This window comes from Massilia sp. UYP34, assembly GCF_056279385.1.
Window position 1 is genome coordinate 170,567 of record NZ_JBWBRF010000006.1, and the last position, 91,057, is coordinate 261,623.

The following is a 91,057-nucleotide window of genomic DNA, read 5'->3' on the forward strand; positions in this document are numbered from 1 at the left end:
AGCTGCGCGTGTTCCTGTATCGCCTGGCATTGACGTTGCCGCTGCTGCTGGCGGCCGGCTGGCTGTTCAGGCACAAGCGCAAGACACGAGACTGGCCGTTCGCCTGGGGCTTTATCCTGTTCGCCCTGTTCACCTTCTTCTTCGAACTGGTGCCCTACCTGCCGAGCTATGGCGGCTACGTGCGCTACGTCGTCGGCATCCTCCTCACCGTGGTCGTGGGCCGCTACGCCATCGCCTGGCTGCAGGGTTACCTGGCGCGCCAGAAAGAGGCCGAGGCGCTGCCCGACGCCCAGCGGCGTGAGGGCATGCGCTACGACGTGGTCCAGGCGCGCCTGGCGAAGGGCGTCTGCCCGGGCTGCGAGCGCGCCGTCGACCTCAAGGATGGCAAGACCGACTTCTGCCCGCACTGCGGCATCGGCCTGTTCAATCGCTGCGGCGCTTGCTCGGCCCGCAAGAATGCGTTCGCGCGCTTCTGCTTCGCTTGCGGGACGGCGGCCAATACGACGCTGGCGGATTAACCGGCCAGCGCTTCGTGGCAGGTCAGTCGCGCAGGTCGGCCGGCACCTTGCCGCCGTTGGCGGCCAGCTTGTTCATCACCTGGCGGTGCAGCCAGACGTTCATCTTGGCCGAGTCGCCCGTGTCGCCGGTGTAGTTCAGCTCGGCAGCCAGCTCCTTGCGCGACTGCAGGCTGCTGTCCAGGCCGAGCAACTTGAGCAGGTCGACGATCGAGGTGCGCCAGTTCAGCTGCTGGCCGGACGACTTCTGCATGTCGTTCAAGACCTGCTCGACGTCGACTTGCTGCATCGGCGCGGCGGCCGGCGCCGGGGCGGCCGGAGCGGCAGCCGGTGCGCCTGGCGCAGGAGCGGCTTGCGGCTGCGGCGCGGCGCCTGGGGCTGCCGGCGCGGCGGCTGGAGCGGCAGTCGATGCGGAAGTCGTTGCGGCAGCGGGCGCCGCATCTTTCTTACCTGGGAAAATTTTGTGGAAAATATTGCTTAGGATACCCACGGGACCCTCCTTTGCTGGTGATTGTTGACGGATATTGTTTGCCATGTAGCCAAGCGCGACCGCCAGCGCGGCGCCGCCGGCGGCCTTGATCAAGGTCGGATGTTCGGCGTAGAAGTCGCTCATGCGATCGACAATGCCGGGGTTCTGTTGTTGCGCTTTTTCAGCCAGTTCTTGCACTTGCTCAGGCGAGACCTGGGCTGCCTGTTCCGGGGTCACGCGGGTCGTGTTGCCGCCGAAGATCTTGCCGAGCGCACCGCCGGCCACCGAGGACAGCAGGCCGCCGCCGGTGCCGCCGATCAGCTTGTCGAGCATGCCGGCGCGCTGGTCGGGATTGCTCTGGCCAAACAACTGGCTGACCATCTGGGGGAAGGGCGGGGTCTGGTCCGAGCGCAGGGCGCTGGCGATGCCCTGGGCGATGCTGGCGCGGGGCGCGTTCTGCGCCACCTGGTCGAAGTCGTCGGCCGCCTTGCCGTTGTTGGCGCCGGCGCCGGCGCCGCCAATGTATTGCTGCAATAAGTTTCCTAAATCAAAAGCCATGTCATCTCCTACGCGATGTGATACCTGTGATCGCCCAGCGTAGGCGTTTGATTTTGCCGGTTCTGTTCGATGACGAACCCAGGGGTAGTATCCACCGACGATCGATCCGCATTTGCCCAGTGGACATTTGCGATCCGGGAGCGGTAAGCTGTCGGCATGCCCTACCTGCCGCTCGTCCTCTTCCTCCTTGTCTACCTGTTCGCCAGCCTGGTCTGGGAGATGTCGCAGCTGGTCGGCGCCGCCTACCTCATGACCAGCCTGACCTGCTTCGTCGCCTACGCGATCGACAAGTCGGCGGCGCGCGCGCAGTCCTGGCGCACGCCGGAAAGCACCTTGCTGATCCTGGGCCTGGTCGGTGGCTGGCCCGGCGCCTTGCTTGCACAGCAATGGCTGCGGCACAAGACCAGCAAGCAATCGTTCCAGCGCAAGTTCCAGCTGACGGTGGCGCTGAACCTGGGCGCCTTCGCCTGGCTCGCCTGGCGTTTCGGCGTGCCGGCCTGAGCATCGAAAGGAGGCGCGCATGTGGCCTTACCCCCGTGTCCTTGCCCACCGCGGCGGCGGCACGCTGGCGCCCGAGAATACGTATGCCGGACTACGCTGCGGGATGCAGGCCGGCTTTCGTGCGATCGAGTTCGACGTCATGCTGGCGCGCGACGGCGTGCCGGTGGTAACGCACGATCCCGCCCTGGGCCGCACGGTCAAGGGCAGCGGCAGCGTGTTCGAGCACGATGCCGGCGAGCTGGCGGCGATGGATGCCGGCGCCTGGTTCGCCCCGGCGTTCGCCGGTGAGCCGGTGCCGCTGTTTTCCGAGTTCGCGCGCCTGTGCAAGGAGCAGGGCGTGTGGATGAACATCGAGATCAAGCCGGCGTCCGGATTCGAAGCGGAAACCGGCGCGGTCGTGGCCGCGCTTGCCGCCGAGCTGTTTGCCGCCGAACTCGCGGCCGGAGACATGGCCCGGGCTCCGCTGCTGTCTTCGTTCAGCGACGTGGCGCTGGCCAGTGCGCGCCGGGCGGCCCCGCACCTGCCGCGCGCCTGCCTGATGAGCGCGCTGGGGCCGGATTGGGAAGCCCGTGCGCGGGCGCTGGACGCGGTGGCCATCCACACCAATCACCAGCACCTGGAGCCGGAGATGGCGCGCACGGTGAAAGACTGCGGCTTCGGCCTGTTCTGCTATACCGTCAACGATCCCGGCCGCGCGCGCACCTTGCTGGAGTGGGGCGTGGACGCCTTCTGCACCGACCGTATCGACCTGATCGGCCCGGATTTCGCCTGAAGAACTTTCATTTCAGCAATATATTTGCTAAATCGCCTCAAGAACCGGCGCCGGAGAGACGTTAAGTACAGACGATCTCTTTGAAGCGGCAAGCATGGCACCCTCGACCACCATTATCCCTTTGTCTGCGCACACCGAAGGCACGCAGGCGGCCGTCAACCACTGGCTTGGCCTGGTCGGCCAGTCGGTGCTGGCAGCTGCACGCCGGCGCGATACCGATCCGCTTGGCGAGGCGCGTGCGCGCATCCTGCAGGAGGCGGCCAAGACGATGCTGGCGCCGGTCGGGCCCAGGGCGCACGCGGTATCGCAGCTGCTGCGCTGAATCCGCTGTTGCTGGCAGGTGCCAATATCGGCATGACCGATATTGACGGCGGCGGCTAAGCTATAATCGTTCCTTTATACGGCACGCTGCCTCATTCCGCCCTCCAACAGACATGAAATCCTCAGACATTCGCGAAAAGTTCCTGAAGTTCTTTGAATCCAAAGGCCATTCCATCGTGCGTTCCAGCTCGCTGGTGCCGGGCAATGACCCGACCATGCTGTTGACCAATAGCGGGATGGTGCAGTTCAAGGATGTGTTCCTGGGCCTGGATTCGCGCCCGTATTCGCGCGCGACCTCGGTCCAGCGCTGCGTGCGCGCCGGCGGCAAGCACAACGACCTGGAAAACGTCGGCTACACCGCACGTCACCACACCTTCTTTGAAATGCTGGGCAACTTCAGCTTCGGCGACTATTTCAAGCGCGAGGCGATCCAGTATGCCTGGGAACTGCTGACGAAGGTCTATGGCCTGCCGGCCGAGAAGCTGACCGTCACCGTCTATTTCGAGGACGACGAAGCCTACGACATCTGGGCCAACGAGATCGGCGTGCCGAAAGAGCGCATCATCCGTATCGGCGACAACAAGGGCGCGCGCTATGCCTCGGACAACTTCTGGCAGATGGCCGACACCGGCCCTTGCGGCCCGTGCACCGAGATCTTCTATGACCATGGCGCCGACATCTGGGGCGGCCCTCCGGGCTCGCCAGAGGAAGACGGCGACCGCTTCATCGAGATCTGGAACCTGGTGTTCATGCAGTTCAACCGCGACGAGGCAGGCAACATGGCCCCGCTGCCGAAGCCGTCGATCGACACCGGCATGGGCATGGAGCGCCTGGCCGCCGTGCTGCAGCACGTGCACAGCAACTACGAGATCGATCTGTTCCAGAACCTGATCCGCGCCGCGGCGCGCGAGACCGGCATCGATGACCTGGGCAACAACTCGCTCAAGGTCATCGCCGACCACATCCGCTCGGCCTCGTTCATGATTGTCGACGGCATCATCCCGAGCAGCGAAGGCCACGGCTACGTCCTGCGCCGCATCATCCGCCGCGCACTGCGCCACGGCCACAAGCTGGGCCAGACGAAGCCGTTCTTCCACAAGCTGGTCGCCGACCTCGACCTCGAGATGGGTGAAGCCTATCCGGAACTGCGCGATGCGAAAGACCGTGTGGCCCAGGTGCTCAAGGCCGAGGAAGAGCGTTTCGGCGAGACCCTGGAAAACGGCATGAAGATCCTGGAAGCCCAGCTGGCCAGGGATCCGAAGAACCTCGACGGCGCCACCGCGTTCACCCTGTACGACACCTACGGCTTCCCGCTCGACCTGACCGCCGACATCTGCCGTGAACGCAACGTGACGCTCGACGAGGCCGGCTTCACCGCCGCCATGGAGCAGCAGAAGAAGACGGCGCGCGCCGCCGGCAAGTTCAAGATGGCCGCCAACGTCGAGTACGCGGGCGAGAAGACCAAATTCGTCGGCTACGAATCGCTGGCCCACAACACCCACGTGCTGGCGCTGTACGCCGACGGCGTGAAGGTGGACGAGCTCAAGGCCGGCCAGGCCGGCATCGTGGTGCTGGACACCACCCCGTTCTATGCCGAATCGGGCGGCCAGGTCGGCGACCAGGGCGTCATCGGCGGCTCGGTGGGCGGCGCCGGCGTGCGCTTCGAGGTCGAGGACACGCTCAAGATCCAGGCCGATGTGTTCGGCCACCACGGCGTGCTGCGCGAAGGCGCGCTGAAGGTCGGCGACACCGTCGACGCCTCGGTCGATACCGTCAAGCGCGCGCGCACCATCCGCAACCACTCGGCCACCCACCTGATGCACAAGGCCTTGCGCGAAGTGCTGGGCAGCCACGTTCAGCAGAAGGGCTCGCTGGTCGATCCGGACAAGACCCGCTTCGACTTCAGCCACCCGCAAGCCTTGACCGCCGACGAGATCGCCAAGGTCGAGGCCATCGTCAACCGCGAGATCCTGGAGAATCATCCGACCCAGGCGCAGAACATGTCGTTCGACGACGCCGTCAAGCATGGCGCGATGGCGCTGTTCGGCGAGAAGTACGGCGACAGCGTGCGCGTGCTGGACATCGGTTCGTCGAAAGAACTGTGCGGCGGCGTCCACGTGACCCGCACCGGCGACATCGGCCTGTTCAAGATCGTGTCGGAAGGCGGCGTCGCCGCCGGCATCCGCCGCGTGGAAGCGGTGACGGGTGAGGGCGCCCTGGCCCTGGTGCAGTCGATCAACCGCAAGTTGATCGAAGCGGCCGGCGCGCTCAAGACCAGCCCGGACGAGCTGACGGTCCGCATCGCCCAGGTCCAGGATCAGGTCAAGACCCTGGAAAAGGAAGTCGCCGCGCTGAAGTCGAAGCTGGCGGCCGGCCAGGGCGACGAGTTGATGAGCAAGGCGGTCGACGTCAACGGCATCAAGGTGCTGGCGGCAACGATGGAAGGCGCCGATGTCGCCACCCTGCGCGAAGCCATGGACAAGCTCAAGGACAAGCTGCAGACGGCCGCCATCGTGCTGGCCAGCGTGGCGGACGGCAAGGTCAGCCTGATCGCGGGCGTGACCAAGGACGCCACCGGTAAAGTCAAGGCCGGCGAACTGGTGAACTTCGTCGCCCAGCAGGTGGGCGGCAAGGGCGGCGGCCGTCCTGATATGGCGCAAGCGGGCGGCACCGATCCATCGGGCCTGCCGGCTGCGCTGGCCGGCGTGGCGGGCTGGGTGGGCGAGCGCGCCTGATCTCCAGCAAGCACCACCTTTAGAAGTCAGCTTCAACACGTCGTCCCCGCGCAGGCGGGGACCCAAGTCCTTTGCGCAGCCACTACGATTTACGTAGACACAGCGCATGAAACTTGGGTCCCCGCCTGCGCGGGGACGACGTTTTTACGTTTGCGACAATGGGCCACGCAGAGTCGTAAACCAAGTCGTAACACTTTGTTTTCATGGTCATTTGGACTATTGTTCGCCCCAATTCGGACCGCATCTGAGGGGCGTGATGCACCGCTGCAGTGCCGATTCGTGAGCATCCAGTACACACTCAATGTAATTTGGTCAAGCATTTCACATTGTGGTTGCAATCTTGCAACAATGTGTGACTATTTTGGTGCGGTGCGTCATACTGCCCGAATTGGAGTAGTATGCGACTGAAGTTGGACCACTTAATCAAAGCAGGTAATGCGATGAGCGATATCACTTTTGAAACCGACACCGACACCATGGAATTCCAGAGAGACCTGGATGCACGCGGACTGAACTGCCCGCTGCCCATCCTCAAAGCCAAGAAGGCGCTCGCCGAGATGGAAACCGGCCAGGTGCTGCGCATCGTTGCCACCGACACCGGCTCCGTGCGCGACTTCCAGGCATTTGCCAAGCAAACCGGCAATGCCTTGCTGGCTCATACCCATGAGAATGGCGAGTTCACCTTCCTGATGCGCCGCAAATAATGTGACGGGCGGCTGCCGATGCTGCAGCTGCGCGCACACCCTGAGACGGGGCGTTCAGCCCCGTCTGCTCCCTCTGTAATAGCCGGAATGGACCGATTAGGTGTTTTCCTCTAACTAAAAATCGCACGATCGTGCTTTAATTTGGCCCGTAGCGTCGATTTCTCATATAATCTAGGCCACTTATTTCGATCCATCCCATTTTTAAAGGCACCCCATGAAAGTCCTGGTACCCGTCAAACGCGTGGTCGACTACAACGTCAAGGTTCGCGTCAAGTCCGACAATAGCGGCGTCGATGTCGCCAACGTCAAGATGTCGATGAACCCGTTCGACGAGATCGCACTGGAAGAGGCAACGCGCCTGAAAGAGGGCGGCAAAGTGACCGAAGTGGTGGCGGTCTCCGTGGGTGTGGCCCAGTGCCAGGAAACCCTGCGTACCGGCATGGCGATCGGCGCCGACCGTGGCATCCTGGTGGAAACCGCCGGCGACACCGAGCCGCTGGCCGTGGCCAAGATCGTCAAGGCGCTGGCCGACAAGGAGCAGCCGCAACTGATCATCCTGGGCAAGCAGGCGATCGACGACGACTCGAACCAGACCGGCCAGATGCTGGCCGCGCTGCTGGGCTGGCCGCAAGCCACCTTCGCCTCGAAAGTCGTGCTGGAAGACGGCAAGGTCACCGTGACCCGCGAAGTCGATGGCGGCCTGGAAACCGTGGCGCTGACCCTGCCGGCGATCATCACCACCGACCTGCGCCTGAACGAGCCGCGCTACGTGACGCTGCCGAACATCATGAAGGCCAAGAAGAAGCCGCTCGAAACCATCAAGCCGGAAGACCTGGGCGTGGACGTCGCACCGCGCCTGAAGACCCTGAAGGTCGTCGAGCCGGCCAAGCGCTCGGCCGGCGTCAAGGTGCCGGACGTCGCTACCCTGGTGCAGAAGTTGCGCACTGAAGCCAAAGTCATCTGAGTCGTCTGTCGTTACTTAATACATAGGAATCAACATGGTCGCATTAGTCATTGCTGAACACGACAACGGCTCCCTCAAGGGCGCTACCCACCACACCGTGACCGCAGCCGCCCAGTGCGGTGGTGACGTTCACATCCTGGTCGCCGGCAGCAACTGCGGCGCCGCCGCCGAAGCCGCCGCGCAGATCGCCGGCGTCTCGAAAGTGCTGGTCGCCGACGCACCGCACTTCGCCGACGGCCTGGCCGAGAACGTGGCCGAGCAGATCCTGGCCGTGGCTGGCGAGTATTCGCACATCCTGGCCCCGGCCACCGCCTACGGCAAGAACATCCTGCCGCGCGTGGCCGCCAGGCTCGACGTGGCGCAGATCTCCGAGATCACCAAGGTCGATTCGCCCGACACCTTCGAGCGTCCGATCTACGCCGGCAACGCCATCGCCACCGTGCAGTCGAGCGACAAGGTCAAGGTCATCACCGTGCGCGGCACCGCCTTCGACGCGGCGGCCGGCGGCGGCTCGGCCGCGATCGAGAACGTGACGGCCGTCGCGGACGCGGGCACCTCGAGTTTTGTCGGCCGCGAGCTGGCCAAGTCGGACCGTCCCGAGCTGACCGCCGCCAAGGTGATCGTTTCGGGTGGCCGCGGCATCGGCTCGGCCGACAACTTCAAGATCCTGGAACCGCTGGCCGACAAGCTGGGCGCCGCCATGGGCGCCTCACGCGCCGCGGTCGATGCCGGCTTCGTGCCGAACGACTGGCAGGTGGGCCAGACCGGCAAGATCGTCGCCCCGACCCTGTACATCGCCGTGGGCATCTCGGGCGCGATCCAGCACCTGGCCGGCATGAAGGACTCGAAGACCATCGTCGCCATCAACAAGGATCCGGAAGCGCCGATCTTTTCGGTCGCCGACTACGGCCTGGTGGGCGACCTGTTCGAGGTCGTGCCGGAACTGGTCAAGGAACTGGGCTAATTCTGACTGGGGCAGAGCGTGCACACTTGCAGCGCCTGCTCCACCAACCTACCTTGGAACGTCGTTCCCGCGCAGGCGGGAACCCAAGTTTTCATGCGCTGCCTGAATGGCAAGCGTTCGTGGCTGCTCGACGAACTCAGGTTCCCGCCTGCGCGGGAACGACGGTTCGATGTGTGCAGCTGACGATTGAAGACGCGGGTTCTCTTCCTGCCGTGGGAACGGCGTTTTTTATTGGCAAACGAAATATTCTAGGAGACAAAGGTGAGCTATAAAGCCCCGCTGAAAGACATGCAGTTCGTCCTCAATGAACTGGCCAACCTCGCCGAGGTCAATGCGCTGCCCGGTTGCGAGGACGCGACCCCGGACACCGTGGAAGCGGTGCTGGAAGAAAACGCGAAATTCTGCGGTGAAGTGATCGCCCCGCTGAACCATGCCGGCGACAAGGAGCCGAGCTATTGGAAGGATGGCGAGGTCACCACGACCAGGGGCTTCAAGGAAGCCTTCCGCGCCTACGCCGACGCCGGCTGGCAGGGCGTGCAGCATCCCCAGGAATTCGGCGGCCAGGGGCTGCCCAAGCTGGTGGCCACGCCGTGCATGGAAATGCTGCATGGCGCCAACCTGGCGTTCGCGCTGGTCGCGCTGCTGTCGGACGGGGCGATCGAGGCGCTGCTCACCGCCGGCTCCGATGCGCAGAAGGCGCGCTTCCTGGAGCCGCTGATCTCGGGCCGCTGGACCGGCACCATGAACCTGACCGAGCCGCAGGCCGGCTCCGACCTGGCCGCCGTGCGCACCCGCGCCGAGCCGCAGGGCGACGGCACCTATAAACTCTTCGGCACCAAGATCTTCATCACCTATGGCGAGCACGACATGGCCGAGAACATCGTCCATCTGGTGCTGGCGCGCACGCCCGACGCGCCGCCGGGCGTGAAAGGCATCTCGCTGTTCATCGTGCCGAAATTCCTGATCAACGACAATGGTTCGCTGGGCGCGCGCAACGACGTGCACTGCGTCTCGATCGAGCACAAGCTGGGCATCAAGGCCAGCCCGACCGCCGTGCTGCAGTTCGGCGACGGCGGCGGCGCGATCGGCACCCTGGTGGGCGAAGAAAACCGCGGCCTCGAATACATGTTCATCATGATGAACGCGGCCCGCTTCGGCGTCGGCATGCAGGGCATCGGCCTTGCCGAGCACGCCTACCAGCAGGCGGTGGCGTTCGCGAAGGACCGCATCCAGTCGCGCGACGTGGCCGGATCAAACGGCCCGGTGGCCATCATCCACCACCCGGACGTGCGCCGCATGCTGATGTCGATGCGCGCCCAGGTCGAAGCGGCGCGCGCGCTGGCCTATGTCGGCGCCGGCATCTCGGACCTGGCCCACCATCATCCCGATGCGGCGACGCGCCAGGCCAATCTCGCCGTCTACGAATACCTGGTCCCGGTCATCAAGGGCTGGTCGACCGAGATGAGCGAGAACGTCGCGCGCGACGGCGTGCAGGTGCACGGCGGCATGGGCTTCATCGAAGAGACCGGCGCGGCCCAGCATTACCGCGACGCCAAGATCCTCACCATTTACGAGGGCACGACGGCGATCCAGGCCAACGACCTGGTGGGCCGCAAGACGGTGCGCGATGGCGGCGCGGTGGCCAGGTCGCTGGTCGCGCAGATCCGCGCGGTCGAGGCCCGGCTGGGCGAGGCGCAGGGAGAAGACTTTGCCGCGATCGCGCGCAGCCTGCGCGAAGGCGCGACCGCGCTGGAGCAGGCGGTCGATTACGTGGTCGCCAACGTCAAATCGGACGTGCGCGCGGTGTTCGCCGGCAGCGTGACTTACCTGAAGCTGGCCGGCATCGTGCTGGGCGGCTGGCAGATGGCGCGCGCGGCGCTGGTGGCGCAAGGCAAGCTCGATGCGGGCGAGGGCGACGCCGCCTTCTATCGCGCCAAGATCGCCACCGCGCGCTTCTTCGCCGACCACATCCTGTCGCAGGCGCCTGGCCTGTCTCATGCGATCGTCGGGGGCGCCGCCGGCGTGCTGGCGCTCGAGGTCGAGCAGTTCTAACTCAGCCGTAGGCCCCGCCGGTCAACAGCAGGTCGAACAGCCGCGCCATCGTGCCGATCAGCACGATGGCGCCGGTCATCATCGTGATCACCAGCAGCAGCGGCAAGGTCCAGTTCGAGCGCGACTGGCGGCCGCTGCCGGCGTTGTGTTTCGCATCCCATTTCTCGTCGGGCGTGAGGCCGATCGCCAGCGCCTCGATGAAGCCGGCGATGAACGACACCAGCAGCGGCAGGATCACGTAGAAGGGATGTGGCTTGACCGCGCCGTACAGGATGCCGGTGATCGGCAGCGCGCACAGGTGCAGCAACCCGAGCCGGTCGGCGCCGCCCTTCAGGTAAAAGCGGTGCGCCCCGAAGCCGCCCAGCAGCAGGGCGAGCAGGGTGGCGACGGTCTTGTTCTTGTGCGTAGCGGCCATGTCATCTTGTTCATTAGTTCGAGACAGCAAGAGTATGGTCGAGATTTGCACGAATGGCACGTTTCACGCGACAAGCTGCGGATTTGGGCGGATGGCCGGTGGCGGTGTGGTGAAAAATCGGCGATAATGGTTGATTGTGCTGGGACGACAGAAGGTGAAGTCGGCCCTGTTGTCATTAACGCTTGCTGCTGTTCGGTGTCGCGCGCTATAATCGTCGACTTTCTCCGTCCAGAACAACTTTTTCGGAAATATTATGGTCGTTATTCGTTTGGCTCGTGGTGGCGCTAAAAAGCGTCCGTTCTTCAACATCGTTGCAACCGACTCGCGTAACCGTCGCGATGGTCGTTTCATCGAGCGCATCGGTTTCTACAACCCGATGGCTTCGGGCGCCGAAGTCGGCCTGCGTATCGCTGCTGACCGTCTGGCTCACTGGCAAGGCGTTGGCGCACAACTGTCGCCAACCGTCGCTCGCCTGGTCGCCCAGCAAAAGCCAGCTGCTTAATCAGATAAGCAAGCAGGTTCGTAGTGAACGATTCAGCAGTGGCGAGCGGGGTGCACATCCCCGATGACCTGACTCCGGTCGGTTATGTTTCCGGTGCGTATGGCATTGTGGGCGGCATCCGTGTCTCCCCGCATTCGCCCGAGGCCGATGCGCTGCTGAGCGTGAAAACCTGGTGGCTCGACAAGCCGACCCTGCACGCCGTCACGGTACGGAGTGCAAAGCTGCACGGTGGCGATGTTGTCGCCACCCTGGTCGACATGCGTGACCGCGATGCGGCCGAGGCGCTCAAGGGCGCCACGGTGCAGGTCGCGCGCAGCGAGTTTCCAGCGCTCGAAGAGGGCGAGTATTACTGGTCCGACCTGATCGGCCTGGATGTGGTCAACCTGCAGGGTGAAGCCCTGGGCAAGGTGACCGACATGATGCACAACGGCGCGCAATCGATCTTGCGCATCACTCCGGTCGCTGATCCAGCTGCCGAAGGCAAGGCGCAAGAGCGCCTCGTGCCGTTCGTGGACCAGTTCGTCAAGACCGTCAGCCTCGAGCAACAACTGATTACCCTGGACTGGGGCCTCGATTTTTGAGCCCATCCGGTAGAGGAGCAAAGCGCGATGCAGTTTGACGTCGTCAGCTTGTTCCCTGAAATGTTCGCCGCATTGACGCAGTCGGGAGTCACCCGGCGCGCTTTCGAGCAGCGACGCTGGGGCCTGCAGATCTGGAATCCACGCGATTTCACGCAGGACCGCCACCGCACCGTGGACGATCGCCCGTATGGCGGCGGCCCCGGCATGGTGATGATGGCCAAGCCGCTCGAAGCGACCATCAATGCAGCAAAGCAAAGACAAATCGAGCTCGGCCTGCCAAGTCCGCGCGTGGTGTTCATGTCGCCGCAAGGCAAGCCACTGACCCACGAGCGCGCGATGGCGCTCAAGGACGAGCCCGGCCTGGTGATCCTGTGCGGCCGCTATGAAGCGGTAGACCAGCGCCTGCTGGACCGCTGTGTCGATGAGGAAATCTCTCTCGGCGACTTCGTGCTGTCGGGCGGTGAATTACCGGCCATGGCCTTGATGGATGCGGTGGTGCGCCTGATTCCCGGCGTGCTGGGCGACGATGCCTCGGCGGTCGAAGACAGCTTCGTCAACGGCCTGCTCGATTCGCCGCATTACACGCGGCCGGAAGTGTATGAAGATATGCCGGTGCCGCCGGTCCTGATGGGCGGCAACCACGCCGAGATCGTCAAGTGGCGCCGCCAGCGCATGCTGGAAGCGACCGCGTCGAAGCGGCCCGATCTGCTGGACAAGGCGCGCGCCGCCGGCCAGCTGAGCAAGAAAGACGAACAGTTCCTGGCAGGGTTGGAAAATCCTGCAGTGTAAGAATATGTGCCGGCAACATGGCATATGCAACGGCGGACGCGTTGTCCGTCGTTCAACCCCATCCTCTACTGGGCGAAGGTAGTGCCAGCAAGATGGTTTTTGGAGTCATAAAAATGAATCTGATTCAACAACTCGAGCAAGAAGAAATCGCGCGCCTCGGCCGTGAGATCCCTGATTTCGCACCTGGCGACACCGTTATCGTCAACGTCAACGTCGTCGAAGGCAGCCGCAAGCGCGCTCAGGCATACGAAGGCGTCGTGATTTCGCGTCGTAACCGTGGCCTGAACTCGAACTTCATCGTTCGCAAGATCTCGTCCGGTGAAGGCGTCGAGCGTACGTTCCAGCTGTACTCGCCGCTGATCGCTTCGATCGAAGTGAAGCGTCGTGGTGACGTCCGTCGTGCGAAGCTGTACTACCTGCGTGAGCGTTCGGGCAAATCGGCGCGTATCAAAGAAAAACTGCCACAGCGTCGCGTCAAGACCGTCGCTGCTGCTGAGTAATAGCATTCTTGCTCAGAAAAAGGCATCCGCGAGGATGCCTTTTTCTATTCCGGCGGAATATTGCAAAGGATTCAGTTTGCCCAAATTCGTTTTCGACCCGACCCAGTTGCCGGTTACTGGCCTGGCCGGTGAAGCGCCGGTGGCGCCCGAGCGCCTGATCCCGGCCGCGTTGCGCGCACGCTTTGCGCAAACGCTGCCATGGGAAGAGGAAGTGTCGGACGAGGGCCGCGGCATGACGGGCGCCACGCTGCGCCGTGCATCCGTGCTGGTGCCGCTGGTGGCGCGCCCCGAGGGGGTGACCGTGCTGCTGACGCTACGGACCGACCATTTGTCCAGCCATGCCGGCCAGATCAGTTTTCCCGGTGGCCGGGCCGAAGAACTCGATTCGTCGCCGATCGAGACGGCGCTGCGCGAAACCGAGGAAGAGGTCGGCCTGCACCGCCGTCATATCGAGATCATCGGTGTGCTGCCCGATTACACCACCGTCAGCGCCTATCGCGTGACGCCGGTGGTGGCCCTGGTCCAGCCGCCATTCGAACTGCAGCCCGATCCGGGTGAGGTGGCCGAAGCGTTCGAAGTGCCGCTCGGCTTCCTGATGGATGGCCTGAACCACCAGCGCCGGGTATTCGAACTGCCGCAAGGAGCGGGGAGGCGCGCCTTCTACACGATGCCGTATGAGCAATACTTCATCTGGGGCGCCACGGCCGCCATGCTGCGCAACCTCTTTCATTTCCTGCGCGCGTAAAGCCCGAGGACCGGTCCCGATTTGATTCTGGCAGGCTTCTCCGTTATCGTAACGGGGCAGTTGGTTTGCCATAACAAAAAAGGGTTCCTGAATGACATTCTTTTCCATCCTGTGCGCACTGCTCATCGAGCAACTAAAACCGCTGCGCGCCGATAACCAGGTGTATCGCGGCGTCAAGTCGCTCGCCGTGCGTATCGAGACCTGGTTCAACGCCGGTGAGCAAAAGAATGGGCGCATGGGCTGGTTCCTGATGATGACCGCGCTGATGCTGCCGACCTGGCTCGTCTACTGGTTCTTCATGCACTACAACCTGGTGTTCCTGGCCTTTGCGTGGAATGTCCTGATCGTCTACCTGACCCTCGGTTTCCGTCACTACAGCCATTACTTCACCTCGATCCAGTTCGCGCTGAGCTCCGGGGATGAGCCGCGGGCACGCGCCCTCCTGGCCGAATGGACGCGGCTGGACACCGTCGGGATGGACGCCACCGAAATCACCCGCATCGCGGTCGAGAAGGCCTTGATCACGACCCATCGCAACGTGTTCGGCGTGTTCTTCTGGTTCCTGATGCCGCTGGGGCCGGCGGGCGCCGTGATGTACCGCGTGTCCGAATACCTGTCGCGCGCCTGGAACGAACCCGACCACATGCGCAACGAAGCCTTCGGCCAGTTCGCCGCCAGGGCGTTCTACTGGATCGACTGGGTGCCGGTGCGGCTGACGGCGGTGGCCTTTGCCGTGGTCGGCAATTTCGAGGACGCCATCTATGCCTGGCGCAACTTCGCCAACCGCTGGGCCGACGAGGCGCGCGGCATCATCCTCTCGGCCGGCGGCGGGGCGATGGGCGTGCGCCTCGGCACACCGGTCGAAAATGCGCCACAATGGCTGCCGGCGGACGCCGCCACGGTGGACTTGAGCGAAAGCGACGTGGACGTCATGCCGGGCGAGGAGCCGAACGTCCGCGCCCTGCAGAGCACGGTCGGACTGGTGTGGCGCGCCCTGATCTTGTGGATGATCCTGCTGCTCTTGACGTCGAGCGTGGCCTGGCTGCGCTGAGGCGGCCGGCCATGCGGGCAGTGTGGCGCGCATGGCCTCGTCCTCAAGTCTTCTATAAGATATAATACTGCCTGAACCTGGTGTCCTGAATTGAAGATTCGTTCAACGAACGTCCAATTCAGGACCCTGGCAAAGCCGTATTGCACTGAGCTGAATTTGCTCTCACCCACGCAGTATTTCCTGTCTGAGCCCGTAGGACTATGACCGACCAAGCGCCACCCAAGGACGCAGAACTCACTGGCGAGTTTTTTATCTTGGGCATCACGAACAACGGCAAGACGTTCCGGCCCAGCGACTGGGCCGAGCGGCTGTGCGGCGTCATGTCCTGCTATTGCCCCGGCGCCGGCGGTCCCAACGCCCACCTGAAGTTTTCCCCCTACGTCTACCCGACCGTGGTCAACGGCACCAAGGCCGTCGTGGTCAACCGCACCCTGCAAAAGATCGAGCCGCTGGCCTACCACTTCGTCGTCAGTTTCGCCAAGGACAACGATATGCAGGTGGTCGACGCCTGTTTCGTGCCCCTGCCGGGCGAAAAGAAGCCGGGCGGCGCCTGAGCCTTGCCGCAAGCTTGCCGACACTGGCGCTTTGATCGAAATCAAAGCGCCAGTTTTGTTTCCGGCCACTATCCTCAAGCGACAACGAGGAGGGGCATCATGCGCATCGGCGAAATCTGTACCACCGACACCATTTCCTGCACGCGCGACGAGACCGTCCAGGGCGTCGCCATGCTCATGCGGCGCCACCACGTCGGCGACCTGGTCGTGATCGATACCGACGGCGGCGGAAACGTCCCGGTCGGCATCCTGACCGACCGCGACATCGTGCTGGCCGTGATCGCTCCCGGCCTCGATCCGGCCAGCCTGCTGGCCGGCGACATCATGAGCGACGACCTGCTCACCGCCGGCGAGGCCGACGACGTCTACGAAACCATCGAGCACATGCGCCTGCGCGGCATCCGCCGGGTGCCGGTGGTGGACGCCCAGGGCAACCTGAGCGGCATCGTCAGCGCCGACGACCTGCTCGAATTCCTGGCCGAGGAAATGAGCGAGCTGTCGCGCATCGGCTCCTGGCAGCAATCGCACGAGCGCCGCGTACGCCAATAGCTGCCTGTCGGCAAGCCCTGTCAACTGGGAAGGTGCCAGGCCACAGAAAAGGCGTCCCTCTGCTACCATCCTGGGGCAGGCGGGACGGCTGGCGTCCCGCCGAGTAGACGGGATACCATGGATTCGAGATTTCAGCTGCGCGGGATGGCCGCGCATGTAGCAGCGGGCTGCCTGGCCCTGCTCATGTTCGTACCGGCATCCGCCGCCACGCCTGCCACGCTACCCGCCACAGCGCCCGCCGCCAAGCCCGCGTCCGGCGCGCCCCTGCCCAAGGGCGTCACGCTCGGCCCCTCGGTCGAAGGCATCACCGAATACCGCCTGGCCAACGGCCTCAAGGTGCTGCTGTTCCCGGACGCCTCGCGCCCGACCGTGACCGTGAACGTTACCTACCTGGTGGGCTCGCGCCACGAGAACTACGGCGAGACCGGCATGGCCCACCTGCTCGAGCACCTGCTGTTCAAGGGCGCGAAGAACAACCGCGACATCACCAGGCAGTTCTCCGAGCGCGGCATGCAGTTCAACGGCACCACCTCGCTCGACCGCACCAATTACTACGAGGTGTTCCAGGCGTCAAAGGAAAACCTGGACTGGGCCTTGCAGATGGAAGCCGACCGCATGGTCAATTCCTTCGTATCAAGCAAGGATCTCGCGTCCGAGATGACCGTGGTGCGCAACGAGTACGAAGCCGGCGAGAACGAGCCCGGCAACGTGCTGTTCAAGCGCATGCAGAGCGTCGCCTACGACTGGCACAGCTATGGCCGCTCGACCATCGGCAACCGCAGCGACATCGAGAACGTGCGCATCGAGAACCTGCAGAATTTCTATCGCACCTATTACCAGCCCGACAATGCGGTGCTGCTGGTGGCCGGCCAGTTCGACGAGCGCGCCACCCTGGCCAGGATCAACCGCCTGTTCGGTGCGATCCCGAAACCGACGCGCAGCTTGCCGGCGTTCTGGACGGTGGAGCCGACCCAGGACGGCGAGCGCAGCTTCGCCGTGCGGCGCCAGGGCGACATGCAGTTCGTGGCGGTCGGCTACAAGATCCCGTCCGACCTGCATCCCGAGGCCGAGGCACTCGGCTTCGCTTCGGAGATCATGGGCGACGCGCCGAACGGCCGCCTGCACAAGCTGCTGGTCGAGACCGGTAAGGCGAGCCAGGTGTTCAGCTTCGGCCAGACCGGCTACGCGCCGGGCCTGCAATTCTTCGGCGCCGTCGTCAAGCTGGGCGAGCCGATCGAGCCGGTGCGCGAGGCGCTGATCCAGGCGGTCGAGGAACTGGCCGCCAAGCCGCCCACCGCCGAGGAACTGGAACGGGTGCGCCGCGCGTGGCTGAACACGATCGAGCGCAGCCTGAACAATCCGCAGGCGGTGGGCGTGGCCCTGTCCGAACCGATCGCCCTGGGCGACTGGCGCATGTATTTCGTGGGCCGCGAGCGCGTGCAAAAGATGTCGGCCGAACAGGTTGCCGCCAGCGCCGGACGTTATTACCTGCGCACCAACCGCACGGTCGGCACCTTCATCCCCGAAGAAGCGTCGAAGCGCGCCGAACTGCCGCCGACGCCCACGGTGCTCGAAGCGCTGAAGGACTTCAAGCCGGCCGCCTCGAACCTGGTGGCGGAGAATTTCGATCCGAGCCAGCAGAACATCATGAAGCGCACCACCTTGACGACCGCCGGCGGCGTCAAGCTGGCCCTGCTGCCGAAAAAGAACCGCGGCGAGACCGTGACGGTCGACCTGCGCCAGCACTTCGGCGACGAGAAAAGCCTGTTCGGCAAAGGCACGACCCAGGCCCTCACGAACCTGATGCTGATGCGCGGCACCACCCGCTACACGCGCGCCGAACTGGCCGACGCCTTCGACAAGCTCAAGATCGCCGGCGGCCCCGCCCATTTCCAGACCACGCGCGAACACCTGCCCGAGGCGCTCAAGCTGGTGGCCCACGTGCTCAAGGAGCCGGCATTCCCTGAATCCGAATTCGAGCAATTGCGCCAGCAACTGATCGTCGGCATCGAAGCAGGGCGCAACGAGCCGCAAAGCGCGGCCGTGCGCGCCATGGCCCAGCACTTCAACCGCTATCCGCGCGGCGACATCCGTTATTCGCCGAGCCTGGAAGAACAGCTCGAAGAAGCCAGGGCGGCGCGTCTGGAGGACGTCAAGGCCTTCCACGCGGGGTTCTACGGCGCCAATCCGGCCGAGATGGCCATCGTGGGCGACTTCGATCCGAAGGAAATCACGCCGCTGGTCAATACCCTGTTCGGCGCCTGGCGCGCACCGCAGCCGCACGCGCCGGTGCTGGTCGCGCATGCCGACGTGGCCCCGGTGGCGCGCACGCTGGATACCCCGGACAAGGAAAACGGCTTTTACATCGCGCGATTGAACCTGGATCTGAACGTCGACGATGCGGACTATCCCGCCTTGCTGCTCGCCAACTACATCTTCGGCGACGGCGGTCTCAAGTCGCGCCTGATGGACCGCATCCGCCAGCAGGATGGCCTGTCGTATGGCGGCGGCTCGGACGTGTCGCCGGGCACCCTGGACCGCGCGGGCAGCTTCACGATCAATGCGATCGCGGCGCCGCAGAACCTGGCCAGGCTCGATGCGGCGGTGCGCGCCGAGCTGGCGCGCGCGCTCGAGAAGGGCTTCACTGCCGAAGAACTGGCCGGCGCCAAGTCGGGGCTGATGCAGCAGCGCCTGCAGGCGCGTTCGAACGACGGCGCGCTGGCGTCTGGCTGGACCTCGTTCCTGTATCGCGGCAAGACCTTCGAGGCATCGGCCGAGCTCGAACGCAAGATGCAGGCGGTGACGCTGCCCCAGTTGAATGCGGCGTTTCGCAAGGCGATCGATCCGGGTAAACTAGCGGTATTCATGGCGGGCGACCACGCCAAGGCGGGCGGCAAGGCGAAACCGATAGTCACTATGCCGTAAGTACAACAGTTTCCCAACAAAAACTCTTTGGATTGTGACAATACACGAAGCCATGCGTTAAAATGTTTCTTTTCGGAAGCAAAAGTTTCATCCAGGGAGCATCATGAAGGCCATCAACAAGCAGCAGCCGGCGAGCGGTTTATCGTTCACCGGCAAGGTCGTTTTGGTCACCGGGGCCGCCAGTGGAATCGGTCGCGCCATTGCCCTGGCGTTCGGCCGCGCCGGCGCCTGTGTGGTGGTGGCCGACGTCGCGATCGACGGTGGACACGCCACCGCGGCGATGATCGTCGAAAACGGCGGCAAGGCGCTGTTCGTGCAAAGCAACGTCACCCGTGCCGGCGATGTAGAAGCCCTGGTCGACAAGACCATCAATTACTACGGCCGCCTCGACTTCGCGATCAACAATGCCGCGGTAGAGGAAGAACGCCAGCCGCTGGCCGAGGCCGACGACGAGCAGTTCGACCGCATCATGAACGTCAACGTCAAGGGCGTCTGGCTGTGCATGAAATACCAGCTGCGCCAGATGCTCAAGCAGGGACACGGCGCGATCGTCAACATGGCCGGCGTCGCCGGCCTGGTCGGCAGCCCGAACCATGCGATCTATGGCGCCAGCAAGCACGCGGTGGTCGGCCTGACCAAGAGCGCCGCCGCCGAATATGCGCGCGAGGGAATCCGCGTCAACGTGCTGTGCCCGGCTGCGGTCAAGACGCCGATGCTCGCGCGCGCGTTCGAGCGCGATCCGGGCATCGAGAAAAAGCTCAAGGCGGCGCATCCGATGGGGCGCTTCGCCGAGGCGGGCGAGGTGGCGCAGGCCGCCCTGTGGCTGTGCTCGGACATGGCGTCGTACGTCAATGGTCATGAGATGGTGGTCGACGGCGGATTCACCGCGGTCTGATCCGGTGCGCTGGCCCCTGGCCGGTGATGGCGTGTCGGAGGTTTTTACACAGGGCGCCCGTCAGCAATGCTTGAACGCGGTAAGTTGTTGATTGCAATCAAGTATTTAATTTCGGCACGAATTATGCTTGTCTGATGGCCGATGCTGTATGTACGCAGCGTCTAACCCCACCAGTGAGACTAATTTGAAAAAGACTTTCGCCGCCCTGGCCCTTGCCGCTGTCCTGCTTCCCGTCGCGGGCGCCCAGGCCGCCGTGATCAGCTTCAGCAACAGTATCGGAATGACCGAAACGGACTGGTCCGAGGCACTGCGTTTCAGCAAGTTCAACACGAAGCTTGGCGCCCTCAATGCGATCACGTTCGACCTGAACGGCCTGGTCAGCGGCGCCGGTTTCGCCGAAAATCGCGGCAGCAGTGCGGCGAACGTCACCCTGACCCTGAGTTCGACCATGACGCTGACCCGCCCGGACGGCAGCACGCTGGGTGTGGCGAACCCGGTATTCAACCAGGTTTACCGCCTCGCGCGCTACGACCGTGTTGTCGACTACGGCGGCACCTCCGGTATCCACACCGGTACGATCGAGGCGAGCAGTGCCGCATCGTTCCTGAGCAGTAGCGCCAGCGATATCGCCCTGTTCTCGGGTAACGGTTTCATCGAGCTTGGCCTGAGCGCGCTGGGCACCTCGTTCGCGCAAGGGCCTGGCAACGTGATCACCGGATTCGACACGCTCGCTTCCGGCGCGGTGCAGGTCACGTATGACTACACGCCATTTGCCGAAATCCCGGAACCGGCCACCCTGGCGACCATGCTCGCCGGCTTCGGCCTGATGGGCGCCGTGCGCCGCCGCAAGGCAAAGCGGGCCTGAGCCGCAGACGGCGGCGCTGCCTGCCGATCGAACGGCGCAAGGACAGCCTTGCGCCGTTCGATGAAGGATTGTCGACCTCCGTCGAACACCCCACATCGTTCACATCGACGTCGGGCTCGGGCTCGCGTTGAGCTCGGCCACGAAATCATACGTATCGCCACGGAAATAAGAACGGCAGAACTCCACCGCACGCCCGTCGCGCAGGAACCCCAGGCGTTCCACGCACAGGCCGGCGTCGCCCTCGCGCGCATCGAGCAGGCGCGCCTGCTCGGCACCCAGCAGCAGGGCCGACAGGCGCTGCAGCGCGCGCACCGGACGGTTGCCGGCCGCCTCGAGCGCCTCGTACATCGAGTCGCCCACCGCGTCGAGCGAAGGCAGGGCAAAGGCGGCGATGGTCGCGTACTCCAGGCACATCGGCGCATCGTCGGCGTAGCGCAGGCGGTGGAAGCGGTACACCGGCGTGCCCGGAGAAAGCCGCAGGCGCAGCGCTTCCTCGGGCGTGACCAGGCCTTCCGAACGCTTGAGCCAGCTGCTTCTCGGCACCCGTCCACGGGCGCGCATGTCTTCGGAGAACGAACTGAGCTTGGCGAAATTCTTTTCGATGCGCGTGTTGAGAAAATTGCCGGAGCCGGCGCGCCGCACCAGCAGGCCGTCCTCGACCAGGCTGTCGATCGCCTTGCGCACCGTGATGCGCGAGATGCCCAGTTCCAGCGCCAGCTGGCGCTCGGCGGGCAGGGCGCTCGAGGGGCCGTAGATGCCGTGGTCGATCGCCTGGCGCAGCGCGCGCTGCAATTGCTGGTAGAGCGGCAGCTTGCCGGCGCCGGCGGCGAGGCCGGCCTTGGCGGCGTCGTGCATCAGTTGGACGAGGGGATTCATGCGGCTGGCAGGGTGGACGGACAGGCAATGATACCGCAGCACGTCCGCCCGGTCAGTCGCCGGATCACTTCGGGCGTGGATCCTTCAAGGGCTGGCTGACCACGGCGACCCGCCCCGCGCGCACCTCGCGCACGGCGGTGGCCACCGCGCGCGCCACGTTGCGCGTCTCTTCCTGCACCGCGGCGTCGCGGTCGAACGTCTCGTGGCTGTCGGCATACGATTCGTAATAGCCGATGTAGCGGTCGAGCTGGCCGAAGCTGCCCGAGTTGATCAAGCCCATCCACTCGAGCCAGTCCGACAGCGAGCGCCGCGTGCCCTCGATGCCGGCCACGTCGCCGTGCACCAGCAGGCCAAAGGCGCGGCCGGCCAGGTGTTTCGGATAATCCCAGCCGTCACGCTCGATCTGCTTGGCTTCCTCGGCGTGCTTGCCGTGGGTCGAGGTCGGGTCGGGATTGCCGCCGTCGGCGCACACCAGGCGGTCGATCATCAGTTTCAGCACCGCAGGGGTCTGGTACCAGTAGACCGGGGTGATGATGATGACGCCATGGGCCAGCACCCAGCGCTCGTAGATCTCGTTCATCCAGTCGCCCACCTGGCGCTCGGCGTGGTTCGGGTAGCAGCTGCACGGCCAGTGGCACAGCGGCATCGCGGTCGACACGCAGCCCTTGCAGGGGTGGATGTGGCGGTCGTAGTCCGAATTGAGCAGGGAGAGGTCGAGCACGTCGGCCTCGAAACCCTGTTCCATCAAGACCTCTTTCGCCATCTGCGTCATGCGCCAGCTCTTCGAGATTTCGCCGGGACAGGTGCCGTCGTTGCGGGCCGAGGCGTTGATGAGGAGAATGCGGTTGCGCGACGCGGGGTCCTTCTGGCGCTGCTCGGCGCCGATCAGCCGGTCGCGCGCCTCCTTCCATTCGACCGACAGATCGTAGCCGGGATCGAGGAATCCGGGGCCGGCCTTGACCGTGTGCGGGGCCTTGCGGCCTTCGTGGTACGCATCCCAGGCCACGTCCTCGATCGCCGCCAGCTCGCGGTCGAGCGCTTCGTAGCCGGGGTCCTGGAACGCCCTGCGAAAGCGCAGGTGGAATTCGTCGCGTCCCAGCTTGGCGGGCGCCTGGCCCTTGCGTACCGTCGTCATGCCGTCTCCGATGTAAATAAGATAATTATCGGACCGGCAGGCGCGACGTCAATGTTCGGGGCCGCACGTTGGGCGGGCGAAATCCGGGTCATCCGGCGCCGGCGTGAACCGCCCATGAAAAAGGCGCTGTACCCATCAGCTGTTGATGACCCCGAATGCGATGCGCAGCAATTGCTTGACAGATGGTACCCGTCCGCCATCGAGCGCCCAATGCCAGCCCAGGTAGTTGGGTAGCCGGCGCGACGCCACGCCATGGAAGCGCGCCAGCCATTCCTTGAAGCGCCGGTGATAGGCGTTGACATGTTGAACATGGATGGCGCCCTCGGCACCCTTGCGGACCCGTTCGCCGGCACTGACATTGACCGCTTGATGCGCAACGCCATGGGCACGGGCGAAGGCGGCATAGGCGGCGTTGGCGTCCGTCACCAGCAGCGCCTGGCGATCGAGTTTCGGCAGCAGGTGCCTGACCAGCTGCGCCGCTTTCAGGGCGCCGCGTCCGGTAACGGCGTCGATGGTCTGGCCGCTGCGGTCGCGCGCCACCAGGATGCAGTCAAGGTAATGCGAGATCCCGCGCAGGGCGGCCCTGCCGCCGCGCTTGCGCGGCTGGCGATCGAGCTTGCGTGAACCCTTTTGCGATTCGAGCAGGAACATCTCGTCGGCCTCGACGATGCCGCCGAGCCGTGCCGGGCGATCGTCCTTGGCCCGCTCAAGAAAGCGATGACGCCAGCGAAAGGCCGTGTTGCGGTGCACGCCAACACGCTTGGCCGCAGAGCGAACCGAGCGGGAGTCGAGCACCGCTTCCAGATAGTCGACCCACTTTCCCTTGAGCCTGAGCCGCGCCAGCGGCGTGCCAGTGAGGTCGTTGAAGGTGCGGCCGCACGCGCAGCAGCGGTAGCGTTGCAGGCCGTTGGCCTGGCCATGCCGGTGGCAGCGCTCGCAGGCGCAGTCTGGACAGCGCCGCCCGGTTGACCGGATCGCGCCGATGAGGGCGGTCACCCGGTCCAGCCCGGCTGCGGGATGCAGGGCAGCGAGCACCTTCTGACGCTGCGGCTGGTTCAGCTTTGGCAGCTGGGCGAACAGCTGCGCAAACTGCGGCGCTTTCATCGTACGCTCCCGATCGATGACGACCGGGATTGGACCGCGGGTCAGCTCAGCAGTTCAGTGCTCATCCACAGCTAGCGAGTACAGCGCCATGAAAAAAGCGGGCCGGGCATCGAGCCCGGCCCGCCTTCGCGGGGTCGTCGCGCAGCGCGGCGATTACGACTGTTTCAGGTGAACGATCCAGTACTTCGCCAGGTCGCCCGCGCCGCCGCCGCCCTTGACGGTTTCGAAGGTCTGGATGGCTTCGGCTTTCTTGCCGGCCAGCGCCTGCGCCATGCCCAGGCGCAGCTTGGCTTCTTCGGGGTTCTTCAGGCCGCCCTTAGCGATGCCTTGCTGGATGAAGCCGACACCCTTGTCGCCCTGGTCCATGGTGGCGTAGGCCCAGCCCAGGTTGACGAGGCCAGCGCCGGTCTTGGCCTTGGTGGCCGAGGCTTCGCCGGCGGCGATGTTCTTGGCATCGTCGGCCGCGCCCTTGGTCGCCTTGTCGCGCAGGGCGGCGTGGGCCTTGGCGTTCGAACCCTGGCCCAGCACGCCGGCGGCGTAGCCGGCATCCATGGCTTTCTTGGCTTCGGTCGGGAAGCCGTCGCGCAGCGACAGTTCGGCCAGGTCGACGTATTCTTCCGGCGCCATCTTCTTGACGGTGGCCGCTTCCAGGCGGTACACGTTGATCATGTTGGTCTGCGCATCGAAGCCGGGCTTGCGCGCCACGCCGCGGTTCAGGACGTCGGTCCAGAAGTCGTCGTTCGGGTAGTGGGCGACCAGTTTTTCGAGCGCGGTCAGGTAGCCGGCGTCATCCTTGACCTTGTTGGCCGACGAGGCCAGCAGGCGCAGGTCTTCCTCGCTCGGCTTCTGGCCGGCTTTTTCGGTCGCTTCGATCGCCGGCAGCAGGGCCGCCTTGGCGCTGGCGAAGTCGCCGCCCAGGTAGTGGGCGCGGATCAGGGAAGGCGTGACTTTTTCAGGGGTTGCGCTTTCTTTCTGGTAGCGCTTGAACCACTCGATCGCCTTCGGATAGTCCTTGGCGTTGTAGTGCATATTGCCCAGGGCCAGGATGAAATCGGCCTGTTCCTGGCCTTGCAGGCGGCCGGAATTGATCACGGCTTCCAGTGCCGGCATGGCGATCGCGTTGTTGTTGGTCGCCGAGCCCAGCGACAGCTTCATGCGGTTGACGACGTAGTCTTCGTACGGGGTGCGGTTCGGGAAGGCTTCGGCCTGCTGTACGCGGCTCTGCACTTCGGCGTAATTCTTGGCGTCCATCAGCGGCTTGATCGCGGCCGGGTCGAGCAGCTTGAACAGCTCTGGGCGGACGGTGTCCTTCGGCGCTTCGGCGGCGGGCTTCTCTTGCGCATGGACGGCGGTGGTGAGGGCCGGGGCCGAGAGGCCGACGGCGGCCAGCATCAGGCAGAGGCGGGCAAGACGGAGTTGGGACATTGGGTATCCTTCTATCTAGACAAAATTTCGACGAAACGCGCTTGCGCGACATTTTTTCCGCAATATAGCAAAAATGCCAATCTTGGACAAACGTGCATTGTCCCATATATCGGCAATTTTCTGGCCTGCCAATTGTGCCGCAGAGCTCGCCCGTACGCCCAGCGTCGTTACATCGCGTTACCTCGCCGCGGTCACCTTCGTGTCATTGCCGTTCGAACCCTGGCACCGGGCACGTGCCCGGCGCATCGATCTCGCCGGCCAGCCAGGCCACCGCCGCCTCCAGGGCGGGCGCGGCGAAACCATAGCTCATCAGGGCCGGGGCCGGGAAGTCCAGCGCCTGGTAGGGATTCCACAGGGCCAGGTGCAGGTCGGGACGCCAACCGGCGCGCGCGTTCGGGCCATAGCGGCGGCGCGAAGTCGAGGCCAGGATCGTGAAGCGCCCGTCCTGCGGTAGAACCGACCAGTCGAAGCTTTCGCTGTCGGCGAAGGTGACGAGGTCAACGTCATACAGGATGCCCAGCGCTTGGGCGATGCGCTCCGCCGGCACCCCGGCTTCCGCGATGCCGTCGCTGACCACGTCGGCGCGTGCGACCAGGCGCACGCGGCTGCCGCGCGCGGGCCGTTGCGGCTGGCCGAGCGCGGTCAGGCCGGCGCGCCAGGCGCGCGCCATCAGCGCGCGGTCATCCTGTTCGCGGGCGTAGGCGACGGCGCGCGCGGGATGCGCGTCGGCCAGCTTTCCGAGGCGCGCCAGTTTCGCCTCGACGTCCGGCAGCGGCAGCACGCCGTCGCGGATCGCCCCGGCGATCGCGTGCACGGTCTCGATTTGCGTGTCGCGGGTGCCGATCGCCATCACCATGTCGGCGCCCGCCGCCAGCGCGTTGACGGCGGCCTGGCCGGCGCCGTAGCGGTGCGCGATCGCATGCATGTCCATGCCGTCGGTGATGATCACGCCGTCGTAGCCGAATTCCTCGCGCAGCACGCCGGTGAGGATGGCGCGCGACATCGTGGCCGGATTGACCGGGTCCAGGGCGGGATAGACGATGTGCGCCGTCATCACCGCCGGCGCCGGCGTTGCCGCCCTGGCGGCGATACGGAACGGCGCGAACTCGAAGCGTTCCAGCTCCTCGCGCGGCTTGTCCACGCGCGGCAGGTCGCGGTGCGAATCGACGTGGGTGTCGCCGTGGCCGGGGAAGTGCTTGACGCAGCAGGCCACGCCTTCGCTCTCGCTGCCTTCCATCCAGGCCAGGGCAAGGCGAGTTGCAAGCAATGGATCGGCGCCGAACGAGCGCTCGGCGATGACGGGGTTGTGCGGGTTGTTGTTCAGGTCCAGTACCGGCGCGAAGTTCCAGTTGAAGCCCAGCGCGCGTACCGCGCGCGCCACCGCGGCGCCGACCTCGCGCGCCAGCTGCGGATCGTTCGCGGCGCCCAGGGCCATGGCGCTCGGCGGCGCCGGCACCCAGGTCGAGCGCACCACGGCGCCGCCTTCCTGGTCGAGCGCGACCAGGGCCCGTGGGCCGATGGCGCCCGCCAGGGCGCCGGTGAAGCGGGTCAGCTGGTCGGCGTCCACCATGTTCTGGCGGAACAGGCACACGCCTCCGATCTTGTGCGTGCGCAGGAAGGCGTCGGTGTCGGCATCGAGTTCGGTGCCGAACAGGCGCACCATCATCAATTGGCCGGCGAGGTCGAGGTAATCGCTCATGGTACTGGTCATGGATCTTGTGGTCAGTTGGTCCTGGTGACCTTGCTCAGGTGGCGCGGCTGGTCCGGGTTCATGCCGCGCGCGGCCGACAGCTTGGCCGCCATCGTATAAAAGGCTTGCACCGCGGTGATCGGGTCGAGGTCGGGGATGGCCGCGGTGGGAAGCAGCAGGTCGCGGCTGGCGACGTCGGCCGGCGCGGCCAGCAGCACGCGCGCGCCCCGCGCGCGCATCTCGTCGGCCAGGGCCACCAGGCCGGCCTGGGTCGGGCCGCGCGTGGCGTAGACCAGCAGCGGATAGCCTTCCTCGATCAGGGCCATCGGGCCGTGCTTGATCTCGGCGCCCGAGAACGCCTCGGCCTGCAGCGCCGAGGTTTCCTTGAACTTGAGCGAGGATTCGAGCGCCAGCGGGAAGCTGATGCCGCGGCCTACCACCATGATGTTGCGGGCCGGCGCCAGCACCTCGATCGCGGCCGACCAGTCCACCTCGGCGGCGGCGCGCAGCGCGTCGGGCAGGGCGTTGACGCCGTCCTTGAGCTCCTTGCTGTCCTGCCAGTTGGCGACCAGGCGCGCGCCGGCCACCAGGCTGGCGATGAAGCTCTTGGTCGCGGCCACGCTTTTCTCGGGGCCGGCATGCAGCGGCATGGTCCATTCGGCGGCGTCGCCGAGCGGCGACGCGGGGTCGTTGACCAGGGCCACGGTGGTGGCGCCGCCAGCGCGAAAATAACGGATCGGCTCGACCACGTCGGGGCTCTGGCCCGACTGCGAGATCGCCACCGCCAGCGTGTCGCGTGCGACGATCGGCGACTTGTACAGGGTGATGAGCGACATCGGCAGCGACGTCACCAGGCGGCCCATGCGCGCCATGATCAGGTAGGCCAGGTAGTTCGACGCGTGGTCCGAGCTGCCGCGCGCCACGGTCACCGCGCTGTGCAGCGGCGCCGCGCGCAGCGTCGCCCCCAGCTCCGCGTAGCGCTCCACGTCCTGGGTCAGCTGGTGGGCGATGCAATCGGCGGCCGACAAGGCCTCCTGCAGCATGAGCGACGGGGCGGGCTGGGTGACTGCGGAAGCGGTAGCGGTGCTCACAGGACTTCTCCTTCGATATGGACGGCTTTGATGTTCAGGTCGCGGTCGAGGACCACGAAGTCGGCATGGCAGCCCGGCGCCAGGCGGCCGCGCTGGGTTTCGCCGAGGTAGTCGGCGGCGTTGGTGGACACGCGCAGGCTGGCCTCGGCGAGGGGCAGGCCGATGCTCACCAGGTTGCGCAGCGCCTGGTCCATGGTGAGCGTGCTGCCGGCCAGGGTGCCGTCGCCCAGGCGCACGCCGCCCATGCATTTATGGACCACCTGGCGGCCCAGCATGTATTCGCCATCGGGCATGCCGGCGGCGGCGGTCGAATCGGTCACGCAGAACAGCTTGGGAATGCAGCGCAGCGCGGTCCTGATCGCGCCCGGATGCACGTGCAGCAGGTCGGGGATGATCTCGGCGTATTCGGCATGCGCCAGCGCCGCGCCGACCATGCCGGGATCGCGGTGGTGCAGGCCAGGCATGGCGTTGAACAGGTGGGTAAAGCCCGCCGCGCCGTGTTCGAGCGCGGCCACGCCGACCTCGTAGTTGCCGTTGGTGTGGCCGACCTGGACCCGGATGCCGGCCTCGGTCAGCAGGCGCACCAGCTCCATGTGGCCGTCGATCTCGGGCGCCACCGTGATGAGCTTCATCGGCGCCTGGGCGTCGAAGCGTTTCACTTCAGCGAGGCTGGCTTCGCGCGCGAACGGCGGCTGGGCGCCCAGCTTGCCCGCATTGATGTACGGGCCTTCCAGGTGCACGCCCAGGATGCGCGCTTCTCCCTTGCCGCGCGCGGCGCAGGCGCGGCCGATGGCGGCGAGGGCGCGGTCGATGTCCTCGACCGGCGCGGTCATGGTGGTGGCCAGCAGGCTGGTGGTGCCGTGCCTGGCGTGCAGGGCGGCGATCACGTGCGGGGCGTCGCCGCCTTCCATCATGTCGCGTCCGGCGCCGCCGTGCACGTGCACGTCGATGAAGCCGGGCAAAATGTAGTCGTCGCCGTTGGCGTTCGGGTCGCCCGGGCTGCCGTCGATGGCGTCGATGCGCTCGCCGTAGCGCAGCGTGCCGCGTACCCAGCCGTCGGGCGTGAGGATGTTGCCGTTGATTGAGCCAGTCATGCCGGGGTGTCCTTCAGGTGCAGTTCGATCATGCGCAGCGCGCCCAGGGCCGAATCGCCATGGGGCGCCCTGCAGCGCGCCAGCGTCGCGGCCGGCAGGTACGGGCGCAGGACGTCGCCCAGGCCGCCGCACAGCGCCAGCGGCAGGGTGCCGGACGGGTCGAGCGCCTGCGCCATCGTGGCCACTTCGCGGCCGGCCTGCTCGAGGATCGCGCCGGCGACCGGGTCGTGCTCGCCATGCTCCACCACGAAGCGCGCCAGGCTCGCGTAATCGGTCTGGCTGGCCTTGCCGAGCCAGACCTGGATCGCGTCGCGCCCGCCGCCGCAGGCTTTGATGATGTCGCGCGCCAGCGCGCCGCCCTCGGCCCGGCCGTCGAGCACCTGCTGGACGTGGGCAATCGCGCGCAGGCCCATCCAGCCGCCGCTGGCCTCGTCACCAGACGGAAAGCCCCAGCCGCCGACCTCGACCCGCGTGCCGTCCGCCCGCAGGGTTTCGCCCACGCTGCCGGTGCCGATCGCGACGATGGCGCCCGGGCGGCCTCCATGGGCGCCTATCAGGGTCGTGAAGCCGTCGGTGTCGAGCCTGAGTGCGGCGTAGCCCGGATTGGCGGCGCGGAAAGCGGCCGCCCATTTCTTGTTGTGCACGCCCGCCAGGCCCAGGCCGATGGCGCATGACTGGCGGGGAATCGCGTCGATGCCGAGCGCGGCAAAGGCCCTGGCGGTGGCGTCCTCGACCGCGCGCCAGGCATTGTCGATGCCGTGGACCAGGCCGGAAGCGCCGCTGCGGCCGGTCGCCAGCTCGGCGCCGTCGCGCCCGGCCAGGCGTACGCGGGTATTGGTGCCGCCGCCGTCGACGCCGATGAGATAGTCGATCATGGTAGGTGGGAGAAATAGGGTCAGGGCACTATATGCAGGCCCTATCTGGATGTCAACAGGTATTTAACTGGTATGCGTCGATGCGGACCACTATCGCGCGATAGTCTGCGCTTATAATCCCGGCCTCAACAGGGACGGTTGGCGGGATTGGTATCTCAACTGGTATTGCTTTCGGCGATGCGGCCGGCCTCGATCGGTGCGAGGCGCGCGCCGCGTCAAGCTCACTCGGCCGTGGTCGTGCTGCCGCTGCGCTGCACCACCAGCAACCGGGCCGGCGCGTCCTTCGCGGCAGCGTCCCTGTCGCCGTGGTGGTTTGCGTCGCGCAGCACATGGACCCTGGCGGCGCCGGGCCCGTGGACGGCGATGTCGGCGCGCCCGGCCGTCAGACGGGTGCCGTCCAGCGCGCCCGAGCCGTTCAGTCGCACCCGCACCAGGTCGACCCGTCCGCCGATGTCGGCGCCGCCCGGGCCGCTCGACGTCAGCACCAGGCGCTTGCCGTCGATCTCGGCCTTCAGGCCGCCCGAGTCGCGCAGCTCGGCTTCCAGCACGTCGGATACCCGGGCCAGTGCGACGTCGCCGGGGCCGCGGCTCTTGATGGCGGCCTTGCCCGCCGCCAGCGCGCTGCCGTCGAGGTCGCCCGAGCCCGTCAGTTCGGCCTTCAGATCGGCCACTGTGCCGCCGAGGGTGACGTCGCCCGGACCGTCCAGGCGCAGGGCGGCGGCTTGCGCGCGCAAGCCGCGCGCCGTGAAATCGCCGGAACCGCTCACCGCGGCGTCGAGGTGGGTAATGGCGCCGCCGACGCAGGCGTCGCCCGGCCCACGCTGCTGGATGCTGACGCGGCCGGCGGCCAGGTCGCAGGCGTCGAAGTCGCCCGAGCCGGTGAGCTCGGCGCGCACCTCGAGACTGCTGCCGCGCAGCCGCAATCCGCCGGGGCCGGTCACGCGCGCATCCAGGCGCGCCAGGCGCAGGCCGTCGGCGTCCAGGTCGCCCGAGCCCGTCAGGCTGGCCTGCAAGTCGTGGTCGACGTTGGCGAGCCAGACGTCGCCGGGACCGCTCATGGCCAGTTCCACCTTGCCGGCGCGCAGGCGCTGCAGGTCGGTGTCGCCGCTGCCGCTCACCCGCAGTGCGAGCTCGCGCACCGCGCCCGAGACCTGCAGGTCGCCAGGGCCGTCGACCTGCAGCGCGACGCGCTCGCCGTTGACCTGGGCCAGCGTGACGTCGCCGCTGCCCGACATGGCAAGCCGCTCGAGCTGCGGCGTGCCGATGTCGATCGTGACGGCCTGGCGCCGCTGGCTGAAGCCGAACTGGAACGAGCGGCGTTCCAGCGGGCGCACGACCAGGGTGTCGCCGCGCACGAAGACCTCGACCCCGTCGAGCTGCTCCCGCTCGCCCGACAGGCGCAGGCCGGAGCGACCCTGGGCGTCGATCGTGACGTCGTAGGGGCCGGACAGTTCGATGGCGCTGAAGGCGCCGACGCTGCGCTGCTCGGTGATGCGCCTGTCGGGCGTGCCGGCCTGGCTGTCGCCGATCGCGAGGAGGGTGGCGCCGGCGGCGAAGGCGGTCAGGGCGGTTTTCAGGACGATGTGCATGGTGTTCCTGGTTCGGAGTCGACGGGAGACTGAACGATATGCCGGGCCCGTGCGCGCTGCACGATGAATCCGACGAAGCGGTGGTTTGGGGCGACCGGCTGCGCCCGTACGCGACGAACCGCGCGGCGTTTGCGCCAATCCCCGGTCCCATGTCCGGCATGGAATGTCATAATGTCGAGATCGTCGAAGGAGAAGCTTGTCGTGAAACGTGACCCTGGCCCGCCTTCAGCGCGGGCAGCAAGATCGTCGGGCGCCGTCCGGCCGCTGCTGCGCGCCTTGCCGCTGCTGGCCGGGCTCGCTTGCTCCGGCGCCATGGCGGCGCCGTCGACCTTCGGTCCCGTGATCGGCAGCGCGCTGCTGTGCCGTAGCCAGCTGGACAATGCCTATTTCCACGCCTACCTGACCCAGGCCTTCGGCCCGGCCTACAAGCGCGAGGGCGGCGCCTGGTGGTTCCGAACCGAGGCGTCGCTGTGGGGCGCCCAGGTGAGCGAGGTGATGGTCAGCGACGACACCAGCAACCTGGTGTTCGTGGCCGCCGTCCTCGACAGCACGCCCGAGGAGCTCGAGAAATCGGTGCGCGCCGCCGTCGGCGTCGCCTTCAAGCCGGTGGACGCCTCGCGCCACCCTTTGCGCAAGTCCAACCCGGGCAGCACGATCGCCTACGCCAATGACAAAAGCAAAATATACTGCGCGAAGTTCAAGCCGCAGCCTCCGGGCCGCTAGCCGCGCACGCCACATCGTCCGTTCCAACGCATGTACAACCATTATTTCCAGCTGAAGCACGCCCCGTTCTCGATCGCGCCCGATCCGCGCTACCTGTTCATGAGCGAACGGCACCGCGAGGCGCTGGCCCACCTGCTGTACGGCGTCGGCAGCGGCGGCGGCTTCGTCCTGCTGACCGGCGAGATCGGCGCCGGCAAGACCACCGTGTGCCGCTGCTTCATCGAGCAGATTCCCGAGGATTGCCGGCTGGCCTATATCTTCAATCCGCGCCTGAACGCCGAAGAGCTGTTGCAGACGATTTGCGACGAGCTGCGCATCGCGCTGCCGTCCGGGGTGAGCGGCGTCAAATCGTACGTCGATGCGATCAACCGCTACCTGCTCGAATCGCATGCCCAGGGGCTGAACAATGTGCTCGTGATCGACGAGGCCCAGAACCTGTCGAGCGAGGTGCTCGAACAGTTGCGCCTGTTGACCAATCTCGAGACCAGCGAGCGCAAGCTGCTGCAGATCATCCTGATCGGCCAGCCCGAGCTGCGCACCATGCTGGCGCGGCCGGAGCTGGAGCAGCTGGCGCAGCGCGTGATCGCGCGCTATCACCTGGGGCCGCTGTCCGAGCAGGAAACCGGGGCCTATATCGCGCACCGGCTGGCGGTGTCGGGGGCGGTCGGGATGCCGTTCCCGCCGGGCCTGACGCCGCAGGTACACCGCCTGACGCATGGCGTGCCGCGCCGGATCAACCTGCTGTGCGACCGCGCGCTGCTCGGCGCCTATGTCGAGAACAGCCCGCAAGTCACGCGCGCCATCCTGCTCAGGTCGGCCGAGGAAGTGTTTGCCGGCGAGCCGGCCCCACGCAAGCCGCTGCGCTGGCCGCTGCTGGCGGGCGGGGCGCTGGCCGGCGTGGCGATCAGCGCCGCGGCCTGGCAGATGCTGCCGCACCAGGCGCAGCCGGCCGCCGCGCAAGCGGGGGCGGCGGCCGTGCAGCAGGTGGCGGCCAGGCCGGCGCCGCCGTCGATGGAGGGGGCGCCCGTGGCCGGCGCCGATTTCGCGGTCGGCAAGAACGAGACCGATGCGCTGCGCGCGCTGGCGGCCCTGTGGGGGCCGTCGTTCGCCGGCATTGCCGGCGCCAGCCCGAAGGCGATCTGCGAGGCGGCGCAGCGCGCCAACCTGCGCTGTCACCAGGGCCGCGGCGGCCTGTACGAACTGCGCCTGCTGGACCGCCCGGCCGTGGTCACCCTGCACGATGGTCCGCGCACCGGGTATGCGGTGCTGGTCGGGATGGACGAAGACAGCGTGCTGCTCGCCGCGGATGGGCGCCGCGCGCGGGTCGCCATTCCCGCCTTCGTCTCGCGCTTCGGCGGCGAGTTCACGACGTTCTGGCGCATGCCGGGCGCGTTTCGCGACGTCGTGGGACAGGGCGACCGTGGCCCCGACGTCGACTGGATCGCCCAGCGCCTGGCGGGCCTGAACAAGACCACCGCGCCGCCGCTCGACCAGCCGCTGGCGGCGCGCACCCAGGAATGGCTGCGCGCCTTCCAGGCGGCCCAGGACCTGAAGGCGGACGGCGTGGCCGGGCCGCGCACCTATATGCGTCTGAACCAGCTGTCGGGCGTGGCCGAGCCGCGCCTGGTGGCCGGTCCGGCGACGGGAAACTGATATGTCGTACATCCTCGAAGCACTCAAGAAGGCCCAGGCCGAACGCCAGCTGGGCAATGCCCCGACCATCCATGCGCCGCCGCCGATGTATGCGGCGCCGGATCGCGCCCAGGGCGGGAACCGGCGCCATCTCGTGATCGGCCTCGGCCTGGGCGTGCTGGTGGCGGCCGCCGCGTTGCTGTGGGTACGCCACGGGGGCGAGCAGCCGGTGCGGCTGGCGGCGGCGCCGGTGGCCGTGCCGGCGCCGGTGTCTGCGCCCGCACCTGCATCCGCTCCTGATCCTGCTCCTGCGCCGACCGCCGCTCCAGCGCCGGCGCCGCGCGCAGCCGCGCCGGTGGCCGCGAAGCCGGCGCAGACAAGGGGCGTGGCCGAAGCGCCGGCTTCTTCAACGCGGGCCGCGCCGGCGCGCAAGGCGTCAGAACCGGCGCCGGAGCCGGCGTCGACACCGGCGCCAACACCGGCGCCCGTGGCGGCGGCCGTGCCGGCCGGCGACGACAACCTGCGTACCCTGCAGCAATTGCCCGAGGCGGTCAGGCGCGAGATCCCGCAACTGAGCTTCGGCGGCTACATCTATTCGCCGACACCGGGCGAGAGCTTGTTGCTGGTCGATAAGATGCTGCGCCGCGAAGGCGAGGAAGTGGCGCCCGGACTGGTGCTCGAGCGCCTGATGCCGAAGGCGGCGGTGATGAACTACAGGGGGACCCGCTACCGTGTCGCGTACTGAAGCGCCGCCAACGGCGCAACGGCAGGGGGCCGGCCCGGTCCTGGGCGTGGTGGGCTGGTCGGGCAGCGGCAAGACCACCTTGCTGGAAGGGCTGGTCGCGCGCCTGGCGCAGGACGGCTTGCGGGTCAACATCGTCAAGCACAGCCACCACGACATCGAACTCGAACCGCCGCGCAAGGACAGCGCGCGCCTGCGCCTGGCCGGGGCGGCCGAGGTGATGATCGCGTCGCCTTACCGCATTGCCATCATGCGCGAACTGCGCGCCGAGCCGGAGCCGGGGCTGGACGAGTTGCTGGCGCGGCTGTCGCCGGCCGACCTGACCCTGGTCGAAGGCTATAAATGGACATCCCTGCCCAAGCTGGAGGTGCACCGCCCGGGTCTGGGCAAGCCGCCGCTGTTCCAGGACGATGTCACGATCCTGGGCGTGATCTCGGACGCGGCGCGGCCCGTCGATGCGCACGCCGGACTCGCCTGGCTCGACTTGAACGACCTGGGGCAGGTGGTGGAATGGGTTTGCGGATGGTTAAAGTCGCAGCCTCAAGTTCGGGGCGAAGCGGCCGTTAAAGACTGACGTGTCTTTTTCTGGAGAGGTGTATGGACGTCACGAACATTGCAAAGCTTGCAACCAGCATGGCCGAAACCGGTATCCGTCAGGAAGTCGGCGTTTCCATGCTCAAGAAATCCATGGACATCCAGGCGGCATCGGCCGCCCAGCTGCTCGACGCGCTGCCACAGCCGCAAAACCTGCCACCACACCTGGGCAATACGATCAATACCAAAGCTTGAACACAAAGGCGTGAATCCAGCGCCTGAGCGATCGGCGCTGATCGATGCAGAAGGCACGAACTTGAGCGCAAAAGCCAGGTCGAAGATCACATGGGATTGTGTCTTGCCTTTTGAAACCCGGCTTGCATGCCGGGTTTTTGCTGTCGTCGTTTAGTGGAATGCGCGCAGGATGCGCTCCTCGCCCGACCGGTCCTGGTAGCGGTCATTGGCGGCGCGGGTAGCGGCCATCATGCGCTCGAGTTGGGCATCCTCGAAGCGTGACAGTTCTTCATTCGCCGCTTCGAGGGCGAGCGACAGCTTGGCGCGCGCATTCTGGTACAGGGCGCTGGAATAATGATCGGTATTCTTGAGCAGTTCTTCCGCGTTTTCGATCACGAGGCGCAGGTCGCCAATCAATTGCTCCTGCGTTTGTGCAGTGTGTTCAGAGTTTTCCATCGCCTTCACCTCTAAGCCGTATGAGTGACGTCTTAAAATATAAACAAGGAAGCTCCGCTCTGTTTGTTAGTGCGCAAACATAAGACAGCCGTTCTGGTGCCCTATTTCTTCGCACTATAAGCCCGGCGCGCGGGCGTCAACAGCTTACTGCACGGTAATACGCAGGTCACCGACCGAGACGGTCTGGCCACTGCGGATTTTCGCCGTTTTGCGGAGTTCCTGCCGACCATCGACCGACACCACACCGCTGGCGACCATGTTCTTGCCGGCGCCGCCGCTATCGACCAGGCCCACCAGCTTCAGCAGCTGGTTGACCTCGACGAATTCTGATGTCAAATCGAAAACTATTTTTTGCATTCTATCCTCGGGTTGGTGAAGGCGGCGTACGATTGATGAGGTCGCCTAATGTGGACGTGGAACGCCGTCGTTCGATCGACACCGCAGCGTCGTCCGGCTTACACCGGATCCGGATGCGTCATGTCGATCGGCACGATCCACTGGTCGAACTGCCGTTCGTCGACGAAACCGCTCTGCAGGGCGGCCTGGCGCAAGGTCAGGCCGTCCGTCGATGCCTTCTTGGCGATCTGCGCGGCGCGATCATACCCGATGTGCGGCGCCAGCGCAGTCACCAGCATCAGCGATTTTTCCATCAGCTCGCCGATGCGGGCGCGGTTCGGCTCGATGCCCCGGGCGCAATGCTCGTCGAACGAACGCATGCCGTCGGCCAGCAGGCGTGCGCTCTGCAAGAAGTTATGCACGATCATGGGCTTGAACACATTGAGCTCGAAATTGCCCTGCGAGCCGCCGACCGTGATGGCGACGTCGTTGCCGAATACCTGGCAGCACAGCATGGTGAGCGCTTCGCACTGGGTCGGATTGACCTTGCCGGGCATGATCGAGCTGCCCGGTTCGTTCTCGGGAATGGTGATCTCCCCCAGGCCGGAGCGGGGGCCGGACGCCATCCAGCGCACGTCGTTGGCGATCTTCATGAGGGCCGTGGCCAGGGTCTTGAAAGCGCCGTGGGCGCCGACCATGGCGTCGTGGGCGGCCAGGGCCATGAACTTGTTCGGCGCGGTCTTGAACGACAGGCCGGTGCGCGAGCCGAGCTCGGCCGCAATACGCGGGGCGAATTCGGGGTGGGCGTTCAGGCCGGTGCCCACCGCGGTGCCGCCGGCGGCCAGCAGCAAGAGGCCCGGCAGGGTGGACTTCAGCAATTGCTCGGCATAGTCGAGCTGGGCCACGTAGCCGGAGAATTCCTGGCCCAGGGTCAGCGGCGTTGCGTCCTGCAGGTGGGTGCGGCCGATCTTGACGATCGGCTCGAAATCGCGCGATTTGCGCAGCAGGGTGCCGCGCAGCTGGGCCAGCGCCGGCAGCACATTCTTGGCCAGGGCCCAGGCGGCGGCCACGTGCATGGCGGTCGGGAAGATGTCGTTCGACGATTGGCCCATGTTGACGTCGTCGTTCGGGTGCAGCAGTCGCCCTTCGCCGCGCGCGCCGCCCAGCAGCTCCGAGCCGCGGTTGGCCAGCACTTCGTTCATGTTCATATTGCTTTGCGTGCCCGAGCCGGTCTGCCAGACGGCGAGCGGGAATTCGTCAGGATGGCGGCCCTCGAGCACTTCGTCGGCCGCCCGCATGATGGCGTCGGCCTTGTCGCTGGAGAGCTTGCCGAGCGAACGGTTGACCGCCGCCGCCGCACGCTTGACCTGGGCCAGCGCCGCGACCAGCTCGGGCGCCATGCGCTCGGTGGAGATGTGGAAATGGTGGAGCGAGCGCTGGGTCTGCGCGCCCCATAGACGATCGGCAGGCACGTCGATCGGGCCAAAGCTGTCCTTCTCAATCCTGTTTTCCATAAACATTCCTGTTTTACAAGGGGCTGGGATTAAAGAGTTTATCGCAATGTCCGTTAATTACGCTTGGGCTTCTCTTTCGGTATTCCTTATGGCTAGCCGCCTCCCCTTGACCATCACTTGCACGCTGCTGTCCGGCCTCGCCGGCGCAGCCGAACTGGGCGAAGCGCAGGTCGCTTCGTACATCGGCCAGCCGCTCGTGGCGGACATTGAACTGACCATGCTCGCCGCCCCGTCGACCCCGGTCCAGGTGCGCCTGGCCCACCCGAACGTCTACCGCGGCGCCAATATCGGCATGCCGCACATGCTGTCGACACTGAATATGACTGTGACGCAGCGCGAGGGCCGCCAGTTCCTGCGCGTCACGTCGCTGGCCCCGGTCGAGTCAAGCCGCCTGCACCTGTACCTGGAACTGGCCGATGGCGGCCAGCGCGACGTGCGCCTGGTGACCTTGTCGATGGCGCCGGATCCGAATCCCCCGCCGCCGGCGCCGGCCAGGATCGCGACGCCGGTCGTGGCCGCCACGCCGCCGCCGGCCGCGGTCGCGCCGGTCGTGGCCAAGTCGCGTCCGGCGCCGCCCCCCGTGCCGGTCGTCGCGAAGATCGCGCCGGCGCCGAAGCCGGAACCCGCATCCGGGGCCGAGCCCAGGCCGGAACCGCCACGGGAAGCGCGGCCGGCGCCGGCCGCGAAGCCGACCCCGCCGCCCAGGGCGCTGCCCCTGGCGCTGGCCGCACCGCCTGCGCCGGCCGCCTGCGCCCCCGGCATCGACCGTTCGACCGTGTGCGCCGCGCTGGATGTCAAGAATGCGCAATTGCGCGAACAGATCGGCCAGCTGGAAGACAAGGTGAAGGTATTGCAGGTGGCGCTCGGCGCCAGTCCGGCGGCGGTGGGCAAGCCGCAGCTTGCCAACCCGAACACGCCGCATCCGGCGCGGCGGCGTCCGGCGCCCGAACCGGAGGCGTCGACGCCCTGGGGCTGGATCGCCGGCGCCGTTGGCGCCATGCTGGTGCTGGCCGGCGCTGCGCTCCTGATGCTGGTGCGGCGGCGTCGCCAGCGGGCAGGGCAGCTTCAGCCCATGCGCGGCGTACCCTGGATCACGCGCCTGCGCGAGCGTATCGCGCGCAAGAAAACAAGCCCGGAACCGGTCGAGCCGAATCTGGACGAGACCGGGAAGCAGATGTCGACACCAGGGTGACGGTGCGTAATGCAGGACGTGTGATCGATGAGGCCAACAAAAAAGGCACCCGCAGGTGCCTTCGTTCAGGATTCGCCGGGAATCAATGCACCGGGAATCAATGCGCCTGCAGCGCGCGGTCCAGCCGGCCATCGGATGGCTCGGTCACGTCGCGGATCGCGCGGTCATTGGCCATCAGCTGCTTGAGCAGGTCGATCTTGCGCAGGCGCTGGGCGCCTGCCAGGGCAGGCATGCCGGCGGCGGCGCTGCGGGCTTCGACCTTGGCTTCCAGGTTCAGGCTGGCAAACTCGTTCCAATCCCCGGTCTTGGCGGCGTCCGACATCCGACGGGTCAGGCCAGCCAGGTTTTCGTACATCGCGAGGGCGTCGTTTGCGTTCATGTTGCCACCAAAACAATGAAAGTCCGGCCGGATTGCCGGTTGTCTGGTTCTTTTACGGCAGCGGTTTCGGGAACTTTAGGGTTGCCTCGAAAAAATCTTGAATTTTTTTTGAGGCGGTCTGGCATGCCATGCCACGCCGTTGCGCGGCATGGCGCACCGCTTTCGCATCCCCTGGTCAACGATCGACGCGCGGCGACGGCGCCGTTCGCCGCCGGCTGGCATACTGTCGTCATGGATCATGAGAACAAACACGACAAGATGCACGCGGAGGAGCACGACGCGCACGACGCGCTCGACGAGATCGCGCGCCGCACGCTGGCGCATTACGAGCGCAACGCCGATGCCTTCTTCGCCGGCACGATCGACCACGACGTCAGCCAGAACATCGCCGCCCTGCTGGACGCGATCGAGGCTCCGCGCCCGTACACCATCCTCGACCTGGGCTGCGGCCCGGGGCGCGACCTCAAGACCTTCGGCGCGCTGGGCCATCGTGCCATCGGCGTCGACGGCAGCGAACGCTTCGTCGCCATGGCGCGCGCTTACAGCGGCTGCGAGGTTTGGCGCCAGGATTTCCTGCACCTCGATCTGCCTCAAGGCTTATTCGATGGCATTTTCGCCAACGCGGTGCTGTTCCATGTGCCCAGCGCCGCCTTGCCGCAGGTGCTCGCGCACCTGCACGCCGCGCTCAAGCCGGGCGGGGTGCTGTTCAGTTCCAATCCGCGCGGCGACAACCAGGAAGGCTGGAACGGCCCGCGCTACGGCAGTTATCATGATTACCCCACCTGGGAACGCTACCTGCGCGCGGCCGGCTTCACCGCGCTGCATCACTACTACCGTCCGCCCGGCCTGCCGCGCGACCAGCAGCCCTGGCTGGCCAGCGTCTGGAGAAAACCAGGGTAGTTGTTGCGACCTGTTTGTTAAGCGTCGAACAGAACCGCCTGGAAGTTCTACCTATTCTTAAGGCTCATCCACGTCACAGGCAAGGAGACTGCAATGAACAAGGATCAAGTCAAAGGCAAGGCGAAGGAAGTTGGCGGCAAGGTGCAGCAGAAAATCGGCGAAGCCGTCGGCAGCCGCCAGCAGCAGAGCGAAGGCCTGTCGAATCAGGCCGAAGGCAAGGTCCAGAAGAAAGTCGGCGACATGAAGGAAGTCGCCAAAGGCAATCGCTGATCCAGCCCGTCTTCCAGAACGGCCCGGTCGTGAACGCGACCGGGCCGTTCTGCTATCTGGCCGCCGAATTGCGTCCCGGATGATGCGCCAGGCGTCCGGATGGCGACGCCAGGCCAGCGCCCTCAGCCGGGCGCCGCTCCTTGCGCCGGCCGGTCCCCCAGCACGTCTTCTATATAGAGCATCTTGACCAGCACCGACAGCACTGCGGCCAGCGGTGTCGCCAGCGCCACGCCGGCGAAGCCGAACAGGGTGCCGAAGACCAGCTGCATCACGATCACCAGCGCAGGCGGCAGGTCGATCGCCTTGGCTTCGATCATTGGCTGCAGCACATAACCTTCAAGCATGTTGATGGCCGCGAACAGCAGCAGCGCATACATCGCCATTTCCGGACTGATCGACAGTGCCAGCAGCACCGCCGGGATGCCGGCCATGATCGGGCCGAGGTAGGGGATGAAGTCGAGCAGGCCGGCGATGATGCCCAGGATCAGCGCCAGCGGCACGCCCAGCAGGGAGAGGCCGATCGCGGTGGTGGTGCCGACGATCAGCATCGACACCGCCTTGCCGAGCAGCCAGCTGGCCAGCGAATCACCGATCTCATCGATGACCTCGCGCGCGCGGCCGCGCCTGTGCTGCGGGATCAGGCGGATGAAGCCGCCGGTATACACACCCGGCGTGGCGGCAAAATAGATGCCGACGAAAATGATGATGACGACGTTGCCGAGGGCGCCCAGCACGCCCGTGAAGAACAGGCCGGCATTCGGCACCAGCGAACTCATCTGCTTGACGATGTCTTCCGGCGGCGGCAGTTCGTCGACGACGCGCTTGAGCAGGGGATGCTGTTCGACTTCGCCCTGCAGGCGCTCGATGGCGGCCGGGATTTCCTTCGCCAGCTGGGTCGACTGTTCGGAAATCTGCGGCGCCATCGCCCAGCCGCCCAAGCCGATGATGGCGCCGAGCAGCAGCACGACGATGCCGAGCGCGAGCTTGCGCTGCAGATGAAAGCGCCGGTGCATGATCTCGCTCAGTTTATAGAGCAGGATGGCGAACAGGACGCAGGCGAACACCAGCAGCAGCGCATCGGCCGCCAGCACGGCGGCGGCCAGGCCAAGGACGAACAGCACTGCGATGCCATTGACGAGGGTCACACGGCGCGCCAGCCGGCGCTGGCCTTGTGGGGCGTCATGGGTTGCCGGGACGGTGTCGGGAGTGGTGTCATTCATGGGGATTCTCTTCTCGAGCGGCGCGCCGCGTTGCAAAAAAAGATTAGCATTCAAGCCATAAAAATGTCGCGCGGATGGGGTCGCATGACTATGTGCGTGCGCGAACAGATGAGCGGGCGCGAAAGGACTATTCTGAAGTCATCGCATGGCCATCCAGGCATGTATTACTCAAGGAGAACACCATGAACAAAGACCAAGTCGAAGGCAAACTGAAAGACATCGGCGGCAAGATTCAGGAAGGCGCCGGTAAAGCGGTGGGCAGCACCGAACAGCAGGCCAAGGGCCTGGCAAACCAGGCCGAGGGCAAGACCCAGGAAGCCTACGGCGACGCGAAAGAAGGCGTGAAGGATGCCGTGGACGGCGCAACCCGTCCAGCGCCACGTCCGTAAGCCACGCCGCGCTTTTTCGAGCGCAATGAACAACGGCCGCGTCGATCGACGCGGCCGTTTTGTTTTGGAAAACAGCGATCAGTTCGGCTGCGTGCCGCCCAGCTGCCGCTTGAAGTAGGACTCGATCAGGCCATACACGTGGCGCTGGTTGGTGCGACCCGACATGCCGTGCTTGGCGCCCGGATAGGTCATCAGGTCGAACTGCACATTGCGCTTGACGAGTTCGTCGATCAGCAGGGTGGTGTTCGAGAACAGCACGTTGTCGTCGGCCATGCCGTGGATCAGGAGCAGGCGCGATTGCATGCCGTCCAGGTGGGCGAACACGCCGCTGCGCCGGTAAGCTTCCGGATCGCCCTTCGGGGTGCCGCCGACGTAGCGCTCGGTATAGTGGGTGTCGTACAGCGCCCAGTCGGTCACCGGCGCCACCGACACGCCCATCGCGATCTTGCCTGACGCCGCGGAGAGCAGGCGCAAGGTCATGAACCCGCCATAGCTCCAGCCGAACACGCCCACGCGCTTCGGATCGACGAAGCTCTGCCTGGCGAGCCAGTCGATGCCGGCCACCTGGTCTTCGACTTCGTGCTGGCCCAGGTTGTTGTGCAACACATCGGTGAACTGGCGCTCGCGGCGGCCCGAGCCGCGGTTGTCGAGGCGGAAGACCACGAAGCCCTGCTGCGCCATGTATTGGTCAAAATAATTGCCCCAGGCGCGGGTCACGCGCTGCGAATGCGGGCCGCCATAGGTGAACAGGAATACCGGGTAACGTTTGTTCGCATCGAACCCGGCCGGCTTGATGATCGAATAGTGCAGGGTCTGGCCATCGGCCGCCTTCAGGGTGCCGAATTCGGTCGGCAGATGCGCATCGAGGTGGCGCGTGTACGGATGGTCGGCATCGAGTTCGTTCTTTTCGATCCACTCGACCATGCTGCCGTCGGCGCGGCGGATCGATACCTGCGGCGGGGTGTTCGGGTTCGAATAGGTGTCGACGAACAGCTTGCCGTTGCCGGCGAACGAGGCCTCGTGCCAGCCGTCGCCCTGGGTGATGCGGGTCGGCTTGTCGGCGCCGCGACCGTCCAGCGACAGCGCATAGGTCTGCTTGTCGATCACGGCGTCGCGATTCGACGACACATAGACCTTGCCGGCGCCTTCGTCGACGGCCAGGATATTGTCCACGCCCCAGTCGCCGCGCGAGATCGGGTGCAGCAGCTTGCCGTTCAGGTCATACAGGTACAGGTGCTTGCGGCCGCTGCGCTCGGACGCCCAGACGAAGGCCTGGCGGTTCTTGAGGAAGCGCAGGTCGTTATGGACTTCGACCCAGGTAGGGGAGGTTTCCGAGAACAGCGGACGCTGGGCCAGGGTGGCGACGTCGACCGCCACCAGGTCGAGGCGCTTCTGGTCGCGCGTCTGGCGCTGGTAGACGAGGGTTTTGGCGTCGGCGCTGAAGTCGGCGCGCACCAGGTAGATGTCCTTGTCCTGGCCGAGGTCGATTTTGCGCTGCGCGCCGGTGGCCGGATCGACGATCATCAGCTCGATCGCCACGTTCGGGTCGCCCGCGGCCGGGTAGTGCTGGTCGATCACTTCGGTGCGGTCGGCGAAGATCTCGAAGCGGCGTACCACCGGCACCGGCGCCTCGTCGTAGCGGCGGTAGGCGATGTGCGAATCGTCCGGCGCCCAGTAGTAGCCGGTGTGCTGGTCCATCTCTTCCTGGGCGATGAATTCCGCTTCGCCGTTGTGCACGGTGCCCTTGCCATCCGTGGTCAGCTGGCGCTCGGCGCCGGTGGCGAGATCGATCACCACCAGGTTCTGGTTGCGCACGAACGACACGTAGCGGCCACGCGGCGAGATCTTCGGATCGATGACGTTGCCCGAGGCGACCTTGCGCGCGGCTTCCGGCCTGGCGGCATCCACGAGATACAGGTCGCCGCCGATCGGCACCAGCAGCCGCTTGCCGTCGGGCGACCAGTAATAGTTGAGGATGCCCGACAGGCCGGCGGTGCGCGCGCGTTCGCGGCGCGCTTTTTCCTCGAGTGACAATTCCTCGTTCGGCACCAGCTGCTTGGAATCGACCAGGCGCTGCGTCGCCTTGCTCCTGGTGTTGTATTCCCACAGGTCGAGACGGTACTGGTCGTCGGCGCGCGGGCGCAGGAAGGTCACGCGTTCGCCGTCGGGCGAGACGCGCAGGTTGCGCACGCTGGCGCCGGCCAGCGAAGATTCACCGTAGATGCGGTCCAGTGTCAGTCGTTCGGCCATGGCGGGAGCGGCCGCGAGCGCGGCCAGTAGGAGGAGAAGAGGGCGCATGATGTCTCTCGAGGATTATTAATTTACAGCAATCGCGAGACGATACCAGAGTCAGCGGGGCTGCGCCATCGCGCCATCGCGGATCCGCTGGCGCGCCAGCTTCTCGAACTGCCAGGTCAGCAACACCGCCGCCACCGTCAGCGCCACCACCAGGCCGATCCAGAAACCGGTGGCTTCCATCGGCGCGGCCGGGGTCCACGGGAACCAGGCCGGCGCCAGGCCGAGGATGCAGCCGAGCGGCAGCGACAGGCCCCAGAACGACAGCAGCTGGATCACCATCGGCGGGCGCGTCACCTGGTAGCCGCGGATCGCCGAGGCGGTCGCCACCTGGGTCGAGTCCGACAGCTGGAACAGGGCGGCGAACAGCAGCAGGTTGGCGGTCACCTGCTGCACCGCCGGGTCGGAGGTGTACATGGCCGCGATCTCCCAGCGGAACAGGGCGATGCCGAGCGCGGCCGCCACGCCGAAGCTGACCGAGACGCCCACGCCGACCCAGCCGACGAAGCGCGCACGCACCGGGTCGCCTTCGCCCATCGCCTGGCCGACGCGGGTGAGCATGCCGATCGCGAAGCTGAGCGGCACCATGAACACCAGCGAGGCGAAGTTCAGGGCGATCTGGTGCGACGACACCTGCACCACGCCATACCGCGCAACCAGCAGACTGATCAGGCCGAAGGCGCTGACTTCGGCAAAATAGGTGACGCCGATCGGCAGGCCGAGGCGCAGCTGGGCGCCGATCTCGCGCGCATCCGGCCCTTCGTAGCGGTCGAAGGGGTAGGTCAGGCGGTACGCCGGCGAGCGCACGATCCACCACAGCATGGCGCCCAGCATCATCCACAGTGCAGCGGCGGTGGCGACCGCGCAGCCGACCGCGCCCAGCTGCGGGAAGCCGAATTTTCCGTACACCAGCACCCAGGCGAGCACGGTATTGAACACCAGGCCGGCAATGGCGATCCACATGACCGGCTTGGTCTGGTTGATGCTGGTGGTGTATCCATACAGCGCGCGGTACACCCCGAAGGCCGGCATGCCGACGCTGATCACGTGCAGGAACAGCGCGGCGCGGTCGGCCACGTGGGCGTCCATGCCGATGTGGTCGAACAGCAGCGTGCACAGGTTGGCGAACAGGCAGCCGACCAGGCCGACCAGCAAGCCCTTCCACATGGCCTGGCGCACCGAATGCGGCACCCGGTCGTGACGCGCGGCGCCGATCTCGTGCGCGACAACGGTGTTAATCGCCATCATGGTGCCCATCACCGTCACCAGCACGATCGACCATACCGCCGTGCCCAGCGACACCGCCGCCAGTTCGTCGGCGCTGACGTGGCCGGTGAGGGCGACGTCGACCACGCCCATGCCGACCGTCGCCAGCTGGCCGACCAGCACCGGCCACGACAGGCGCCACAGGGTGACGATCTCGGTGCGGACGGGCGTGGCGGCGACGGTGCTGGTGGCGTGGGTGGCGGTCATGATGCGGGTAGGGGGACGATGGACCCGTGATTTTACTGATTTATTGTCAAGACCGGTGTAAGCGCCTGTCCCGGCAGGGCAGGCCAGGGAGAGATCTGTTGATCGCACCAAGTTTTATCCCATCGTTAATGTTGCGCATACGCAATACAACTTGCCGCGATCTGCACCACCGTAGAGCGATAGCCCGAGGAGGTCTTCATGGAAGAACTGTTGCCGTACTACGAGCGCGAACTGGTCTACCTGAACACCGTCGGCCGCGAGCTCGCCCACCAGTACCCGCGGCTGGCCGCCGAGCTGGGGCTGGGGCCGGAGGGCAGCGAAGACCCCCACATCCGGCGCCTGATCCAGGCCTGCGCGCTGCTCAACGCGCGCACCGCGAAAAAGCTCGACGACGACTATCCGGAGCTGACCGAAGCCCTGCTGGACAGCCTGTATCCGCACTTCCTGCACGGGTTGCCGAGCTGCTCGATCGCGCAGGTGGACGGCGGCGATCCGCAGGCCCGGGCCGGCAAGATCGAGCACGTGCAGGCGGTGCCGCGCGGCACCGAGATGAGTTCGCTCAGGGCGCGCGGCGCGCCGTGCACCTTTCGCACCACGGCCGAACTGGCGCTGGCGCCGGTGAAGGTGGCGCGCGCCTGGTTCGAGCCGGTGGCCCACGTCCCGCCGCGCATCCGGCTGCCGCCGCGCGCGGGCGCGCGCATCGGCATCGCCTTCGACAGCGTGGCGCCGGCGCGCATGCTGCATGGTCGCGGCCTGCCGCGCCTGCGCCTGTACGTCGACGGCGACGCCCTGCTGTCGGCGGCGCTGATCGACGCCCTGGGCATGAACGTGGTCGAGACCTGGCTCGAGGCCGAAGGCATGGAGGGCTGGCGCCGCCTGGACGGCGCGGCGCTGCAACTGGGCGGCCTGGAGCCCGACGAGGCGCTGGTGCCGGAACCGGAGCACGCCCATCCCGCCTACCGGCTGCTGACCGAGTACTTCGCCTTCCCCGATAAATTCCACTTCCTGGACGTCGACCTGGCCCGGCTGGCGCCGCTGCTGCCGGCCGGCGCGTGCCGCTTCACCCTGCATTTCCTGCTCTCCGGCATGCATGCCGAAGCCGGCCCGGCGCGCATCCTGCGCGCGCTGTCTGCCGCCAACCTGCTCACCGGCTGCGTGCCGGTGGTGAATTTGTTCCGGCAGGCGGCGGCGCCGGTGCGCATCACGCACCGTTCGGCGATGTACGACGTGGCGCCGAGCCGGCACGAGGAGGGCGTCGAGGTGTATGCGATCGACGCCGTGCACGTGCTCAGGACCGAGGACGGCAAGGCCGCCAGCGTGGAATACCGTCCCTATTACGGACTGCGCCACGGCGAAGGGGGCGCCGCCGGCGAGCATGGCCGGCGCTACTGGTTCGCGCGCCGCGACGACAGCGGCGACAGCCGTCACCGCATGAAGATCGCTTTCACCGACGACGATTTTTCGCGGCTGGGGGAGGATGCCAGCGTGGCCTCGATCGACCTGACCTGCAGCAACGGCGCGGCCGCCTGCGGCGTCGGCATCAAGGCGCCGGGCGGCGACCTGGCCAGCGAGACCGCGACGGGCGGCCTGCCGATCCGCCTGCTGCGTAAGCCCTCTGCACCGCTGCGCTTCGGCAACCGCAACGGCACCCACTGGCGCCTGGTGACGCAACTGGCCCTGAACCACCGGTCGCTGGCCGACCTCGACGCCTTCCGCGAGACGCTGGCCCTGTACGACCTGCCGCGCTCTGGCGCCTCGCAGCGCCAGATCGCCGGCGTCAGCGCGATGGCATCGAGCCCGGCCACCGCCTGGCTGCGCAACCGTCATGGCGCGAGCCTGGTGCACGGCATCGACGTGCGCATGACGGTGGACGAGGAAGCCTTCGCCGGCAGCAGCCTGTTCGTGTTCGCGCAGGTCGTGAGCCGCTTCCTGGGCCTGTACGTGCACCTGAACAGCTTTACCCGGCTGGTGCTGGTGTCGGCGCAGAGCGACAAGGAGTTGCTGCGATGCGAGCCCCGCAACGGCAGCCTGGCGCTGGTATGAGCGGCGGCGTGACTGCCGGCGGGAGCGCCGCGCGGCGCACCGGCGCCATCGTCGACCTGTTGCGGCAGCCGCAACGCTACGAATTCTTCCAGGCCGTGCGGCTGCTGGTGAGCTGGCTGGCGCACCAGGGCATCGCACCCGAGCATGCCCTGGGCGGCCTGATCCGCTTTCGCAACAGCCTGGGGCTGGCCTTTCCGGCCAGCGAGATCGAGGCCATCGTGCCCACCACCGAGGGCGTGCCGGCGGTGAGCGTCACGCCCACGCTGATGGGTTTATTGGGCGTGATGGGGACCTTGCCGCTGCATTACACCGAACGTTTCGCGGCCTGGGAGCTCGCCGTGCGCGACGAGGGGCCGCGCGCCTTCCTCGACCTGTTGTCGAGCCGCCAGGTGGGACTGTTCTACCGGGCCTGGTGCAAGTACCGGGTACGCCATCCGATGGAACCCGGGGTCGACCGTTTCCTGCCGCTGCTGCTGGCGCTGGCAGGGGTGCCGTCGCGCGAGGACGCCATGCCCGGCGTGGAGGCGGCCAGCCTGGCCCGGTTCGCGGCGGCGCTGCGCAGCCGGGTGGTCGGCGCGGAGTCGATCGCGGGCGTGCTGAGAGCGTACTTCCGGGTGCCGGTGCGGGTCGAACAATTTACCGGACGCTGGGACGTGCTCGAGCCGGGGCAGCGCACGCGGCTCGCGAGCAGCAACTGCGTGCTGGGGGAGGGCGCGACCGCGGGAGCGCGCCTGTTGCGGCCCGAGCTGGGTATCCGCATCCGGCTGGGGCCGTTGGATGCGCGCGCCTTCGAGCGTTTCCTGCCCGGCGCCGAAGGGGCACGGGCGCTGGCCGCCTTGCTGGACCGCTTCGCGATCGAGGTGCCGTTCCGCGAACTGCAGGTGGTGCTGCGGCGCGAGGACGTCGGCGGCGCCTGCCTGGACGGCGCGGTGCGCCTGGGACTGGATGGATTCCTGTGCCCCCGGGCCGGGCGGCGCGACCGCGACGACGTATGTTATCTGCTCGATTCAATCGGGCCGGCCGAGTAATTGAATGCCGGCAGGCATGCGCGCGCCGCCGGCGCGTTGATAGATCTACAATCAATGCCAGTCAACCGCATCGCGAATCAATCGCATTGCGAATCAACGGCATCGATAAGGAGGTCATATGCAACAAGCAGAAAACATGCAGCCGGCGGACCACGTGGAACCGGCAGCCACCCAGTCCCTGCAGGGCCGGCGCGTCGCGGTCCTGATGACCGACGGCGTCGAGCAGGTCGAGTATACGGCGCCGCGCCGCTTCCTCGAGGAGCTCGGCGTGAAGGTGACCCTGGTCTCGCCGAAGAAAGTGGGCGAGGAGATCCAGGGTTTCGATCAACTGACGCCGGACCAGAAATTCAAGGTCGAACTGAGCGTGCAGGACGCCAAATCGGGCGACTACGACCTGCTGCTGCTGCCGGGCGGCGTGGCCAATCCGGACACCCTGCGCCTGAGCCCTGAATCGATCGCGTTCATCAAGGCCTTCGGCGACGAGGACAAGCCGATCGCCGCGATCTGCCATGGCCCGTGGCCGCTGATCGACGCCGGCGTGGCCGAGTCGAAGCACCTGACCAGCTGGCCGTCGCTGCAGCACGACCTGCGCAACGCCGGCGCCGAATGGTCCGATCAGGAAGTCGTCGTCGACGGCAAGCTGATCACCAGCCGCAAGCCGGACGACATCCCGGCGTTCAACGAAGCGATCCAGAAACAGCTGATGGTGCTGCAGCAGGCGGGCAGCGACCCGGGTCCGACGTCCTGACCCTGCCGCGGCGGCGTCACTGCAGGTGTTCGTACAGCGTGACGCTGCCCACCGCGATCAATACCAGGCCGCCGAAGATCTCGGCGCGCTTGCCCACCACGGCGCCGATGCGGCGGCCGATCAGTAATCCCAGCGTCACCATCGTCAGGGTCGCCAGCCCGATTGCCAGCGCCGGCCACAGGATGCCGGTGTCGGCAAAGGCCAGGCCGACGCCGACCACCAGCGCATCAATGCTGGTGGCGAAGCCGGTCAGGGCCAGCAGCCAGAACGGGCGGGCAGGATCGTCCGCGTCCGCATCCGGTTCGCTGCATCCCTCAATGATCATGCGCACGCCCAGGCCGCCGAGCAGGGCGAAGGCGATCCAGTGGTCCCAGTTCTCGACGTAGGACGCGGCAATGCTGCCGAGCGCCCAGCCGATCAGCGGCGTGACGCCCTCGATGATGCCAAACAGAATGCCGACCTTCAGGGCGTCCTTGAACAGGACGTGGGCGCGTCGGGAACCCATGGCGATCGCGACGGCGAAGGCGTCGGTGGACATGGCAAGGGCGAGAATGATGATTGCAGCGAGGGTCATGACAGCTTTCCGATCGGGCACGACACAAGGCATGCCGCGCGGCCCGATCGTCGCGCAGACATGCCAATGGTCTTGCCAACCAGAAGGCTTCCGGACCATGACGTGGAAACGTCAAGTATGTTGATGCGGAAACTTCCGTTGCGGAAGTAGGCTACTCCCCAAGGGCGGCCGCCATGGTAACGCAAGAATGGCTTGAAGACAAGAAACAAACCCGCGTGCACGAGGATGGCGCTGGCCCGGTCCGTCCGACACGCCTTGCCCCTCCGTGGGCGTGGTTTGCTCTCTCGACCAAGCTTTAAAAAAATAGCACTCATGCAAGATTCGGCAGTGGCGCGGCGACGGACCCGATCCCCGGTAACCGTGCGCTGTCCGGGGGAGCAGGCGCGTACGATGACGAAAACCTTTGCGGAGGTGCGCGTGGAGTACAAGGACTATTACAAGACCTTAAAGGTCGACAAGGACGCGTCCCCGGAGGACATCAAGAAGGCCTACCGCAAGCTCGTGCGCCAGTACCATCCGGACGTCAGCAAGCACAAGGACGCGACCGAGAAGACCAAGGAAATCAACGAAGCCTACGACGTGCTGGGCGACGCCGAAAAGCGGGCGGCCTACGACGACCTGGGCCGCCGCGGCCGGCAGACCGGCGACGGATTCCGGCCGCCGCCGGACTGGGCCTCGCAGTACGACTTCTCCGACGCCGGCGCCGGCACCGACGACTTCCTCGCCGACCTGTTTGCGCACATGGGGCGCCGTGGCCGTGCGGGCGGCGGCGCGGGCGGGGGCTTTGGCGGCGCGGGCTTCCAGATGCGCGGCGAAGACATCCATGCCGCCATCACGATCGACCTGCGCGACGCCTATACCGGCGCGACGCGCAACATCAGCCTGCGCGTGCCGGTGCAGGACGCGCAGGGCCAGGTGACGATGCAGGAAAAGACCCTGAGCGTGAGCATTCCGAAGGGCGTCACCCCCGGCCAGCAGTTGCGGCTGGCGGGGCAGGGCCAGCCCGGGGTCGGGGGCGGTCCGGCCGGCGACCTGTACCTGGAAATCCAATTTAGGGAAGACCCGCGCTACCGGGTGGAGGGCGCGAACGTGTACGAGACCGTGCCGGTGGCGCCGTGGGAAGCGGCGCTGGGCGCGAAAATACCGGTGCCGACGCCCTCCGGGACGGTCGAGGTGTCGGTTCCCGCGGGCTCGCAAACGGGCCGCAAGCTGCGCCTGAAGGCGCGCGGGATCCCGGCCGCCACGCCGGGCGACCTGTACCTGATCCTCGAGGTGGTACTGCCCCCGGCCAATACCGCGCGCGCGAAAGAGCTGTACGAACAGATGGCGCGCGAGATGTCTTTCAATCCGCGTGCAGACATGGGAGCCTGAACGATGCGACAGCCACAGACCCTGACCGGCGTGCTGCTGGAAGAGATGGCCCTGAGCCTGGACGAACTGGCGCGGGCGGCGAACGTGGAACCGGAGTGGGTGGTGCGCCACGTGCAGGCCGGCGTGCTGGGCGGCGAGCCGGTGCTGCAGGTGACGAGCCTGCGTTTCGGCAGTAGCGACCTGGACCGCGTGCGGCGCCTGCTCAGCATCGAGCGCGACTTCGACGCCAACGAGCAGATCGCGGCGCTGGTGATCGACCTGAGCGACGAGGTACGGCGACTGCGCACGCGAATGCGCGTGCTGGGGCTCAAGTAGGGGGCGATGCCGCCGGCGCGCGGAGCCGGTCGGGCCGCCTGTATTCGATCCCGTCGATGTCGCTCACCGTTCGCTTTCGGCATGGAGGCCATATGGAAAATCAGGATTTACCCTTGCAGGGAACGCGCGTTGCCATGCTGATGACGGACGGTGTGGAACAGGTCGAATACACGTCACCACGACGTTTTCTGGAGGAACGTGGGGCCACGGTAGTGCTGGTGTCGCCGAAGAACGTCGGGGACGAGGTCCAGGCGTTCAACGACCTGGTGCCAGCTGATAAATTCAAGGTGGAGATGCACGTGCGTGACGCGCGGACGGTGGACTTCGATGCGCTCGTGCTGCCGGGCGGGGTGGCCAATCCCGATCAGCTGCGCCTGAGCGAAGAGGCCATCGCGTTCATCCGCGCCTTCGGAGACGAAGAGAAGGAAAAGCCGATCGCCGCGATCTGCCACGGGCCGTGGACGCTGATCGACGCGGGCGTGGCGCAGGCCAAGCACATGACCAGCTGGCCATCGTTGCGCCGCGACCTGTTGAACGCCGGGGCCGAGTGGACCGACGATCCGGTGGTGATTGACGACAAATTGATCACCAGCCGACATCCCGGCGATCTGCCGGCCTTTAACGAGGCGCTGCTGAAAGAGCTGCTGATACCGCCGGGGACGGATCCGGGGCCGACGGCTTAGGGGCAAGGCCCGGGTTGATGCGGCGTGTCCGTTGCCGGTGTGGTCGTCCTGGGGCGCTCGCTTGCGGCGACAGGCCAGGGCCGGCAGGGCAGGAAAAAGAAAACCCGCTGACGAAGCAGCGGTCAGCAAAAAGAAAACCCGCTGACGAAGCAGCGGATAGCAAAAAGAAAACCCGCTGACGAAGCAGCGGATAGCAAAAAGAAAACCCGCTGACAAAGCAGCGGGTTAGCGGAATTTTTGGTGGAGGCGGCGGGAATCGAACCCGCGTCCGCAAGCACTCTACAGACAGTTCTACATACTTAGCACTATCATTTGATTTGACCTGTACAACGGGGATGTGCACCCTTTGTACAAGCGAGTTACCTTAAATTTCGGAAGCAACCAAGTAACCCGGTTGAGTCCTAGCCTCTGTAAATGACTCTACTAGTCTTGCGACTCACCCCAGAGGCGAGGTGTTGTAGAGCTAGCAGCAATTAAGCTGCTTGTGCGTACGAGTTATCGTTTGCAGTTATTGATTTCTGGATGTATTTACGAGGTAACCAGTCCTCGGTATGCCCTGCGCTGCTTTGCAACCCACGTCGAAACCAGGTCGCCCCCAGACGTCAAGAAACCCTATTGTACTCCAAGCGCGGATGATGTACAGGCTTGTTCCCTTAGCGCCTGCTTAAAGTCTGCTGTCGTAAAGCCGAGTCAGTTTACCGCGACGCATTCCAAAATCACCTGAACTGGCCGAGGCAGCTGGCATGCCGGCGCTGCGCGCCAAGGGCTTGCTCGAGCGGCTGCGCTGCGCCGGCAACGTGCCGGCCGTGTCGCTCTCCATCCAGTAGATGGCGATCCTGCGCGCGATTCCAGTGCTGCACATGTTCCCGACCGATATCATCGTCGACGTGTTCAAAAAAATGCCGCAGACTGAAGCGTCCGCTGCCAAGGGACAGAGAGGATAAGTCAGTACTTGCTTCGCTTGCTTAGCGGCCGTTGCGGTTGGCGATTTCATTGCCGATGATGCCGCCGCCGATCACGCCGGCCACGGTGGCCAGCTTCTTGCCATTGCCGCCGCCGATCTGGTTGCCGATCAGGCCGCCGATGACGGCGCCGGTGCCGATGCCGACGTAGTTCGGTTGGGCCGGGGCAGGGGCCGGCTGGGAGTAGCGCGGCTCTTCGTAGCGCACCGGCTGCGGCTTGGCGTGCACGACGCGGGTTCGCTCGACCACCTTCACCACCGGCTTCTCCTTGACGATCACGGTCGGCTGCGGCTGCACCTGGGCGACCGGCTGGGCATACGCCACCTGCTGGGCCGGGACCATCGCGGGCACCATTGCCGGGACCATCTGCTGACCGTTGGCCGCCATCGGCGCCATCTGGCCAGGCTGGGCAGCGTAGCCGTTCATCGGCGCCTGCATGCCGGCCTGCGGCATGGCGTATGGCGCGGCGGCTGCCAGCGGCATGCCTGCCTCTGGCGCGCTCTTCGACGTCGGCAGCAGGCCGGTGATCGCGGCGGCGCCAGTCAGGCTCACGATGATGACCGACGCGGCGGCAGCGGCCATCATTGGGTGGATGCGGTTGGTAGTGGTGTTTTCCATGATCTGCTCCGAGTGTTGGCGTGTTCGTATGGGAGTAGATTACTGGCGAGCCCGACGCAGAGATAGACGTGTCGCTGTATCAATCGTAAATAGATGTAAGCACAGCGCCAAAGAAAAACGGCGCCGCGAATGGGCGCCGTCCGGAGGTGGAGGTCAGCTTCAGGCGGCGCGCTCGGCCTGGCGCGCCGCTTCGGATACCTGGCCCAGCAGCGCCAGCAGCGCGGCCGGCGTGTCGAGCAGGTAATCCGCGCCCCAGGTCGACGGTTCGATCGCGCCGCAATAGCCCCAGGCGCAGGCGACGGTGACCATGCCGGCGGCGCGCCCGGCTTCGATGTCGCGCAGGTCGTCACCCACGTACCAGCACTGTTCTGGTGCAAGGCCGAGGCGGCGCGCGCCTTCCAGCAGCGGGGCGGGGTGGGGTTTGGCGAAGCCCGTGGTGTCGCCCGAGACGATGCAGCCGGCGTGCGCCAGCGCGATCTGCGGCACCAGCGGATCGGTGAAGCGCGACGGCTTGTTGGTGACGATGCCCCAGACCATGCCGGCGTCCGTGATGCCGTCCAGCAGCTCGGGGATGCCGTCGAACAGCGTCGTATGCAGCGACATCGCCGACTGGTAGCGGTTGAACCAGGCCAGGCGCAGTTCCTCGTAGCCCTCGTCGCCCGGCGCTAGGCCGAAGGCGGCGCCGATCATGCCGCGCGCGCCGCTCGATGCGGTCGGGCGCAGCACCTCATAGGGGGTCGGGTCCAGGCCGCGCTCGAGGCGCAGCCAGTTCACGGCCGCGGCGAGGTCGGGCGCCGTATCGGCCAGGGTGCCGTCGAGGTCGAACAGGATGGCACGCGGTGCCGGCATCACGGTCGGAAAGTTCATGTCGTTCAGAGCGGTTTGCTGCACGCCACCATGTAGTTCACGTCGGTGTCGTTGTTCAGCGAATAGATTTTGGTCAGCGGGTTGTAGGTCAGGCCCTTCAGGCTGTCGACCTGCAGGCCGGCCTGGCGCACGAACTGGGCCAGCTCGGCGGGCGTGATGAACTTGGCGTAGTCGTGGGTGCCGCGCGGCAGCATGCGCAGCACGTACTCGGCGCCGATCACGGCGAACAGGTAGGACTTCGGATTGCGGTTCAGGGTCGAAAAGAACACATGGCCGCCCGGCTTGACCAGCTTGGCGGCGGCGCGCACGATCGAGGCCGGGTCGGGTACATGCTCCAGCATTTCCATGCAGGTGACGACGTCGAACTGGCCGGCTTCCTGTTCGGCCATCTCTTCGGCCGCGATGTGCTTGTAGCGCACTTCCACGCCCGATTCCAGGCTATGCAGGTCGGCGACCTTGAGCGCCTTCTTGGACAGGTCGATGCCGGTGACCTTGGCGCCCTTGCGCGCCATCGATTCGGACAGCACGCCGCCGCCGCAACCGATGTCGATCACGTTCTTGCCGCTCAGTGGCGCGCGCGCATTGATCCACTCGAGGCGCAAGGGGTTGATTTCGTGCAGCGGACGGAATTCGGAGGTCGGGTCCCACCAGCGGTGGGCCAGTTCGCTGAACTTCTGGATTTCTAATGGGTCTGCGTTTGTCGTCGTCATGGCCCGAATAATAGCGGATTTGGTGCAGGGGAACGGCTCACCAATGAAAAAACCCCGCCGCAGCGGGGTTTCGAAGGCGTCAGCCTGGATTACTTGTTGACGGTACGGGTACCGACGACTTCGATTTCCACGCGACGGTTCTGTGCGCGGCCTTCGGCGGTCTTGTTGTCCGCCTTCGGCTGGCTTTCGCCCTTGCCTTCGGTGTAGATGCGGGTCTCTTCGATGCCTTTGCCTTTCAGGTAGGCCTTGACGGCTTCGGCGCGACGGATCGACAGCTTCTGGTTGTAGGCATCGGTGCCGATCGAGTCGGTGTGGCCGACGGCGATGATGACTTCCAGGTTCATGTCGCCCAGCTTGGCGCTCAGCTCATCCAGCGAGGCCTTGCCGGCCGGCTTCAGGATCGCCTTGTCGAAGTCGAAGAAGGCGTCGGCCGAGTAGCTGACTTTTTCCGAGGTCGGCACCGGTGCGGCCACTGGCGCTGGCGCAGGAGCCGGCGCAGGCGCTGCCACTGGCGGCGGCGCGACGCACTTGCCGTTTTCAAGTTTCTCTGGCTCGACGCACAGCGGTGCATCGCAACCTGGGACCGCGTCGGCCGGGGTCCAGTAGCCGGTGCGCCAGCACAGGCCGAAAGGATTGCGCGCGATCACGCCGCGGGCGTCTTGTACATAGGCGCTGTAAGGGGTCCGGGCCTGGATGTCGGTGGTCAGCGGTGCGTAGGGTGGGGCGCTTTGGGCAGAGGCGACGCCCGCGATTGCGGCCGACGCTGCGAGCAGGACAGTGATCAGTTTCTTCATATTCTTTTCCTTTTCGGTTAATTCCGTAGCGATTCAGACAGGCTCGATGTGGTCATAAGATTAACATGGCGGTCGCACCCGTCTGTTTCGTATTGTGAAACAAGCAATTGACTTCCTGTCCATTTTGCCACATGCACCAAAATCGCACGACTGCACCCAAATCAAACAATGAGCATTAATCGCTTGACGTTGTTTCCCCGCAACATTTCTTCATGCGTAGCCGACCGGCAACGACAATCCGCGAAATTTCGCGCATCCCGCCGTTCCATCGGCGATTTCCAGCGTCCGGAGCAGGCCGGCCGGAATTGAGCAACGGCCATCTGCCGCATGGTAGAATCCTCCGTTGCAACTTATAACCATCGCCTGAAAGCAGTCGACCCGCCCAATGGATCAATTCGCAAAAGAAACAGTCCCGATTTCCCTCGAAGAAGAGATGCGCAAGAGCTACCTCGATTACGCCATGAGCGTGATCGTGGGCCGTGCGCTGCCGGACGTACGGGACGGCCTGAAGCCGGTGCACCGCCGCGTGCTCTACGCGATGCACGAGATGAACAACGTGTGGAACCGTCCCTATCTCAAGTGCGCGCGCGTGGTCGGCGACACGATGGGTAAGTTCCACCCGCACGGCGACTCGTCGATCTACGACACCCTGGTCCGCATGGCCCAGGACTTCTCGCTGCGCTACACCCTGGTCGATGGCCAGGGCAACTTCGGCTCGATCGACGGCGACAGCGCCGCGGCGATGCGTTACACCGAATGCCGCCTCGACCGCATCGCCGGCGAGATCCTGGCCGACATCGACAAGGACACCGTCGATTTCCAGCCTAACTACGACGGCAAGGAAAAAGAGCCGACGGTGTTGCCGACCCGCATCCCGAACCTGCTGATCAACGGTTCGTCCGGCATCGCGGTCGGCATGGCGACCAATATCCCGCCGCACAACCTGTCCGAAGTGATCGCCGGCGCGATGCACGTGCTGCGCAATCCCGACTGCACCATCGACGAGCTGATCGAACTGATCCCGGCGCCGGACTTCCCGACCGCCGGCATCATCTATGGCGTCTCGGGCGTGCGCGACGGTTATCGCACCGGCCGCGGCCGCGTGGTGATGCGCGCCAAGACCCACTTCGAGGAAGTGGGCCGCGACGGCAACCGCACCGCGATCATCGTCGACGAGCTGCCATACCAGGTCAACAAGAAGTCGCTGCTCGAGCGCATCGCCGAAAACGTGCGCGACAAGAAGCTCGAAGGCATTTCCGACATCCGCGACGAGTCCGACAAATCGGGCATGCGCGTGGTGATCGAACTCAAGCGCGGCGAAGTGCCAGAAGTCGTGCTGAACAATCTGTACAAGCAGACCCAGCTGCAAGACACCTTCGGCATGAATATGGTGGCGCTGGTCAATGGCCAGCCGAAGTTGCTGAACCTCAAGCAGATGCTCGAGTGCTTCCTGTCGCACCGGCGCGAAGTGGTCACCCGCCGCACCGTGTTCGAGCTGCGCAAGGCGCGCGACCGCGGCCACATGCTCGAGGGCCTGGCCGTCGCGCTGGCCAATATCGACGACTTCATCGCCATCATCAAGGCCGCGCCGACCCCGCCGGTCGCCAAGGTCGAGCTGATGGAGCGCGCCTGGGATTCGTCGCTGGTGCGCGAGATGCTTAACCGTACCGAACTGGGCGAATCCGGCGGCATCGCGGCGTTCCGTCCCGAGCACCTGCCGAAGCACTACGGCATGCAGCAGAACGGCATGTACAAGCTGTCGGACGAGCAGGCGCAAGAGATCCTGCAGATGCGCCTGCAGCGCCTGACGGGCCTCGAGCAGGACAAGATCGTCAACGAGTACAAGGAAGTGATGTCCCACATCGCCGACCTGCTCGACATCCTGTCCAAGCCGGAGCGCGTCACCACGATCATCGTCGACGAGATGGCCGCCATCAAGGCCGAGTACGCCGACAACGGCAAGGACACCCGCCGCTCGTCCATCGAGCACAATGCCAGCGACCTCGAGACCGAAGACCTGATCACCCCGCAGGACATGGTGGTGACCCTGTCGCACTCCGGCTACATGAAGGCGCAGCCGATCTCCGAATACCGCGCCCAGAAGCGCGGCGGCCGCGGCAAGCAGGCGACGGCGACCAAGGACGAAGACTGGATCGACCAGCTGTTCATCGCCAATACGCACGACTACATGCTGTGCTTCAGCAACCGTGGCCGGATGTACTGGCTCAAGGTGTGGGAAGTGCCGCAAGGCTCGCGCAATTCGCGCGGCAAGCCGATCGTCAACATGTTCCCGCTGCAGGACAACGAGAAGATCACCGTCGTGCTGCCGCTGCAGGGCGAGAACCGCACCTTCCCCGAAGACCATTACGTCTTCATGTCGACCTCGCTGGGCACGGTCAAGAAGACGCCGCTGCGCGACTTTTCGAACCCGCGCAAGGCTGGCATCATCGCGGTCGACCTGGACGAAGGCGACGTGCTGGTCGGCGCCGCGCTCACCGACGGCAAGCACGACGTGATGCTGTTCTCCGACGCCGGCAAGGCCGTGCGCTTCGACGAGAACGACGTGCGTCCGATGGGCCGCACCGCGCGCGGCGTGCGCGGCATGAACCTGGAAGAAGGCCAGCAGGTCATCGCGCTGCTGGTGGCCGAGAGCGAAGAGCAGACCGTCCTCACCGCCACCGAGAACGGCTTCGGCAAGCGTACCCCGATCACGGAGTACACCCGCCACGGCCGCGGCACCAAGGGCATGATCGCGATCCAGACCAGCGAGCGTAACGGTAAAGTGGTGGCCGCGACCCTGGTCGAGCCGAGCGACGAGATCATGCTGATCACGACTGGCGGCGTGCTGATCCGCACGCGTGTGTCCGAAATCCGCGAGATGGGCCGCGCGACCCAGGGCGTGACCCTGATCGCGGTGGAAGATGGCACCAAGCTGTCCGGCCTGCAGCGCATCGTCGAGACCGACCTCGAAGAAGTCGAGCTCGAACCGGCGCCGGAATGATGGCGCCCGGGTGCAAGCGCGTGCGTGGAAACTGCACGCGCTTGCACCCTCCGTTCAATGCAATGGGCGCCAGCGCCCGCCTGGAAAACCAATGAAGAACATCCTGCTCGCCGTGACCTGCGCCGCCGCCTTCGCCGGCGTTCCTTCGCTCGTTTTCGCGCAAGACGCCGCGCCGGCCGCTGCCGCCCAGGGCAGCGAGCAAGAGCGCGCCGCCGTCAAGGAACTGCTGGCAGCGATGGACGTGCGCAAGATGATGCTGGCCTCGTTCACCGAGATGGAGACGGCGCTGCCGCAGATGATGCGTTCGCAGATGACGGCCGTGATCAATGCCGATCCGACCGCCAGCGACGAGAAGAAGCAGGCGGCCATGGCCAGGGTCGAGCAGGTGCTGCCGGGCGCCATCGAGGCGATCAACCGCATGTTCCGCGATCCGGCGCTGGTCGACGAGATGATGGCCGAGATCGGCCCGCTGTACGCCCGCAATTACAGCGTCGCCGAACTGAAGGAACTGGCTGCCTTCTACCGCACCCCGCTGGGCCAGAAGATGCTGGCCCTGTCCCCGCGCCTGGCCGCCGAAAGCATGGCGGCGGGCCAGAAGATCGTCGCGCCGCGCCTGAACGGCCTGATGCTGGAAGTGATGCAGAACGCCCAGGCCAAATAAACCATAGAAAGGACCGCATGACCCAGATCTTCAACTTCTCGGCCGGCCCCGCCGTCCTTCCGAAAGAAGTGCTGCAGCAGGCGGCGAGCGAGATGCTCGACTGGCACGGCAGCGGCATGTCGGTGATGGAGATGAGCCATCGCGGTCCAGAATTTTCCAGCATCCACCGCCAGGCGCTGGACGACCTGCGCGAGCTGCTGGACGTGCCGGCCAACTACAAAATCCTGTTCCAGCAGGGCGGGGGGCTGGGCCAGAACGCCATCGTGCCGCTCAACCTGGCCGGGCGCCGCCAAGACCCGGTGATCGACTTCGTCCACACCGGTTCGTGGTCGGGCAAGTCGATCAAGGAAGCGGCGCGCTATGCGCGCGTGAACGTCGCCGCCTCGAGCGAGGCGGAAGGGTTTGCCCGGGTCCCGCCGCGCGATTCCTGGCGCCTGTCGCCGGACGCCGCCTACCTGCACATCTGCACCAACGAGACCATCGACGGCGTCGAATACCCGGACGCGCCCAGGATGGATCCAATGAGCGACCCCGATATGCCGATCGTGGCCGACATGTCCTCGCACATCCTGTCGCGCAAGATCGACGTCTCGAAATACGGCGTGATCTTTGCCGGCGCCCAGAAGAATATCGGGCCGGCCGGCCTGACCCTGGTGATCGTGCGCGACGACCTGCTGGACCATGCGTCGCCGCAGTGCCCGTCGGCCTTCCACTGGAAGACCTGCGCCGAGCATGATTCGCTGTACAACACGCCGCCGACCTATGCGATCTATATCGCGGGCCTGGTGTTCGCCTGGCTCAAGGCCAACGGCGGCGTGGCGGCGATGGAGGCGCGCAACATCGAGAAGGCGAAGCTGTTGTACGAGGCGCTCGATCGCGACGATTTCTACAGCAATCGCGTGGCGCCCGAGTTCCGTTCGCGCATGAACGTGCCGTTCTACCTGCGCGACGAATCGCTGAACCAATCATTCCTGGCCGGCGCACAAGCGCGCGGTCTGCTGCAACTGAAGGGCCACAAGTCCGTCGGCGGCATGCGGGCATCGATCTACAACGCGATGCCGATCGAGGGCGTACAGGCCCTCGTCGATTACTTGAACGAGTTCGCCGGTCGTTGAGACTCGCCCCGGCATGCCGGGGCTTTCAGGCGTGCAGCACCGGTCAGGCGAACCAATCGACCACACAGCATAACGATGACAGACAAACTCAAACCCCTGCGCGAACGCATCGATGCGATCGACGCGCAAATCCTCTCGCTGTTGAGCGAGCGCGGCAAGGTCGCGCAAGAGGTCGGCCACGTCAAGGCCGAAACCAACGCCCCCGTATTCCGTCCCGAGCGCGAAGCCCAGGTGCTGCGCGGCGTCGCCGAGCGCAATCCCGGTCCGCTCAAGGACAAGGACGTGCAAACCATCTTCCGCGAGATCATGTCGTCCTGCCGCGCGCTCGAAAAGCGCGTGACGGTCGCCTATCTGGGCCCGACCGGCACCTTCAGCGAGCAGGCCGTGTTCCAGCAGTTCGGCACCGCCATCGAGACGCTGCCGTGCGTGTCGATCGACGAGGTGTTCCGCGCCACCGAGGCCGGCACTGCCGATTTCGGCGTGGTCCCGGTCGAGAACTCGTCCGAAGGCGCGATCAACCGGTCGCTCGACCTGCTCCTGGCGACCACCACCATCATCAGCGGCGAGGTGTCGATCGCCGTGCACCACAGCCTGATGAGCAAGACCGGTTCGATGGACGGCGTGAAGACCATCTGCGCGCATTCGCAGGCGCTGGCCCAGTGCCAGGTCTGGCTCAACCTGCACCACCCGCACCTCGAGCGCCGCGCCGTGGCCTCGAACGCCGAGGCGGCCGTGCTGGCGAGCCAGGATCCGACGGTCGCCGCGATCGCCAGCGAGATGGCGGGCGAGCAGTATCAGCTGGGCGTGGTCCAGGCCCACATCCAGGACGATCCGCACAACCGCACGCGCTTCGTGGTGATCGGCCAGCTGCAGACCGGTCCTTCTGGCCGCGACCGCACCGGCATCGTGCTGGCCGTGCCGAACAAGGCCGGCGCCGTCTACAACCTGCTGGCGCCGCTCGAAAAGCATGGCGTGTCGATGACCCGCTTCGAATCGCGCCCGGCGCGCATCGGCACCTGGGAGTATTACTTCTACGTCGACATCGAGGGCCATGTGCACGACGCCCCGGTCGCGCGCGCGCTCGAGGAACTGAAGGACAACGCCGCCTTCTTCAAGGTGCTGGGCTCGTACCCGCAAAGCCTTTAACCATCAGAGAGAAACCCCATGTCGAAATTTGGTCCTGCGCAGTTCGGTCCCGAGTATGTCCGCGCCATCGCCCCTTACCAGGCCGGCAAACCCATCGCCGAAGTCGCCCGCGAGTTCGGTCTCGACGAAGCGGCGATCGTCAAGCTGGCGTCCAACGAGAACCCGTTCGGCCTGCCGGAATCGAGCCGCGCCGCGATGCTCGAAGCCGCCGCCGATCTCGGCCGCTACCCGGACGCCAACGGCTTCGAGCTCAAGACCGCGCTGTCGCGGCGCTACGACGTGCCGCTCGAGTGGATTACCCTCGGCAACGGCAGCAACGACATCCTGGAGATCGCCGCCCACGCCTTTGTGCAAAAGGGCGAGGCGGTGGTCTATTCGCAGTATTCGTTCGCGGTGTACGCGCTGGCCACGCAGGGCGTGGGCGGACGCGCCATCGTGGTGCCGAGCGTGAACTACGGCCACGACCTGGATGCGATGGCCGCCGCGATCGATGCGGACACGCGCCTGGTCTACGTCGCCAACCCGAACAACCCGACCGGCACCTTCATCCCGGCCGACCAGGTCGAAGCCTTCCTGCAGAAGGTTCCGGCCAACGTGATCGTGGTGCTCGACGAAGCGTATAACGAATACCTGGCGCCGCAGCACCAGTTCGAGTCGAGCGCCTGGGTGCGCAAATACCCGAACCTGATCGTCTCGCGCACCTTCTCCAAGGCCTACGGCCTGGCCGGCCTGCGCGTGGGCTTTGCCATCGCCCAGCCGGAAGTGACGGACCTGATGAACCGCATCCGCCAGCCGTTCAACGTCAACTCGCTGGCGCAGGCCGCCGCGATCGCCGCGCTGAACGACAAGGCATTCCTGGCCAAGGGCGCGCAGAACAATGCCGACGGCTACCGGCAGCTGGTCGCCGCGTTCGACGAGCTCAAGCTCGAATACGTGCCGTCGTTCGGCAACTTCGTGCTGGTCAAGGTCGGCGCCGACGACGACGCCGGCGCGCGCGTGAACCTGGCGCTGCTCAGGCAGGGCGTGATCGTGCGTCCGGTCGGCGCCTATGGCCTGCCGCAGTGGCTGCGCATCTCGATCGGCCTGCCGCAAGAAAACGCGGCCTTCATCGACGCGCTCAAGCGAGCGCTCGCGACGGAGAGCGCGAGCGCGCGAGGCTGAATGCTCACCAAAGTCGTTATCGTCGGCGTCGGCCTGATCGGCGGTTCGTTCGCGCTGGCGCTCAAACGCGCCGGCATGGTGGGCGAGGTGGTCGGCATCGGCCGGCATCCGGAAGCGCTGGCGCGCGCACTCGAACTGGGCATCGTCGACCGGGTGACTGGCGACCATGCCGACGCGCTGCGCGGCGCCGACCTGGTGCTGCTGGCCGCGCCGGTGGCCCAGACCGGCCCGATCCTGGAAGCGCTGCTGCCGCACCTCGAGCCGGGGACGGTCGTGACCGACGCCGGCAGCACCAAGTGCGACGTGGTCGCGGCCGCGCGCGTGGTGCTGGGGGAGCGCGTGCGCCAGTTCGTGCCGGGCCACCCGATCGCGGGCAGCGAATCGAACGGTCCCGAGGCCGCGCTGGCCGGGCTGTACCAGGGCAAGAAGTGCGTGCTGACGCCGCTGCCGGAGAATGCGCCGTCCGACGTCGAGCGGGTCGCCGGCGCCTGGCGCGCCTGCGGCGCCGTGATCCACACGCTCAGCCCGCAAGACCATGACCGCGTGTTCGCCGCCGTCAGCCATCTGCCGCACTTGCTGGCCTATGCGCTGGTGGACGACATCGCCGCCAGGCCGCATGCGGACCTGCTGTTCCAGTACGCCGCCAGCGGCTTTCGCGACTTCACGCGCATCGCCGGCTCGTCGCCCGAGATGTGGCGCGACATCAGCCTGGCCAACCGCGCCGCGCTGCTGTCCGAGCTGGATGCATATCTGGCACAATTGACGTCGATGCGGGCCATGCTCGCGGCGGCCGACGGCGTCGGCTTGCAAGGAATCTATACGACCGCCCAGCGCGCGCGCCGCGAATGGCAAGAGGCCATCGAGGCCGGCGCGCTGGAGCGGCGTTCGCCCAATCAGGAAAACACATGACGCAGCAAAAACACTATCCGCAGCATATCGACCTCGAGCCCGTGCTTCATGCGCAAGGCGCGGTGCGGCTGCCGGGTTCCAAGAGCATCTCGAACCGCACGCTGCTGCTGGCGGCGCTGTCCGAGGGCGCGACCACGATCCACGACCTGCTGGCCTCGGACGACACCATGGTGATGCTGGGCGCGCTGCGCGCGCTGGGTATTCAGTGGGACGAGGTCGACGAGCGCACCGTGGTCGTGCACGGCAATGGCGGCGTGCTGCCGAACCATGAAGCCGACCTGTTCATGGGCAATGCCGGCACCGCGATCCGTCCGCTGACCGCCGCCCTGGCCGTGATCGGCGGCGACTATACGCTGCACGGCGTCTCGCGCATGCACGAGCGCCCGATCGGCGACCTGGTCGATGCGCTGAACGAGGTCGGCGCCCAGATCGAGTACACGGGCGAGCCGGGCTTCCCGCCGCTGCGCATCCGGCGCGGCCGCGTCAACCCGCAGCGCATCGCCGTGCGCGGCAATGTGTCGAGCCAGTTCCTGACCGCGCTCCTGATGGCGGCGCCGCTGATGGCCACGACCCATGCGGTGTCGATCGACGTGGTGGGCGAACTGATCTCGAAGCCCTACATCGAGATCACCCTGAACCTGATGCGCCGCTTCGGCGTCGAGGTCGAGCAGAACGGCTGGGCCTCGTTCACCGTGCATCCCGGCCAGCGCTACCGCAGTCCCGGCACGATCCACGTCGAGGGCGACGCGTCGTCGGCGTCGTATTTCCTGGCGGCCGGCGCGATCGCCGGCGGTCCGGTGCGGGTGGAGGGCGTGGGCGAACACAGCATCCAGGGCGACGTGCGCTTCGCCGATGCGCTCGAGCGCATGGGCGCCATCGTCACCCGCGGCGACAACTGGATCGAAGCGCGCTCGAACGGCGTGCTCAAGGCCATCGACGCCGACTTCAACCATATCCCGGACGCGGCGATGACGATCGCGGTGGCGGCGCTGTACGCCGACGGCCCGAGCACCCTGCGCAATATCGCCAGCTGGCGCGTGAAGGAAACCGATCGCCTGGCGGCCATGGCCACCGAACTGCGCAAGGTCGGCGCCGAGGTGGAGGAGGGGCCCGACTACATCCGCATCACCCCGCCGGAAGAACTCAAGCCGGCCACGATCGACACCTACGACGACCACCGCATGGCGATGTGCTTCTCGCTCGCTTCGCTGGACGGCAAGGCGCGCCGCGGCAACGCGATGCGCATCAACGATCCGAAGTGCGTCGCCAAGACCTTCCCCGATTATTTCGAGGCGTTCGCGGGCATTGCCCGCAACGAGCTGTTCTAACCTTCGCGTGGGGCGACCAGGTCCGGCGGACCAGGTCGCGACCCGCCCACCCTACGAGCCTATGCCCAACTCTCACGTTCCAGTCATCACCATCGACGGCCCCACCGCCTCCGGCAAGGGAACGGTCGCCAGCCGGGTCGCCGAGCGCCTGAGCTTCCATTTGCTCGACTCGGGCGCGCTGTACCGCCTGACGGCGCTGCAGGCGCTGCGGCGCGGGGTCGAGCCGCGCGACGAGCACGCGATCGCCAAGCTGGCCGAGCACCTGCCGGCGCGGTTCCAGGGAGAGCATATCTACCTGGCGCACGAAGACGTGACGCACGCGATCCGGGCCGAGGAGGTGGGCAATATGGCGTCCAGGATCGCGGCGCTGCCGGCCGTACGCCAGGCGCTGTTCGGGCTGCAACTGGGCTTTCGCCAGACGCCGGGCCTGGTGGCCGACGGGCGCGATATGGGCACCGTGATCTTCCCCACCGCCAAGCTGAAGGTGTTCTTGACCGCAAGTGTTGAGGCGCGTGCGCAACGCCGGTATAAGCAATTGATTGACAAAGGGTTTTCTGCTAATATGAACGACCTCCTGGCAGATTTGCAGGCGAGGGACGAGCGCGACACCAATCGTGCGGTCGCTCCCCTGGCCCCGGCAAGCGATGCGCATCTGCTGGACACGTCCGAGATGGGTGTGGATCAGGCAGTGGACCAAGTGTTGGCTTGGTACGCGCAAAAGTAATCAAGAAGAGTTTTTTAAAGACTTTGAATGGCGTATCGATGCTTTCGGCGTAAGCCGTTGGCATCAAAACGTCATTCCCGCGCAGGCGGGAATCACAGTTCGATGCATACCGTTGGCTCGAGTCATCGCCGTGGTAGGCAAGTAAACTTGGGTTCCAGCCTTCGCGGGGGGCGACGGTCTTTGGGCTGGTGGCGCCGTTTAACGGTGTCGTCGGCCAGGGCCGCCGTCCTTTGGTGTCTGCAACGCGCTTTTATGTTGCAGGCGTGTTTTAACCCTAACCCAGTTCAGTCCGCATATTGTCGGCCTGCTGGTTAACATGAAATATCACTCCTTTTATGTCTACTGCAACTCAAGATACCGGTATGGAAAGCTTCGCAGCCCTCTTCGAGGAATCGCTGCAACGCCAAGACATGCGTTCGGGCGAAGTCATTTCGGCTGAAGTCGTGCGCCTGGATCACAACTTCGTGATCGTCAACGCCGGCCTGAAGTCGGAAGCGTTCATCCCGGTTGAAGAATTCAAGAACGACCAGGGCGAACTGGAAGTTCAGATCGGCGATTTCGTTTCCGTGGCTATCGAGTCGCTGGAAAACGGCTTCGGCGACACCATCCTGTCGCGCGACAAGGCCAAGCGCCTGGCGTCGTGGCTGGCACTGGAAAAAGCGATGGAATCGGGCGAAATCGTCACCGGTACCGTCAACGGTAAAGTCAAAGGCGGCCTGACCGTCCTGACCAATGGCATCCGCGCCTTCCTGCCGGGTTCGCTGGTTGACACCCGTCCAGTCAAGGACACCACCCCATTCGAAGGCAAGACCCTCGAATTCAAGGTCATCAAGCTGGACCGCAAGCGTAACAACGTCGTGCTGTCGCGCCGCGCCGTCATCGAAGCATCGATGGGCGAAGAGCGCCAGAAGCTGATGGAAACCCTGAAAGAAGGCACCGTGGTCACCGGCGTCGTCAAGAACATCACCGACTACGGTGCGTTCGTCGACCTGGGCGGCATCGACGGCCTGCTGCACATCACCGACCTGGCATGGCGTCGTGTGCGTCACCCGTCGGAAGTCCTGTCGGTTGGCCAAGAGATCACCGCCAAGGTCCTCAAGTACGATCAGGAAAAGAACCGCGTTTCGCTGGGCGTCAAGCAACTGGGCGACGATCCATGGACCGGTCTGTCGCGTCGTTACCCACAAGGCACCCGCCTGTTCGGTAAAGTCACCAACCTGACCGACTACGGCGCGTTCGTCGAAGTGGAACAAGGCATCGAAGGCCTGGTCCACGTGTCGGAAATGGACTGGACCAACAAGAACGTGGCGCCAAACAAGGTTGTCCAGCTGGGCGACGAAGTGGAAGTCATGGTCCTGGAAATCGACGAAGAGCGTCGCCGTATCTCGCTGGGCATGAAGCAGTGCAAGGCGAACCCATGGGACGACTTCGGCATGACCCACAAGAAGGGCGACAAGGTCAAGGGTTCGATCAAGTCGATCACCGACTTCGGCGTCTTCATCGGCCTGCCAGGCAACATCGATGGCCTGGTCCACCTGTCGGACCTGTCCTGGACCGAAGCCGGCGAAGAAGCCGTGCGTCGCTTCAAGAAGGGCGACGAGCTGGAAGCCGTGGTCCTGGCAATCGACGTCGAGCGCGAGCGTGTTTCGCTGGGCGTGAAGCAGCTGGAAGGCGACCCGTTCAACAACTTCGCTTCGCTGAACGACAAGGGCACCCTGGTCACCGGCACCGTGAAATCGGTTGAGCCAAAAGGCGCCGTCATCGCTCTGAGTGAAGAAGTCGAAGGCTACCTGCGCGCTTCGGAAATCGCACGTGACCGCGTGGAAGATGCCGGCACCCACCTGAAAGTGGGCGACAGCGTCGAAGCCCTGGTCATCAACATCGATCGCAAGGCTCGCAGCATCCAGCTGTCGATCAAGGCAAAAGACAATGTTGACACCCAAGAAGCAATGAGCAAACTGGCCAACGACAACAGCGCAGCTACGGGCACCACCAGCCTGGGCGCGCTGCTCAAAGCCAAGTTCGACAACAAAAACTAATCAGGCTAACCCCTGACTGGAGCGGCAGATGACCAAATCCGAGCTGATCAACCGTCTGGCTGAGCGTTATTCCCAGCTGGTGGCGAAGGATGCGGAGTTCGCTGTCAAGACCATCCTCGATGCGATGACCAACGCCCTGGCGACCGGGCAGCGCATCGAGATCCGTGGTTTCGGCAGCTTCTCGCTCAACAGCCGCCCCCCGCGCATCGGACGCAATCCGAAGTCCGGCGACAAGGTGATGGTGCCTGAAAAGCGGGTGCCGCACTTCAAGCCGGGCAAGCAGTTGCGCGAGCGGGTGGATGCGATGGTCGGGCAGCCGATCATCAACGATTGAGTCGTCGGGCAGTCCCGAAAAACGGCATCCGCGAGGGTGCCGTTTTTTTTCGCCTGCCGCCAGTCGCCGCCAAGCCAACGCCCGGTGTCATTTTGAAATATCATGACGAGTATGCGACACTTCGCCCTCACACCATTCTCCAGCGGAACCTGCTGATGAAATTCGTCTCGACCATCGTCGGTATCGTCCTGTTCATCCTCTTCTTCGGCTTTGCCCTGAAGAACACCCAGGAAGTCGACCTGCACTTCTTCCTGCAATACGAATTGCGCGGCCCGCTGGTGCTCATGCTGCTGGCCTTTTTCGTTGCCGGCGCCGCCCTCGGCATCCTGGCGCTGACCCCGACCGTGTTCCGCCAGCGCCGCGAGAAGTGGCTGCACAAGATCACCATCCAGTCCCTGCAAAGCGCCGCCGGCACCGGCACCGCGCCGCCGGCGCCGGACAGCGTGACCCCGCCGGCGCCCCGGCCCTGAACAATAACAAAACAAGAAATCCATGGAATTTGAACTCTGGATGCTGCTTGGCATCCCATTCTTTTTTGGCCTCGGCTGGCTTGCCGCCCGGGTCGACATCAACGAGCTGGTCTCCGAATCGCGTACTTTGCCGCGCGGCTATTTCAAGGGCCTCAACCACCTGCTGAACGACCAGCCGGATAAAGCCATCGATTCCTTCATCGAGATCGTCAAGCTCGACCCCGAATCGGCCGACATGCATTTTGCCCTCGGTAACCTGTTCCGCCGCCGCGGCGAAACCGAGCGCGCGATCCGGGTGCACCAGAACCTGCTGGCGCGGCCCGACCTGCCGCCCGAGGACAAGGCGCATGCGCAGTACGAGCTCGGGATCGACTACCTGAAGGCCGGCCTGCTGGACCGGGCCGAGGAAACCTTCCACCAGCTGGTCGACACCTCGTATGCGGTCAAGGCGCGCCGCTCGCTGCTCGAGATCTACCAGCGCGAGAAGGAATGGCGGCGCGCCATCGTGGCGGCCGAAGGCCTGCAGGAGTCGGGCGCCGGATCGCGCCAGAAGGAAATTGCCCAGTTCTATTGCGAACTGGCCCAGGACGCGCTGGTGCACACGGCGCCGAGCGACGCCATGCAATTGCTCGACAAGGCCCTGGAAGCCGACCGCCACAGCGTGCGCGCCACCATCCTGCGCGGCGACGCGCAGCTGGCCCAGGGCGACGTCGAAGAGGCGCTCAAGACCTGGCGCCGCGTCGAGCAGCAGAGCGTGCCGCACGTGGCCCTGGTGGCCGCCCGCCTGATGGACGGCTACCGCAAGGTGGGCCGCCCGCAGGAAGGCGTCAACCTGCTCAAGTCCTACCTGGCCGAGGCGTCGTCGATCGACCTGATCGAAGTCGTGTTCAAGGCCGTCATCGAGCTCGATGGCGTGCAGGCGGCCAAGGAACTGGTGGTCGAGGAGCTGCGCCGCAATCCAACCCTGCTGGGCCTGGATAAACTGCTGGAAGCGCGGCTGATGGATGCGCCGGCGAATATCTGGGAAGAGCTGTCGATGGTCAAGAACCTGGTGCAGCGCTATACCCAGAAGCTGGCGCGCTACCAGTGCAGCCACTGCGGCTTCAAGGCGCGCCAGTTCTACTGGCACTGCCCGGGGTGCAACCGCTGGGATTCCTACCCGCCGCGCCGCACCGAAGAACTGAACGTCATGAACTGAGCACCATGGACAACCCGACCCCGAGCCGCCTGCTGGCGGCCGACGACTTCCGCCGGCAGGCGGCCCCGCAACTGTCTACCGTGCGCCTGCTGGTGGTGGGCGACGTCATGCTTGACCGCTACTGGTTCGGCGACGTTTCCCGGATCTCTCCCGAGGCCCCGGTGCCGGTGGTGCGCATCGAGAAGCGCGAGGAGCGCCTGGGCGGCGCCGCCAACGTGGCGCGCAACGCCGCCGCCCTCGGCGCCCACACGGGCCTCCTGGGCGTGGCCGGCGCCGACGAGGCGGGCGACCAGATGGAGCAATTGCTGCAGGATGGCGGCATTCACAGCTACCTGAAGCGTGACGAGGCGATCTCGACCATCATCAAGCTGCGCGTAATCGGCCGCCAGCAGCAGATGGTGCGCATCGACTTCGAGGATGCGCCGACCGAGAACGTGCTGCGCGACAAGCTCAGTCAGTTCAAGGCGCTGCTGCCCGACTACGACGTGATCCTCCTGTCCGACTACAACAAGGGCGCCCTGGTCAATGTGGCCGAGATGATCGCGCTGGCCCGCGCCGCCGGCAAGATCGTGCTGGTCGATCCGAAGGGCGACGACTTCACGCCGTATCGCGGCGCGAGCATCCTGACCCCGAACCGCTCCGAGCTGCAGCGCGTGGTGGGTGGCTGGAAAACCGAAGAACAATTGCTCGAGAAAGCGCAGAAGCTGCGCGAAGAGCTGAGCCTGGACGCACTGCTGCTGACCCGCTCCGAAGAGGGCATGAGCCTGTTCACGAAGGACGAGGTGCTGCACGTGCACGCCGACGCGCGCGAGGTGTTCGACGTCTCGGGCGCGGGCGACACCGTGATCGCCACCCTGGCCACCATGCTCGGCGCCGGGGCGCCGCTGGCCGAGGCCCTTGTGACGGCCAACCGCGCCGGCGGCATCGTGGTCGGCAAGCTGGGCACGGCGACCGTGACCCGCGAGGAGCTGTTCGGCTAGAAACCGCGCCTGACTTGATCGCGCTCAGTCCGCTGACCCCAACGATAGCCGGGGTCATCCGTCTAAGTGAACGCCGGCGGCGCCGCCGTCGGGCGTATCCAACTTACGGAGAACATGCAATGATCAAGAATCTGATGCTCGCGGTCGCCGCGCTGGTCGTCTCGACCGGCCTGGCCTTCGCCCAGGTGGACGTCAACAAGGCCGACGCCGTGGCGCTCGATGGCGTGAAGGGCGTGGGGCCGAGCATGTCCAAGGCCATCCTGGACGAACGCGCCAAGGGCGAATTCAAGGACTGGGCCGACCTGCAGGGACGCGTCAAGGGCCTGGGCGACAAGAAGGCGGCCAAGCTGTCCGAGGCCGGCCTGGTGGTCAACGGCAAGGGCAAGGACGGCGCCGCGCCCAAGCCTGCCGCGAACGACGCCAAGCCGAGCCAGAGCGCCGACGCCAAGGCGGCTGCCATAGCCACGACGTAATACCGCTCGACGCCATGTATTGACTGACATCCGCGCGGGCGCGTGGCAAGATGTGCAAGCTCAACTGTTACAGCTTGCACATCCATACCAGAAAAGGACACCATGCCTCACGCCCGTGTTTCCACCGCCTTGCTGGCGGCCCTGCTGGCCGCTTCGGCCGGCGCCTGTGCCGCCACCCCGGCCCAGCCGAACATCACCGCCCAGCAAGCGCAAATCAACAAGATCCTGGGCGAAATTTCGCAACAGCGCATCGAAAGCCATATCCGCAAGCTGGTCAGCTTCGGCACCCGCCACACGATGTCGGAAACCGCATCCGAGACGCGCGGCATTGGCGCCGCGCGGCGCTGGATCAAGGCCGAGCTCGAGCGCTGCGGCGCCGGCACGCCGCTGCAGGTGGCCTTCGACAGCCACATGGCGCCGGTGTCAAGCCGCATCTCGAAACCGACCGAGATCGTCAACGTGGTCGCGACCCTGCCGGGCACGCAGGCCGCCTCGAAGGACCGCCTGTATGTGGTCAGCGGCCACTACGATTCGCGCGCCTCGGACGTGATGGACTTCACGTCGGACGCGCCGGGCGCCAACGACGACGCCTCGGGCACCGCCGCCATCATGGAACTGGCGTGCGTGATGGCCAAGTACAAGTTCGATGCCACGCTCGTGTTCATGGCCGTCGCGGCCGAGGAGCAGGGCCTGATCGGTGCGCGCCACTGGGCGACCCAGGCGCGCGAAAAGGGCTGGAACGTGGCCGGCATGTTCACCAACGACATCATCGGCAGCTCGCGCGGCGACGACGGCAAGGTCGACGACAAGTCGGTGCGCCTGTTCGCCCAGAGCATCCCGGCGACCAAGGAAATGAGCGAGGCCGTGCGCCAGCTGGTGGCTACCGGCGGCGAGAACGATTCGATCTCGCGCCAGCTCGCGCGCCACACCAAGGAGCAGGGCGAGCGCTACGTGAAGGGCTTCAAGGTCAGCGTCATCCAGCGCCACGACCGCTACCTGCGCGGCGGCGACCACATGCCGTTCCTGGAGCAGGGCTACGCCGCGCTGCGCTTTACCGAACCGGCCGAGAACTTCGACCACCAGCACCAGGACCTGCGCACCGAGAACGGCAAGGCGTATGGCGACACGCTCGAGCACGTCGACTTCCGTTATGTCGCCAACGTGACCCGCGTCAATGGCGCCGCCATGGCGTCGCTGGCGCTGGCGCCGGGCGCGCCGCAGGAGGTCAGGCTGCGCACCGCGGGTCTGACCAACGATTCGACCCTGGTGTGGAAGGCCAGTCCTGAACCCGACCTGGCCGGCTACCGCCTCGTGTGGCGCGACACCACCGCTGCGGCCTGGGAAGGTTCGAAGTGGGTCGGCAACGTCACCGAGGCGACAGTCGACCTGTCGAAGGACAATGTGTTCTTCGGCGTGCAGGCGGTCGACAAGGACGGCAACGTCAGCCCGGCCACTTATCCCTTGCCGCTGCGGTAGGGTTGGCGGCTACGCCGCCGACGCGGTGATGGTTGGCAGCCAGATCATTCGGCACGGGAGCGGTGCCGCTAGGGTTGGCAGCCAGATCATGCGGCGCGGGAGCGGAGCCGCTCCCGACGTCGTATTGCTTCTCGGATTAAAATGACACTTTGGTTTCGCAAGGAATAGAGAAAGCAATGGCTTACAAGACCATCGAAGCCACGATCGGCAATACGCCGCTCGTGCAGCTGCAGCGCCTGCCTGGCGCCGACATCGCGGCCCGCAACAACATCATCCTGGGCAAGCTGGAAGGCAATAACCCGGCCGGCTCGGTGAAGGACCGCGCCGCCATGTCGATGCTGCGCGGCGCGGAGCAGCGCGGCCAGATCAAGCCGGGCGACACGCTGATCGAAGCCACCAGCGGCAATACCGGCATCGCGCTGGCGATGGCGGCCGCGATCCTCGGCTACAAGATGATCCTCCTGATGCCCGACAACCTGTCGGTCGAGCGCCGCCAGAGCATGGCCGCGTATGGCGCGCAAATCATCCTGACGCCGAAGTCGGGCGGCATGGAATACGCGCGCGACATGGCCGAGCAGATGCGCCAGGGCGGCCAGGGCATCATCCTCGACCAGTTCGCCAACTTCGACAATCCGCGCGCGCACTACGAGACCACCGGTCCCGAAATCTGGCGCGACACCGAAGGCCGCATCACGCACTTCGTCAGCGCCATGGGCACCACCGGCACCATCATGGGCGTGTCGCGCTACCTGAAGGAACAGAACGAGGCCGTCCGCATCATCGGCGCCCAGCCCGAAGAAGGCTCGTCGATCCCGGGTATCCGCAAATGGCCCGAAGCCTACCTGCCGAAGATCTTCGAGGCGGCGCGCGTCGACCAGGTCGAGAGCGTGAACCAGGCCTCGGCCGAACAGATGGCGCGTCGGCTGGCGGCCGAGGAGGGCATCTTCTGCGGCATCTCGGCCGCCGGCGCCTGCGAAGTGGCGCTGCGCATCGCCCAGACCGTGGAAAACGCGACCATCGTGTTCGTGGTGTGCGACCGCGGCGACCGCTACCTGTCGACCGGCGTCTTTCCCGCCTGACGGCGCCGCGCAATGAAAAAGGCCGCCTGGGTCACAGGCGGCCTCGTTGTATCAGTCGCTGGGACTGCATAGACCGTTCGACGGGCGTGTCGCCGACGATAACCGGTCGTCCGCCAATGCGGCGGCTCGTACGCCCGCGCGGGCGTACGCACTACTGATCCGGCGGCGCGCAAGGCGCCGCCTGTTCCCTGCAGCGAGAAACCCGGGCGCCTGGCGGCGCCGTGCGGCTTCTCAGTCCTTCGCTGCCGGAACCGCGCCTTCCTTCGGCTTGAACTGCTTGTCGCTGATGCGGAACTTCGCACGGCGGTCGCCCATCAGGTAGCGCAGGTCGCGGATCGACAGGTCGCTCACTTCGTGCATGCGGATCAGCAGCGAAGCGCCGACCGGAAGGCGGTGGTGGCGGATCTTCGAGATCACCGGCGGGGCGACTTCGAGGGCGCGCGACAGGGCTGCGTCGTTCTTCAGGCGCAGGTTCTCGATCAGGGTGTCGAGAAGGCGGTTCGGGTTGTACTGGAGCAGCTCGTCGCCTTCCGAATCGCTGTTCATATCAATGCCGACTTGGTTAGTCATGATTCAAATTCCTATCTGGGGTTGAAACGGAGTCGCTGGCGGCGTTCGATTCCGGAAGTTTAATTTCGTAATTTTCTATTCAATTGTACAACTATTTTTATTCCGATACTCATGAGCAAGTCGGAATTGTTCTCTCACCTCGGATGTCGTTGTCTCAATGCAACAATAGCCGCAATGCAATTCTCTCACAAAGTCACCGCAGAAATATATTGTTTTTTATTTAATTATTAGTGTACGGGCATCCAGCACTTGATGCCGCACGGTACGATATTTGCTGACGAATTGGAAAGAAACAGGGGGGTATGTTGCCACGCATGCCATTTTTGTAACCGACACAACAATGTTGGCGGCGGATACCCCTGGGGGTATGTAGGAGAATGCCTACGCACAACGGAAGAAGAAAGCGGGAAACCTGTTACAAAAGATTACAAAGTTTCCCGTTCGGAAAGACTCAGCCGGGCCGTGCCGCCTTGACCGCGCGTCCCAGGTCGACAACCGACATGGCATAGAAATAACTACGATTGTATTTGGTAATGGCATAGAAGTTATCGTTAGCCACCCAGTATTCCGTTGCCTCGGCGCCGTTCTGCAGGTCGATCAGCCCATACAGGCGGTCGCCCGGCAGCGTCGTTCCCGTCACCACGCCCGCCTCGCGCAGTTCCGCCGGGCGCAGGGTGGCGCTCAGGCCGCGCCCGAGCAAGCCTTCCCAGGCGCGCGTCGGCGAGACGTCGGCCGCGTACACGGTGGGGCCGCGGTGCTCGGCATTCCAGCCATGCTGGACCAGGAAATTGGCCACGCTGCCGATCGCATCGGTCGCCGAACCGCGCAGGTCGACCCGGCCGTCGCTGTCGAAGTCGACGCCGTATTTGAGAATATTGCTGGGCATGAACTGCGGCATCCCGACCGCGCCGGCAAACGAGCCCAGCAGCGAGAAAGGCTCGTAGCCGCGCTCGCGCGCCAGCACCAGGGTATTGGCCAGCTCCTCGCGGAAGAACGCCTTGCGCGCGGCCTGGTTCGGCGCTTCCGGATAGGCGAAGGCGAGGGTGGTCAGGCTGTCCAGCACGCGGAAGGTGCCGGTATCGCGGCCATAAATGGTCTCGATGCCGATGATGCCGACGATGATCTCGGCCGGCACGCCATAGGCCGCCTCGGCGCGCGCCAGCGCGTCGGCGTTCTCGTTCCAGAAGCGCACGCCGGCGCGGATGCGGATCGGCTCGATGAAGCGCGCGCTGTAGGCTTGCCAGTTTTTCGGCTTGCCCGGCGGCGCCGGCTTGACCAGCTGCACGGCGCGGTCGATGAAACGGACCTGGCCGAACAGGGTGCGCAGCGCCTCGCGCTCGAAACCGTGGTGCGTAACCATTTCTTCAATAAACTCACGCACCGGCAACCATTCGACGAAGTTCACGTGTTCCGGGTCCTGGTCGGCCGCCAGCGTGATGGCGGCTTGCGTTGCGGTGGTCTGGGGGGCGGCGAGGGCATCGCCATGCGCGCCGGCGGCAAGCGCGAGCGCGGAAAACAGGATTGCTATCGATTTCATCTGACTTGCGACAATAAGCGTTTCAAGGTGGCGGTAAGCCGGGGATCGGTGGACGGGGGCGCGTAGCGCCAGGCGCTGTAACGGTGCAGGAATTCCTGCGCCGCCGCGCGCGCGTGGGGCGCCAGCCGGCTGTCGCCGGCGACCCGCGCCGCGTAGGCGCTCGGTCCTTCGTCGTGCGCGCGCGCCAGGCCCAGCTGGCCGAGACGCTTGCACAGGGTCGAGTATAGAGCATCGACCGGGTGGATTTCCCGGCGGCGGCGCAAAAAGACCAGCAAGGCGATGCCGAGGGCAATGGACGTTAGCAGAGCGATAAAAGGCCAGCCGGACAGTGATCGCTGCAAGTCGCGCACGACGTCGCGCTGGCGCTCCGGCGTATAGTTGAGCACCCACTGGTTCCAGCCATTGTTGACGGCGCCGACGGCGTTGCGCAGCTGGGCCAGCCAGGCATTGGCGCCGCCCTGGAACGGATTCATGCCGCGCAGCGCCTCGATGCCGAACGGGGCCGGGCGCGGCACCGAGGCGTCCAGGCCGCGCCGCACGCGCTCGGGCGCCACCGCCGCGGTCGGGTCGATCCGCTGCCAGCCGATCCCCGCGATCCAGACCTCGGCCCAGGCATGGGCATCGGACTGGCGCACCGTCATGAAGCCGTCGAGCGGATTGATCTCGCCGCCCTGGTAGCCGGTCACCACCCGCGCCGGCACGCCGGCCGCGCGCATCAGGAACACGAAGGCCCCCGAATAGTGTTCGCAAAAGCCGGAGCGGGTGGCGTACAGGAATTCGTCGACCGTATGCCGGCCCAGCAGCGGCGGCGCCAGCGTGTATTCGAACGGTTGCTCGCGGAACTGCGCCAGCACGGCTTCGACCCGTTGCGCCGGATCGGGAAGCCGGCGCAGCGCGCGCCCGGCGGCCAGCGCGCGCGGGTTGAAGCCATACGGCAGCAGCAGCCAGCGCCCGGCGTCGTCCAGGGCCGGCCCGCCCTGCAACGCGAATTGCAGATGCGAGCTGGCGCGATAGCGCACCCGGGTCGAGAGCACGTCGTTCGCCGTCAGCTCGAACTGCGGCGAGAGGCGTAGTCCGTGGCCCGCCACCTGCGGCAGCTCGCCCGGCATCTCCAGCGTAAACACCCAGCGCGACTGCGAGGGTTCCAGCGTCACCTCGTAGTCGACCGCGTCGCCGCGCACCGCCAGGTGCAGGTCGCGGCCGGAGGCCTGGCTGGCGCCGCGCGACCAGGTCAGGCCGTCGAAGAAATCGAGCACCGGGCCGCGCCAGTAGAGCTGGTTCTGCGCCGGGGGCGGCGTCAGGAAGCGCACGCGGAAGGCCGTCTCCTCGGACAAGGCCAGGTTCGACATCTGGCCCGGCGCCATCGTGTCGGACAGGCCGGAGCGCGAACCGCCGCCGCCATCGCCCGGCATGGTCCACAGCGGGCCGTGGATGCGCGGGAAGACCACGAACAGCACGACCGCGATCGGCAGGGCGAAGGCCAGCATGCGGCCGGCCATCGCCAGGCGGGTGCGCAGCGGCGGCACCCTGTCTGCGAACTGGAAAGACAGCTGCGTGGCCAGCAGGAGCAGCACCGAGGCCACCGTCAGCAGGGCGGTGCCGATGCCCTGCGAATAGAAGAAATTGGTCAGCACCAGGAAGAAGCACAGGAAGATCACGACGAACAGGTCGCGCCGCGCATGCATCTCGAGCATCTTGAAGGCGACCAGCAGGACCAGCATCGCCACCCCGGCATCTTTTCCGAGCAGGGTCTCGTAGCTGAACTGCACGCCGGCCATCGCGGCCACCGCCACCGGCAGCAGCACCAGGGCCGGCGGCATGCGCTTGCCGCGCAGGGTGATCGCGGCGCGCCAGGCCAGGGTGGCGCCGCACAGCAGCGAGACCCACAGCGGCAGGTGCAGGGTATGCGGCGCCAGCACCAGCACCGCGCTGCCCAGCAGCAGCAGGGTGTCGGCCTTGTCGCGGGTGAGCGGGGTGGCGAACAGCTTCATGGCGCGCCCCCGTTGTCGTGCGCGAGCCCCTCGTTCATCCCATGGAGCGCCAGCGCGCGCAGGCAGGCCGCCTGGTGCGCAGCGCCCAGGGCGGCGGGCAAGCGCAGCGCGCCGAGGCGGAAGGCATAGGGCAGGGCGCGGCTTTCCGCCTCCAGCACCCAGCGCGTCAGGCGCGACAGGCGCAGCTCGAGGTCGAGCGTGGCGGGCAGGGCGTCGAAGTCGAGCACCAGCTCGTCGCCACCGCCACCCTCGAAATGCTTCGACACCAAGGCGCCGCCGAATTGCGGATCGAGCCGGGCGATCTGGCGCCATGCCAGCTGGCGCGGCGAGTCGCCCGCCTGGTAGTTGCGCACGCCGGCGAAATCGTCGTGGCCGGCGGCGCGCAGGCTGCTGCCGCTGCCCCCGCCCAGCGGCAGGCTTGGCGCGCCGTCCTCGGGGCGCGGATAGACCAGGGCGCGCGCGGCCGGGCGCCAGTAGCTCCAGGCGGTGAACAGGCCGAGCGGAAAGCGCGTCGACAGCCTGACCCGGGCCGGCGCCAGCCAGCCGCGCCGCAGGGTCGGCACCGACAGGGCCAGGATCGCGTGGGCGCCGGGCGCGATGTCGGCCACGTGGCGCATATCGTCGACATTGGCGGCGTCGGCAAAGTCGGCCCGCACGGCGTAGCGCGCCAGGCGCGTGCGGTTGAAGACCTGCAGCTCGAACTGGGCTTCCTGGCCGGCGAACACGGGCGCGATCCGGCCCTGCTGCAGGGCCAGGTGCGCCAGGTTGCGGTAGGTGGCGACCATGTCGACCAGCGCGCACGACAGCGCGAGAAAGGTCAGGGCGAAGCCCAGGCCCAGCGCGTAATTGACCGAGCCGATCAGCAGCACCGCCAGCAGCACGGCGAAACCCAGGCCGGCCCGGCTCGGCACGATGAACACGCGGCGCTGCCTGAGCACCACCTCGCCGGCGTCCAGCCTGCCGGCGCGCGGCAGCCAGGCGCCGGTCGCGCGGCGCAGCCGGGCGCGCAGCCCCCCGGCCTTCTGCAGCGCCTGCGCCATCAGACCGGCACCGCCTTCTGCAACTGCAGCACCAGGTCGCGGCTGGCCAGCGCGGTGCCGTGGGCGGCGCGCAGGGGCCGCAGGCGGTGCGCGCAGACCGGCACCAGCACGGCCTGGATGTCTTCCGGGATCACGTGGTCGCGGCCTTCCAGCGCGGCCCAGGCGCGCCCGGCCTGCAGCAGGGCGATCGCGGCGCGCGGCGACAGGCCTTCGGCGAACAGGCCATTCTGGCGCGACGCATGGGCCAGCGCCTGCACATAGGTGACCAGGTTGCTTGACGCGTGGATCTCGCGCAGCTGGCGCCGGGCCTGCGCCAGCTCCTCGGGCAGCATGGCCGGCTGGAGTGTTTTCAGCATGCTGCGCCGGTCTTCTCCCATCAACAGCGCGCGCTCGGCGGCGGCGTCCGGGTAGCCCAGGCTCAGGCACATCAGGAAGCGGTCGAGCTGCGATTCGGGCAGCGGGAACACGCCGACCTGGTTGGCCGGGTTCTGGGTCGCGATCACGAAGAACGGCTCGGGCAGCGGCCGCGTGACGCCGTCGGCCGACACCTGGCGTTCTTCCATCGCCTCGAGCAGGCCGGACTGGGTCTTGGGCGTGGCGCGGTTGATCTCGTCGGCCAGCAGCACCTGGGTAAAGATCGGGCCCGGATGGAACACGAACTCGCTCTTGTCGCGCTCGTAGACTGAAATGCCGGCCACGTCGGCCGGCAACAGGTCGCTGGTGAACTGGACCCGGTTGAAGCGCAGGCCGAGCGAGATCGCCAGCGCATGCGCCAGGGTGGTCTTGCCCACGCCCGGCAGGTCGTCCAGCAGCAGGTGGCCGCCGGCCAGCAGGCAGGTCAGGGCCAGGCGCACCTGCTGCTCCTTGCCGACCACGACTTGGTTGACCTGGCGTGCGGCGGCGTGCAGTTGATTGAACATGGATTTTCCGTGGGTTGGTCGATGCGGTCGATGCGCCGTTCGGTGGGCGCCCATGGCGCCGGCCGAGCGGGGCCGCGGCTTGCCGTGGTAGATTAGCGCCATTGGCAAGCTTCATGCCCTGGCGACCGCCAGCCGTTCCAGAGGATTCTATGCGAGAACGGCGGCGCAGGGTGTGAATGGATGAGCATAGTCGGAGACGAGAGCACCATGAGTACAGCGATTTACAGCCACCCGGACTGCCTGCAGCATGAAATGGGCAACTGGCACCCCGAATCCCCGGCCCGCCTGCAGGCGATCGACGACCAGCTGATCCTGGCCCGGCTGGACGGACTGATCGAGCAGCGCAGCGCGCCGCTCGCCGAGCTCGAGCAGGTGCTGCGCAACCATACGCCAGGGGCGCTGGCGCTGGTGCGCGACCACGTGCCGGCCACGCCCGGCGACTATTACCCGCTCGACGGAGACACCTCGCTCTGTCATTACAGCTACCGGGCGGCACTGCGCGCGGCCGGCGCCGCGGTGGCCGCCACCGACGACGTCATCAAGGGCAGCGTCTCGAACGCCTTCTGCTCGGTGCGCCCGCCCGGCCACCATGCCACGCCGACCGAGCCGATGGGGTTTTGCCTGTTCAACAATGTCGCGATCGCGGCGCGGCACGCGCTCGAGGCCCACGGATTGGACCGCGTGGCCATCGTCGACTTCGACGTCCACCACGGCAACGGCACCGCCGACGCCTTCCGCGACGAGCCGCGCGTGCTGATGGCCAGCTTCTTCCAGCATCCCTTCTATCCCTACAGCGAGGTCGAACCGGTCACGGCCAACCGCGTCAACCTGCCGGTGCCCGCGCACTGCGCCGGCGACGCGGTGCGCGCGCTGGTGCAGGAGCACTGGCTGCCGGCGCTGCACGCCTTCAAGCCGCAGATGATCTTCATCTCGGCCGGCTTCGACGGCCACCGCGACGACGACATGGGCGGCATGGGCCTGGTGGAAGCCGACTATGCCTGGATCACGCGCCAGATCATGGCGGTGGCCAAGGAACACGCCGGCGGGCGCGTGGTGAGTTGCCTGGAAGGCGGCTACGACCTGTCGGCGCTGGGGCGCAGCGTGGTGGCGCACCTGAAGGTGATGGCCGACCTCGAATAAGGTGTCGGCGCCGCTTCACGGAACTCAGCGGCGCATTTCACGCACTAACCCATGACCGGCGCATGCCGGGCTTGGAGGAGTCCACCGTGAACAACAAGACGAACAAGAAGCACACCCTGTGTGCGCTCTGCCTGCTGGCGGCTGCGGGATTGGCCGAGGTCGCGGGCGCGCATGCCGCCAATTACACCCTCTGGATCAACGGCCGCACCAGCGGCGGCACGCCCGGCAATTACGCCGACTTCCGCTACTGGGGGCCGGACACCACACCTGCCGGCGTCAACAAGAAGGCCGTCAACTGGGACGGCTACAGCAGCATCTCGTCGCAGAGCGTGCGCGTGCGCGACGCGCTCGACTGCTTCTGCACCGGCCAGAACTGGTGCTATATCGCGGCCTACAGCGCGGGCGAGCTGCTGCTGGGGTACACCCTGGCCAACTTCGGCGGCACCACGCGCGGCATCAAGAACGCCACGCCGAATGCGGCCGGCGTCTGCGGCGACGCGGGCGGCGTGCAGGGCGGCTGGAACATCAAGTGGGTCAGGGTGGCGTCGGGCGCCGCGGGCGGCTCCGAGATTGCCAATGCCGGCGCCTGGACCACCTCCGAGCCGCTGGTGCAAGACCTGCGCACCGGCACGGCGCGCGCGATGTACAACCACAACGACACCCGCAACATCTGGTTCTACCGCTACGCCGGCGCGCGCGGCACCCTGTACTCGTTCCTGCTGCCGGGCCAGGACGACGAGGTCGTGGCCTACCACAGCAGCGGCGGCGCGGCCGGCAATTCCGGGCGCTCGCTCTGCAATCCGGGCGACTGGTTCTGCGACGACCTGCGCTATGGCACCGAACCGAACCAGGGCGGCAGCGTCAAGTGGAGCTGGCACTCGGTGGCCTTCCGCGACGACCGCGAAAGCGTCGACCACTATGGCGACGGCAACTGGGAGGGCATCATCGGGGTCGTGCGCGAGGCCATGGTCAATACCGCCAACTAGGGGGCCGGCATGGAGCGGCGTTGGCGCTGGCCGGCCGCGGCGGGCGTGGCGGCCTGCATCGGCCTGGGGCTGATGGTCCTGGTGGACCGCGGCGAGGCGGGGTCCGACGCGGCGCCGTCCGCGCCGGCCACGCCGTCCGCCCCGTCCATCGCCGCGCCGCCGGCCGCGCCCCCGCAGGCAGAGCAGGCCGCGCGCCGGCGCCAGCTGGTCGAGCAGGTGCGCCTGACCGACCACACCTATTGCAGCTACCTGGCGCATTCGCGCTATCCGCACGAGTCGCGGCCGGCCGGCCACCATCCCGACCAGCTGTACCCCAACCAGCCGCTGCTCGAGACCAATCCGATGCGGGCCGAGGGCGGCGACAGCCATCCCGAGATCCAGCTGCAGAGCGCGCAGTCGCGGGTCTACCTGGCGGCCGGCGAAGAGGGCCGCTTCTCGCTGCGCGCGCTGGACGCGGGCGGCCAGCCGCTGCCGCTGGTCGTCACCCGCGCGCTGGCCCAGGGCATGACCTATGGGCAGAGCCGTGCGGCGCCGCGGGTCGCCGTGCCGTTCGCCGACGAGGGCGGCGCCTGGAGCGGGACATTCGCGCCGGCGCAGACGGCGCTGGCCGGCTTTCACGGCACCATCCGGCTCGAGGTGCGCTACCAGGCCGGCGGCCGCGAAGGCTTCGTGCTGTTCGACGTCATCTACTCGCCGCAGTCGCCGGCCAGCTGGAGCGCCGCGCCGCGCGAGGCGATCGACGGCGGCGCGCTGCAGTTCGCGCTGCCGCTGGACGTGCGCCTGCCCGGGCGCTACGTGGTCACGGGCCGCGTCGACGATGCGGACGGCCGGCCATTCGCGCTGGCCACCTTCAACGAGGTGCTGGGGCAGGGCGCGCAGCAGGTGCTGCTCAGGGTGCACGGCAAGCTGCTGCACGACGGCGCGCCGCGCCTGCCGCTGCTGCTGCGCGACGTCGAAGGCTATCTGCTGCGCGAGAATCTTGACCCCGACCGCCTGCTGTTGCCGCGCCTGGAGGGAAAGGTCTTTGCCAGCCGCACCCGTTCGCTGGACGGCGTGCCGGATACCGAGTGGCAGAGCGAGGAGCGCAGCCGCTACCTGGCCGAGTATGCGAAGGACCGCGCCGCGGCCAGGGCGCGGCTGGCGCGCGTCGATCCGCAGGCGCCGCTGCCGCCGGCCGACTGCAGAGCGGATGCGCAGGGCCGGACGGATCAGTAGGGAAGCAGGGGCAAGCGCTCGACCAGCGCCGACACCATGATGGCGCCGCACAGCATCAGCACGCCATACCAGCGTGCCGGCGACCGCTTCAGTTTTTCCCGTGTACGCATGTCCGTCTCCGTCGTGTTCAGGCAAGAGGGCAGTGTGCGCGTGGAATAGGTCATCCGTGTTGCATTAGCTCAACGGCGGGCGCGATGGAAAGCGGCGTTGTGGCGGCGCCGCACCGGTTGTGTCACCGTTTATGTCGACGCACAGCGTAAAATAGCGCCTTGGACGAAAGATTAAGAGAGCAATAGTATGTCTATTCAATGGTTCCCTGGCCACATGAACGCGGCCAAGCGGGAAGCGGCCGAGCAGATGGAAAACATCGATCTGGTGATCGAGGTCCTCGATGCGCGCCTGCCCGAGGCGAGCTGCAACCCGCTGGTGGAAGAGCTGCGCAAGTTTCGTCAGCGCCCTTGCCTGAAGATATTGAACAAGATCGACCTGGCCGACCCGAACGCGACTGCCGCCTGGAAAGCCTATTACGATGCCCAGGAAGGCGTGACCGCCTATCCGATGACGACCAAGAAGCCGGCCGATGTCGCCCGCATCCCGGACCTGGCCCTGTCGCTGGCGCCGCACCGCGGCGTGCCGACCAAGCCGCTGCGCATCATGATCATGGGCATCCCGAACGTCGGCAAATCGACGCTGATGAACGCGCTATTGAAAAAGCGCGTGGCCAAGGTGGGCGACGAGCCGGCCGTGACCAAGACCCAGCAGCGCCTGTACCTGAACAAGAACGTGGTGCTGGTCGACACCCCCGGCATGCTGTGGCCAAAGATCGCCATGGCCAGCGACGGCCTGATGCTGGCCGCCAGCCACGCGATCGGCACCAATGCGCTGGTCGAGGAAGAAGTGGCCGAATACCTGGGCGACCTGCTGCTGCAGCGCTATCCGCAACTACTCACGGCGCGCTACGGCTTCAAGACCGAGGGCATGGACGGCGTGGCCGTGATCGAAGGCGTGGCCCAGCGCCGTGGTTTCCGCGTGCGCGGCGGCGATTTTGATTACGAAAAGGCGGCGCATACGCTCTTGCAGGATTACCGCCAGGGTGCGCTGGGCCGCATCAGCCTCGAGACGCCCGAGTCGCGCGCGGCCAGCCTGGCCCAGCATCAGGCCGAGGTGGCCGAGAAGGCCCGCATCGCGGCCGAGAAGGCGGCCGCAAAGGCCGACGAAGCGGCGCGCGGCAAGCGCGGGACCTAAGGCCGCCCCAGGGCCGCGGTTTTCATCGTTGGCCCAAACCCGTCGTACCCGCGAAGGCGGGTACCTAAGTTTGCTAGCGTTTCGACGGCGCCGACAGTACTTGGATACCAGCCTCCGCGGGTACGACGTGCTGGAGCCGCAGCAAATTGTTCAAGCCTGCGGCGCCGCCCCGAACCTGAAACTCGACACCGTCAAATTCCCCATGAACGCGTCTTCATGATAGACGCAGGCCGCCGCCTCCTGTTCGGCCGCCCCCAGCGCCACCATCAGCGGGATCAGGTGTTCCTCGCGCGGGTGCGCCGCCCGTGCCATCGGCGCCGCCTCCCAGCGCAGCATGGCCTGTTCGCGTTGGGCAGGATCGAGTTCGAGCAGCGCGTGCTGCAACCAGCCATCGAAGGCGCGTGACGCCTCCCGCCCGTTCGGCCCGAACTGGCGCAGGTTGTGGTACGACAGCCCGCTGCCGATGATCAGGATTCCCTCGTCGCGCAGCGGCGCCAGCGCGCGGCCCGCCGCCAGGTGCGCGGCCGGATCCAGGTCGCGCCGGATCGACAACTGCACCACCGGCATGCGCGCTTCCGGATAGACCGGGTACAGCATCGAGAACGTGCCATGGTCGAAGCCGCGTTCGGCGTCCAGCGCGGCCGGGTGACCCGCGGCCTCGAGCAGGTCAGCCACGCGCCGCGCCAGCGCCGGCTCGCCCGGGGCCGGATACTTGACCTGGTAGGTGTGCGGCGGGAACCCGCCGTAGTCGTAGATCATGCCGGGCGCCGTGCCGGACGACACCATGAACTGCGGCGTCTCCCAGTGCGAACTCACGACCAGCACCGCGCGCACGGCGTCGTGGGCCTTTCCTTCGGCCTCGGCGCGTAGCGCGGCCAGCGAGGCGGCCAGCTGGTCATAGGCCGAACCGTACTGCTCGCGCATCCACGGCCAGGGGCCGCCGCCGTGCGAAACGAAATAGGTGGGTAAACGCGCCATGGCCGTTCCTTCTGAAGCATGAAAACAACGATGGTAGCCGATCCCGCAGCAAGCTGCCGGCGGCCGGTCAGGCTGCATCTTGTCAAGGTATAATCGCCCCGTTTTGGTGCTCTCGCGCGCTTCCAGGCGCGCGAAGTTAAACGGGAAACACGACATGGCCGCGCCACGCGCCGCCATGGAAGTGTGCTGCCCCCGCAACGGTCAACAAGCGCCGCGCCTGCATTTGCAGCGCGGCAGGCATTCTCGACAACCACTGTGCATGCCGCGCAGGAAGGTGAGGCCGCCATGCTTGCCAGCCCGGATACCGGCCAAAGCAGGTGGAAGCGCCATGCGTTTCCGTTGACTCCGGGCTGCGGGGAAGCAGGCCGGTGCCTTTTATCGAGAACACATTCATCATGATTTTTGCAGCCGCACCGCGCCGCGCGCCACTCGCACTGGCTTGCGCTGTCGCCCTGTCCGCCCTCGCCACCCAGGCCGCAGCACAGGACAGCGTCCAGGAAACCGCCCAGCACACGATCCCTTCGGTCCTCATCACCGGCCCGCGCTTTCCGGCCCAGGCCACGCCGATCGGCGCCAGCGTCATCACCGCCGAGCAGATCCGCAGCGCCGGCGCCCTTGACGTCAATGCCGCGATCCGCAAGATCGGCGGCGTGTTCGGCCGCCAGAGCCTGGACGGCTCGCCCGACTTCGGCCTCGACCTGCGCGGCTTCGGCACCAACAGCGCCCAGAACACGGTGGTGCTGGTCGACGGCGTGCGCCTGAACGAGAACGAGCTGGCGCACACGGTGCTGTCGACCATTCCCGTGGACACGGTCGAGCGCATCGAGATCACGCGCGGCGGCAGCAGCGTGCTGTACGGCGACGGCGCCACCGGCGGCGTGATCAACATAGTCACCCGCCGCGGCGCCGGCAAGGATGGCACTTCGGGCTCGCTGTTCGTCGAAGCCGGCCGCTTCGACCACCGCGACCTGCGCGCGTCGGTCACCCACGGCGCCGGCCCATGGTCGTTCGACGCCGCAGTAAGCGACCGCCGCACCGATAACTACCGCGACAACAACCGCTACGAGCAGACCAGCTTCAGCGGCGGCGTGCAGTTCGCCTATGCGCCGAATGGCCGCGCCGGCCTGCGTTTCGAGAGCGCGCGGTCCGACTCGCGCCTGCCGGGTTCGCTGACCGAAGCGCAGTTCCTGGCCATTCCGACCCAGAGCAATACGCCGGATGATTTCGGCTCGCTCGACACCGATCGCCTGACCGCGTTCGTCGAGCACCGTGTCGGCGCCTTCGAGCTGGCGGCCGAGCTGTCGCACCGCGAGCGCGAGGTTGCGTCGACCTATGTGTCCCCTTTCTTCGGTACCTCGGCATCGATCTACGAATCCGAGCAGACCCAGTTCTCGCCGCGCCTGCGCCACACCGTCGACCTCGGCGGCAAGCGCAACGAGTTTGTCACCGGCATCGACCTGATCCGCTGGGAGCGCGACGTCAGCGCCGATTTCTCGGCCGGCGCCGCGCGCCAGGACGCGACAGCGTTTTACCTGCGCGACGAACTGCGTTGGAACGCGCCGCACAACGCCCGCCTGGCGGTCGGCGCTCGCCACGAGCGCTTCGAGAAGGACTACAGCGACCCGCTGGCCTTCCCGCCGGTCGTGGGCGAGCACCGCAGGCAGTCGCTCAACGCCTGGACCGTGGAAGGCAGCATCGACGTGATGCCACGCGTGACCGTGTTCGCCAAGGCCGGCCGCAGCTACCGCATCGCCAACATCGACGAGAACGCCTACCGTTCGACCCTGGACGTGCTGGAGCCGCAAACCTCGCGCGACCTGGAACTGGGCGTCAGCGCCGGCACTGAGGCACGCAAGGCGACGGCGCGCGTGTTCCGCCACCGCCTGACGGACGAGATCTTCTTCGACCCGACCATCGGCTTCGGCGCCAACACCAACCTGGATCCGACCCGGCGCCAGGGCGTGGAGCTGGAAGGGCAGGCGATCTTCGCCAAGGCCTGGCGCCTGACCGGCGCGTGGCAATACGTGCAGGCCGAGTTCCGCGACGGCCCCAACGCCGGCCGCGAGATGGTGCTGGTGCCCAGGCATGTCGTCACCGCGCGCCTGGCCTGGACGCCGGGCGACGGCCAGAGCGCCGACATCGGCGCCCATTGGGTCGACAGCCAGCGCTACGGCAACGACTTCACCAACGGCTGCAGCACCCGCATGCCGTCGTTCACCACGATCGACGCCCGCTATGCGCGCCGCTTCGGCCCGTGGGAAGTGGCGGTGTCGGGCCTGAACCTGGCCGACCGCCAGTACTACAGCCAGGCCTACAGCTGCCGCGCCGGCATCTATCCGAGCGACGGCCGCCAGCTGAAACTGTCGCTGCGCTTCGACTTCTGAAGCCATGAAGTCCGCGCTGGCGGCCGTGCTGGCCGCAACGTCAGTCAACGCGCTCGCGGCGATCGCCGTCGTCGACGACGCCGGGCGCACGGTCACGCTGGCGCGGCCGGCCCAGCGGGTGATCTCGATGGCGCCCCACGTCACCGAGCTGCTGTTCGCGGCCGGCGGCGGCGCGCGCGTGGTCGGCGCCGTGAACTACAGCGACTATCCCGCGGCGGCCAACAAGCTGCCGCTGGTCGGCAGCTACGACAGGATCGACGTCGAGCGCGTGCTGGCGCTGAAGCCCGACCTGCTGGTGGTCTGGCATAGCGGCAACCCGACGCGCCAGGTCGAGCAGCTGGCGCGGCTGGGGATTCCCGTCTATTACAGCGAGCCGAGCCGGCTGGAGCAGGTCGGCGACAACCTGCTGCGCCTGGGCCGGCTGCTCGGCACCGAGCCCGCGGCCCGGCGCGCGGCGCACGACTACGGGGCGCGCATCGCGGCGCTCAGGACGCGCTACGCCGGGCGGCCGCCGGTCGGTGTGTTCTACCAGGTGTGGGACCGTCCGCTGTACACCCTCAACGACGACCATGTCGCCAGCGACATCCTGCGCCTGTGCGGCGGCCGCAACCTGTTCGGCGCGCAAAAGACGATCGCGCCCGAGGTTGGCGTCGAGGCGGTGATCGAAGCCGATCCCGAAGTCATCCTGGTCGGCAAGCGCGACGATCCCACGAATCCCGGCTGGAAGATCTGGCAACCCTACAAGGGCATGACGGCGGTCAAACGTGGCAACCTGTTCGAGATCGATGGCGACCTGACCAGCCGGGCGGGGCCGCGCACGGCCGAGGGCGCCGCCCGTATCTGCGCGCTGCTCGAACAGGCGCGCGGGCGCCGCCCTTGACGACTTGACGACGCCGCCGGCATGGATTGACAATCACCACACGGCTGTTTCAGGCGTAAGCAAATGCAAAAAATTGCGCTCCCAGGACAGGGAATTGACAAAAAGTGGTAATCTCGCGGTCGTTCGTTCATTCTTTCGGAAGGATTTTATGCGCACCCTGCGTTTCGCCCTCGTTGCCGCTGCCCTGGTCGCCGGTTTCGCCAATGCTTCGCCAACCGATCCGCGCGTTGGCGCCGAATACACCGTGCTCGCGAACCCGCAGCCGACCCAGACCGTGGGCAAGAAGGTCGAAGTGGTCGAGTTCTTCGCCTACCACTGCGGCGCCTGCAACGCGTTCGAGCCGACCCTGGTGAACTGGGTCAAGAAGCAGGGCGACAACATCGTGATGCGCCGCATCCCGCTGCCGTTCCAGGGCGCCAGCGATCCCGAAGCCCGCCTGTTCCTGACGCTCGACGCCATGGGCAAGCTGGAGCAGTACCATCATCGCGTGTTCCGCGCCGTGCACGTCGAGCGCAAGCGCCTGATGAAGGATGACGACATCATCGCCTGGGCCACCGCGAACGGCCTGGACAAGGCGAAATTCCTGGAAGCGTGGAACTCGTTCGGCGTGCAGACCAAGCTCAAGCGCCTGCCGCAGATCGCCGAAGCGTACAAGGCCAGCAGCACCCCGACCGTCGTCATCGACGGCAAATACGTCGTGTCGCCGGCGACGGTGGCGCAATCCAACAAGATCCAGGACATGGGCCAGCTGATGAACGCGACCGGCCAGGTCCTGGACGCACTGGTGGCGAAGGCAGCCAAGGAAAAATGACCGAGAAAGTCGAAGGCGAGATCCTCAAGATGTACGAAGGGTCCCGGCCCAAAGAGGAAAACTTGTTCGAGACCAGTAACGTGAATCACATCGCGTGGTCGCTCGCGCTGGTCTTTGTCCTGACCACCATCTGGTTCGGCATTGCGCTCGTCAATGCCGAAAACCAGCGCCATGCGATGGCATCGAATCTCTGTCCTGACCAGGTGTTCAAGGAGGGGTTCGACAAGAAGTGCCTGCTGACCGTGCGCTCGCGCGATCATTGGTGGGAGCATCTCTGGTACGGCGTGACCCATGTGCGCGCCCGGCCCGATCACGACGGCCGGATCGATACCAGGAAGTAACCGTTCCTCCAGACTTCCGCAAAGCTGGTCGAAATTGCCTAAACCTGCTCGCTGCTGGATTCCTGCTTCACCGGGGCCGGTTTCACGCCGTGCCCGCGCACGGCGCCAGCGCCTGCCC

88 protein-coding genes, 1 other RNA gene and 2 riboswitches (1 of these 91 only partly in view) are annotated in these 91,057 nt (G+C 66.2%); of the genes, 59 read left to right on the top strand and 30 right to left on the bottom strand.

Annotation, left to right across the window (positions count from 1 at the left end):
• Nucleotides 1-518, top strand: partial view of a serine endopeptidase gene (locus tag ACZ9AQ_RS12640; RefSeq protein WP_429205224.1) — the end only. The gene continues 532 nt to the left of window position 1, outside the view; only the last 518 of its 1,050 coding nucleotides appear in the window; the start codon falls outside the window, past its left edge; its stop codon occupies nt 516-518.
• A gap of 22 nt (nt 519-540) precedes the next feature.
• Here ACZ9AQ_RS12640 and ACZ9AQ_RS12645 read toward each other — a convergent pair whose 3' ends face one another.
• Nucleotides 541-1,005 carry a DUF3597 domain-containing protein gene (locus tag ACZ9AQ_RS12645; RefSeq protein ID WP_429205298.1) on the bottom strand — a complete coding sequence of 155 codons (465 nt, stop codon included), beginning with the start codon at nt 1,003-1,005 and terminating at the stop codon, nt 541-543.
• A gap of 693 nt (nt 1,006-1,698) precedes the next feature.
• Here ACZ9AQ_RS12645 and ACZ9AQ_RS12650 point away from each other — a divergent pair.
• The 8 genes from ACZ9AQ_RS12650 (at nt 1,699) to ACZ9AQ_RS12685 (ending at nt 10,555) form a co-directional block, all read left to right on the top strand.
• Nucleotides 1,699-2,043 (top strand): DUF1294 domain-containing protein, encoded by a 345-nt coding sequence (locus ACZ9AQ_RS12650; protein ID WP_429205222.1) that lies wholly within the window; start codon nt 1,699-1,701, stop codon nt 2,041-2,043.
• Between the two features lie 19 nt (nt 2,044-2,062).
• Complete coding sequence (ugpQ, locus tag ACZ9AQ_RS12655; RefSeq protein WP_429205221.1) at nt 2,063-2,815, top strand: glycerophosphodiester phosphodiesterase; 753 nt, start codon at nt 2,063-2,065, stop codon at nt 2,813-2,815.
• 94 nt (nt 2,816-2,909) lie between these two features.
• Nucleotides 2,910-3,137, top strand: a complete 228-nt coding sequence (locus ACZ9AQ_RS12660; protein WP_429205220.1) for a hypothetical protein — start codon at nt 2,910-2,912, stop codon at nt 3,135-3,137.
• 112 nt (nt 3,138-3,249) lie between these two features.
• The gene (alaS, locus tag ACZ9AQ_RS12665; RefSeq protein ID WP_429205218.1) at nt 3,250-5,871 is read left to right on the top strand and encodes an alanine--tRNA ligase; all 2,622 of its coding nucleotides are present in this window, start codon (nt 3,250-3,252) and stop codon (nt 5,869-5,871) included.
• 476 nt (nt 5,872-6,347) lie between these two features.
• Nucleotides 6,348-6,575, top strand: coding sequence for a sulfurtransferase TusA family protein (locus ACZ9AQ_RS12670; protein ID WP_040777452.1), 228 nt, complete (start codon nt 6,348-6,350; stop codon nt 6,573-6,575).
• A gap of 214 nt (nt 6,576-6,789) precedes the next feature.
• Nucleotides 6,790-7,539: an electron transfer flavoprotein subunit beta/FixA family protein gene (locus ACZ9AQ_RS12675; protein ID WP_147933939.1), complete on the top strand. Its 750-nt coding sequence runs from the start codon at nt 6,790-6,792 to the stop codon at nt 7,537-7,539.
• A 34-nt stretch (nt 7,540-7,573) separates the two neighbouring features.
• Nucleotides 7,574-8,503, top strand: coding sequence for an electron transfer flavoprotein subunit alpha/FixB family protein (locus ACZ9AQ_RS12680; RefSeq protein WP_429205217.1), 930 nt, complete (start codon nt 7,574-7,576; stop codon nt 8,501-8,503).
• Nucleotides 8,504-8,764: 261 nt separating this feature from the next.
• The gene (locus tag ACZ9AQ_RS12685; protein WP_429205215.1) at nt 8,765-10,555 is read left to right on the top strand and encodes an acyl-CoA dehydrogenase; all 1,791 of its coding nucleotides are present in this window, start codon (nt 8,765-8,767) and stop codon (nt 10,553-10,555) included.
• 1 nt (nt 10,556) lies between these two features.
• Here ACZ9AQ_RS12685 and ACZ9AQ_RS12690 read toward each other — a convergent pair whose 3' ends face one another.
• Nucleotides 10,557-10,970, bottom strand: coding sequence for an NINE protein (locus tag ACZ9AQ_RS12690; RefSeq protein WP_429205214.1), 414 nt, complete (start codon nt 10,968-10,970; stop codon nt 10,557-10,559).
• Between the two features lie 253 nt (nt 10,971-11,223).
• Between ACZ9AQ_RS12690 and rpsP the strand changes: the two genes are divergently transcribed.
• From rpsP to ACZ9AQ_RS12745, 11 genes are all read left to right on the top strand, one after another.
• Nucleotides 11,224-11,472 carry a 30S ribosomal protein S16 gene (gene rpsP, locus ACZ9AQ_RS12695; RefSeq protein WP_123071958.1) on the top strand — a complete coding sequence of 83 codons (249 nt, stop codon included), beginning with the start codon at nt 11,224-11,226 and terminating at the stop codon, nt 11,470-11,472.
• 50 nt (nt 11,473-11,522) lie between these two features.
• Complete coding sequence (gene rimM / locus ACZ9AQ_RS12700; RefSeq protein ID WP_429205296.1) at nt 11,523-12,053, top strand: ribosome maturation factor RimM; 531 nt, start codon at nt 11,523-11,525, stop codon at nt 12,051-12,053.
• Nucleotides 12,054-12,080: 27 nt separating this feature from the next.
• Entirely contained in the window at nt 12,081-12,842 is a 762-nt protein-coding gene (gene trmD, locus ACZ9AQ_RS12705) for a tRNA (guanosine(37)-N1)-methyltransferase TrmD (RefSeq protein ID WP_429205213.1), read from the top strand.
• Nucleotides 12,843-12,955: 113 nt separating this feature from the next.
• Nucleotides 12,956-13,342 (top strand): 50S ribosomal protein L19, encoded by a 387-nt coding sequence (rplS, locus tag ACZ9AQ_RS12710; RefSeq protein ID WP_429205211.1) that lies wholly within the window; start codon nt 12,956-12,958, stop codon nt 13,340-13,342.
• A 34-nt stretch (nt 13,343-13,376) separates the two neighbouring features.
• Complete coding sequence (locus ACZ9AQ_RS12715; protein WP_429205209.1) at nt 13,377-14,087, top strand: CoA pyrophosphatase; 711 nt, start codon at nt 13,377-13,379, stop codon at nt 14,085-14,087.
• 91 nt (nt 14,088-14,178) lie between these two features.
• A complete protein-coding gene (locus ACZ9AQ_RS12720) occupies nt 14,179-15,138 on the top strand; it encodes a CobD/CbiB family protein (protein ID WP_429205208.1) in 960 nt (319 codons plus the stop codon).
• A 200-nt stretch (nt 15,139-15,338) separates the two neighbouring features.
• Complete coding sequence (locus ACZ9AQ_RS12725) at nt 15,339-15,692, top strand: DUF3579 domain-containing protein (protein WP_429205206.1); 354 nt, start codon at nt 15,339-15,341, stop codon at nt 15,690-15,692.
• A gap of 99 nt (nt 15,693-15,791) precedes the next feature.
• Nucleotides 15,792-16,241: a CBS domain-containing protein gene (locus ACZ9AQ_RS12730; protein ID WP_429205204.1), complete on the top strand. Its 450-nt coding sequence runs from the start codon at nt 15,792-15,794 to the stop codon at nt 16,239-16,241.
• 117 nt (nt 16,242-16,358) lie between these two features.
• Nucleotides 16,359-19,166: a M16 family metallopeptidase gene (locus ACZ9AQ_RS12735; RefSeq protein ID WP_429205202.1), complete on the top strand. Its 2,808-nt coding sequence runs from the start codon at nt 16,359-16,361 to the stop codon at nt 19,164-19,166.
• 103 nt (nt 19,167-19,269) lie between these two features.
• The gene (locus ACZ9AQ_RS12740) at nt 19,270-20,061 is read left to right on the top strand and encodes an SDR family oxidoreductase (protein ID WP_429205201.1); all 792 of its coding nucleotides are present in this window, start codon (nt 19,270-19,272) and stop codon (nt 20,059-20,061) included.
• A gap of 184 nt (nt 20,062-20,245) precedes the next feature.
• Complete coding sequence (locus tag ACZ9AQ_RS12745; protein ID WP_429205199.1) at nt 20,246-20,926, top strand: choice-of-anchor E domain-containing protein; 681 nt, start codon at nt 20,246-20,248, stop codon at nt 20,924-20,926.
• A gap of 99 nt (nt 20,927-21,025) precedes the next feature.
• Here the strand turns inward: ACZ9AQ_RS12745 and ACZ9AQ_RS12750 are convergent, their stop codons facing one another.
• The 9 genes from ACZ9AQ_RS12750 to ACZ9AQ_RS12790 form a co-directional block, all read right to left on the bottom strand.
• Nucleotides 21,026-21,802 carry a GntR family transcriptional regulator gene (locus ACZ9AQ_RS12750; RefSeq protein WP_429205198.1) on the bottom strand — a complete coding sequence of 259 codons (777 nt, stop codon included), beginning with the start codon at nt 21,800-21,802 and terminating at the stop codon, nt 21,026-21,028.
• Between the two features lie 64 nt (nt 21,803-21,866).
• Nucleotides 21,867-22,937 carry a flavodoxin family protein gene (locus ACZ9AQ_RS12755; RefSeq protein WP_429205196.1) on the bottom strand — a complete coding sequence of 357 codons (1,071 nt, stop codon included), beginning with the start codon at nt 22,935-22,937 and terminating at the stop codon, nt 21,867-21,869.
• Between the two features lie 135 nt (nt 22,938-23,072).
• Complete coding sequence (locus ACZ9AQ_RS12760) at nt 23,073-24,041, bottom strand: IS1595 family transposase (protein WP_429205195.1); 969 nt, start codon at nt 24,039-24,041, stop codon at nt 23,073-23,075.
• A gap of 153 nt (nt 24,042-24,194) precedes the next feature.
• Nucleotides 24,195-25,466, bottom strand: a complete 1,272-nt coding sequence (locus ACZ9AQ_RS12765; RefSeq protein ID WP_429205194.1) for a tetratricopeptide repeat protein — start codon at nt 25,464-25,466, stop codon at nt 24,195-24,197.
• A gap of 202 nt (nt 25,467-25,668) precedes the next feature.
• Nucleotides 25,669-27,177, bottom strand: coding sequence for a beta-N-acetylhexosaminidase (gene nagZ, locus ACZ9AQ_RS12770; RefSeq protein WP_429205193.1), 1,509 nt, complete (start codon nt 27,175-27,177; stop codon nt 25,669-25,671).
• An 11-nt stretch (nt 27,178-27,188) separates the two neighbouring features.
• Nucleotides 27,189-28,199: an SIS domain-containing protein gene (locus ACZ9AQ_RS12775; protein ID WP_429205295.1), complete on the bottom strand. Its 1,011-nt coding sequence runs from the start codon at nt 28,197-28,199 to the stop codon at nt 27,189-27,191.
• A 44-nt stretch (nt 28,200-28,243) separates the two neighbouring features.
• Nucleotides 28,244-29,341, bottom strand: a complete 1,098-nt coding sequence (nagA, locus tag ACZ9AQ_RS12780; protein WP_429205192.1) for an N-acetylglucosamine-6-phosphate deacetylase — start codon at nt 29,339-29,341, stop codon at nt 28,244-28,246.
• A complete protein-coding gene (locus tag ACZ9AQ_RS12785; protein WP_429205191.1) occupies nt 29,338-30,216 on the bottom strand; it encodes a glucosamine kinase nucleotide-binding domain-containing protein in 879 nt (292 codons plus the stop codon). The genes nagA and ACZ9AQ_RS12785 overlap by 4 nt, the downstream gene beginning before the upstream one ends.
• A 221-nt stretch (nt 30,217-30,437) precedes the next feature.
• On the bottom strand, nt 30,438-31,805 hold the full coding sequence (locus ACZ9AQ_RS12790; RefSeq protein WP_429205190.1) for a GIN domain-containing protein: 1,368 nt from the start codon (nt 31,803-31,805) through the stop codon (nt 30,438-30,440).
• 201 nt (nt 31,806-32,006) lie between these two features.
• Here ACZ9AQ_RS12790 and ACZ9AQ_RS12795 point away from each other — a divergent pair, with 201 nt between their 5' ends.
• From ACZ9AQ_RS12795 to ACZ9AQ_RS12815, 5 genes are read left to right on the top strand one after another with little or no spacing between them, the layout of a single operon-like run.
• Nucleotides 32,007-32,528 carry a hypothetical protein gene (locus tag ACZ9AQ_RS12795; RefSeq protein WP_429205188.1) on the top strand — a complete coding sequence of 174 codons (522 nt, stop codon included), beginning with the start codon at nt 32,007-32,009 and terminating at the stop codon, nt 32,526-32,528.
• 30 nt (nt 32,529-32,558) lie between these two features.
• Nucleotides 32,559-34,181, top strand: a complete 1,623-nt coding sequence (locus ACZ9AQ_RS12800) for an AAA family ATPase (protein ID WP_429205186.1) — start codon at nt 32,559-32,561, stop codon at nt 34,179-34,181.
• 1 nt (nt 34,182) lies between these two features.
• Complete coding sequence (locus tag ACZ9AQ_RS12805) at nt 34,183-34,905, top strand: general secretion pathway protein GspB (RefSeq protein WP_429205185.1); 723 nt, start codon at nt 34,183-34,185, stop codon at nt 34,903-34,905.
• The gene (mobB, locus tag ACZ9AQ_RS12810; RefSeq protein WP_429205183.1) at nt 34,892-35,476 is read left to right on the top strand and encodes a molybdopterin-guanine dinucleotide biosynthesis protein B; all 585 of its coding nucleotides are present in this window, start codon (nt 34,892-34,894) and stop codon (nt 35,474-35,476) included. The genes ACZ9AQ_RS12805 and mobB overlap by 14 nt, the downstream gene beginning before the upstream one ends.
• 23 nt (nt 35,477-35,499) lie before the next feature.
• Entirely contained in the window at nt 35,500-35,691 is a 192-nt protein-coding gene (locus tag ACZ9AQ_RS12815; RefSeq protein ID WP_005668925.1) for a YjfB family protein, read from the top strand.
• Between the two features lie 150 nt (nt 35,692-35,841).
• On the opposite strand, the gene ACZ9AQ_RS12820 is transcribed toward ACZ9AQ_RS12815, so the two are convergent.
• The 3 genes from ACZ9AQ_RS12820 to fumC form a co-directional block, all read right to left on the bottom strand.
• Nucleotides 35,842-36,126 carry a DUF883 family protein gene (locus tag ACZ9AQ_RS12820; protein ID WP_429205181.1) on the bottom strand — a complete coding sequence of 95 codons (285 nt, stop codon included), beginning with the start codon at nt 36,124-36,126 and terminating at the stop codon, nt 35,842-35,844.
• Nucleotides 36,127-36,270: 144 nt separating this feature from the next.
• Nucleotides 36,271-36,483 carry an RNA-binding S4 domain-containing protein gene (locus ACZ9AQ_RS12825; protein ID WP_005668930.1) on the bottom strand — a complete coding sequence of 71 codons (213 nt, stop codon included), beginning with the start codon at nt 36,481-36,483 and terminating at the stop codon, nt 36,271-36,273.
• A 98-nt stretch (nt 36,484-36,581) separates the two neighbouring features.
• Nucleotides 36,582-37,976 (bottom strand): class II fumarate hydratase, encoded by a 1,395-nt coding sequence (gene fumC / locus ACZ9AQ_RS12830; RefSeq protein ID WP_429205180.1) that lies wholly within the window; start codon nt 37,974-37,976, stop codon nt 36,582-36,584.
• A gap of 88 nt (nt 37,977-38,064) precedes the next feature.
• Between fumC and ACZ9AQ_RS12835 the strand changes: the two genes are divergently transcribed.
• Entirely contained in the window at nt 38,065-39,168 is a 1,104-nt protein-coding gene (locus tag ACZ9AQ_RS12835; RefSeq protein WP_429205178.1) for a type IV pilus assembly protein FimV, read from the top strand.
• 97 nt (nt 39,169-39,265) lie between these two features.
• Here ACZ9AQ_RS12835 and ACZ9AQ_RS12840 read toward each other — a convergent pair whose 3' ends face one another.
• Nucleotides 39,266-39,547: a flagellar protein FliT gene (locus tag ACZ9AQ_RS12840; protein WP_429205176.1), complete on the bottom strand. Its 282-nt coding sequence runs from the start codon at nt 39,545-39,547 to the stop codon at nt 39,266-39,268.
• A 258-nt stretch (nt 39,548-39,805) separates the two neighbouring features.
• Between ACZ9AQ_RS12840 and ACZ9AQ_RS12845 the strand changes: the two genes are divergently transcribed.
• Together ACZ9AQ_RS12845 and ACZ9AQ_RS12850 are read left to right on the top strand one after the other, a co-directional pair.
• A complete protein-coding gene (locus tag ACZ9AQ_RS12845; protein WP_429205293.1) occupies nt 39,806-40,447 on the top strand; it encodes a class I SAM-dependent methyltransferase in 642 nt (213 codons plus the stop codon).
• A gap of 93 nt (nt 40,448-40,540) precedes the next feature.
• Nucleotides 40,541-40,717 carry a CsbD family protein gene (locus ACZ9AQ_RS12850; protein ID WP_429205175.1) on the top strand — a complete coding sequence of 59 codons (177 nt, stop codon included), beginning with the start codon at nt 40,541-40,543 and terminating at the stop codon, nt 40,715-40,717.
• Between the two features lie 122 nt (nt 40,718-40,839).
• Here the strand turns inward: ACZ9AQ_RS12850 and ACZ9AQ_RS12855 are convergent, their stop codons facing one another.
• The gene (locus ACZ9AQ_RS12855; RefSeq protein WP_429205174.1) at nt 40,840-41,937 is read right to left on the bottom strand and encodes an AI-2E family transporter; all 1,098 of its coding nucleotides are present in this window, start codon (nt 41,935-41,937) and stop codon (nt 40,840-40,842) included.
• A 182-nt stretch (nt 41,938-42,119) separates the two neighbouring features.
• On the opposite strand from ACZ9AQ_RS12855, the gene ACZ9AQ_RS12860 reads away from it, so the two are divergent.
• Nucleotides 42,120-42,326 carry a CsbD family protein gene (locus ACZ9AQ_RS12860; RefSeq protein ID WP_429205172.1) on the top strand — a complete coding sequence of 69 codons (207 nt, stop codon included), beginning with the start codon at nt 42,120-42,122 and terminating at the stop codon, nt 42,324-42,326.
• 78 nt (nt 42,327-42,404) lie between these two features.
• On the opposite strand, the gene ACZ9AQ_RS12865 is transcribed toward ACZ9AQ_RS12860, so the two are convergent.
• Both ACZ9AQ_RS12865 and ACZ9AQ_RS12870 read right to left on the bottom strand, forming a co-directional pair.
• Nucleotides 42,405-44,624 carry a S9 family peptidase gene (locus tag ACZ9AQ_RS12865; RefSeq protein WP_429205171.1) on the bottom strand — a complete coding sequence of 740 codons (2,220 nt, stop codon included), beginning with the start codon at nt 44,622-44,624 and terminating at the stop codon, nt 42,405-42,407.
• Nucleotides 44,625-44,675: 51 nt separating this feature from the next.
• Nucleotides 44,676-46,094 carry an MATE family efflux transporter gene (locus ACZ9AQ_RS12870; protein WP_429205169.1) on the bottom strand — a complete coding sequence of 473 codons (1,419 nt, stop codon included), beginning with the start codon at nt 46,092-46,094 and terminating at the stop codon, nt 44,676-44,678.
• A gap of 198 nt (nt 46,095-46,292) precedes the next feature.
• Here ACZ9AQ_RS12870 and tssF point away from each other — a divergent pair, with 198 nt between their 5' ends.
• The 3 genes from tssF (at nt 46,293) to ACZ9AQ_RS12885 (ending at nt 49,913) form a co-directional block, all read left to right on the top strand.
• On the top strand, nt 46,293-48,137 hold the full coding sequence (gene tssF / locus ACZ9AQ_RS12875; RefSeq protein ID WP_429205167.1) for a type VI secretion system baseplate subunit TssF: 1,845 nt from the start codon (nt 46,293-46,295) through the stop codon (nt 48,135-48,137).
• Nucleotides 48,134-49,165 carry a type VI secretion system baseplate subunit TssG gene (gene tssG / locus ACZ9AQ_RS12880; RefSeq protein ID WP_429205166.1) on the top strand — a complete coding sequence of 344 codons (1,032 nt, stop codon included), beginning with the start codon at nt 48,134-48,136 and terminating at the stop codon, nt 49,163-49,165. Before tssF ends, tssG begins: the two co-directional genes overlap by 4 nt.
• 118 nt (nt 49,166-49,283) lie before the next feature.
• A complete protein-coding gene (locus ACZ9AQ_RS12885; protein ID WP_429205165.1) occupies nt 49,284-49,913 on the top strand; it encodes a type 1 glutamine amidotransferase domain-containing protein in 630 nt (209 codons plus the stop codon).
• Nucleotides 49,914-49,929: 16 nt separating this feature from the next.
• Here the strand turns inward: ACZ9AQ_RS12885 and ACZ9AQ_RS12890 are convergent, their stop codons facing one another.
• A complete protein-coding gene (locus tag ACZ9AQ_RS12890) occupies nt 49,930-50,487 on the bottom strand; it encodes a manganese efflux pump MntP (RefSeq protein ID WP_429205164.1) in 558 nt (185 codons plus the stop codon).
• A gap of 3 nt (nt 50,488-50,490) precedes the next feature.
• Nucleotides 50,491-50,664, bottom strand: a riboswitch (yybP-ykoY riboswitch).
• Nucleotides 50,665-50,904: 240 nt separating this feature from the next.
• Here ACZ9AQ_RS12890 and ACZ9AQ_RS12895 point away from each other — a divergent pair.
• The 3 genes from ACZ9AQ_RS12895 to ACZ9AQ_RS12905 all read left to right on the top strand — a co-directional run bounded on the left by ACZ9AQ_RS12895 (nt 50,905) and on the right by ACZ9AQ_RS12905 (nt 52,856).
• Entirely contained in the window at nt 50,905-51,858 is a 954-nt protein-coding gene (locus ACZ9AQ_RS12895) for a DnaJ C-terminal domain-containing protein (RefSeq protein ID WP_429205292.1), read from the top strand.
• Between the two features lie 3 nt (nt 51,859-51,861).
• Nucleotides 51,862-52,173, top strand: coding sequence for a chaperone modulator CbpM (locus ACZ9AQ_RS12900; RefSeq protein ID WP_429205163.1), 312 nt, complete (start codon nt 51,862-51,864; stop codon nt 52,171-52,173).
• 92 nt (nt 52,174-52,265) lie between these two features.
• Nucleotides 52,266-52,856: a type 1 glutamine amidotransferase domain-containing protein gene (locus tag ACZ9AQ_RS12905; protein ID WP_429205161.1), complete on the top strand. Its 591-nt coding sequence runs from the start codon at nt 52,266-52,268 to the stop codon at nt 52,854-52,856.
• Between the two features lie 238 nt (nt 52,857-53,094).
• On the opposite strand, the gene ssrA is transcribed toward ACZ9AQ_RS12905, so the two are convergent.
• The 5 genes from ssrA to ompA all read right to left on the bottom strand — a co-directional run bounded on the left by ssrA (nt 53,095) and on the right by ompA (nt 56,807).
• Nucleotides 53,095-53,453: a transfer-messenger RNA gene (gene ssrA / locus ACZ9AQ_RS12910) on the bottom strand.
• 368 nt (nt 53,454-53,821) lie between these two features.
• A complete protein-coding gene (locus tag ACZ9AQ_RS12915) occupies nt 53,822-54,436 on the bottom strand; it encodes a glycine zipper 2TM domain-containing protein (protein ID WP_429205160.1) in 615 nt (204 codons plus the stop codon).
• 159 nt (nt 54,437-54,595) lie between these two features.
• Nucleotides 54,596-55,303, bottom strand: a complete 708-nt coding sequence (locus tag ACZ9AQ_RS12920) for an HAD family hydrolase (RefSeq protein ID WP_429205159.1) — start codon at nt 55,301-55,303, stop codon at nt 54,596-54,598.
• 5 nt (nt 55,304-55,308) lie between these two features.
• Nucleotides 55,309-56,013 carry a bifunctional 2-polyprenyl-6-hydroxyphenol methylase/3-demethylubiquinol 3-O-methyltransferase UbiG gene (ubiG, locus tag ACZ9AQ_RS12925; RefSeq protein WP_429205157.1) on the bottom strand — a complete coding sequence of 235 codons (705 nt, stop codon included), beginning with the start codon at nt 56,011-56,013 and terminating at the stop codon, nt 55,309-55,311.
• A gap of 89 nt (nt 56,014-56,102) precedes the next feature.
• Nucleotides 56,103-56,807 (bottom strand): outer membrane protein OmpA, encoded by a 705-nt coding sequence (ompA, locus tag ACZ9AQ_RS12930; RefSeq protein WP_429205156.1) that lies wholly within the window; start codon nt 56,805-56,807, stop codon nt 56,103-56,105.
• A 385-nt stretch (nt 56,808-57,192) separates the two neighbouring features.
• Between ompA and gyrA the strand changes: the two genes are divergently transcribed.
• The 16 genes from gyrA to cysM all read left to right on the top strand — a co-directional run bounded on the left by gyrA (nt 57,193) and on the right by cysM (nt 74,901).
• Nucleotides 57,193-59,808, top strand: a complete 2,616-nt coding sequence (gene gyrA, locus ACZ9AQ_RS12935) for a DNA gyrase subunit A (protein ID WP_429205154.1) — start codon at nt 57,193-57,195, stop codon at nt 59,806-59,808.
• A 91-nt stretch (nt 59,809-59,899) separates the two neighbouring features.
• A complete protein-coding gene (locus tag ACZ9AQ_RS12940; protein WP_429205153.1) occupies nt 59,900-60,469 on the top strand; it encodes a DUF2059 domain-containing protein in 570 nt (189 codons plus the stop codon).
• A 17-nt stretch (nt 60,470-60,486) separates the two neighbouring features.
• Complete coding sequence (gene serC / locus ACZ9AQ_RS12945) at nt 60,487-61,584, top strand: 3-phosphoserine/phosphohydroxythreonine transaminase (RefSeq protein ID WP_429205151.1); 1,098 nt, start codon at nt 60,487-60,489, stop codon at nt 61,582-61,584.
• Between the two features lie 75 nt (nt 61,585-61,659).
• Entirely contained in the window at nt 61,660-62,730 is a 1,071-nt protein-coding gene (gene pheA / locus ACZ9AQ_RS12950) for a prephenate dehydratase (RefSeq protein WP_429205149.1), read from the top strand.
• Between the two features lie 18 nt (nt 62,731-62,748).
• Nucleotides 62,749-63,891: a histidinol-phosphate transaminase gene (hisC, locus tag ACZ9AQ_RS12955; RefSeq protein ID WP_429205147.1), complete on the top strand. Its 1,143-nt coding sequence runs from the start codon at nt 62,749-62,751 to the stop codon at nt 63,889-63,891.
• Complete coding sequence (locus tag ACZ9AQ_RS12960; RefSeq protein ID WP_429205145.1) at nt 63,892-64,800, top strand: prephenate dehydrogenase; 909 nt, start codon at nt 63,892-63,894, stop codon at nt 64,798-64,800.
• Entirely contained in the window at nt 64,797-66,128 is a 1,332-nt protein-coding gene (gene aroA / locus ACZ9AQ_RS12965; protein ID WP_429205144.1) for a 3-phosphoshikimate 1-carboxyvinyltransferase, read from the top strand. Before ACZ9AQ_RS12960 ends, aroA begins: the two co-directional genes overlap by 4 nt.
• 61 nt (nt 66,129-66,189) lie before the next feature.
• Complete coding sequence (gene cmk / locus ACZ9AQ_RS12970) at nt 66,190-66,852, top strand: (d)CMP kinase (RefSeq protein ID WP_429205142.1); 663 nt, start codon at nt 66,190-66,192, stop codon at nt 66,850-66,852.
• Nucleotides 66,853-67,187: 335 nt separating this feature from the next.
• Nucleotides 67,188-68,891 carry a 30S ribosomal protein S1 gene (gene rpsA, locus ACZ9AQ_RS12975; protein ID WP_476108128.1) on the top strand — a complete coding sequence of 568 codons (1,704 nt, stop codon included), beginning with the start codon at nt 67,188-67,190 and terminating at the stop codon, nt 68,889-68,891.
• A gap of 28 nt (nt 68,892-68,919) precedes the next feature.
• Nucleotides 68,920-69,225, top strand: coding sequence for an integration host factor subunit beta (locus ACZ9AQ_RS12980; protein WP_005668997.1), 306 nt, complete (start codon nt 68,920-68,922; stop codon nt 69,223-69,225).
• A gap of 155 nt (nt 69,226-69,380) precedes the next feature.
• Nucleotides 69,381-69,695, top strand: coding sequence for a LapA family protein (locus tag ACZ9AQ_RS12985; protein WP_429205139.1), 315 nt, complete (start codon nt 69,381-69,383; stop codon nt 69,693-69,695).
• A 22-nt stretch (nt 69,696-69,717) separates the two neighbouring features.
• Nucleotides 69,718-70,893, top strand: a complete 1,176-nt coding sequence (gene lapB / locus ACZ9AQ_RS12990) for a lipopolysaccharide assembly protein LapB (RefSeq protein WP_429205138.1) — start codon at nt 69,718-69,720, stop codon at nt 70,891-70,893.
• 5 nt (nt 70,894-70,898) lie between these two features.
• The gene (gene rfaE1, locus ACZ9AQ_RS12995) at nt 70,899-71,873 is read left to right on the top strand and encodes a D-glycero-beta-D-manno-heptose-7-phosphate kinase (protein WP_429205136.1); all 975 of its coding nucleotides are present in this window, start codon (nt 70,899-70,901) and stop codon (nt 71,871-71,873) included.
• A 119-nt stretch (nt 71,874-71,992) separates the two neighbouring features.
• Nucleotides 71,993-72,346, top strand: a complete 354-nt coding sequence (locus tag ACZ9AQ_RS13000; protein ID WP_429205135.1) for a ComEA family DNA-binding protein — start codon at nt 71,993-71,995, stop codon at nt 72,344-72,346.
• A gap of 102 nt (nt 72,347-72,448) precedes the next feature.
• Nucleotides 72,449-73,822: a M20/M25/M40 family metallo-hydrolase gene (locus ACZ9AQ_RS13005; RefSeq protein WP_429205134.1), complete on the top strand. Its 1,374-nt coding sequence runs from the start codon at nt 72,449-72,451 to the stop codon at nt 73,820-73,822.
• A 176-nt stretch (nt 73,823-73,998) separates the two neighbouring features.
• Nucleotides 73,999-74,901, top strand: coding sequence for a cysteine synthase CysM (cysM, locus tag ACZ9AQ_RS13010; RefSeq protein ID WP_429205133.1), 903 nt, complete (start codon nt 73,999-74,001; stop codon nt 74,899-74,901).
• 231 nt (nt 74,902-75,132) lie between these two features.
• On the opposite strand, the gene ACZ9AQ_RS13015 is transcribed toward cysM, so the two are convergent.
• The 5 genes from ACZ9AQ_RS13015 to ACZ9AQ_RS13035 form a co-directional block, all read right to left on the bottom strand.
• Nucleotides 75,133-75,471, bottom strand: coding sequence for a hypothetical protein (locus tag ACZ9AQ_RS13015; protein ID WP_005669009.1), 339 nt, complete (start codon nt 75,469-75,471; stop codon nt 75,133-75,135).
• A 451-nt stretch (nt 75,472-75,922) separates the two neighbouring features.
• Entirely contained in the window at nt 75,923-77,008 is a 1,086-nt protein-coding gene (mltB, locus tag ACZ9AQ_RS13020) for a lytic murein transglycosylase B (RefSeq protein WP_429205131.1), read from the bottom strand.
• Nucleotides 77,005-78,999 (bottom strand): transglutaminase TgpA family protein, encoded by a 1,995-nt coding sequence (locus tag ACZ9AQ_RS13025; RefSeq protein ID WP_429205129.1) that lies wholly within the window; start codon nt 78,997-78,999, stop codon nt 77,005-77,007. Before ACZ9AQ_RS13025 ends, mltB begins: the two co-directional genes overlap by 4 nt.
• Nucleotides 78,996-80,039, bottom strand: coding sequence for a DUF58 domain-containing protein (locus ACZ9AQ_RS13030; protein WP_429205128.1), 1,044 nt, complete (start codon nt 80,037-80,039; stop codon nt 78,996-78,998). The genes ACZ9AQ_RS13025 and ACZ9AQ_RS13030 overlap by 4 nt, the downstream gene beginning before the upstream one ends.
• Nucleotides 80,039-80,959, bottom strand: coding sequence for an AAA family ATPase (locus ACZ9AQ_RS13035; RefSeq protein ID WP_429205127.1), 921 nt, complete (start codon nt 80,957-80,959; stop codon nt 80,039-80,041). The genes ACZ9AQ_RS13030 and ACZ9AQ_RS13035 overlap by 1 nt, the downstream gene beginning before the upstream one ends.
• 207 nt (nt 80,960-81,166) lie before the next feature.
• Here ACZ9AQ_RS13035 and ACZ9AQ_RS13040 point away from each other — a divergent pair, with 207 nt between their 5' ends.
• The 4 genes from ACZ9AQ_RS13040 to ylqF all read left to right on the top strand — a co-directional run bounded on the left by ACZ9AQ_RS13040 (nt 81,167) and on the right by ylqF (nt 85,545).
• Nucleotides 81,167-82,099: a histone deacetylase family protein gene (locus ACZ9AQ_RS13040; protein ID WP_429205126.1), complete on the top strand. Its 933-nt coding sequence runs from the start codon at nt 81,167-81,169 to the stop codon at nt 82,097-82,099.
• Between the two features lie 86 nt (nt 82,100-82,185).
• Nucleotides 82,186-83,085: a hypothetical protein gene (locus tag ACZ9AQ_RS13045; RefSeq protein ID WP_429205125.1), complete on the top strand. Its 900-nt coding sequence runs from the start codon at nt 82,186-82,188 to the stop codon at nt 83,083-83,085.
• 9 nt (nt 83,086-83,094) lie between these two features.
• A complete protein-coding gene (locus tag ACZ9AQ_RS13050) occupies nt 83,095-84,300 on the top strand; it encodes a hypothetical protein (protein WP_429205124.1) in 1,206 nt (401 codons plus the stop codon).
• Between the two features lie 297 nt (nt 84,301-84,597).
• Nucleotides 84,598-85,545 (top strand): ribosome biogenesis GTPase YlqF, encoded by a 948-nt coding sequence (ylqF, locus tag ACZ9AQ_RS13055; RefSeq protein WP_429205123.1) that lies wholly within the window; start codon nt 84,598-84,600, stop codon nt 85,543-85,545.
• 150 nt (nt 85,546-85,695) lie between these two features.
• Here the strand turns inward: ylqF and ACZ9AQ_RS13060 are convergent, their stop codons facing one another.
• Nucleotides 85,696-86,523 (bottom strand): DODA-type extradiol aromatic ring-opening family dioxygenase, encoded by an 828-nt coding sequence (locus tag ACZ9AQ_RS13060; RefSeq protein ID WP_429205121.1) that lies wholly within the window; start codon nt 86,521-86,523, stop codon nt 85,696-85,698.
• Between the two features lie 87 nt (nt 86,524-86,610).
• A riboswitch (cobalamin riboswitch) is annotated at nt 86,611-86,850 on the top strand.
• Between the two features lie 68 nt (nt 86,851-86,918).
• On the opposite strand from ACZ9AQ_RS13060, the gene ACZ9AQ_RS13065 reads away from it, so the two are divergent.
• The 4 genes from ACZ9AQ_RS13065 to ACZ9AQ_RS13080 all read left to right on the top strand — a co-directional run bounded on the left by ACZ9AQ_RS13065 (nt 86,919) and on the right by ACZ9AQ_RS13080 (nt 90,939).
• Nucleotides 86,919-88,907: a TonB-dependent receptor family protein gene (locus ACZ9AQ_RS13065; RefSeq protein ID WP_429205120.1), complete on the top strand. Its 1,989-nt coding sequence runs from the start codon at nt 86,919-86,921 to the stop codon at nt 88,905-88,907.
• Between the two features lie 4 nt (nt 88,908-88,911).
• Entirely contained in the window at nt 88,912-89,787 is an 876-nt protein-coding gene (locus tag ACZ9AQ_RS13070) for a cobalamin-binding protein (protein ID WP_429205118.1), read from the top strand.
• Between the two features lie 148 nt (nt 89,788-89,935).
• Entirely contained in the window at nt 89,936-90,598 is a 663-nt protein-coding gene (locus ACZ9AQ_RS13075) for a thiol:disulfide interchange protein DsbA/DsbL (RefSeq protein WP_429205117.1), read from the top strand.
• Complete coding sequence (locus ACZ9AQ_RS13080; RefSeq protein ID WP_429205116.1) at nt 90,595-90,939, top strand: hypothetical protein; 345 nt, start codon at nt 90,595-90,597, stop codon at nt 90,937-90,939. Before ACZ9AQ_RS13075 ends, ACZ9AQ_RS13080 begins: the two co-directional genes overlap by 4 nt.
• Nucleotides 90,940-91,057: the final 118 nt, after the last annotated feature.

Coding starts and splice junctions, on each gene's coding strand:
- ACZ9AQ_RS12650 (WP_429205222.1), top strand. CDS start 1,699: ATGCCCTACCTGCCGCTCGTCCTCTTCCTCCTTGTCTACCTGTTCGCC.
- ugpQ (WP_429205221.1), top strand. CDS start 2,063: ATGTGGCCTTACCCCCGTGTCCTTGCCCACCGCGGCGGCGGCACGCTG.
- ACZ9AQ_RS12660 (WP_429205220.1), top strand. CDS start 2,910: ATGGCACCCTCGACCACCATTATCCCTTTGTCTGCGCACACCGAAGGC.
- alaS (WP_429205218.1), top strand. CDS start 3,250: ATGAAATCCTCAGACATTCGCGAAAAGTTCCTGAAGTTCTTTGAATCC.
- ACZ9AQ_RS12670 (WP_040777452.1), top strand. CDS start 6,348: ATGGAATTCCAGAGAGACCTGGATGCACGCGGACTGAACTGCCCGCTG.
- ACZ9AQ_RS12675 (WP_147933939.1), top strand. CDS start 6,790: ATGAAAGTCCTGGTACCCGTCAAACGCGTGGTCGACTACAACGTCAAG.
- ACZ9AQ_RS12680 (WP_429205217.1), top strand. CDS start 7,574: ATGGTCGCATTAGTCATTGCTGAACACGACAACGGCTCCCTCAAGGGC.
- ACZ9AQ_RS12690 (WP_429205214.1), bottom strand. CDS start 10,970: ATGGCCGCTACGCACAAGAACAAGACCGTCGCCACCCTGCTCGCCCTG.
- rpsP (WP_123071958.1), top strand. CDS start 11,224: ATGGTCGTTATTCGTTTGGCTCGTGGTGGCGCTAAAAAGCGTCCGTTC.
- trmD (WP_429205213.1), top strand. CDS start 12,081: ATGCAGTTTGACGTCGTCAGCTTGTTCCCTGAAATGTTCGCCGCATTG.
- rplS (WP_429205211.1), top strand. CDS start 12,956: ATGAATCTGATTCAACAACTCGAGCAAGAAGAAATCGCGCGCCTCGGC.
- ACZ9AQ_RS12715 (WP_429205209.1), top strand. CDS start 13,377: ATGCCTTTTTCTATTCCGGCGGAATATTGCAAAGGATTCAGTTTGCCC.
- ACZ9AQ_RS12720 (WP_429205208.1), top strand. CDS start 14,179: ATGACATTCTTTTCCATCCTGTGCGCACTGCTCATCGAGCAACTAAAA.
- ACZ9AQ_RS12725 (WP_429205206.1), top strand. CDS start 15,339: ATGACCGACCAAGCGCCACCCAAGGACGCAGAACTCACTGGCGAGTTT.
- ACZ9AQ_RS12730 (WP_429205204.1), top strand. CDS start 15,792: ATGCGCATCGGCGAAATCTGTACCACCGACACCATTTCCTGCACGCGC.
- ACZ9AQ_RS12735 (WP_429205202.1), top strand. CDS start 16,359: ATGGATTCGAGATTTCAGCTGCGCGGGATGGCCGCGCATGTAGCAGCG.
- ACZ9AQ_RS12740 (WP_429205201.1), top strand. CDS start 19,270: ATGAAGGCCATCAACAAGCAGCAGCCGGCGAGCGGTTTATCGTTCACC.
- ACZ9AQ_RS12750 (WP_429205198.1), bottom strand. CDS start 21,802: ATGAATCCCCTCGTCCAACTGATGCACGACGCCGCCAAGGCCGGCCTC.
- ACZ9AQ_RS12755 (WP_429205196.1), bottom strand. CDS start 22,937: ATGACGACGGTACGCAAGGGCCAGGCGCCCGCCAAGCTGGGACGCGAC.
- ACZ9AQ_RS12760 (WP_429205195.1), bottom strand. CDS start 24,041: ATGAAAGCGCCGCAGTTTGCGCAGCTGTTCGCCCAGCTGCCAAAGCTG.
- ACZ9AQ_RS12765 (WP_429205194.1), bottom strand. CDS start 25,466: ATGTCCCAACTCCGTCTTGCCCGCCTCTGCCTGATGCTGGCCGCCGTC.
- nagZ (WP_429205193.1), bottom strand. CDS start 27,177: ATGACCAGTACCATGAGCGATTACCTCGACCTCGCCGGCCAATTGATG.
- ACZ9AQ_RS12775 (WP_429205295.1), bottom strand. CDS start 28,199: ATGCTGCAGGAGGCCTTGTCGGCCGCCGATTGCATCGCCCACCAGCTG.
- nagA (WP_429205192.1), bottom strand. CDS start 29,341: ATGACTGGCTCAATCAACGGCAACATCCTCACGCCCGACGGCTGGGTA.
- ACZ9AQ_RS12785 (WP_429205191.1), bottom strand. CDS start 30,216: ATGATCGACTATCTCATCGGCGTCGACGGCGGCGGCACCAATACCCGC.
- ACZ9AQ_RS12790 (WP_429205190.1), bottom strand. CDS start 31,805: ATGCACATCGTCCTGAAAACCGCCCTGACCGCCTTCGCCGCCGGCGCC.
- ACZ9AQ_RS12800 (WP_429205186.1), top strand. CDS start 32,559: ATGTACAACCATTATTTCCAGCTGAAGCACGCCCCGTTCTCGATCGCG.
- ACZ9AQ_RS12805 (WP_429205185.1), top strand. CDS start 34,183: ATGTCGTACATCCTCGAAGCACTCAAGAAGGCCCAGGCCGAACGCCAG.
- ACZ9AQ_RS12815 (WP_005668925.1), top strand. CDS start 35,500: ATGGACGTCACGAACATTGCAAAGCTTGCAACCAGCATGGCCGAAACC.
- ACZ9AQ_RS12820 (WP_429205181.1), bottom strand. CDS start 36,126: ATGGAAAACTCTGAACACACTGCACAAACGCAGGAGCAATTGATTGGC.
- ACZ9AQ_RS12825 (WP_005668930.1), bottom strand. CDS start 36,483: ATGCAAAAAATAGTTTTCGATTTGACATCAGAATTCGTCGAGGTCAAC.
- fumC (WP_429205180.1), bottom strand. CDS start 37,976: ATGGAAAACAGGATTGAGAAGGACAGCTTTGGCCCGATCGACGTGCCT.
- ACZ9AQ_RS12835 (WP_429205178.1), top strand. CDS start 38,065: ATGGCTAGCCGCCTCCCCTTGACCATCACTTGCACGCTGCTGTCCGGC.
- ACZ9AQ_RS12840 (WP_429205176.1), bottom strand. CDS start 39,547: ATGAACGCAAACGACGCCCTCGCGATGTACGAAAACCTGGCTGGCCTG.
- ACZ9AQ_RS12845 (WP_429205293.1), top strand. CDS start 39,806: ATGCACGCGGAGGAGCACGACGCGCACGACGCGCTCGACGAGATCGCG.
- ACZ9AQ_RS12850 (WP_429205175.1), top strand. CDS start 40,541: ATGAACAAGGATCAAGTCAAAGGCAAGGCGAAGGAAGTTGGCGGCAAG.
- ACZ9AQ_RS12855 (WP_429205174.1), bottom strand. CDS start 41,937: ATGAATGACACCACTCCCGACACCGTCCCGGCAACCCATGACGCCCCA.
- ACZ9AQ_RS12860 (WP_429205172.1), top strand. CDS start 42,120: ATGAACAAAGACCAAGTCGAAGGCAAACTGAAAGACATCGGCGGCAAG.
- ACZ9AQ_RS12865 (WP_429205171.1), bottom strand. CDS start 44,624: ATGCGCCCTCTTCTCCTCCTACTGGCCGCGCTCGCGGCCGCTCCCGCC.
- ACZ9AQ_RS12870 (WP_429205169.1), bottom strand. CDS start 46,094: ATGACCGCCACCCACGCCACCAGCACCGTCGCCGCCACGCCCGTCCGC.
- tssF (WP_429205167.1), top strand. CDS start 46,293: ATGGAAGAACTGTTGCCGTACTACGAGCGCGAACTGGTCTACCTGAAC.
- tssG (WP_429205166.1), top strand. CDS start 48,134: ATGAGCGGCGGCGTGACTGCCGGCGGGAGCGCCGCGCGGCGCACCGGC.
- ACZ9AQ_RS12885 (WP_429205165.1), top strand. CDS start 49,284: ATGCAACAAGCAGAAAACATGCAGCCGGCGGACCACGTGGAACCGGCA.
- ACZ9AQ_RS12890 (WP_429205164.1), bottom strand. CDS start 50,487: ATGACCCTCGCTGCAATCATCATTCTCGCCCTTGCCATGTCCACCGAC.
- ACZ9AQ_RS12900 (WP_429205163.1), top strand. CDS start 51,862: ATGCGACAGCCACAGACCCTGACCGGCGTGCTGCTGGAAGAGATGGCC.
- ACZ9AQ_RS12905 (WP_429205161.1), top strand. CDS start 52,266: ATGGAAAATCAGGATTTACCCTTGCAGGGAACGCGCGTTGCCATGCTG.
- ACZ9AQ_RS12915 (WP_429205160.1), bottom strand. CDS start 54,436: ATGGAAAACACCACTACCAACCGCATCCACCCAATGATGGCCGCTGCC.
- ACZ9AQ_RS12920 (WP_429205159.1), bottom strand. CDS start 55,303: ATGAACTTTCCGACCGTGATGCCGGCACCGCGTGCCATCCTGTTCGAC.
- ubiG (WP_429205157.1), bottom strand. CDS start 56,013: ATGACGACGACAAACGCAGACCCATTAGAAATCCAGAAGTTCAGCGAA.
- ompA (WP_429205156.1), bottom strand. CDS start 56,807: ATGAAGAAACTGATCACTGTCCTGCTCGCAGCGTCGGCCGCAATCGCG.
- gyrA (WP_429205154.1), top strand. CDS start 57,193: ATGGATCAATTCGCAAAAGAAACAGTCCCGATTTCCCTCGAAGAAGAG.
- ACZ9AQ_RS12940 (WP_429205153.1), top strand. CDS start 59,900: ATGAAGAACATCCTGCTCGCCGTGACCTGCGCCGCCGCCTTCGCCGGC.
- serC (WP_429205151.1), top strand. CDS start 60,487: ATGACCCAGATCTTCAACTTCTCGGCCGGCCCCGCCGTCCTTCCGAAA.
- pheA (WP_429205149.1), top strand. CDS start 61,660: ATGACAGACAAACTCAAACCCCTGCGCGAACGCATCGATGCGATCGAC.
- hisC (WP_429205147.1), top strand. CDS start 62,749: ATGTCGAAATTTGGTCCTGCGCAGTTCGGTCCCGAGTATGTCCGCGCC.
- ACZ9AQ_RS12960 (WP_429205145.1), top strand. CDS start 63,892: ATGCTCACCAAAGTCGTTATCGTCGGCGTCGGCCTGATCGGCGGTTCG.
- aroA (WP_429205144.1), top strand. CDS start 64,797: ATGACGCAGCAAAAACACTATCCGCAGCATATCGACCTCGAGCCCGTG.
- cmk (WP_429205142.1), top strand. CDS start 66,190: ATGCCCAACTCTCACGTTCCAGTCATCACCATCGACGGCCCCACCGCC.
- rpsA (WP_476108128.1), top strand. CDS start 67,188: ATGTCTACTGCAACTCAAGATACCGGTATGGAAAGCTTCGCAGCCCTC.
- ACZ9AQ_RS12980 (WP_005668997.1), top strand. CDS start 68,920: ATGACCAAATCCGAGCTGATCAACCGTCTGGCTGAGCGTTATTCCCAG.
- ACZ9AQ_RS12985 (WP_429205139.1), top strand. CDS start 69,381: ATGAAATTCGTCTCGACCATCGTCGGTATCGTCCTGTTCATCCTCTTC.
- lapB (WP_429205138.1), top strand. CDS start 69,718: ATGGAATTTGAACTCTGGATGCTGCTTGGCATCCCATTCTTTTTTGGC.
- rfaE1 (WP_429205136.1), top strand. CDS start 70,899: ATGGACAACCCGACCCCGAGCCGCCTGCTGGCGGCCGACGACTTCCGC.
- ACZ9AQ_RS13000 (WP_429205135.1), top strand. CDS start 71,993: ATGATCAAGAATCTGATGCTCGCGGTCGCCGCGCTGGTCGTCTCGACC.
- ACZ9AQ_RS13005 (WP_429205134.1), top strand. CDS start 72,449: ATGCCTCACGCCCGTGTTTCCACCGCCTTGCTGGCGGCCCTGCTGGCC.
- cysM (WP_429205133.1), top strand. CDS start 73,999: ATGGCTTACAAGACCATCGAAGCCACGATCGGCAATACGCCGCTCGTG.
- ACZ9AQ_RS13015 (WP_005669009.1), bottom strand. CDS start 75,471: ATGACTAACCAAGTCGGCATTGATATGAACAGCGATTCGGAAGGCGAC.
- mltB (WP_429205131.1), bottom strand. CDS start 77,008: ATGAAATCGATAGCAATCCTGTTTTCCGCGCTCGCGCTTGCCGCCGGC.
- ACZ9AQ_RS13025 (WP_429205129.1), bottom strand. CDS start 78,999: ATGAAGCTGTTCGCCACCCCGCTCACCCGCGACAAGGCCGACACCCTG.
- ACZ9AQ_RS13030 (WP_429205128.1), bottom strand. CDS start 80,039: ATGGCGCAGGCGCTGCAGAAGGCCGGGGGGCTGCGCGCCCGGCTGCGC.
- ACZ9AQ_RS13035 (WP_429205127.1), bottom strand. CDS start 80,959: ATGTTCAATCAACTGCACGCCGCCGCACGCCAGGTCAACCAAGTCGTG.
- ACZ9AQ_RS13040 (WP_429205126.1), top strand. CDS start 81,167: ATGAGTACAGCGATTTACAGCCACCCGGACTGCCTGCAGCATGAAATG.
- ACZ9AQ_RS13050 (WP_429205124.1), top strand. CDS start 83,095: ATGGAGCGGCGTTGGCGCTGGCCGGCCGCGGCGGGCGTGGCGGCCTGC.
- ylqF (WP_429205123.1), top strand. CDS start 84,598: ATGTCTATTCAATGGTTCCCTGGCCACATGAACGCGGCCAAGCGGGAA.
- ACZ9AQ_RS13060 (WP_429205121.1), bottom strand. CDS start 86,523: ATGGCGCGTTTACCCACCTATTTCGTTTCGCACGGCGGCGGCCCCTGG.
- ACZ9AQ_RS13065 (WP_429205120.1), top strand. CDS start 86,919: ATGATTTTTGCAGCCGCACCGCGCCGCGCGCCACTCGCACTGGCTTGC.
- ACZ9AQ_RS13070 (WP_429205118.1), top strand. CDS start 88,912: ATGAAGTCCGCGCTGGCGGCCGTGCTGGCCGCAACGTCAGTCAACGCG.
- ACZ9AQ_RS13075 (WP_429205117.1), top strand. CDS start 89,936: ATGCGCACCCTGCGTTTCGCCCTCGTTGCCGCTGCCCTGGTCGCCGGT.
- ACZ9AQ_RS13080 (WP_429205116.1), top strand. CDS start 90,595: ATGACCGAGAAAGTCGAAGGCGAGATCCTCAAGATGTACGAAGGGTCC.